At 47.9% G+C, this 113324-nt stretch carries 119 protein-coding genes and 4 tRNA genes (1 of these 123 cut by a window edge); 29 read left to right on the forward strand and 94 right to left on the reverse strand.

All coding sequences use genetic code 11. The annotated features are described in order from the left end of the window. From rplN to A1sIIA65_RS05700, 26 genes are all read right to left on the reverse strand, one after another. On the reverse strand, positions 1-326 hold the 5' portion of the coding sequence (rplN, locus tag A1sIIA65_RS05575; protein ID WP_017955289.1) for a 50S ribosomal protein L14. 43 nt of this gene lie to the left of the window's left edge; only the first 326 of its 369 coding nucleotides appear in the window; its start codon is at positions 324-326; its stop codon lies beyond the left edge, outside the window. 14 nt (positions 327-340) lie between these two features. Further along, positions 341-610, reverse strand: coding sequence for a 30S ribosomal protein S17 (rpsQ, locus tag A1sIIA65_RS05580; RefSeq protein WP_095676565.1), 270 nt, complete (start codon positions 608-610; stop codon positions 341-343). Beyond that, complete coding sequence (rpmC, locus tag A1sIIA65_RS05585; RefSeq protein WP_095531036.1) at positions 610-822, reverse strand: 50S ribosomal protein L29; 213 nt, start codon at positions 820-822, stop codon at positions 610-612. Before rpmC ends, rpsQ begins: the two co-directional genes overlap by 1 nt. Positions 823-824: 2 nt before the next feature. Next, complete coding sequence (gene rplP, locus A1sIIA65_RS05590) at positions 825-1238, reverse strand: 50S ribosomal protein L16 (protein ID WP_095531035.1); 414 nt, start codon at positions 1236-1238, stop codon at positions 825-827. After that, on the reverse strand, positions 1238-2032 hold the full coding sequence (rpsC, locus tag A1sIIA65_RS05595) for a 30S ribosomal protein S3 (protein ID WP_095676566.1): 795 nt from the start codon (positions 2030-2032) through the stop codon (positions 1238-1240). Before rpsC ends, rplP begins: the two co-directional genes overlap by 1 nt. Then, the gene (gene rplV, locus A1sIIA65_RS05600; RefSeq protein ID WP_095676567.1) at positions 2032-2523 is read right to left on the reverse strand and encodes a 50S ribosomal protein L22; all 492 of its coding nucleotides are present in this window, start codon (positions 2521-2523) and stop codon (positions 2032-2034) included. Before rplV ends, rpsC begins: the two co-directional genes overlap by 1 nt. Further along, positions 2516-2797, reverse strand: coding sequence for a 30S ribosomal protein S19 (gene rpsS / locus A1sIIA65_RS05605; protein ID WP_095676568.1), 282 nt, complete (start codon positions 2795-2797; stop codon positions 2516-2518). The genes rplV and rpsS overlap by 8 nt, the downstream gene beginning before the upstream one ends. Before the next feature lie 9 nt (positions 2798-2806). Next, positions 2807-3640, reverse strand: coding sequence for a 50S ribosomal protein L2 (gene rplB / locus A1sIIA65_RS05610; RefSeq protein WP_095676569.1), 834 nt, complete (start codon positions 3638-3640; stop codon positions 2807-2809). A 31-nt stretch (positions 3641-3671) separates the two neighbouring features. After that, entirely contained in the window at positions 3672-3965 is a 294-nt protein-coding gene (gene rplW, locus A1sIIA65_RS05615; protein ID WP_095676570.1) for a 50S ribosomal protein L23, read from the reverse strand. Next, the gene (rplD, locus tag A1sIIA65_RS05620) at positions 3965-4648 is read right to left on the reverse strand and encodes a 50S ribosomal protein L4 (RefSeq protein WP_095676571.1); all 684 of its coding nucleotides are present in this window, start codon (positions 4646-4648) and stop codon (positions 3965-3967) included. The genes rplW and rplD overlap by 1 nt, the downstream gene beginning before the upstream one ends. Positions 4649-4650: 2 nt before the next feature. After that, positions 4651-5349, reverse strand: a complete 699-nt coding sequence (gene rplC / locus A1sIIA65_RS05625) for a 50S ribosomal protein L3 (protein ID WP_095676572.1) — start codon at positions 5347-5349, stop codon at positions 4651-4653. A gap of 17 nt (positions 5350-5366) precedes the next feature. After that, positions 5367-5675 carry a 30S ribosomal protein S10 gene (rpsJ, locus tag A1sIIA65_RS05630; RefSeq protein ID WP_017955300.1) on the reverse strand — a complete coding sequence of 103 codons (309 nt, stop codon included), beginning with the start codon at positions 5673-5675 and terminating at the stop codon, positions 5367-5369. Positions 5676-5777: 102 nt separating this feature from the next. Beyond that, positions 5778-6971 (reverse strand): elongation factor Tu, encoded by a 1194-nt coding sequence (tuf, locus tag A1sIIA65_RS05635; protein ID WP_095676573.1) that lies wholly within the window; start codon positions 6969-6971, stop codon positions 5778-5780. A gap of 63 nt (positions 6972-7034) precedes the next feature. Further along, positions 7035-9146 carry an elongation factor G gene (fusA, locus tag A1sIIA65_RS05640; RefSeq protein ID WP_095676574.1) on the reverse strand — a complete coding sequence of 704 codons (2112 nt, stop codon included), beginning with the start codon at positions 9144-9146 and terminating at the stop codon, positions 7035-7037. A gap of 50 nt (positions 9147-9196) precedes the next feature. Beyond that, positions 9197-9667 (reverse strand): 30S ribosomal protein S7, encoded by a 471-nt coding sequence (rpsG, locus tag A1sIIA65_RS05645; RefSeq protein WP_095676575.1) that lies wholly within the window; start codon positions 9665-9667, stop codon positions 9197-9199. Further along, on the reverse strand, positions 9667-10047 hold the full coding sequence (gene rpsL, locus A1sIIA65_RS05650; RefSeq protein ID WP_095526877.1) for a 30S ribosomal protein S12: 381 nt from the start codon (positions 10045-10047) through the stop codon (positions 9667-9669). Before rpsL ends, rpsG begins: the two co-directional genes overlap by 1 nt. Positions 10048-10215: 168 nt before the next feature. Further along, positions 10216-10578, reverse strand: a complete 363-nt coding sequence (locus A1sIIA65_RS05655) for a hypothetical protein (protein WP_095676576.1) — start codon at positions 10576-10578, stop codon at positions 10216-10218. A gap of 69 nt (positions 10579-10647) precedes the next feature. Then, on the reverse strand, positions 10648-14454 hold the full coding sequence (locus tag A1sIIA65_RS05660) for a DNA-directed RNA polymerase subunit beta' (RefSeq protein ID WP_095676577.1): 3807 nt from the start codon (positions 14452-14454) through the stop codon (positions 10648-10650). 14 nt (positions 14455-14468) lie between these two features. Next, the gene (rpoB, locus tag A1sIIA65_RS05665) at positions 14469-17921 is read right to left on the reverse strand and encodes a DNA-directed RNA polymerase subunit beta (RefSeq protein WP_223298517.1); all 3453 of its coding nucleotides are present in this window, start codon (positions 17919-17921) and stop codon (positions 14469-14471) included. A gap of 230 nt (positions 17922-18151) precedes the next feature. Beyond that, positions 18152-18535, reverse strand: a complete 384-nt coding sequence (rplL, locus tag A1sIIA65_RS05670) for a 50S ribosomal protein L7/L12 (RefSeq protein WP_095676579.1) — start codon at positions 18533-18535, stop codon at positions 18152-18154. Positions 18536-18553: 18 nt separating this feature from the next. Next, complete coding sequence (gene rplJ / locus A1sIIA65_RS05675; RefSeq protein WP_095676580.1) at positions 18554-19201, reverse strand: 50S ribosomal protein L10; 648 nt, start codon at positions 19199-19201, stop codon at positions 18554-18556. A 196-nt stretch (positions 19202-19397) separates the two neighbouring features. Then, positions 19398-20102: a 50S ribosomal protein L1 gene (gene rplA / locus A1sIIA65_RS05680; RefSeq protein WP_095676581.1), complete on the reverse strand. Its 705-nt coding sequence runs from the start codon at positions 20100-20102 to the stop codon at positions 19398-19400. 101 nt (positions 20103-20203) lie between these two features. Further along, positions 20204-20635 carry a 50S ribosomal protein L11 gene (gene rplK / locus A1sIIA65_RS05685; protein ID WP_095676582.1) on the reverse strand — a complete coding sequence of 144 codons (432 nt, stop codon included), beginning with the start codon at positions 20633-20635 and terminating at the stop codon, positions 20204-20206. 27 nt (positions 20636-20662) lie between these two features. Continuing rightward, on the reverse strand, positions 20663-21403 hold the full coding sequence (nusG, locus tag A1sIIA65_RS05690; protein ID WP_095676583.1) for a transcription termination/antitermination protein NusG: 741 nt from the start codon (positions 21401-21403) through the stop codon (positions 20663-20665). 12 nt (positions 21404-21415) lie between these two features. Continuing rightward, entirely contained in the window at positions 21416-21640 is a 225-nt protein-coding gene (secE, locus tag A1sIIA65_RS05695) for a preprotein translocase subunit SecE (RefSeq protein WP_095676584.1), read from the reverse strand. A gap of 54 nt (positions 21641-21694) precedes the next feature. Then, a tRNA-Trp gene (locus tag A1sIIA65_RS05700) sits at positions 21695-21768 on the reverse strand. A gap of 163 nt (positions 21769-21931) precedes the next feature. On the opposite strand from A1sIIA65_RS05700, the gene A1sIIA65_RS05705 reads away from it, so the two are divergent. After that, on the forward strand, positions 21932-23125 hold the full coding sequence (locus tag A1sIIA65_RS05705; protein WP_095676870.1) for a pyridoxal phosphate-dependent aminotransferase: 1194 nt from the start codon (positions 21932-21934) through the stop codon (positions 23123-23125). Between the two features lies 1 nt (position 23126). Here the strand turns inward: A1sIIA65_RS05705 and A1sIIA65_RS05710 are convergent, their stop codons facing one another. From A1sIIA65_RS05710 to A1sIIA65_RS05750, 9 genes are all read right to left on the reverse strand, one after another. Beyond that, positions 23127-24143, reverse strand: coding sequence for a UDP-N-acetylmuramate dehydrogenase (locus A1sIIA65_RS05710; protein ID WP_095676585.1), 1017 nt, complete (start codon positions 24141-24143; stop codon positions 23127-23129). A gap of 9 nt (positions 24144-24152) precedes the next feature. Continuing rightward, complete coding sequence (locus A1sIIA65_RS05715) at positions 24153-25043, reverse strand: hypothetical protein (protein ID WP_095676586.1); 891 nt, start codon at positions 25041-25043, stop codon at positions 24153-24155. Next, positions 25040-25435, reverse strand: coding sequence for a MaoC/PaaZ C-terminal domain-containing protein (locus A1sIIA65_RS05720; RefSeq protein WP_095676587.1), 396 nt, complete (start codon positions 25433-25435; stop codon positions 25040-25042). Before A1sIIA65_RS05720 ends, A1sIIA65_RS05715 begins: the two co-directional genes overlap by 4 nt. Then, positions 25432-25821 carry an FAS1-like dehydratase domain-containing protein gene (locus A1sIIA65_RS05725; RefSeq protein WP_095676588.1) on the reverse strand — a complete coding sequence of 130 codons (390 nt, stop codon included), beginning with the start codon at positions 25819-25821 and terminating at the stop codon, positions 25432-25434. Before A1sIIA65_RS05725 ends, A1sIIA65_RS05720 begins: the two co-directional genes overlap by 4 nt. Next, on the reverse strand, positions 25821-25991 hold the full coding sequence (gene rpmG, locus A1sIIA65_RS05730) for a 50S ribosomal protein L33 (protein ID WP_017955317.1): 171 nt from the start codon (positions 25989-25991) through the stop codon (positions 25821-25823). Before rpmG ends, A1sIIA65_RS05725 begins: the two co-directional genes overlap by 1 nt. A gap of 99 nt (positions 25992-26090) precedes the next feature. Next, a tRNA-Met gene (locus A1sIIA65_RS05735) sits at positions 26091-26164 on the reverse strand. Positions 26165-26224: 60 nt separating this feature from the next. Further along, positions 26225-26297, reverse strand: a tRNA-Thr gene (locus A1sIIA65_RS05740). Positions 26298-26352: 55 nt separating this feature from the next. Then, positions 26353-27300: a quinone oxidoreductase family protein gene (locus A1sIIA65_RS05745; protein WP_095676589.1), complete on the reverse strand. Its 948-nt coding sequence runs from the start codon at positions 27298-27300 to the stop codon at positions 26353-26355. A 125-nt stretch (positions 27301-27425) separates the two neighbouring features. Beyond that, a complete protein-coding gene (locus tag A1sIIA65_RS05750; protein WP_095676590.1) occupies positions 27426-28598 on the reverse strand; it encodes an FUSC family protein in 1173 nt (390 codons plus the stop codon). A 34-nt stretch (positions 28599-28632) separates the two neighbouring features. On the opposite strand from A1sIIA65_RS05750, the gene A1sIIA65_RS05755 reads away from it, so the two are divergent. Further along, positions 28633-29037 carry a CoA-binding protein gene (locus A1sIIA65_RS05755; protein ID WP_095676591.1) on the forward strand — a complete coding sequence of 135 codons (405 nt, stop codon included), beginning with the start codon at positions 28633-28635 and terminating at the stop codon, positions 29035-29037. On the opposite strand, the gene A1sIIA65_RS05760 is transcribed toward A1sIIA65_RS05755, so the two are convergent. The 6 genes from A1sIIA65_RS05760 to A1sIIA65_RS05785 all read right to left on the reverse strand — a co-directional run bounded on the left by A1sIIA65_RS05760 (position 29038) and on the right by A1sIIA65_RS05785 (position 34796). Beyond that, complete coding sequence (locus A1sIIA65_RS05760) at positions 29038-29925, reverse strand: carbohydrate ABC transporter permease (protein WP_095676592.1); 888 nt, start codon at positions 29923-29925, stop codon at positions 29038-29040. Further along, a complete protein-coding gene (locus A1sIIA65_RS05765) occupies positions 29922-30833 on the reverse strand; it encodes a carbohydrate ABC transporter permease (protein WP_095676593.1) in 912 nt (303 codons plus the stop codon). The genes A1sIIA65_RS05760 and A1sIIA65_RS05765 overlap by 4 nt, the downstream gene beginning before the upstream one ends. A 43-nt stretch (positions 30834-30876) precedes the next feature. Beyond that, complete coding sequence (locus tag A1sIIA65_RS05770; protein ID WP_095676594.1) at positions 30877-32187, reverse strand: ABC transporter substrate-binding protein; 1311 nt, start codon at positions 32185-32187, stop codon at positions 30877-30879. A gap of 162 nt (positions 32188-32349) precedes the next feature. Next, positions 32350-32751, reverse strand: coding sequence for a peptide-methionine (R)-S-oxide reductase MsrB (gene msrB / locus A1sIIA65_RS05775; protein WP_095676595.1), 402 nt, complete (start codon positions 32749-32751; stop codon positions 32350-32352). Between the two features lie 12 nt (positions 32752-32763). Next, entirely contained in the window at positions 32764-33498 is a 735-nt protein-coding gene (locus A1sIIA65_RS05780) for an SDR family NAD(P)-dependent oxidoreductase (protein WP_095676596.1), read from the reverse strand. After that, positions 33498-34796: an enolase C-terminal domain-like protein gene (locus tag A1sIIA65_RS05785; protein WP_095676597.1), complete on the reverse strand. Its 1299-nt coding sequence runs from the start codon at positions 34794-34796 to the stop codon at positions 33498-33500. Before A1sIIA65_RS05785 ends, A1sIIA65_RS05780 begins: the two co-directional genes overlap by 1 nt. Positions 34797-34862: 66 nt before the next feature. Between A1sIIA65_RS05785 and A1sIIA65_RS05790 the strand changes: the two genes are divergently transcribed. From A1sIIA65_RS05790 to A1sIIA65_RS05830, 9 genes are all read left to right on the forward strand, one after another. Next, entirely contained in the window at positions 34863-35840 is a 978-nt protein-coding gene (locus A1sIIA65_RS05790; protein ID WP_095676598.1) for an aldo/keto reductase, read from the forward strand. Continuing rightward, positions 35837-36166 carry an L-rhamnose mutarotase gene (locus A1sIIA65_RS05795; protein ID WP_190277109.1) on the forward strand — a complete coding sequence of 110 codons (330 nt, stop codon included), beginning with the start codon at positions 35837-35839 and terminating at the stop codon, positions 36164-36166. The genes A1sIIA65_RS05790 and A1sIIA65_RS05795 overlap by 4 nt, the downstream gene beginning before the upstream one ends. A 12-nt stretch (positions 36167-36178) precedes the next feature. Beyond that, complete coding sequence (locus A1sIIA65_RS05800; RefSeq protein WP_095676599.1) at positions 36179-37021, forward strand: fumarylacetoacetate hydrolase family protein; 843 nt, start codon at positions 36179-36181, stop codon at positions 37019-37021. A gap of 3 nt (positions 37022-37024) precedes the next feature. Continuing rightward, positions 37025-37927, forward strand: a complete 903-nt coding sequence (locus A1sIIA65_RS05805) for an NAD(P)-dependent oxidoreductase (protein WP_095676600.1) — start codon at positions 37025-37027, stop codon at positions 37925-37927. A 9-nt stretch (positions 37928-37936) separates the two neighbouring features. Next, entirely contained in the window at positions 37937-38788 is an 852-nt protein-coding gene (locus tag A1sIIA65_RS05810) for an amidohydrolase family protein (protein WP_095676601.1), read from the forward strand. Between the two features lie 105 nt (positions 38789-38893). Continuing rightward, a complete protein-coding gene (locus A1sIIA65_RS05815) occupies positions 38894-39892 on the forward strand; it encodes an ABC transporter substrate-binding protein (protein ID WP_095676602.1) in 999 nt (332 codons plus the stop codon). Positions 39893-40011: 119 nt separating this feature from the next. Next, positions 40012-41535 carry a sugar ABC transporter ATP-binding protein gene (locus A1sIIA65_RS05820; protein WP_095676603.1) on the forward strand — a complete coding sequence of 508 codons (1524 nt, stop codon included), beginning with the start codon at positions 40012-40014 and terminating at the stop codon, positions 41533-41535. 19 nt (positions 41536-41554) lie between these two features. Further along, a complete protein-coding gene (locus A1sIIA65_RS05825; protein ID WP_190277110.1) occupies positions 41555-42571 on the forward strand; it encodes an ABC transporter permease in 1017 nt (338 codons plus the stop codon). A 67-nt stretch (positions 42572-42638) separates the two neighbouring features. Further along, positions 42639-43124, forward strand: a complete 486-nt coding sequence (locus A1sIIA65_RS05830; protein WP_095676604.1) for a phosphate-starvation-inducible PsiE family protein — start codon at positions 42639-42641, stop codon at positions 43122-43124. Between the two features lie 39 nt (positions 43125-43163). On the opposite strand, the gene A1sIIA65_RS05835 is transcribed toward A1sIIA65_RS05830, so the two are convergent. From A1sIIA65_RS05835 to A1sIIA65_RS05850, 4 genes are all read right to left on the reverse strand, one after another. After that, positions 43164-43910 carry an amino acid ABC transporter ATP-binding protein gene (locus A1sIIA65_RS05835; RefSeq protein WP_095676605.1) on the reverse strand — a complete coding sequence of 249 codons (747 nt, stop codon included), beginning with the start codon at positions 43908-43910 and terminating at the stop codon, positions 43164-43166. Further along, the gene (locus A1sIIA65_RS05840) at positions 43910-44776 is read right to left on the reverse strand and encodes an amino acid ABC transporter permease (protein WP_095676606.1); all 867 of its coding nucleotides are present in this window, start codon (positions 44774-44776) and stop codon (positions 43910-43912) included. The genes A1sIIA65_RS05835 and A1sIIA65_RS05840 overlap by 1 nt, the downstream gene beginning before the upstream one ends. 36 nt (positions 44777-44812) lie before the next feature. Further along, on the reverse strand, positions 44813-45664 hold the full coding sequence (locus tag A1sIIA65_RS05845) for an ABC transporter substrate-binding protein (RefSeq protein ID WP_095676607.1): 852 nt from the start codon (positions 45662-45664) through the stop codon (positions 44813-44815). Between the two features lie 128 nt (positions 45665-45792). After that, positions 45793-45877: transfer RNA gene (locus A1sIIA65_RS05850), tRNA-Tyr, on the reverse strand. A 108-nt stretch (positions 45878-45985) separates the two neighbouring features. Between A1sIIA65_RS05850 and A1sIIA65_RS05855 the strand changes: the two genes are divergently transcribed. Together A1sIIA65_RS05855 and rarD are read left to right on the forward strand one after the other, a co-directional pair. Then, a complete protein-coding gene (locus A1sIIA65_RS05855; RefSeq protein ID WP_095676608.1) occupies positions 45986-46474 on the forward strand; it encodes a YajQ family cyclic di-GMP-binding protein in 489 nt (162 codons plus the stop codon). Next, positions 46475-47386, forward strand: a complete 912-nt coding sequence (rarD, locus tag A1sIIA65_RS05860; protein WP_095676609.1) for an EamA family transporter RarD — start codon at positions 46475-46477, stop codon at positions 47384-47386. Here the strand turns inward: rarD and A1sIIA65_RS05865 are convergent. Genes A1sIIA65_RS05865 through A1sIIA65_RS05940 form a run of 16 tightly spaced genes read right to left on the reverse strand, consistent with a single transcriptional unit; the run spans position 47345 to position 64077 of the window. Then, positions 47345-48334, reverse strand: coding sequence for a polyprenyl synthetase family protein (locus A1sIIA65_RS05865; RefSeq protein ID WP_095676610.1), 990 nt, complete (start codon positions 48332-48334; stop codon positions 47345-47347). The two genes, rarD and A1sIIA65_RS05865, sit on opposite strands and share 42 nt — an antisense overlap. Next, positions 48334-49851: an NADH-quinone oxidoreductase subunit NuoN gene (gene nuoN, locus A1sIIA65_RS05870; RefSeq protein ID WP_095676611.1), complete on the reverse strand. Its 1518-nt coding sequence runs from the start codon at positions 49849-49851 to the stop codon at positions 48334-48336. The genes A1sIIA65_RS05865 and nuoN overlap by 1 nt, the downstream gene beginning before the upstream one ends. After that, positions 49852-51369 carry an NADH-quinone oxidoreductase subunit M gene (locus A1sIIA65_RS05875; protein ID WP_095676612.1) on the reverse strand — a complete coding sequence of 506 codons (1518 nt, stop codon included), beginning with the start codon at positions 51367-51369 and terminating at the stop codon, positions 49852-49854. Further along, on the reverse strand, positions 51366-53264 hold the full coding sequence (nuoL, locus tag A1sIIA65_RS05880; RefSeq protein WP_095676613.1) for an NADH-quinone oxidoreductase subunit L: 1899 nt from the start codon (positions 53262-53264) through the stop codon (positions 51366-51368). Before nuoL ends, A1sIIA65_RS05875 begins: the two co-directional genes overlap by 4 nt. Positions 53265-53266: 2 nt before the next feature. Continuing rightward, complete coding sequence (gene nuoK, locus A1sIIA65_RS05885) at positions 53267-53566, reverse strand: NADH-quinone oxidoreductase subunit NuoK (RefSeq protein ID WP_095676614.1); 300 nt, start codon at positions 53564-53566, stop codon at positions 53267-53269. After that, the gene (locus A1sIIA65_RS05890; RefSeq protein ID WP_095676615.1) at positions 53567-54337 is read right to left on the reverse strand and encodes an NADH-quinone oxidoreductase subunit J; all 771 of its coding nucleotides are present in this window, start codon (positions 54335-54337) and stop codon (positions 53567-53569) included. Beyond that, positions 54337-54963, reverse strand: a complete 627-nt coding sequence (nuoI, locus tag A1sIIA65_RS05895) for an NADH-quinone oxidoreductase subunit NuoI (RefSeq protein WP_095676616.1) — start codon at positions 54961-54963, stop codon at positions 54337-54339. The genes A1sIIA65_RS05890 and nuoI overlap by 1 nt, the downstream gene beginning before the upstream one ends. Beyond that, complete coding sequence (nuoH, locus tag A1sIIA65_RS05900; RefSeq protein ID WP_095676617.1) at positions 54963-56192, reverse strand: NADH-quinone oxidoreductase subunit NuoH; 1230 nt, start codon at positions 56190-56192, stop codon at positions 54963-54965. Before nuoH ends, nuoI begins: the two co-directional genes overlap by 1 nt. After that, complete coding sequence (locus tag A1sIIA65_RS05905) at positions 56189-58552, reverse strand: NADH-quinone oxidoreductase subunit G (protein WP_095676618.1); 2364 nt, start codon at positions 58550-58552, stop codon at positions 56189-56191. Before A1sIIA65_RS05905 ends, nuoH begins: the two co-directional genes overlap by 4 nt. Beyond that, positions 58552-59832 carry an NADH-quinone oxidoreductase subunit NuoF gene (gene nuoF, locus A1sIIA65_RS05910; protein WP_095676619.1) on the reverse strand — a complete coding sequence of 427 codons (1281 nt, stop codon included), beginning with the start codon at positions 59830-59832 and terminating at the stop codon, positions 58552-58554. Before nuoF ends, A1sIIA65_RS05905 begins: the two co-directional genes overlap by 1 nt. Beyond that, entirely contained in the window at positions 59832-60449 is a 618-nt protein-coding gene (gene nuoE, locus A1sIIA65_RS05915; RefSeq protein ID WP_095676620.1) for an NADH-quinone oxidoreductase subunit NuoE, read from the reverse strand. Before nuoE ends, nuoF begins: the two co-directional genes overlap by 1 nt. Continuing rightward, complete coding sequence (locus A1sIIA65_RS05920; RefSeq protein ID WP_095676621.1) at positions 60446-61786, reverse strand: NADH-quinone oxidoreductase subunit D; 1341 nt, start codon at positions 61784-61786, stop codon at positions 60446-60448. The genes nuoE and A1sIIA65_RS05920 overlap by 4 nt, the downstream gene beginning before the upstream one ends. Beyond that, complete coding sequence (locus tag A1sIIA65_RS05925; RefSeq protein ID WP_095676622.1) at positions 61783-62418, reverse strand: NADH-quinone oxidoreductase subunit C; 636 nt, start codon at positions 62416-62418, stop codon at positions 61783-61785. The genes A1sIIA65_RS05920 and A1sIIA65_RS05925 overlap by 4 nt, the downstream gene beginning before the upstream one ends. Beyond that, positions 62419-62976: a NuoB/complex I 20 kDa subunit family protein gene (locus A1sIIA65_RS05930; protein ID WP_095676623.1), complete on the reverse strand. Its 558-nt coding sequence runs from the start codon at positions 62974-62976 to the stop codon at positions 62419-62421. It lies immediately after the preceding gene. Positions 62977-62979: 3 nt separating this feature from the next. Next, positions 62980-63345 carry an NADH-quinone oxidoreductase subunit A gene (locus A1sIIA65_RS05935; protein ID WP_095676624.1) on the reverse strand — a complete coding sequence of 122 codons (366 nt, stop codon included), beginning with the start codon at positions 63343-63345 and terminating at the stop codon, positions 62980-62982. 39 nt (positions 63346-63384) lie between these two features. Further along, positions 63385-64077, reverse strand: a complete 693-nt coding sequence (locus tag A1sIIA65_RS05940) for a demethylmenaquinone methyltransferase (protein ID WP_095676625.1) — start codon at positions 64075-64077, stop codon at positions 63385-63387. Positions 64078-64148: 71 nt separating this feature from the next. On the opposite strand from A1sIIA65_RS05940, the gene A1sIIA65_RS05945 reads away from it, so the two are divergent. Together A1sIIA65_RS05945 and A1sIIA65_RS05950 are read left to right on the forward strand one after the other, a co-directional pair. Continuing rightward, positions 64149-64748 (forward strand): biotin transporter BioY, encoded by a 600-nt coding sequence (locus A1sIIA65_RS05945; protein WP_095676626.1) that lies wholly within the window; start codon positions 64149-64151, stop codon positions 64746-64748. After that, a complete protein-coding gene (locus tag A1sIIA65_RS05950; protein ID WP_095676627.1) occupies positions 64749-65972 on the forward strand; it encodes an isochorismate synthase in 1224 nt (407 codons plus the stop codon). Here the strand turns inward: A1sIIA65_RS05950 and menD are convergent, their stop codons facing one another. Genes menD through menB form a run of 3 tightly spaced genes read right to left on the reverse strand, consistent with a single transcriptional unit; the run spans position 65973 to position 69373 of the window. Further along, on the reverse strand, positions 65973-67589 hold the full coding sequence (menD, locus tag A1sIIA65_RS05955; RefSeq protein WP_190277111.1) for a 2-succinyl-5-enolpyruvyl-6-hydroxy-3-cyclohexene-1-carboxylic-acid synthase: 1617 nt from the start codon (positions 67587-67589) through the stop codon (positions 65973-65975). After that, positions 67547-68491 carry an o-succinylbenzoate synthase gene (locus A1sIIA65_RS05960; protein ID WP_095676628.1) on the reverse strand — a complete coding sequence of 315 codons (945 nt, stop codon included), beginning with the start codon at positions 68489-68491 and terminating at the stop codon, positions 67547-67549. Before A1sIIA65_RS05960 ends, menD begins: the two co-directional genes overlap by 43 nt. 3 nt (positions 68492-68494) lie before the next feature. Further along, a complete protein-coding gene (gene menB / locus A1sIIA65_RS05965; protein ID WP_095676629.1) occupies positions 68495-69373 on the reverse strand; it encodes a 1,4-dihydroxy-2-naphthoyl-CoA synthase in 879 nt (292 codons plus the stop codon). A 41-nt stretch (positions 69374-69414) separates the two neighbouring features. Between menB and A1sIIA65_RS05970 the strand changes: the two genes are divergently transcribed. The 3 genes from A1sIIA65_RS05970 to A1sIIA65_RS05980 are packed head-to-tail and all read left to right on the forward strand — an operon-like array spanning position 69415 to position 71645. Then, positions 69415-70509 carry an AMP-binding protein gene (locus tag A1sIIA65_RS05970; protein WP_095676630.1) on the forward strand — a complete coding sequence of 365 codons (1095 nt, stop codon included), beginning with the start codon at positions 69415-69417 and terminating at the stop codon, positions 70507-70509. Further along, positions 70478-71350, forward strand: coding sequence for a 1,4-dihydroxy-2-naphthoate polyprenyltransferase (locus tag A1sIIA65_RS05975; protein ID WP_223298518.1), 873 nt, complete (start codon positions 70478-70480; stop codon positions 71348-71350). The genes A1sIIA65_RS05970 and A1sIIA65_RS05975 overlap by 32 nt, the downstream gene beginning before the upstream one ends. Before the next feature lie 40 nt (positions 71351-71390). Next, positions 71391-71645, forward strand: a complete 255-nt coding sequence (locus A1sIIA65_RS05980; RefSeq protein WP_095676631.1) for a PLD nuclease N-terminal domain-containing protein — start codon at positions 71391-71393, stop codon at positions 71643-71645. Here the strand turns inward: A1sIIA65_RS05980 and A1sIIA65_RS05985 are convergent. The 6 genes from A1sIIA65_RS05985 to A1sIIA65_RS06010 are packed head-to-tail and all read right to left on the reverse strand — an operon-like array spanning position 71631 to position 76499. Further along, positions 71631-72224, reverse strand: coding sequence for a PQ-loop repeat-containing protein (locus A1sIIA65_RS05985; RefSeq protein ID WP_095676632.1), 594 nt, complete (start codon positions 72222-72224; stop codon positions 71631-71633). The genes A1sIIA65_RS05980 and A1sIIA65_RS05985 overlap by 15 nt on opposite strands. A gap of 14 nt (positions 72225-72238) precedes the next feature. Further along, a complete protein-coding gene (ccsB, locus tag A1sIIA65_RS05990) occupies positions 72239-73153 on the reverse strand; it encodes a c-type cytochrome biogenesis protein CcsB (protein WP_095676633.1) in 915 nt (304 codons plus the stop codon). Continuing rightward, positions 73153-74619 (reverse strand): cytochrome c biogenesis protein ResB, encoded by a 1467-nt coding sequence (gene resB, locus A1sIIA65_RS05995; protein WP_095676634.1) that lies wholly within the window; start codon positions 74617-74619, stop codon positions 73153-73155. Before resB ends, ccsB begins: the two co-directional genes overlap by 1 nt. Beyond that, on the reverse strand, positions 74619-75344 hold the full coding sequence (locus A1sIIA65_RS06000; protein WP_095676635.1) for a cytochrome c biogenesis CcdA family protein: 726 nt from the start codon (positions 75342-75344) through the stop codon (positions 74619-74621). The genes resB and A1sIIA65_RS06000 overlap by 1 nt, the downstream gene beginning before the upstream one ends. Beyond that, entirely contained in the window at positions 75341-75877 is a 537-nt protein-coding gene (locus tag A1sIIA65_RS06005) for a TlpA disulfide reductase family protein (protein ID WP_095676636.1), read from the reverse strand. Before A1sIIA65_RS06005 ends, A1sIIA65_RS06000 begins: the two co-directional genes overlap by 4 nt. Before the next feature lies 1 nt (position 75878). Beyond that, complete coding sequence (locus A1sIIA65_RS06010) at positions 75879-76499, reverse strand: histidine phosphatase family protein (RefSeq protein WP_095676637.1); 621 nt, start codon at positions 76497-76499, stop codon at positions 75879-75881. A 50-nt stretch (positions 76500-76549) separates the two neighbouring features. On the opposite strand from A1sIIA65_RS06010, the gene A1sIIA65_RS06015 reads away from it, so the two are divergent. From A1sIIA65_RS06015 to A1sIIA65_RS06030, 4 genes are all read left to right on the forward strand, one after another. Beyond that, positions 76550-77311 carry an HAD family hydrolase gene (locus tag A1sIIA65_RS06015; RefSeq protein WP_095676638.1) on the forward strand — a complete coding sequence of 254 codons (762 nt, stop codon included), beginning with the start codon at positions 76550-76552 and terminating at the stop codon, positions 77309-77311. 62 nt (positions 77312-77373) lie between these two features. Continuing rightward, positions 77374-79575, forward strand: coding sequence for a helicase-associated domain-containing protein (locus A1sIIA65_RS06020; RefSeq protein WP_095676639.1), 2202 nt, complete (start codon positions 77374-77376; stop codon positions 79573-79575). After that, the gene (locus A1sIIA65_RS06025) at positions 79572-80684 is read left to right on the forward strand and encodes a M20/M25/M40 family metallo-hydrolase (RefSeq protein ID WP_223298519.1); all 1113 of its coding nucleotides are present in this window, start codon (positions 79572-79574) and stop codon (positions 80682-80684) included. Before A1sIIA65_RS06020 ends, A1sIIA65_RS06025 begins: the two co-directional genes overlap by 4 nt. Further along, on the forward strand, positions 80681-82330 hold the full coding sequence (locus tag A1sIIA65_RS06030; RefSeq protein WP_095676640.1) for a DNA repair helicase XPB: 1650 nt from the start codon (positions 80681-80683) through the stop codon (positions 82328-82330). The genes A1sIIA65_RS06025 and A1sIIA65_RS06030 overlap by 4 nt, the downstream gene beginning before the upstream one ends. Here A1sIIA65_RS06030 and A1sIIA65_RS06035 read toward each other — a convergent pair. Continuing rightward, positions 82293-82538 carry a glutaredoxin family protein gene (locus tag A1sIIA65_RS06035; RefSeq protein WP_095676641.1) on the reverse strand — a complete coding sequence of 82 codons (246 nt, stop codon included), beginning with the start codon at positions 82536-82538 and terminating at the stop codon, positions 82293-82295. The two genes, A1sIIA65_RS06030 and A1sIIA65_RS06035, sit on opposite strands and share 38 nt — an antisense overlap. Positions 82539-82573: 35 nt before the next feature. Here A1sIIA65_RS06035 and A1sIIA65_RS06040 point away from each other — a divergent pair, with 35 nt between their 5' ends. After that, positions 82574-84949, forward strand: coding sequence for a fibronectin type III domain-containing protein (locus tag A1sIIA65_RS06040; RefSeq protein ID WP_095676642.1), 2376 nt, complete (start codon positions 82574-82576; stop codon positions 84947-84949). Here A1sIIA65_RS06040 and A1sIIA65_RS06045 read toward each other — a convergent pair. Beyond that, complete coding sequence (locus A1sIIA65_RS06045; protein WP_095676643.1) at positions 84946-86127, reverse strand: hypothetical protein; 1182 nt, start codon at positions 86125-86127, stop codon at positions 84946-84948. The two genes, A1sIIA65_RS06040 and A1sIIA65_RS06045, sit on opposite strands and share 4 nt — an antisense overlap. Then, positions 86127-86927 carry a pyrroline-5-carboxylate reductase gene (gene proC, locus A1sIIA65_RS06050; protein WP_095676644.1) on the reverse strand — a complete coding sequence of 267 codons (801 nt, stop codon included), beginning with the start codon at positions 86925-86927 and terminating at the stop codon, positions 86127-86129. Before proC ends, A1sIIA65_RS06045 begins: the two co-directional genes overlap by 1 nt. A gap of 30 nt (positions 86928-86957) precedes the next feature. Between proC and A1sIIA65_RS06055 the strand changes: the two genes are divergently transcribed. From A1sIIA65_RS06055 to A1sIIA65_RS06065, 3 genes are read left to right on the forward strand one after another with little or no spacing between them, the layout of a single operon-like run. Continuing rightward, entirely contained in the window at positions 86958-87767 is an 810-nt protein-coding gene (locus A1sIIA65_RS06055; protein ID WP_095676645.1) for a DUF3109 family protein, read from the forward strand. Between the two features lie 26 nt (positions 87768-87793). Further along, the gene (gene radA / locus A1sIIA65_RS06060) at positions 87794-89161 is read left to right on the forward strand and encodes a DNA repair protein RadA (RefSeq protein ID WP_095676646.1); all 1368 of its coding nucleotides are present in this window, start codon (positions 87794-87796) and stop codon (positions 89159-89161) included. Further along, positions 89161-90009 carry an HhH-GPD family protein gene (locus A1sIIA65_RS06065; RefSeq protein WP_095676647.1) on the forward strand — a complete coding sequence of 283 codons (849 nt, stop codon included), beginning with the start codon at positions 89161-89163 and terminating at the stop codon, positions 90007-90009. Before radA ends, A1sIIA65_RS06065 begins: the two co-directional genes overlap by 1 nt. A gap of 1 nt (position 90010) precedes the next feature. Here A1sIIA65_RS06065 and A1sIIA65_RS06070 read toward each other — a convergent pair whose 3' ends face one another. From A1sIIA65_RS06070 to A1sIIA65_RS06150, 17 genes are all read right to left on the reverse strand, one after another. After that, positions 90011-92512 (reverse strand): ATP-dependent Clp protease ATP-binding subunit, encoded by a 2502-nt coding sequence (locus A1sIIA65_RS06070; protein ID WP_095676648.1) that lies wholly within the window; start codon positions 92510-92512, stop codon positions 90011-90013. A gap of 128 nt (positions 92513-92640) precedes the next feature. Then, on the reverse strand, positions 92641-93135 hold the full coding sequence (locus A1sIIA65_RS06075; protein ID WP_095676649.1) for an amino-acid N-acetyltransferase: 495 nt from the start codon (positions 93133-93135) through the stop codon (positions 92641-92643). Between the two features lie 2 nt (positions 93136-93137). Further along, a complete protein-coding gene (gene lysS, locus A1sIIA65_RS06080; RefSeq protein WP_095676650.1) occupies positions 93138-94646 on the reverse strand; it encodes a lysine--tRNA ligase in 1509 nt (502 codons plus the stop codon). A 25-nt stretch (positions 94647-94671) separates the two neighbouring features. Beyond that, a complete protein-coding gene (locus A1sIIA65_RS06085; protein ID WP_095676651.1) occupies positions 94672-95436 on the reverse strand; it encodes a type III pantothenate kinase in 765 nt (254 codons plus the stop codon). Between the two features lie 2 nt (positions 95437-95438). Further along, entirely contained in the window at positions 95439-96263 is an 825-nt protein-coding gene (gene nadC / locus A1sIIA65_RS06090; protein ID WP_095676652.1) for a carboxylating nicotinate-nucleotide diphosphorylase, read from the reverse strand. After that, positions 96260-97870, reverse strand: coding sequence for an L-aspartate oxidase (locus A1sIIA65_RS06095; RefSeq protein WP_095676653.1), 1611 nt, complete (start codon positions 97868-97870; stop codon positions 96260-96262). The genes nadC and A1sIIA65_RS06095 overlap by 4 nt, the downstream gene beginning before the upstream one ends. Then, positions 97867-98637, reverse strand: coding sequence for a 4-phosphopantoate--beta-alanine ligase (locus tag A1sIIA65_RS06100; protein ID WP_095676654.1), 771 nt, complete (start codon positions 98635-98637; stop codon positions 97867-97869). The genes A1sIIA65_RS06095 and A1sIIA65_RS06100 overlap by 4 nt, the downstream gene beginning before the upstream one ends. A gap of 50 nt (positions 98638-98687) precedes the next feature. Continuing rightward, positions 98688-99134: a 2-amino-4-hydroxy-6-hydroxymethyldihydropteridine diphosphokinase gene (gene folK / locus A1sIIA65_RS06105; protein WP_095676655.1), complete on the reverse strand. Its 447-nt coding sequence runs from the start codon at positions 99132-99134 to the stop codon at positions 98688-98690. After that, complete coding sequence (folB, locus tag A1sIIA65_RS06110; protein WP_095676656.1) at positions 99131-99487, reverse strand: dihydroneopterin aldolase; 357 nt, start codon at positions 99485-99487, stop codon at positions 99131-99133. The genes folK and folB overlap by 4 nt, the downstream gene beginning before the upstream one ends. Next, a complete protein-coding gene (folP, locus tag A1sIIA65_RS06115; protein WP_095676657.1) occupies positions 99484-100239 on the reverse strand; it encodes a dihydropteroate synthase in 756 nt (251 codons plus the stop codon). Before folP ends, folB begins: the two co-directional genes overlap by 4 nt. A 6-nt stretch (positions 100240-100245) precedes the next feature. Beyond that, the gene (gene folE / locus A1sIIA65_RS06120) at positions 100246-100833 is read right to left on the reverse strand and encodes a GTP cyclohydrolase I FolE (RefSeq protein ID WP_095676658.1); all 588 of its coding nucleotides are present in this window, start codon (positions 100831-100833) and stop codon (positions 100246-100248) included. A gap of 16 nt (positions 100834-100849) precedes the next feature. Beyond that, positions 100850-102913: an ATP-dependent zinc metalloprotease FtsH gene (ftsH, locus tag A1sIIA65_RS06125; protein ID WP_095676659.1), complete on the reverse strand. Its 2064-nt coding sequence runs from the start codon at positions 102911-102913 to the stop codon at positions 100850-100852. A gap of 8 nt (positions 102914-102921) precedes the next feature. Continuing rightward, complete coding sequence (hpt, locus tag A1sIIA65_RS06130; RefSeq protein ID WP_095676660.1) at positions 102922-103473, reverse strand: hypoxanthine phosphoribosyltransferase; 552 nt, start codon at positions 103471-103473, stop codon at positions 102922-102924. A gap of 19 nt (positions 103474-103492) precedes the next feature. Next, complete coding sequence (gene tilS, locus A1sIIA65_RS06135) at positions 103493-104455, reverse strand: tRNA lysidine(34) synthetase TilS (protein ID WP_095676661.1); 963 nt, start codon at positions 104453-104455, stop codon at positions 103493-103495. A gap of 9 nt (positions 104456-104464) precedes the next feature. Then, complete coding sequence (locus tag A1sIIA65_RS06140; protein WP_095676662.1) at positions 104465-105667, reverse strand: C40 family peptidase; 1203 nt, start codon at positions 105665-105667, stop codon at positions 104465-104467. 54 nt (positions 105668-105721) lie between these two features. Further along, positions 105722-106513, reverse strand: coding sequence for an ABC transporter permease (locus A1sIIA65_RS06145; protein WP_095676663.1), 792 nt, complete (start codon positions 106511-106513; stop codon positions 105722-105724). Continuing rightward, positions 106510-107418, reverse strand: coding sequence for an ABC transporter ATP-binding protein (locus A1sIIA65_RS06150; RefSeq protein WP_095676664.1), 909 nt, complete (start codon positions 107416-107418; stop codon positions 106510-106512). Before A1sIIA65_RS06150 ends, A1sIIA65_RS06145 begins: the two co-directional genes overlap by 4 nt. A 36-nt stretch (positions 107419-107454) precedes the next feature. Here A1sIIA65_RS06150 and metZ point away from each other — a divergent pair, with 36 nt between their 5' ends. Further along, the gene (gene metZ / locus A1sIIA65_RS06155) at positions 107455-108678 is read left to right on the forward strand and encodes an O-succinylhomoserine sulfhydrylase (protein ID WP_095676665.1); all 1224 of its coding nucleotides are present in this window, start codon (positions 107455-107457) and stop codon (positions 108676-108678) included. On the opposite strand, the gene A1sIIA65_RS06160 is transcribed toward metZ, so the two are convergent. Further along, a complete protein-coding gene (locus tag A1sIIA65_RS06160) occupies positions 108660-109529 on the reverse strand; it encodes a heme o synthase (protein ID WP_095676666.1) in 870 nt (289 codons plus the stop codon). The two genes, metZ and A1sIIA65_RS06160, sit on opposite strands and share 19 nt — an antisense overlap. Before the next feature lie 98 nt (positions 109530-109627). Here A1sIIA65_RS06160 and A1sIIA65_RS06165 point away from each other — a divergent pair, with 98 nt between their 5' ends. Then, positions 109628-110065 (forward strand): hypothetical protein, encoded by a 438-nt coding sequence (locus tag A1sIIA65_RS06165; protein ID WP_095676667.1) that lies wholly within the window; start codon positions 109628-109630, stop codon positions 110063-110065. Here the strand turns inward: A1sIIA65_RS06165 and A1sIIA65_RS06170 are convergent. Beyond that, entirely contained in the window at positions 110062-111261 is a 1200-nt protein-coding gene (locus A1sIIA65_RS06170; RefSeq protein WP_095676668.1) for a D-alanyl-D-alanine carboxypeptidase, read from the reverse strand. The genes A1sIIA65_RS06165 and A1sIIA65_RS06170 overlap by 4 nt on opposite strands. Positions 111262-111269: 8 nt before the next feature. Next, positions 111270-111614, reverse strand: a complete 345-nt coding sequence (locus A1sIIA65_RS06175; protein ID WP_095676669.1) for a hypothetical protein — start codon at positions 111612-111614, stop codon at positions 111270-111272. 55 nt (positions 111615-111669) lie between these two features. Between A1sIIA65_RS06175 and A1sIIA65_RS06180 the strand changes: the two genes are divergently transcribed. Continuing rightward, positions 111670-112320, forward strand: coding sequence for a TrmH family RNA methyltransferase (locus A1sIIA65_RS06180; protein WP_095676670.1), 651 nt, complete (start codon positions 111670-111672; stop codon positions 112318-112320). Here A1sIIA65_RS06180 and A1sIIA65_RS06185 read toward each other — a convergent pair. Further along, positions 112317-113279, reverse strand: a complete 963-nt coding sequence (locus tag A1sIIA65_RS06185) for a tetratricopeptide repeat protein (RefSeq protein WP_095676671.1) — start codon at positions 113277-113279, stop codon at positions 112317-112319. The two genes, A1sIIA65_RS06180 and A1sIIA65_RS06185, sit on opposite strands and share 4 nt — an antisense overlap. Positions 113280-113324: the final 45 nt, after the last annotated feature.

Here is a 113324-nt window from a genome sequence, read left to right on the forward strand (position 1 = left end):
TTGTCGCGGAGTTCGCGAGCAACTGGTCCGAAGATACGAGTTCCGCGTGGTTCGCCGTCAGCCTTGAGGATGACAGCTGCGTTCTCGTCAAACTTGATGTAAGAACCGTCTGGACGACGACGCTCTTTAACTGTGCGAACGATGACAGCCTTAACGACCTCACCCTTCTTAACCTGTCCACCAGGAATTGCATCCTTGACTGAACAGACGATGATGTCACCGATGCCTGCGTAACGGCGCTTTGATCCTCCGAGTACACGAATACAGAGAAGCTCTTTAGCTCCTGTGTTATCCGCAACGCGTAGGCGGGATTCTTGTTGAATCATTTTTTATTCGCCCCTTACTTAGCTTTCTCGATGATTTGAACTAAACGCCAGCGCTTTGATGCTGAGATTGGTCGTGTTTCCATGATCAATACGCGATCGCCTGCGCCTGCTGAGTTTGTCTCATCATGTGCTTTGAGCTTGTGTGTGCGGCTCATGACCTTTGAGTACATACCGTGTGAAACACGATTTGAAACCTCAACGGTGATGGTCTTATCCATCTTGTCTGAGACAACAATGCCTTCACGAGTCTTACGGGATCCGCGATCTTCAACTGGATTTGTCATTATGCGGCGCCTCCAATTCCTAATTCGCGTTCACGAATGATTGTGTAGATACGAGCAATCTCTTTGCGAACTGCACCGAGACGACCATGTGATTCGAGCTGACCTGTTGCAGCCTGGAAGCGAAGGTTAAAGAGTTCTTCTTTACCTTCACGAAGCTTTGCAGTTAACTCTTCAGCAGTGAGCTGACGAAGTTCTTCATTAGTAATCGCCATGGTTATGCCTCCTCACGCTTTACAACGCGGCACTTCATTGGGAGCTTGTGAATCGCAAGGCGCATAGCTTCAGTAGCTACAGCCTCTGTTACGCCTGAAATTTCAAACATAATGCGACCTGGCTTCACGTTTGCGATCCACCATTCTGGAGAACCCTTACCGGAACCCATACGAGTTTCAGCAGGCTTCTTAGTAAGTGGACGATCTGGATAGATATTGATCCAAACCTTTCCACCACGCTTGATATAACGAGTCATCGCGATACGCGCTGCCTCAATCTGACGGTTTGTCACATATGCAGGAGCAAGTGCCTGGATACCGAAGTCTCCAAATGCAACCTGTGTTCCACCCTTTGATGCACCTGATCGTGATGGGTGGTGCTGCTTACGGTGCTTAACCTTGCGAGGAATTAACATTATTCAGCTCCTCCTTCTGCTGGTGCTGCAGGAGTTGTATCTGCTGCAACGGGAGCTGCTTGAGTTGTAGTTACCTCAGCGCGTGGAGCACGTGGTGTACGTGGTCCGCGGCGTTCTGGCTTTGGAGCGCGCGCTTCAGCAAGTGCCTTTTCAGCACGCTCTGCACGTGAACCAATAACTTCACCCTTGTAGATCCAGACCTTTACACCCAAGCGACCGAATGTTGTTGCAGCTTCATAGAAACCGTAATCAATATCAGCGCGAAGTGTGTGTAGTGGAACGCGTCCTTCACGATAGAACTCAGAACGTGACATTTCTGCACCACCGAGACGACCACCGCACTGAACACGAATGCCTTGAGCTCCTGCCTTCATCGCTGACTGCATTGACTTCTTCATTGCGCGACGGAATGAGACACGTGCAGCAAGCTGCTCGGCAATTCCTTGTGCAACAAGCTGTGCATCAATTTCTGGATTCTTCACTTCGAGAATGTTGAGCTGAACCTGCTTGCCGGTGAGCTTTTCAAGCTTCTGACGAAGAACGTCAGCTTCTTGTCCGCGACGACCGATAACGATTCCAGGGCGAGCAGTGTGAAGGTCGATACGTACACGATCACGTGTGCGCTCGATTTCGATGCGTGAAACGCCTGCGCGCTCCATACCCTTCTGCATAAGTCGGCGGATTTCGACATCTTCCTTGACGTAATCCTTGTACAACTTATCTGCATACCAACGTGACTTAAATTCAGTTGTGATGCCGAGACGGAAGCCGTGTGGGTTTACTTTTTGACCCATTAGTTGGACGCTCCCTTCTCTGCTGGTGTTTTAACTGCCGCTACTGGAGTAGCTAGCGGTGACTTATCTGAACGCTTTGGGTTACGTGTCTGCGCACGAGATGATGTGCGAGAGATCGACTTTGAGGTCGCCTTTGTATCGCTGACAGCAACTGAGATGTGGCTTGAACGCTTGAGGATACGGAAACCGCGACCCTGTGCACGTGGGCGAAAACGCTTCATTGTGCGTCCCTCGTCTACGAGCGCTTCAACAACCCAAAGCTCTGAAGCATCGCGGATTGCTGGGTTCTGCTGCTTCGCATTTGCGATTGCAGAGTTAAGAAGTGTGAACACATCTGATCCTGCAGCCTGCGGTGCAAACTTAAGAACGTTAAGAGCTTCATCGGCACGCATTCCACGAACCAAGTCGACAACGCGACGAGCCTTCTGTGGTGTGTGGCGAATGTCGCGCAATACTGCGCGAGCTACGAGTGCGTCTTGTGTATTAGGCACGAGTTGCTCTCCGATCATCTTTAACGTGTCCGCGGAATGTGCGTGTTGGTGAGAACTCACCAAGCTTGTGACCGATCATTGCGTCGGTGATAAATACAGGAACATGCTTGCGGCCGTCGTGTACCGCAATGGTGTGCCCAATCATTGAAGGCGAGATCATCGAACGTCGTGACCATGTCTTAATGACATTCTTTGTATTGGCTTCATTTTGGGCATCCACCTTTTTGGCGAGATGTCCATCAATGAATGGACCCTTCTTGAGACTACGTGGCATGAGGGCTCCTTAGCGCTTCTTGTTCGACTTACGACGACGGACGATCATTGAATCTGAAGCCTTCTTCTTACGAGTACGTGCTTCAGGCTTACCCCAAGGAGTCACTGGGTGACGTCCACCAGAGGTCTTACCTTCACCACCACCGTGAGGGTGGTCAACAGGGTTCATCACAACACCACGAACAGATGGACGAATGCCTAACCAGCGCTTACGTCCAGCCTTACCGTAGTTAATGTTTCCTTGTTCTGCGTTTCCAACTTCACCAACAGTTGCGCGGCAACGAACATCAACGTTACGGATTTCTCCAGATGGCATACGAAGTTGTGCGTATGGACCATCTTTAGCAACGAGCTGAACTGATGCGCCAGCTGAACGAGCGATCTTCGCTCCGCCACCTGGGCGAAGTTCGATTGCGTGAACAGTTGTACCTACTGGGATGTTGCGAAGAGGCAAGTTGTTTCCAGGCTTGATATCGGCCTTAGGACCGTTCTCAACTGTTGCACCTTGCTCAAGCTTATTTGGAGCGATGATGTAACGCTTTTCTCCATCTGCGTAGTGAAGAAGTGCGATACGCGCTGTGCGGTTTGGATCGTATTCAATGTGCGCAACCTTTGCTGGAATACCATCCTTATCATTTCGTGTGAAATCGATAAGACGGTATGCACGCTTGTGACCGCCACCTTGGTGACGAACAGTGATGCGACCTTGATTATTACGTCCACCCTTAGAGTGAATTGGACGGATAAGTGACTTCTCAGGTGTTGAGCGTGTGATTTCTGCGAAATCTGGAACAGTTGCTCCACGCTGACCTGGTGTAGTCGGCTTAAGTTTGCGAAGTGCCATGAGGTTTCCTCTCTTTAAGGTCCTATCTCAATTACGAGACAGGGCCTCCGAAGATGTCGATACGGTCGCCAGCGGCCACATGAACGATTGCTCGCTTTGTGTCTTTGCGCTTTCCATCACCAAAACGTGTGCGCTTATTCTTTCCTTGACGGTTCATAGTGTTAACACTGATGACCTTGACTCCAAATACCTTTTCAACAGCGATCTTGATCTCTGTCTTATTAGCATCTGTTGCTACGAGGAATGTGTACTTGTTTTCATCTAGCAATCCGTAACTCTTTTCAGAGACTACGGGCGCTAGCAAAACGTCGCGATGATCCTTCATTATGCAGATACCTCACTTTCGCGTGCTACTGACTTAACAGACTTTCCAGTTGCCTTGTCAGAAGCCTTGAACTTCAAGAAATCCTTGATCGCTGTCTCTGAAAAGACAACGTCATCTGACTTCAAGATGTCGTAAGCATTGAGCTGATCTGGTACTAGAAGGTGGAGATCATCAGCGTTACGAAGTGAGCGCCATGCAGCGTCCTCGTTACGTGAGATAACTACCAAAAGGTTTTTGCGTGATGAGAACTGACGAACTGCAGCCAGTGCTGCCTTTGTTGAAGTAGCTCCAGTTACAGAGTCAAGAACGTGAATACGCTCGTTGCGCTGACGGTCAGAGAGAACGCCGCGAAGTGCTGCTGCGATCATCTTCTTTGGTGTGCGCTGGAAATATGAACGTGGACGAACTGCATGTGCAGCACCGCCACCACGTTGCAAAGGAGCACGGATTGAGCCCTGACGAGCGCGACCTGTTCCCTTCTGCTTAAAAGGCTTCTTACCTGAACCTGAAGTTTCTCCACGGTTCTTTGCCTTCTGTGTACCTTGACGTGCAGCTGCTAATTGAGCTGTTACGACTTGGTGAATAAGAGGAATGTTTGTCTGCGCATCAAAGATATCTGCTGGCAAATCAACTGAGCCAACTTTCTTTCCTTCTGCGTTCTTAACTTCGAGTGTAAGCGCCATGGTTACATACCAGCCTTTACAGTTTCAACAATTGCCTTCTTGGCAGCTGAGCGGATAAAGACGAGTCCACCATCGGTACCTGGGACTGAACCCTTGATAAGAAGTAGGTTGCGCTCAAGATCGACACCCTGAACCAAAAGATTCTGTGTTGTGACCTTCTCGTTACCCATACGACCCATCATGCGCATTCCCTTGAATACACGACCTGGTGTTGAACATGCACCGATTGAACCTGGCATACGGTGCTTACGATCCACACCGTGTGAAGAACCAAGACCACCGAAGCCGTGGCGCTTCATAACGCCAGCAGTTCCCTTACCAGTTGATGTTCCAGTTGCATCGACCATATCGCCGGGTGCAAATGTTGATGCGCCAATCTCTTGTCCTACTGTGTAATCAGCAGCTGAGAGCGTGCGCAGTTCTGCAACAGAGCGACGAGGAGTGACGCCTGACTTTGCATAGTGGCCCGCAAGTGGCTTTGAAACCTTCTTTGGATCGATTGCACCAAAGCCGAGTTGAACAGCTGAGTAGCCATCCTTCTCAGGTGTGCGAATCGATGTAACAACGCATGATTCAACTGAAACTACTGTCACAGGAATCATCTTGTTATTAGAGTCGAATACTTGGGTCATACCAAGCTTCTTACCAAGAACGCCCTTGATGGACGAACCGTAAGACTGAGTTACAACTGTACGTGTCATTAGTTTTCGTCCTTTCCTTAGAGCTTAATCTCGATGTCGACGCCAGCTGGCAAGTCGAGACGCATCAATGAATCAACAGTCTTAGGTGTTGGGTCGATGATGTCGATGAGGCGCTTATGTGTGCGCATCTCGAAGTGCTCGCGGCTGTCCTTGTACTTATGAGGAGAGCGAATCACGCAATAGGTGTTCTTCTCTGTTGGTAGCGGCACTGGACCCGCGACGGTTGCACCAGTGCGCTCAACTGTCTCAACGATTTTCTTCGCTGATGAGTCAATCACCTCATGGTCATACGCCTTGAGTCGAATGCGGATCTTTTGTCCCGCCATGTCGTTCTCCTCTTTACTTTCGTTAGTTCAAACTGTTGTTAAATTCTCAAACTTTCTTGTTAAGTGGCGGTGGTTTTAAGGCCACCGCCACTACTACAAGATTTACTTCTTGATCTTTGTAACGCGACCTGCACCTACTGTGCGGCCACCTTCGCGGATTGCGAAGCGAAGACCATCTTCCATAGCGATTGGCTGGATGAGAGTTACTGACATCTCAGTGTTATCGCCAGGCATAACCATTTCTGTGCCTTCTGGAAGTGTTACAACGCCAGTCACGTCAGTTGTACGGAAGTAGAACTGTGGACGGTAGTTGTTAAAGAATGGAGTGTGACGACCGCCTTCATCCTTTGAAAGGATGTATGCAGATGCATCGAACTCTGTGTGAGGTGTGATTGAACCTGGCTTGCAGACAACCTGACCACGCTCAACATCTTCACGCTTTGTTCCACGAAGAAGAAGTCCGACGTTCTCGCCAGCCTGACCTTCATCGAGCAACTTACGGAACATTTCAACGCCTGTAACTGTTGTCTTCTGAGCAAGCTCACGAATACCAACAATTTCAACTTCCTCGTTAACCTTAACGATTCCGCGCTCAATACGACCTGTGATAACAGTTCCACGACCTGTGATTGTGAAAACGTCTTCAACTGGCATAAGGAATGGCTTATCAACATCGCGTGCTGGCTGTGGGATAAATGCATCCACTGCATCCATCAGTTCGATGATCTTCTCAGCCCACTTTGCATCTCCTTCGAGAGCCTTCAGTGCTGAAATACGAACGATTGGAGTGTCATCGCCTGGGAACTCATACTTAGATAGAAGTTCGCGAACTTCCATTTCAACGAGTTCAAGAATTTCTTCGTCATCGACCATATCTGACTTGTTAAGAGCCACAACGATTGATGGAACGCCAACCTGACGAGCAAGGAGAACGTGCTCCTTGGTCTGTGGCATTGGACCATCTGTTGCTGCAACGACGAGGATTGCTCCGTCCATCTGTGCAGCACCTGTGATCATGTTCTTGATGTAGTCAGCGTGGCCTGGGCAGTCCACGTGTGCGTAGTGACGCTTCTCTGTCTGGTACTCAATGTGAGCGATAGAGATTGTGATACCGCGCTGGCGCTCTTCTGGCGCCTTATCGATATCAGAAAATGCTGTTGCAGCGTTAAGTGTTGGGTACTTGTCATGCAAAACCTTAGAGATCGCAGCAGTAAGTGTTGTCTTACCGTGGTCAATGTGGCCGATGGTACCGATGTTAACGTGTGGCTTATTACGCTCGAACTTGGCTTTTGCCATTTTGGTTCCTCTTTCGTTTATCTAGTGCTTAGTTATTAGGGGTTTATTTGTGCTTATTAGGGATTATTCGCCGCGAACTTTCGCAATGATTTCCTTTGCGACGTTGCCTGGAACTTCGGCATAGCTGTCGAACTCCATGCTGTAGCTCGCGCGACCTTGTGTTCTGGAGCGGAGATCGCCGACATAGCCGAACATCTCTGACAACGGAACTAGCGCCCTAACAACGCGGGCACCTGACCGCTCGTCCATGGCCTGAATTTGGCCACGACGACTGTTGAGATCGCCGATGACATCACCCATGAAGTCTTCAGGGGTAACAACTTCGACTTTCATCACTGGCTCGAGAATTGCAGGATCAGCAAGCTTTGCTGCTTCCTTAAATGCTGCGATACCAGCCACCTTGAATGCGAGCTCCGATGAGTCAACATCGTGATACGCGCCGTCAAGAAGAGTTACTCGTACATCTGTAAGTGGATATCCAGCAAGTGGTCCTGCTGTCATCGCTTCCTTACAACCTGCATCAACTGATGGGATGTACTCGCGTGGAACGCGACCACCAGTGATCTTATTTACGAATTCATATCCGCCTTCAACCTGACCTGTTGGAAGTGGCTCGATAGCGATCTGAATCTTTGCAAACTGTCCAGAACCACCTGTCTGCTTCTTGTGGGTGTAGTCATGGCGTGCAACTGGCTTACGAAGAGTTTCGCGGTATGCAACCTGTGGCTTACCAACATTTGCTTCAACCTTAAATTCGCGACGCATACGGTCAACGAGGATTTCAAGGTGGAGCTCGCCCATACCAGCGATGATTGTCTGGCCTGTCTCTTCATCAGTATTAACGTGGAAAGTTGGATCTTCTTCAGATAGACGCTGAATAGCAACGCCGAGCTTCTCTTGGTCGCCCTTTGTCTTTGGCTCAATAGCAACAGAGATAACTGGTGCTGGGAAGTCCATTGACTCGAGAATTACTGGCTTTGCAGGATCACAGAGAGTCTCACCTGTTGTGGTGTCCTTAAGACCCATCACAGCAACGATCATTCCTGCGCCTACGTTGTCACGCTCTTCGCGCTTATTTGCGTGCATCTGGTAAATCTTTCCGATGCGCTCTTTGCGGTTCTTTGTTGAGTTAAGGATTGTTGATCCTGTCTCAAGAACGCCTGAGTAGACACGGATAAATGTGAGCTTTCCAAGGTGTGGATCTGTCATGATCTTGAATGCGAGAGCTGAGAATGGTTCTTCATTCTTTGGCTGACGCTTCATCTCGATAGTTGCATCATCCATATCTGTACCGACGATTGCATCGATATCAAGAGGTGATGGAAGGTAGCGGTTTACTGCATCGAGCATTGGCTGAACACCCTTGTTCTTAAAGGCTGAACCTGTAAGAACTGGTGAGAGCTTTGCAGCGATTGTTGCGCGACGGATACCGGCAATGATTTCTTCCTCTGAAACTTCAATTCCTTCAAGGAACTTCTCCATGAGTGCATCATCATTTTCAGCAAGAGTCTCAAGCATTTCAGCGCGAGCTGCTTTGCACTTATCGAGCATGTCAGCAGGAATTTCTTCAACTGCATAATCTTCGCCCTTTTTAGTCTCTCCACGCCATACGAGAGCCTTCATAGCAATGAGGTCAACGACGCCGATAAAGTCTGATTCGTTTCCGATTGGAAGCTGCAAGACAAGAGCTACTGCATTGAGGCGATCCTTGATCATGCCTACGCACTTATCAAATGAAGCACCTGTGCGGTCAAGCTTGTTGATGAAGCAGATACGTGGAACTGAGTAACGATCTGCTTGGCGCCATACTGTTTCAGATTGTGGTTCAACACCTGCAACGCCATCGAATACAGCAACTGCGCCATCGAGCACACGAAGGGAGCGCTCTACCTCAACTGTGAAGTCAACGTGGCCAGGTGTATCAATAATGTTAATGAGATGGTCTTTCCACATACATGTGGTTGCAGCAGAGGTGATAGTGATACCGCGCTCTTGTTCCTGCTCCATCCAGTCCATGGTTGCTGCACCTTCGTGCACTTCACCAATCTTGTATGAGATACCTGTGTAGAAAAGGATGCGCTCAGTAGTAGTGGTTTTGCCCGCGTCGATGTGAGCCATGATTCCAATGTTGCGAACCGTAGCCAGATCGATCTTCTCTACTGTTGACGTTGCCACTTATATTCCTCTTCTCGACGTTTCGTAAGTTCTCGTATTAGTTTTCGTGATTACCAGCGGTAGTGAGCAAATGCCTTATTTGCTTCAGCCATTTTGTGGGTATCTTCGCGGCGCTTTACAGCTGCTCCGAGACCATTTGCTGCATCGATCAATTCATTCTGAAGACGCTCTGACATTGACTTTTCGCGGCGATCACGTGAGTAATCAACGAGCCAGCGAAGAGCAAGTGTTGAAGAACGTGAAGCCTTGACTTCAATTGGCACCTGGTATGTAGCTCCACCAACGCGGCGTGAGCGAACTTCAACAGCAGGCTTGATGTTATCGAGTGCGCGCTTGAGTGTGATCAGTGGATCAACATCTGTCTTCTTGCGTGTGCCTTCGAGAGCGTTGTAAACAATTGCTTCTGCTGTTGAGCGCTTGCCGTGAAGGAGTACACGGTTGATAAGCGCTGTAACGATTGGTGAGCTGTAAACAGGATCAGCAACTACAGGAGTCTTTACTACAGGACCTTTACGTGGCATTAGCTAGCCTTCTTCTCTCTCTTAGCACCGTAACGTGAACGTGACTGCTTACGGTTCTTAACACCTTGTGTATCAAGTGATCCACGAATAATTTTGTAACGAACACCTGGAAGATCCTTAACGCGGCCTCCGCGAACAAGAACGATCGAGTGCTCTTGAAGGTTGTGACCTTCACCTGGAATGTATGCAGTAACTTCCATGCCGCTAGTAAGACGAACACGTGCAACTTTACGAAGCGCAGAGTTTGGCTTCTTAGGTGTTGTTGTATACACACGTGTGCACACACCACGACGCTGAGGTGAACCCTTTAGCGCAGGTGTATTTGTCTTCGTAGTCTTTTCTGCACGACCACGACGCACTAACTGTTGAATAGTTGGCACTACATATCTCCTTTTTGTATCCGTACTTTTACGCTCACTGTCCGACCCACGCGGTCGGGTGTGTTGCTTGTAAAAGCACAGAGGAGAAAGGTATCTGCAGGCACCATGAAAGGTCAAAACGGCCCTTTTACTCCTGAGGCCTCCAAGACAGCCCCATTTTCGCCCTTTTTACCCCTTCGGCGTGTCGCCCATCAGGGCCAGAATCTCCGACTTTGGCTGCCTCACAGTGAAGATCCATCGGGCAAAAGGGCCACTTTTTAGGCTCAGAACTGCCCCTTCTCCCCTGCCCTTCATCGCCACAAAGTCTCGATATCCCAAACCCCTCAAAGTCCCCAAAAGGACCACGTATGGCAGGGCAGTTCCGGGGGCTCGGACCCCTCGCAAGGTGGATGAGCCCCAGAGCTCATCGAAGAATTCAACCTTTTCAACCGAATCGATAGAAGTTCGTGGGCTGGAATGTAGAGCGCCCATCTTCTCCCAGAAGGAGAGCTCAAGGATCAACTCATCGCCAATCTTCACCACTGTAGCCATGGTGAAATTCTAATGGGAAAAGAAAAATACCCGCCGCAATATCTGCGACGGGTATTTCTCACTAATGAATTAGCGAGGAATCTCCACTTCATCAAGGCGAACTGCTTCACCTGAACCACCTTGATCAAATGGTGTGAAGTCATACTCGTCATAAGCTGCGTAAACCGCTGCCTTTGCCTCTTCCGTTGGCTCAACTCGGATATTGCGGTAACGGGCAAGGCCTGTACCTGCTGGAATCAACTTACCGATGATGACGTTCTCCTTAAGACCCAAGAGTGGATCAGATTTCTCAGAGAGCGCAGCATCTGTAAGCACGCGAGTTGTTTCCTGGAATGAAGCAGCTGACAACCATGACTCTGTTGCAAGTGATGCCTTGGTGATACCCATAAGTTCTGGGCGACCAGATGCAGCCTTGCCACCGGTTGTAACAACGCGACGGTTTTCAGCTTCAAAGCGACCGCGTTCAACGAGTTCACCTGGAAGCATTTCAGTATCGCCAGCTTCAAGAACTGTGATGCGCTTAAGCATCTGGCGAACGATTACTTCGATGTGCTTATCGTGAATGCCTACGCCTTGTGAGCGGTAAACAGATTGGATTTCGTTAACCAAGTGAACCTGAGTTGCACGTGGTCCAAGAATACGAAGTACCTGCTTTGGATCAATTGCGCCGACGACCATCTTCTGGCCAACTTCAACGCGTGTTCCTTCTTCAACAAGTAGCTTCTGACGGCGTGTGATTGGGTAAGCAACTTCTTCGCCACCATCATCAGGGGTTACGATGATTTTCTTACCCTTTGCATCTTCACGGAATGTCACAACGCCTGCAGCTTCTGCGATTGGCGCAACACCCTTAGGTGTACGTGCCTCGAAGAGCTCGACGATACGTGGAAGACCGTGAGTAATGTCATCACCTGCAACGCCACCAGTGTGGAAGGTACGCATTGTGAGCTGTGTACCTGGTTCACCGATTGACTGTGCAGCGATAATTCCGACTGCTTCACCAACTGCAACGAGTTGACCTGCAGCAAGTGAGCGACCGTAGCAAGCTGCGCACTGTCCGACCTTGCTATCGCAAGTAAGAACTGAGCGAATCTTGACTTCATCTACTCCAGCTGCAACAAGTGCATCGATGACGCGGTCACCAAGATCTGAGCCAGCCTTAGCAAGAACTTCACCATTGACTTCAATGTCCTCAGCCAATGTGCGGCCATAGACAGATGTTTCAACGTGATCGTGCTTAACAAGGTTGCCAGCTTGCTGACGGATAGCGATGGGAAGTGCGAGACCACGATCGGTTCCACAATCTTCTTCGCGAATAATCACATCTTGTGCAACGTCGCAGAGACGTCGTGTGAGGTAACCAGAGTCAGCGGTACGAAGCGCTGTATCTGCAAGACCCTTACGTGCACCGTGTGTAGAGATGAAGTACTCAAGAACAGACAAGCCTTCACGGAAGTTGGACTTAATTGGGCGAGGAATAATTTCACCCTTTGGGTTTGCAACGAGTCCGCGCATACCTGCGATCTGACGAATCTGCATCATATTTCCACGAGCACCTGAGAAGACCATCATCCAGACTGGGTTCAGACGTGGGAAGTTATCTTCCATTGACTTTCCAACTTCAGCAGTTGCCTTAGTCCAGATCTCAATGAGTTCCTGGCGACGCTCGTCATCTGTGATGAGGCCCTTTTCGTACTGTGATTGAACCTTGTCAGCTTGTGTTTCATAGCCGTCGAGGATTTCACGCTTACGAGGAGGTGTTACAACATCTTCGATACCGATTGTTACGCCAGCACGAGTTGCCCAGTGGAAACCGAGTGACTTCAGTGCATCGAGTGTCTGTGCAACTGTGACCTTTGGATAGAACTCAGCAAGCTTGTCGACGATTGCGCCGAGAGCCTTCTTAGTTACATCGTGATCAACGAATGGGAAATCATCAGGCAGTGCTTCATTAAAGAGTGCGCGGCCAATAGTTGTCTCGAGAGTTTCTCCCTTAACGCGAATCTTGACCTTTGCCTGCAATGAAACAGAGTGCTGATCGTGAGCCATGATTGCTTCAGCGATAGATCCGAATGCGCGACCTTCACCAAGCTCTGCTTCACGTTCCATAGTCATGTAATAAAGACCAAGAACCATGTCCTGTGTTGGAGATGTGATTGGACGACCGTTAGCTGGTGACAAGATGTTATTTGAAGATAACATCAAGATGCGTGCTTCAGCCTGCGCTTCTGCAGACAATGGAAGGTGAACAGCCATCTGGTCACCGTCGAAGTCAGCGTTAAATGCTGTACATACGAGTGGGTGAATCTGAATTGCCTTACCTTCAACCAGTTGTGGTTCAAATGCCTGGATACCTAAACGGTGAAGTGTAGGAGCGCGGTTCAGGAGCACTGGATGTTCTGCAATTACTTCTTCAAGAACATCCCACACAACTGGACGAGCACGTTCAACCATGCGCTTTGCAGATTTAATGTTCTGCGCGTGGTTAAGGTCAACAAGACGCTTCATTACGAATGGCTTGAAGAGCTCAAGAGCCATCTGCTTTGGCAGACCGCACTGGTGCAACTTCAACTGTGGACCAACAACGATTACTGAACGACCTGAGTAGTCAACGCGCTTTCCGAGCAAGTTCTGACGGAAACGTCCCTGCTTACCCTTGAGCATGTCTGAAAGTGACTTCAGTGCACGGTTTCCTGGGCCAGTTACTGGACGACCACGACGACCGTTATCGAACAACGCATCTACAGCTTCCTGCAACATACGCTTTTCATTGTTAACGATGATCTCTGGAGCACCGAGATCAGCAAGACGCTTCAAACGATTGTTACGGTTGATAACGCGGCGATAGAGATCATTCAGATCTGAAGTCGCAAAGCGTCCACCATCGAGCTGAACCATTGGGCGCAGATCAGGTGGGATAACCGGTACGCAATCGAGAACCATTGATGCTGGGTGGTTTGTAGTTGTCATAAATGCGTTGACAACCTTCAGGCGCTTGATAGCACGAGTCTTCTTTGCGCCCTTTCCATTTTCAGAAAGATCGGTGAGCATTGCATGCTCTGTCTCGAGGTCGAAAGTTTCTAGGCGACGCTTAATTGCAGCAGCGCCCATATCTCCCTTGAAGTACATGCCGTAACGGTCACGCATTTCGCGGTAGAGGTTCTCATCACCTTCGAGATCTTGAACCTTAAGGTTCTTAAAGCGTGACCAGACATCTTCAAGACGTGTGAGTTCGCGCTCTGAACGCTCGCGGATTGCCTTGAGCTCACGCTCTGCAGATTCACGAACTTTGCGCTTCACATCTGACTTCGCATCTTCAGATTCGAGTTCAGCAATATCTGCCTCGAGCTTCCTTGTACGAGTATCAAGATCTACATCGCGCTTTGTCTCGATCTTCTTGCGATCGTTAGCAAGCTTCTTCTCAAGCTGTGGCATATCTTCTTCACGAGCTTCAGCATCAACTTCTGTGATCATGTAAGCAGCGAAATAGATAACCTTCTCAAGATCCTTTGGAGCAAGGTCAAGTAGGTAGCCAAGGCGTGATGGAACACCCTTGAAGTACCAGATGTGAGTAACAGGAGCTGCAAGCTCGATGTGACCCATACGTTCGCGACGAACCTTTGCGCGTGTTACTTCAACGCCGCAACGCTCGCAGATGATTCCCTTAAATCGAACGCGCTTGTACTTGCCGCAATAACATTCCCAGTCACGAGTTGGTCCGAAGATCTTCTCATCGAAGAGTCCGTCCTTCTCTGGCTTGAGTGTGCGGTAGTTGATTGTCTCTGGCTTCTTTACTTCGCCAAATGACCAATCACGAATATTTTGAGCCGATGCAAGACCGATTCGTAGTTCATCAAAGAAGTTGACATCTAACATAATTGATTCGCTCCTTAAATTTCTTCTACTGAGCTTGGCTCAACTCGTGACAAGTTGATACCTAGTTCTTCGGCGGCACGGAAAATCTCTTCATCGTTATCGCGCATTTCAATTGCGACACCTTCAGAAGAGAGGACTTCGACATTGAGGCAGAGTGACTGCATCTCCTTGATAAGTACCTTGAATGACTCAGGGATACCTGGTTCTGGGATGTTCTCGCCCTTAACAATGGCTTCGTAAACCTTGACGCGTCCGAGAACATCGTCAGATTTAATAGTGAGCAACTCTTGGAGTGTGTATGCGGCGCCGTAAGCTTCAAGTGCCCACACCTCCATCTCACCAAATCGCTGACCACCGAATTGAGCCTTACCACCGAGTGGTTGCTGAGTGATCATTGAGTATGGACCAGTTGAACGTGCGTGGATCTTGTCATCAACCAAGTGGTGGAGCTTCAAGATATACATGTATCCAACTGAAATTGGAGTTGGGTATGGCTCGCCAGAACGGCCGTCGAATAGACGAGCCTTTCCTGAGCGACCAATAAGTTGATTGCCATCGCGGTTTGCAAGTGTTGAAGAGAGAAGACCTGAAATTTCATCTTCTAACGCACCATCGAAGACCGGAGTTGCAAGGTTGGTTCCTGGTGCGCCCTTTTCTGCGCCGATCTCCTTAAGGTGGTTTGCCCACGCTTCAGAGACACCAGATACATCCCAACCTGTCTTTGCAACCCAACCGAGGTGCATTTCAAGAACCTGTCCAACGTTCATACGTCCTGGAACACCAAGTGGGTTCAAGACAACATCGACTGGAGTTCCATCTTCAAGGAATGGCATATCTTCCACTGGAAGAATCTTTGAGATAACACCCTTATTACCGTGGCGACCAGCAAGCTTGTCACCATCTTGAATCTTGCGCTTCTGCGCAACATAGACGCGAACCAACTGGTTCACACCTGCTGGAAGCTCGAAGCCTTCTTCAGATTCGAAGATCTTTACGCCGATAACTTTTCCTGATTCACCGTGTGGAACCTTGAGTGATGTATCGCGAACTTCGCGAGCCTTCTCACCAAAGATTGCACGGAGCAAACGCTCTTCTGGTGTGAGTTCAGTTTCTCCCTTAGGAGTTACCTTTCCAACCAAGATATCTCCTGGCACAACATCGGCGCCAACGCGGATGATTCCGCGCTCGTCGAGATCTGCAAGAACTTCTTCAGAGACGTTAGGGATATCGCGAGTGATTTCTTCGGCACCAAGCTTGGTATCGCGTGCATCAACTTCATACTCCTCGATGTGGATTGATGTAAGAACATCATCCTGAACCAGGCGCTGCGAAAGGATGATTGCATCTTCGTAGTTGTGACCTTCCCATGACATAAATGCCACGAGGAGGTTCTTACCAAGTGCCATTTCACCGTTTTGTGTACAAGGACCATCTGCGATGACTGAGCCAACTTCTAGCTTCTGGCCTTCAGTAACAACAACCTTCTGGTTGTATGAAGTTCCCTGGTTAGAACGTGTGAACTTAGCGAGTGAATATGTTTGGTAAGTACCGTCATCGCCCATGACCTTAACTTCATCAGCTGCGACTTCACTTACTACGCCAGCCTTTGTTGCTGTGACAACGTCACCAGCATCGACAGCTGCGCGGAATTCCATACCAGTACCGATAAATGGTGCTTCTGCACGCATCAAAGGAACTGACTGACGCATCATGTTAGAACCCATGAGTGCGCGGTTTGCATCATCGTGCTCGAGGAACGGAATCATTGCTGTTGCAACAGAAACCATCTGACGAGGAGATACATCCATGTAATCCACTTCATCAGCAATGATGTATTCAACTTCGCCACCGCGACGACGTACGAGTACGCGTGCTTCTGCGAAGTGGCTATCTGCTGTGAGTGGAGCATTTGCCTGAGCGATGATGTGCTCATCCTCTTCATCAGCTGTGAGGTAATCAACCTGATCGGTGACCTTACCCTTCACAACCTTGCGATAAGGAGTTTCGATAAATCCAAATGCAGTTACTCGTGCATATGTTGCAAGCGAACCGATAAGACCAATGTTTGGACCTTCAGGAGTTTCGATTGGACACATACGACCGTAGTGAGATGGGTGAACGTCACGAACTTCAAAGCCCGCGCGATCACGAGAGAGACCGCCAGGTCCGAGCGCTGAAAGACGACGCTTGTGTGTAAGACCTGAAAGTGGGTTTGTCTGATCCATGAACTGTGACAACTGAGATGTTCCGAAGAACTCCTTGATTGATGCAACAACCGGACGGATGTTGATCAGCGTCTGTGGAGTAATTGCTTCGACATCTTGTGTAGTCATACGTTCGCGAACAACACGTTCCATACGTGAGAGTCCGATACGAACCTGGTTCTGAATAAGTTCACCAACGGTACGAAGGCGACGGTTACCGAAGTGATCGATATCGTCCTTCTCAACGCGAACTTCGCGGCCGTAATCCATTGTGAGATCGCCGCGGTGCAACGCTACGAGGTAGCGAAGTGTTGCGACGATATCTGAGATTGTGAGCATGCTCTGTGAGAGCTCAAGATCTAGACCGAGCTTCTTATTGACCTTAAAGCGACCGACCTTGGCCAAGTCATAACGCTTAGGGTTGAAGTAAAGGTTTTCAATGAGGTTCTGTGCAGCTTCCTTCGTTGGAGGCTCACCAGGACGCATCTTGCGATAGATATCAAGGAGCGCTTCATCCTGTGTCTTCACAGTGTCCTTATCAAGAGTTGCCATCATTGAAGCGAAGTCACCAAACTCCGTGCGAATTTGTTCATCGGTCCAACCGAGAGCCTTAAGAAATACTGTTACAGATTGCTTACGCTTGCGATCGATACGAACGCCGACGAGATCCTTCTTATCAACTTCGAATTCAAGCCAAGCACCGCGGCTTGGAATGATCTTTGAAGTAAATACATCTTTATCTGATGTCTTTTCAATTTGACGTTCGAAATACACGCCAGGTGAACGAACAATCTGTGAAACAACAACGCGCTCTGTTCCGTTAATAACGAAAGTTCCACGTGGTGTCATAACAGGGAAGTCGCCCATGAAGACTGTCTGCGACTTAATTTCGCCAGTCTCGTTGTTAGTAAATTCTGCAGTCACGAAGAGTGGCTGTGCATATGTCATATCGCGTTCTTTGCAATCAGCGATTGAATACTTAGGTGGCTCGAAGCGGTGGTCGCGGAATGAGAGCGACATCGTTCCTTGGAAATCTTCGATTGGTGAAATCTCTTCAAAGATTTCTTCCAAACCGGACTTCGCAGGAAGTTCTCCACGATTGGTGTTGGTTGATTCAGCAAGACGTGAACGCCATAGATCGTTACCAAGTAACCAGTCAACGCTTTCAACTTGCAGCGCGAGCAGATTTGGAACTTCTAGCGGTTCACGGATCTTTGCGAACGAAATACGACGGGGGGCAGTTGAACTCTTTTTCGCGGCCAAGAGATGTCCTTCCAGACAATATGCACTTATGTATGGACACGCACAACTAGAAGGCCCCCACCGCTATATGCAATGACCTTTAGAGAAAATATGCGAAGGGGAAGAGTATCGGCTCACCCCCTATGGGGGCAAACCGAAGGGTTATACCCCCAAGCAGGGGGATTTGTCAGCCCGTTGGGGATAAAAAAGGCCCGGCCCCATGCGGGAACCGGGCCTTCTCTCTGAGAAACTTACTTAACTGTGACCTTTGCGCCAGCTGCTTCAAGAGCTGCCTTTGCCTTATCTGCAGTCTCCTTGTTGACCTTCTCAAGAAGGGTTGCTGGAGTTGCATCGACGAGATCCTTAGCTTCCTTAAGACCAAGAGCTGAGTTGAGGTTACGAACTTCCTTGATAACCGCAATCTTCTGTGCGCCTGCTTCTTCGAGGATAACTGTGAACTCATCCTGTGCTTCAGATGCGCCGCCGCCTGCTGCTGCTGCGCCACCTGCTGCTGCAACTGGTGCTGCAGCTGTTACATCAAACTCAGTTTCAAATGCCTTGACGAACTCTGAGAGTTCAACAAGTGACATTTCCTTGAACTGTGTCATCAAATCTGCTTGTGAGAGCTTTGCCATTTTTATTTTTCCTTTTCTTTATTCCGCTGGAGTTTCTGCTGCATCTGTTGCTTCTGCAGCAACTTCAGCGACAACTTCTTCTGTTACAACTGCTTCAGCAACTGGTGCTTCCGCTTCTACTGCTGGAGCTTCTTCAGCTACTGGAGCTGGAGCAGCTTCTGCGACAGGTGCAGCCGCTGGTGCGCCTGCCTCCATCTTGATGCGAAGTGCATCGAAGGTACGCGCTGCCTTAGCAAGCGATCCCTTCATAGCACCAGCAAGCTTTGCAAGAAGTACTTCGCGTGACTCGAGGTCTGCGAGCTTCATGATCTCTGCTGTTGTAACAAACTTTCCTTCGTAAATTCCACCCTTGATGATAAGAAGTGGATTTTCCTTCTGGAAGTTCTTTAGGTTACGAGCTGCATCGATTGCATCGCCCTTAATGAATGCAACAGCTGATGGACCAGCGAGAAGATCATCTGAGATGTCTACGCCAGCGTTCTTCGCTGCAATCTTTGTAAGAGTGTTCTTTACGACGCTGTACTTGGTATCTGCACCAAGGCTGCGGCGTAGAGCCTTCATCGAAGTCACGGTAAGACCGCGATATTCGGTGAGGTATGTAGCAGTAGCTGACTTGAAGTCTTCAGTCATTTCAGCAACTGCTGCTGCTTTATCTGGGCGAGCCATTCGGTTCACCTTTCCTGTTAGTGACCACAGGCAATAAAAAATCCGTGACGCGTAAATGCGCACGGATTAATGTGAACACCTACGCGGGCTGAGATTCCTCAATTATCAAGTTCTTTCGAACCTGACCTGCGGTCTTTGGTTATGGGTAAATCTTAAGCAGGGGACCTGAACTGGTCAAATCCCCTGCCTAATAGAGCTAGTTAGCTGATGGTTCGCGTGTGAGGTTTGGATCTACAGCGATTCCAGGTCCCATCGATGATGAGACAACAGCCTTTGCGATGTAGCGACCCTTTGAAGAGTTTGGCTTCACGCGAAGTACTTCTTCAAGAGCTGCTGCATAGTTATCTGCAAGTTGTTCTGCAGTAAATGATGCCTTGCCGATGATGAAGTGAAGGTTTGAGTTCTTATCAACGCGGAATTCAATCTTTCCACCCTTGATGTCATTAACAGCCTTAGTGACATCTGTTGTCACTGTTCCTGTCTTTGGGTTTGGCATCAATCCACGTGTTCCGAGGACCTTACCGAGACGACCAACCTTGGCCATCAAATCTGGAGTTGCAACAACTGCATCGAAGTCCAGGCGTCCCTTTGAAACTTCATCAATGAGTTCATCGCCACCGACGATATCTGCACCAGCTGCGCGAGCTTCTTCAGCGCGCTCACCGTTAGCAAATACCAAGACGCGAGCTGTCTTACCTGTGCCGTGTGGCAAGTTAACAGTTGAACGAATTGCTTGATCAGCCTTCTTTGGGTCAACGCCAAGAACGAGTGCAACATCAATTGTTGAGTCGTACTTAGTTGTTGTTGTCTCTTTAGCAAGTGTTACTGCCTGAAGAGGTGTGTAGAGGTGGTCCTTGATGACCTTCGCTGCTACTTCGTTGTACTTCTTTGAGCGCTTCATTTCTTCCTTCTTTCTTGTATTTCTACAAGCTAGCGGTTGTGGTTAGCGAACCAGCGCGGTTCTCCCACATCTCATAGCCACCGTGGCTATAAGAAATTTACTTATGCAGAGACTGTGATTCCCATTGAACGAGCAGTTCCTGCGATGATCAAAGCTGCTGCATCAATGTCATTTGCATTGAGATCAGCCATCTTTGTATTTGCAATCTCCTTGACCTGAGCCATGGTGATATTTGCAACCTTGTTCTTGTGAGGAATCGCTGATCCCTTTTCAACTCCAGCTGCCTTAAGGATCAGGCGTGATGCTGGAGGAGTCTTTGTGATGAAGTCGAATGAGCGATCCTCGTAGACAGTGATCTCTACAGGAATGATCTGGCCCTTTTGTGATTCAGTCGCAGCGTTATATGCCTTGACGAACTCCATGATGTTCACACCATGCTGTCCGAGCGCAGGACCTACTGGTGGAGCAGGTGTTGCTGCGCCAGCTTGGATCTGCAACTTGATGAATCCGGTGACCTTCTTCTTTGGTGCCATTTCTCTTCTCTTTTCCTTATTGGTTTCTTAAAGCTTCTGTACTTGAGCAAATGAAAGTTCTACGGGTGTTTCGCGACCGAAGATTGATACCAATACCTTGAGCTTTGCCTGCTCTGGCATGATCTCCGAAATTGATGCAGGAAGCGTTGCAAATGGGCCATCCATAACGGTGACTGATTCGCCAACTTCGAAATCAACAAACTTCATATCTGCCTTATCGGCCTTCTTCACAGGACGTGGAGCAAGAATCTTCTCAACTTCATCCATGCTTAGCGGGCTTGGGTTATGCGCGTTACCAACGAAGCCTGTGACTCCAGGAGTATTACGCACTACTGACCAAGACTCATCTGTGAGATCCATGCGGACAAGAACGTAACCTGGGTAGATATTGCGCTTAACCATCTTGCGAGCGCCGTTCTTAACTTCCATAACCTCTTCTTCAGGTACTTCAACCTGGAAGATGTAATCCTCCATATTAAGAGATTGAATACGGTTGGCAAGGTTGCCCTTTACCTTCTTCTCATAGCCTGCGTATGAGTGGATGACATACCAGTCACCGATAGCCGCACGAAGTGTGCGACGAAATTCTGCGTTGGGATCATTCTCATCTGATTCGATATCGCCATCTTCATCGCTTGCGAGCGCGAGATCATCGACGATGACATCTGCAATAGGAGCTTCAATAACTTCTACTACAGGTGTTGCGATTTCTTCAGCGCTGGCAGCAAGAGCTGCTTCAAATGCGTCGGGCTTGAGTTCTTCAGTCATTATCCGTGGTCCTTATCCGAATACCCAGAAGACGACCTTGGTAAGTACCAAGTCGATGATGGATACGACTGCGATGATGAAAGATACGAAGACGAGAACAACAGCTGTATAAGTGGTCAACATATTACGTGTTGGCCACACAACCTTCTTGAGCTCGCCAACTACCTGGCGATAGAAAAGTCCAACGCGCGCAAAAATTCCGAGCTTCTCCTCGGTAACTTCAACTGCATCAGTCATGGTGACTTCCTTTTCTTTCGTTTCGGTAGAGCGTTCGTTCTTTACTGCGGCTTGCAGGGCAAGAGGGACTCGAACCCCCAACCGGCCGCTTTGGAGACGGCAACTCTAGCCAATTGAGCTATTGCCCTTCGCGACGAATTTTCAGGCGCGCCAAGGCGAGGAAGAAATTCATCGTGAGCGTCGAAGTGTAAGGGCAGGGGGCGTGCAGAGTAAAACTGGCAAAAATCCGGGTGGGCAGGGCCACTGGATCTGAGCGCGCAAGGCACGCTCGTCATGGTGCAGACTTCCCCCATGAGCAGAATCTCCGCACGAATTGCAGCTATCGCAGAATCAGCCACTTTGGCCGTTGATGCAAAGGCAAAGGCTCTCAAAGCAGCCGGCCGTCCCGTCATTGGCTTTGGAGCTGGCGAACCAGATTTTCCAACTCCTGATTACATTGTTGAAGCAGCTGCTGCTGCAACGAAAGTTGTTGCAAACCATCGCTACACACCATCACCAGGGCTACCTGAACTACGTCAAGCAATCGTTGATAAGACAAAGCGTGATTCGAACTATGAGATCACAGTTGATCAAGTACTCGTAACTAATGGTGGCAAGCAAGCTGTCTATCAAGCATTTGCAACAATTATTGATCCAGGCGATGAAGTGATCTTGCCATCTCCTTTCTGGACTACATATCCTGAAGCAATCAAATTAGCTGGCGGAAAGAGCGTTGAAGTATTTGCAGATGAATCACAGAACTACCTTGTGACTGTCGAACAGCTTGAAGCTGCTCGCACACCTAAGACAAAGGCTCTGCTCTTCTGCTCACCATCTAACCCAACTGGTTCTGTTTATACACCTGCACAGGTCAAGGCAATCGGTGAATGGGCGCTGAAGAACAATATCTGGATTATTTCAGATGAGATCTATGAACATTTGCTCTATGACGGCGCTACTGCCCCATCACTACCTGTAGTAGTTCCAGGGCTTGCAGATACCTGCATCATCATCAACGGTGTTGCAAAGACATATGCAATGACGGGCTGGCGTGTGGGCTGGATGATCGGTCCCAAAGATGTCATCAAGGCCGCAACTAACTTGCAATCTCACCTGACATCCAATGTCTCTAACGTTTCACAGCGCGCAGCCATTGCAGCCCTTACCGGCAAACTCGATGCAGTGCATAAGATGGGTGAAGCCTTTAATCGTCGCCGCACACTTATTGTTGGACTTCTCAATGAGATTCCAGGATTTACATGCCCCACACCACAAGGTGCTTTCTATGTATATCCATCAGTGAAGGGCGTTCTCGGCAAAACTATCCGCGGCAAAGTAGCCAATACTTCTGCAGAGCTTGCAACCATTATCTTGGATGAAGTTGAAGTTGCTGCGGTTCCTGGTGAAGCATTTGGTCCATCTGGATACCTACGTTTTTCATATGCAACTAGCGATGAAGATATCGTTGAAGGTATTGGGCGTATTAAGAAATTACTCTCAGAGTAATTTAGAGGCTAAGCCCCACAAGGTTAACTTCAGTCTCTAAGGTAATTCCAAACTTCTCAAAGACGCTCTGCTGAGCACTCTTTGCAAGCTCTGCAATATCTGTAGCCGTTGCATTTCCTGCATTTGTTAAAGCTAAAACATGCTTCGTTGAAACGCGTGCACCACCATGGCTATCGCCCTTGTGTACACCTGCATGTTCAATCAACCACGCAGCACTTGTCTTGACCATGCCATCTGATGTTGGCCACTGAGGTGCACCTTCAGGCAACTTTGCTGCAATCTCTTTAGAGACGATGGGGTTGGTAAAGAAAGATCCTGCAGACCATGAGTCACGATCGCTGGGATTAAGAAGCATTCCTTTGGCCCCACGCAGTTCAAGAACAGCCTTACGCGTTGCATCAATAGGTGCCTTCTCGCCCACTTCAATACCTAACTTCTTTGCAAGTTCTGCATAGGTAATAGCGGTAGTCATCTCACCTTGGCGCAGATTAAATTGCACATCCAAAACTACATATCGACCAGGGTGTGATTTAAAGTGTGAATTGCGATAGGAGAATTCACATTCAGAATTTGTGAAAGTCTTAAGTCCCTTTGCTTGGCGGTCATATGTGCGCACGCGAGTAATAAACTCAGCAACTTCATGGCCATAGGCACCAATATTTTGAATCGGCGCAGCTCCCACCGTGCCAGGAATTCCACTTAAGGTTTCAAGACCTGCAAAGCCACGATCAAGTGTTACTGCAACGAATTCATCCCAGTTCTCACCTGCACCAATTGTCAGTGTTGCACCGCTGCATGCATCAACTTCAGATTGCATCGAGTGGCTCTTAATGCGAATAACAGTTCCTTCATAACCACTATCTGCAACGAGGATATTTGTTCCTCCCCCGATGATGAGAATCGGGGTATCACCTGCAGCCTCAATCGCTGCAATGATTTCTGCTTCTGTGCCCACTTCAACAAACTTCTTGGCAGGGCCGCCCACACGCAAAGATGTGTAATCGCGAAGGTCAGCCATGTTCTAAGGCTACCTGCGTGGACTCAATATTGCAGTCTTGCCTCTGAAGCGCTCGAGGATGCGGTCGTAATTCTTCTTCGATTGAGCATCACGATATTCAGGGTCAGTATCGTGATAACCATGATGGCGATCTTGTTCCAGTGGTAAATCTATCTGCAGTAAACGGCCATTGGAATGGCGAAGGTTGAGCGAGAATTCAATATCTGCATTGCGGTAATAGAGCGCGCGATTGCTAAAGCCGCGTGCAGCAAGTGCATCCTCACGATGCATGGCAAGAAAGTAGCTAAAGAGAACATCGACTTCGCCAGCGCCCTTATCGTCAACGCTTCGCCAATCATCTTCAAGATTGATAAGTCCCCCGCGCCAACCAACGGCAACGAATTCTCGTTTTTTGAGTTCTGCAAGAACTGGAGTGATGGCATCGCCCGTAAAGCGAGTGGAGGGATCCATAATCACAATGAACTCACTGGTGACATTACGAAGGAGTGCGTTGGCACTTTCTCCCCAACCAAAGTCTTCTGTGAGTTGAACTAACGATGTGCGTGAATCAAGTTCGTTGACTAGAACTCCTGGGTCACCGACTACCAATATCGCAATCGCACACTGGCTATGTTCTTTAATTGTTTTGATAGTTGTGACAGCATCTTCTTGGAAGCTGTCAATAATCATTGCAACGGTGATCTCAAATTTGCCTGAATTAATAGGGCGAATATCGCGCGTTGATTCATAGGTAGGAAAGCGCTTCTTGGGGCGAAGTTCATATCCCCCAGCACTATCGACTACTTCAAATCCTTGAGCTGCAATCTCATCACGTAATTGATCTGAGAGAGCGAAGTTCTTCTCCGCGCGAGCTGCAAGGCGAGCCTTTGCTAACTCGTGGACTGAATCTGGCGCACTCACTTGATTACTACCGCTTTTGCCATTCCTAGAACTTTTACACCTGCAGATGTTGCACTCAAAGAAAGTGAAATCTTTCCATCTGCAACTTCAGCAACGGTTGCAGTGACTGTGAGATCTACTTTCTCACCAGCAGGAACAATCACAGGCTTAATAAATCGTGCGCTGTATTCGAGAACGTTGACAGAACCACCCGCAAAGTCAGATACATACTTTCCAACCAGAGCCATGGTGAGCATGCCGTGGGCAATCACATTGGGAAGTCCCACAGATACTGCAAACTCTTCATTCTGGTGGATTGGGTTCTGATCCCCTGATGCATCGGCATATGCTTTAAGCAGAGCGCGATCGAGATAGAAAACTTTCTCATCCAATACTGTGCCCACTTCAATCATGCTCGCACCACCAATGTGGACCAGGCGGAGATAACGAGCTTGCCATCGCGATGTAAATCTGAGCGCACAGAGACAATTTCATTTCCGGCAGCTACGCGATAGCTCTCAATAGTTGCAGCACATGTCAGGTTATCGCCGGCCTTAACGGGTGAGAAGATTTCAAACTTCTGATCTCCATGAACTAAGCGCGACCAATCGAGTCCAATTTCAGGACGCGTAAGAATCTCTTCGAATTGAGTCAGGGTGATGCGGATGGTGAATGTGGGCGGTGCGATTGTTGTATTGCTTTCGCCGATGGCAGCGCAGAAGGCATCGATTTCAGATTGAGAAAGGGTTACTGAATCTGTACCCGCGAAGGTACTCCCGACCGAATCGGGGTTGAGCATTAGCGGGTTTCGCGGTGAAGAGTTGAAGACTTACAACGTGGACAGAACTTCTTAAGTTCCATGCGGTCTGGATCGTTGCGGCGGTTCTTCTTAGTGATGTAGTTACGCTCTTTGCAATCCACGCATGCCATGGTGATCTTTGGACGAACGTCCGCGCTCTTACTTGCCATGGTGTTGACTCCTTCGTAGATATCGAACTAACAGGCGCTTAGATTACCTGAAGCACCTTTATTGGTGAAATCCGTGCGTATTCCACACAGTATTACTAGTAGCGGAGGCGGGATTTGAACCCACGACACAGCGATTATGAGCCGCTTGCTCTACCAAGCTGAGCTACCCCGCCAAGGGTGGAACGAACTTTTGTAGTACTTATTTAATTATCACTTCTATATTGCAGCTTGCGAGCCCCCCACCGGAATCGAACCGGTGACCTTTTCCTTACCATGGAAACACTCTACCGACTGAGCTAGGGGGGCAATGGTAGAGAGAGGAGTCTAGGGCTTAAGGGTAAAAGTAGAAAATTCGCATCAATTACCGCGCAGGATCAAGGGCAATTTTGCCCGTTGATTCACGAGCAAGCATTGAATGATGAGCAGCTGCTGCCTCACTCAGTGGATATGTCGCGCCAATGACTGGCTTGAGTTTTCCATCAGCGACTAATTGGAAGAGCTGCGCCACAACATCATTGAGCATCTCTTTACTTCCAAAGCAATTTGCTAGCCAGAAAGCAGAAACAGTCTTTGAACCATGCATCAAAGCACCTGGATGAATAGGAGTTGGAGCTGTGCGAGATGCCATTCCAAAGGTGATGATTTTTCCAAATGCACCAAGGGCTGCAAGGCTGTGATCAAATGTTGTTCCACCGACCATTTCAAGAACAAGATCTACTCCTTGACCACCATTTGCTTCACGAAGTGCAGCGCTTAGGTCAGCTGACTTTGCATCAACGGTGATATCTGCACCGAGCGACTTAGCAAGGGCTGCCTTGGCATCGGATGAAGTCACGGCAATAACTTTGCCGCCCCACATCTTTGCAAGTTGAATTGCAATCGTGCCAACGCCACCAGCTGCTGCATGCACAACAACAGATTGACCCTTTTGAAGGTTACCCATCGTCTTAAGCAAGTGCCACGCTGTTGCGCCTTGCACCAACATGCACAGCGCCTGCTCATCAGTGACTGCATCAGGAATAGGAAAGAGGACAGATGTATGAGCAATAGCTTTCTGGGCATATCCCCCAGATGAGACGCTAGCTAAGTAACGCTTGCCGCCATGTGTGCCAACAACTTCAATACCAGGAATCATTGGCAGAGTTTGTGGCGACAGATATGAATTCTCTGTCTGATGCGTATCCGCATAGTTAATTCCGACTGCAGTGACATCAAGGACTACTTCATCTTTACCTGCAACGGGATCGGCAACATCCACATACTTCATGACATCAGGGCCACCGAATGCTGTTATCTGTATCGCCTTCACTAGCAAGCACAGCGATCTTCGAGAGCAATTCCTTCTAGGGCTTCTTCAATATGTTCACCGCAACCTTGCCATGTTGGCTTCCCACACTTCTTACATTCAACCTTGCTACACATATCAAATTCTCCCTAGAAGTACTTTCTGATTGATTTAACTAGTCTATTCCAAAGAGTTGCGGTCTGCTCAAGCGGTGAGACTTCCAAGACCTTAGATTTTGCAGGCTCATCTGGGGTAATTACATCTTTCAGAGCTGGAGAATTCTGATCCAGTGAATCGGCAATGATTCCAATATTGGCAACAATCGATAGTCCCCTAACAATCTGATCTTGATCCACATCTTTGCCATCTTCAATCAAGGTTTCGGCAAGGGCTGAGCCTGCCTCTCGTGCATCATCTGTGGGAGATGAAGAGAAATCATTGATGTCATCGGGTAAATCAACATGGGCAGAGATGGCATAGCTGGCCGCAGAGAGTGCCACTGCAATCTGCTTCTTTGTGGAATCTGCAATGCCTCCTTCAACTGAAGAATCAAAGAGAGTGCGAGCAATCGTGCGAACTTGCACGAGGGTATGTTCTGTCGCAATTCCCTCGATATACATCTCCTCCGCCACATCTTTCTCAGCGGTGGGAAACCATCGAGCATGGCTGCGTGCTTCAACAGATTGTGCGCGAATGGCAGGTACTTCTTCAACAAGCAGGCGAGCTTGCGCAAGCCACTTACCTGCATCCTTTTGCGTGTAGCCAGCTGCCACTCCTTCAGACATCTGAGCAAGAAGTGCTGCAGCTTTCTCGGAGACTGATCTGATCTGCATTCTCGCTCTATCAATAGGAGTGTTTGATACAGAGAAGTATGAGAAGAAGATTGCAACGGCTGCCCCAATGAGGGTCGATCCCAAGCGATGCACGGCAGTGTTCTGAGAAATTCCAGGTCCAATAACGATGAGAGCGGTAACAGGAACGTTCACTGAGGCCACTTCACCTAAGTGCAGTGCGCGCGCAACAACAGCACACAAAATAATTGTTGTGGCAATTGCAAGAAATCCAAAGCTAAAGAGTGAGACCGTGAGCAACGCTATGCCGGCACCAATAGCTGTTCCCACAATCTGACCAAATCCTTCACGTAAGGATTTGTGCAGTGAGATTCGGATGCTGAGTGTGGAGACGATGGCTGCTACTACTCCGCCATCTTGAATCAAGAGATCGCCTAAGAACCAAGCCACACCTCCAGATAATCCAGCAATGGCAATAAGACGGACCCAATACTTTCGGTCCGAAAATAACTTAGATATGCGCTTTATCATCAGGTGAGAGTTTACGCCTGAGTAAGATGCTCAGATGCATCTAGCGCCTGGAGACATTCCTGAACTTCTCCGCACAGCAAAGACAGTTGCCATTGTTGGGATTTCAGATAAAGCTGACCGGGCAAGCCATGGCGTTGCCAAGTACCTCATCGAGAACTCTCACTTTGAATTGTTCTTCGTCAACCCGCTCTTGGAGAACGTTCTGGGTCAGAAGGTCTATAAATCGCTCAAAGAGATTGACGTTCACATCGATATCGTCGATGTATTTCGCAAACCTGCAGATTGCCTGGCAGTTCTGGATGAGAGCATTGAAATTGGTGCTAGCGCAATCTGGTTACAGTTAGGAATTTCCGTTCCAGAGGTTGCAACACAAGGCAGTGAGGCTGGGCTATCTGTTGTCATGGATCGCTGCATCAAAATTGATTACGCAGCTTTGTAATTAACCCTTTGTAGAGCCGAGGGTAAGACCTGCGATAAATTGCTTACGCAGCACAAAGAACATAATGACTGTAGGGGCTGCTGCGATGATCGCACCGGCTGCTAACAAGTTGAAGTCTGTGACGTACTGGCCCTGCAGACGTCGAAGTGCTGAGGTAATTGGACGCTTTGAGTCATCAGACATCAATACAAGTGCCCAGAAGAATTCGTTATAGATCCATGTAGTCATGAGCACGCTGAGCGCAGCAAGAGCTGGGCGCAAGAGAGGCAAGATGACGTTCCAGTAATGGCGGAAGACGTTGGCTCCATCGATAGTTGCTGACTCTGAAATCTCTTTCGGAATCGTCTTCATATAGGAAGAGAGAACGAAGGTTGCAAAGCCCACCTGGAATCCCACGTGAACCAGAATCAAGCCGCCATAGTTGTTATACAAGAGGTTTCTGTTTCCGAAGAGCTCACCGATCCAGATAAACATCCAGAAGACAGGGATGTATGTGAGAACGATTGGAAGCATATTTCCTGCTGTGAAGAGCAAGAGAAGTCCGAGGTTAAATTTGTACTGATATCGAGTCACTACGAATGCAACGAGTGAGCCGAAGAATAGAGTCAAGATGACTGATGGAACGGTCACAAGTAATGAGTTGAGTAGATAAACACCAATCTTCATCTCTTGAATTGCGTTGATGTAATTATCAAAGGTTAAACGGCGTGGCCACGAGAAAATTCCGTAAGAGATGATGTCGTTATATGGACGAAGTGAGGTCCAGACTGTCCAGAGAATTGGGAAGATCCAGACAAAGGCAAAGATGCCAATAAAGATTGAGATGAATGTGTCTTTACGCTTCTGGCTGTCGCGGTATTCCGCGCTCCGAACTACACCGGTACTCATTTGAGATCCTCTTGAAAACTAATTCGAAGATAAGTAATGATCGGAACGATGCAGAGAATAAGAAGGATGACTGCGTATGCCGCACCCTTCATTGAAATACCCTGGCCCGCAAAGTTCTGGAATACCAAAAGGTTGAGCAGTGGGAAGATTGTTGGACTTCCGTAGATGATGTACACCAAGTCGAATGCTCGAAGCGATTCAATAAGTGTGATAACAACAATGATGATGTTTACAGGCTGCATTGTCGGCAAGATAATCTTGCGGAAGATCTCCCAATCTGTAGCGCCATCGATTGCAGCTGCTTCTTTAAGAGCTGGATCGACTGATTTAAGGCCAGATAAATAGAGAAGCATGATGTAGCCAATATGGCGCCACGAGGCGATACCTAAAATGACCCAGGTATTGATTTTTTCGTTACCCCAAATCGAGATTGCATTACCAATATCGCGACCCATAAGGCCCTGCACAAAACCACCAGGCTGCAACATAAAGTTCCAGATAATTCCGATTACTGCCAGAGATAGAACTACAGGCAAGTAGTAAATAGATTCATAGAAAGCGTGACCTTTAATGCCACGGTCAATTTGGTAGGCAAGCAAAATCCCTAGCGGGGTTGCAATAAGAACGAAGAATGCAAGCCAAATTGCGTTGTTCTTAAGTGCTTGATAAAAAAGTGGGTTATTTACAAAGATATTTTTATAGTTCTGGATTCCTGCCCACTGAATATCCTTAAGGCGAATACCGTTCCAATATGTAAAGGAGAGAATAATTGTGACAACTGCTGGAACCCAGAGAAGAATAATCTGAAGCAGAGTTGGAATTCCAACGAATGTTGCGAGTGTAAAGCGATCTGTTTTAGAAAGAGAGCGGCGGCTACGCTTCTGTTGAACCGTAGCCGCCGTCTTCATACCTTTAACTTACTAGCACTTGAACTAATTATCAACTAAGAAATTAGTTCTTTGGAAGTGCATCCCATTGTGCTTGTACGTTTTCGAGGATCTTGTTGACATCAGAAGGCTTCTTAATGAAGTTCTGGATAGCTGGTCCGACAATTGGACCAGCGAAGTCTCCACGAGCATCACGATCTAAGAAGAACATGATGTTCTTTGCTGCTGCAAGAACTGCAAGCTTCTGCTTGTTGAATGAATCGTAAGCTGATGTATCAAATGACTTCGATACATAGATATTTGTATCGCCAGCCTTGACAGCTTGTGCAATACCTTCTGGTGATGCCCAGAATTCTGCAAGGGCCTTACCGCCAGCTACGTTCTTACCGTTTGCAGCAACTGAAATACCATCTAGTGGTGCATCAATTGTGTCGATACCGAACTTAGGGTTGATTTCTGGGAATGGAACTACCCATAGATCGTCGTAATCTGCCTGTGACTTCGCCTTGAAGTCATTTGCAAACCATGAACCCATCAACATTGCGCCTGTCTTCTTCTGGAGAAGAAGATCGCGCATGCCGTCCCATGAAATATCCATGACGTTTTCGTTCATGAATGGGATGAGCTGTGCGAAGTACTTGAATGTTTCCTTTGTGCGAGCATCTGTCCACTTTGCGCGACCGTTAAGTAGGTCGATGTGGTACTTGTAGCCGTTGACACGTGCGTTGAGAACATCGAATGTTCCCATTGCTTCCCAGCCGCCCTTTGCGCCGAGTGAGTATCCAACAAGACCCTTCTTCTGTGTAAGAGTCATCAACTTAACGAAGTCATCCCAGTTATCAATCTTCTCTGGGTTCATTCCAATTTCCTTAACCATTGACTTGCGGTAGTGCAAAGCCCATGGGTAGTAAGTAGTTGGGAGGATGTAAGGCTTCTTTGATACAGGGCTTGTTGCACCCTTGATTGCTGCTGTTGGAAGTGATCCCTTCAGACGTGCAATCTCACGTGTGAGATCTGCAAGAAGACCTCTCTCACCGAAGTGGTTTGAGCGATATCCAGCCATCCAACCAAATGCATCATCAGGTGAACCCTGCATGATTTGTGCAAAGTTGTTCTGGAAGTCATCTGAGTTAACTTGCTGAGCAACAACCTTTGCTCCGGTCTTCTTTGTGAATGCATCGTTGACAGCCTTAGCAATTGCATCGCCTGTTGCTCCGCCGCCACGTGTTGTCCACTTGACTGTGCTGCCCTTTAAACGTGTTGCTGCGCTTGCAGTACCAGCTGAAAGCGAACTACCGGCGGCAAGTGCTGCTCCACCGACTGCTGCGCCTTTGAGTACTGAGCGACGAGAAACTATGTTCTGCTCTTCTGACATCTTCGTCCTTTTCTCTGAGGGTTGAAAGTTCAACGAGCCTCGATTCACGAGGGTGCGTGAATCTTCGACTGGGCTAATCTAGAGGTGTTGGGACTGCTCTACCTAGGAAGTTCAGGTAACGAAATGATAAAGAAAACGGGTGAATTCAACGCTAAAAGGAGGTCAGAGAGGCTTCTCTTGCAGGTAAAGGGCCACAGAGTTGATGCACCAGCGCTCATCTGTGGGCACCTCATACCCCTCACCCGTAAAGACATGGCCCAGGTGGGAGTCACAGTTCGCGCACCGAACCTCGGTCCGAACCCGTGGGGCCAGTGAGCGATCCTCAATCAGCTTTACCGCATCATCGGCAGTCGGTGCATAGAAAGATGGCCAACCACATCCAGAGTGAAATTTAGTTTCAGATGTAAAGAGCTCATTGCCACATGCCTTACAACGATAACTACCAACTTTATCTGTGTCGGTGTATTCGCCAGTAAATGGTCGCTCTGTTGCACCTTCGCGAAGAACTGCATACGAAAGTGGATCTAAGCGAGCTTTAAGTTCTTCCTCGTTAATCTCTGCCATGAAATAAAATCCCTATCGCGGGATTCGCAGCCCTTGCATTCCACCATCGACGGCAAGGGAGGTAGCAGTTGTTGATCCTTGCAGTGGACTTGCTAAGTAGCAGAGTGCGCGTGCAACTTCATCTGCGCTGACAAGTCGTCCAAGTGGTTGACGTGCTTCCAGTGCTTTACGTTCTGCAACAGGATCTGCAGCTTGTGCCAGCAGACGTTGCACCCAAGGTGTGTCTGCTGTTCCTGGATTCACACAGTTCACGCGAATTCCTTCAGCAACATAGTCATTGGCCATCGCCATAGTCAGTGAGAGCACTGCGCCCTTTGTCGCGCTATAGAGAGCGCGCTTTGGAATTCCTGCAGTTGCTGCAACAGAGCAGACATTGACGATTGATGCGCACTTGCTCTTGCGAAGAAGTGGCAGTGCAAAGCGCGAGGTGCGCACAATCCCCACAACATTGATATTCATCACCTTGTTCCACTCATCAGATGGATTGGCTTCAACGTTGCCCACTGCGCTGATTGCAGCGCTATTAATAAGTATGTCTAGCTGTGGAATCTTTGCAAATGCAGCTTCCACAGATGCATCGTCGCTGACATCACAGGAAAGCCACTGGCCAATGCCGGCAAGGCCACCTTCTGCAATATCGAGTCCATAAACAGTTGCACCACCTGATGCAAGCATTTGCGCTGTTGCAAGTCCGATTCCAGAACCAGCACCTGTGACTGCTGCAGTCAGACCTTTGAATTCAGACATTACGCACTTGCCCATTCTTTTCCATGTGGGAATGTGAAGTCAGCAATCGACTGTGCATACATCTCTCCACCAGCACCTGGTTCAACAGGTGGCATGTAACGAGCATTCTGAATATTTGTTGGAACAACAAAGTGCTCATGCAGGTGATCAACGAATTCAACGACGCGTCCTGCATGGTGGCCAGTGACTGCAACGGAATCAAACATTGCAAGGTGCTGAACAAGCTCGCAGAGTCCAACGCCACCTGCGTGAGGACAGACAGGAACTCCAAACTTTGCAGCCATCAATATGTTGGCAATATTTTCATTCACACCTGCAACACGAGTTGCATCAATTTGCATGAAAGAGAATGACTTTGCTTGCAGCATCTGCTTAAAGAGAATGCGGTTCATGCCATGCTCACCGGTTGCAACGCGCACAGGTGCAATTGCCTTAGCAATGGCTGCATGTCCTAGAACATCATCAGGGTTTGTTGGCTCTTCAACCCAGTACAGGTTGACATCTCCTATGCCCTTAATCCATTCAATAGCTTGATTCACATCCCATACCTGGTTGGCATCGATAGCAATTCTGATATCTGGGCCTACTGCTTCACGAGCAAGGCGCAGGCGACGCTTGTCATCTTCTAGCGATCCTCCGCACTTCAACTTAATGAGTGTGTATCCAGCAGCAACTGCTTCCTTTGCAAGACGAACCATCTTCTCATCGGTATATCCAAGCCAGCCAGGAGTAGTTGTATAGGCAGGCAATCCTTCAGCGCGAAGCTTTGCTTCATTGGCAGCGCGCTGCGGCTCTGTCTTACGCAATATCTCTAGCGCTTCAGCTGGTGTGAGCGCATCAGTAATGTATCTAAAATCAACAAGTTCAACGATTTGTTCTGGCGTTAGATCTGAAAGGAACTTCCATAAAGGCTTCTTTGCGTGCTTAGTCACAAGATCCCATGCAGCGTTAACGACTGCGCCGGCTGCCATTTGTGTCACGCCTTTTTCTGGACCTAACCAACGAATCTGAGAATCACGAACCAAGCTGCGAGCGAACTCGCCCATGCTGGTTGCAAGATCTGCAACATCGCGTCCCACTGCATACGGTGCAAGTTGTTCAATCATGTCGCACTGCAGATCATTTCCGCGGCCGCATGTAAAGACAAAGCCATGGCCCTCAAGTGTTGGGTCATCAGTTTCTAGGATGAGAAGAGCTGCCGAATAATCGGGTTCCTTATTCATTGCATCGGAACCATCGAGTCCACGTGAAGTTGGGAATCTGACATCGACAGTTCTAAATCCAGTTACCTTAGGCATGACATCCCTTTACTTGTATGAAAATTGACTCTTCGCTTGACCTGCAAAATCATATAGGATGAATTTATGCCGCGGTATAGCGAGAAAGTTAAGTTAAAGCGTTCAAATCTTGAGGTTACACGCTTTGCTCTTGGTACAGCCCCTCTAGGTGGACTCTTTGCTTCAGTCTCTGATTCTGAAGGCGATGCTCTTCTTAATACTGCTCTTGAATTAGGAATTAACTATTTCGATACCGCCCCTCAATATGGTCATGGCGTTGCAGAAATTCGCGTGGGCAAAGTTCTGCGCAATGTGAAGACTCCCTTCGTTATTGAAACCAAAGTCGGTCGAGTACTGCGCCATGTTGAAGGTGTTGAGCCGGAAAAATGGTTTCCTGACGCACCTCGCGACATCGTTCCTATCTATGACTACACACCTGAGGGCATTAGACGCTCCTTTGATGAGAGCCTGGAGCGTCTTGGCTTAGATCACATAGATATTGTCTTGATGCATGATGCTGAGGATTACATCCCAGAAGCAATTAACAACGCATTCCCAGTTCTTGCCGACCTTCGTTCACAAGGACTCATTAAAGCAATCGGCCTTGGAATGAACTATGTCGATCCAGCTCTTGAGATTATGAAGAATACAGATCTTGATATTGCACTTATCGCTGGTCGTTTTACTCTCCTTGATCAAGTAGCCCAGCATGATCTCTTCCCATATGCGCTGAAGAACAAGATTGATATCTCAATGGGCGGAGTTCTCAACTCTGGAGTTCTTGCTAACCCGGTCGCGGGTGCAACATATAACTATCTTCCAGCATCTGATGAAATTATCGCCAGAGCTAAGAAGATATGTGACTTCCTCAAAGAACGAGATGTTCCACTCATTGCAGCAGCGCTGCAATTCCCATTGCGCCACCCTGCTGTGACATCAGTTCTGACTGGTCCCCGCACAGCTGCTGAACTGCGTTCGAATGCAGAAGATTTCAATCGCCCACTTCCTGAAGGTATCTGGAGTGAACTAGAAGATGCAGGCCTGATTGAGAAGATCCAGGCATGAGCATCAAAAGAATCGGCCAAGTAATTGGTATTAAGCCTGAAGAAATCGAAGAGTATGAACGCATTCATGAGGCTATTTGGCCAACAGTTGCTGCCACTTTGAAGAAAGCCAATATTCAGAACTACTCAATCTTTCGATATGAAAATCTCCTCTTTGCTTATATGGAGTACACAGGCACTGACTATGAAGCCGATATGGCTCTTATCGCCGCAGATCCTGAAACTCAGAAATGGTGGAAGATCACAGCTCCTATGCAGGTGCAAGTTCCCGAAGCTCGCGATGGCGAGTGGTGGCATACACTCCACCAAAACTTTTACCTCGACTAGTTAAGGAATTCAATGAAATTTTCAGTCCTTCATACCAAAAACGCGCAATACCAATTTGCCGTCACTACTGATGGCGTTCACCGCAGCGTTGAAGGACTACCCACACTGACTGAGGCAATGCACCTGACTCTTGCTGAACTCAAAACTCGCACAGCTAGCGCAACAACATCTATTACTGGAGAGCTTGCACCCCCAATCGCTGCTGAAATTGAATTATGGGGAGCTGGCGTTACCTACCTGCGTTCACGCGATGCTCGTAAAGAGGAGAGCGGTGTGCCTGATGTCTATCAGCGCGTCTATGAAGCAGACCGCCCAGAGCTCTTCTTTAAATCAACTGCAGTACGTGCACGAGGAACCAATGCACCTATCGGTATTCGCTATGACAGCGAGGCATCTGTGCCTGAACCAGAAGTTGCTATCTATATAAATAAGCATCGCGAGATTATTGGTTATGCGATCTGTAACGATGTCACTGCCCGTTCTATTGAAGGTGAGAACCCTCTCTACCTCTCACAAGCAAAGATCTATATCGGCTCAACAGCAATTGGCCCAGATATCACTCCTGCCTGGCTTGCACCTGCAGCCAATGAGATGAGCATCAAAGCAAAGATTCTTCGCGGTTCAGCTCTGGTCTGGGAGGCAGAAACATCACTCGGTGCTCTCAATAGAACTCTGGAAGATCTTGTGAACTATGTATTTCGTTGCCAAGATTTTCCTCATGGCTTAATTCTCTCCACCGGCACAGGAATTGTTCCTCCTATGGATATCGCACTTGCTGCAGGAGATATCGTTGAGATTAACGTTGCAGGCGTTGGAACCCTTTCAAATACAGTTGAAGTAATTCCAGAACGGTAAAACATGTCTTCGATCAATGCATGGACTCAATGGGATGACCTCTCAGCTCCTGCTGGAATCACACTGCTCTCCCCTGAAAACTTTCCATTAGATACATCAGATCTTTCACAAATTGATTTCTATGTTCCTCTCTATATGGGAGGCGCAAAGGCTCTCTCCTATGCCGCACAAATGCCCAATTTAAAAACTCTGCAGATGCTCAACGCTGGCTATGACGATGCACTTGCATACCTTCGCCCAGGGTTAACGCTCTGCAATGCACGAGGTGTTCACGATGCATCCACAGCTGAATTAGCAGTGGGATTAGCAATTGCTTCCCGCCGAGGTTTTCCTGAATTCATGCGCGAGCAGATTGCAGGCAGGTGGAGCCATCACCGCACATCGGCTCTTTCTGATTCCAAGATCGGAATCATTGGATATGGATCAATCGGTAAGAAGATTGCCAAGAATCTCTCTGGCTTTGAAGTATCCGTCACCGCCTTTACCCAATCAGGAAGAGATGGCTCTCTCACCATCGATCAACTCGATGCTCATCTACCTGGGCTCGACATCATCATTTTGATTCTTCCGCTCTCAGATTCATCTCGTCATCTCTTTAACGCCAAGCGCCTTGCTGCAATGAAGGATGGCGCACTCCTTATCAATGTGGCGCGCGGTCCTGTCGTTGAAACCGATGCATTAGTAAAAGAGCTCAATTCAGGGCGCATCTTTGCAGCCCTCGATGTGACAGACCCTGAACCACTTCCAACAGGGCACCCTCTATGGAGTGCGAAGAATCTCCTTCTTCTCCCTCACGTAGGTGGAAATTCAGATGCATTTGAACCACGTGGCAGGGCTTTGGTGGAATCCCAACTACAGCTTCTGGCTGCAGGTGCTCCTCTTGAACATGTAGTTGCCCAAGGTTAAATTGCAATCGTGAGAATTGATTCGCACCACCATCTATGGGACCTCTCCATTCGCCCACAAGAGTGGATGGTGGGCGATGGCATGGAGCCTGTTGCTCGCAACTTCAACACCGATGACCTGCGCAGTGCGATTGCTGGAACGGGAATCGAGAAAACAATCCTTGTTCACGCAACGACAACACATGATGAAACTTTTGAACTACTGGAGATTGCGCAATCAGATTCCACAGTGATTGCTGTGGTGGGTTGGCTGCAGATTGATTCACCCGGTGCGATTGCTCAGTGCGAGAAATATCTAGAAGCACACGGTGGTGGCTACCTCAAAGGCATCCGTGATGTTGCACAAGACCTGCCTGACTCCAATTACTTGGCGAAACCCCAAGCGATTGCAACTGTGCAACAACTTGGCAAGATGGGTCTGACTTATGACATTCTTACCAAGACTCCCGAACTGCCAGCTGCTATTGAATTAGTTAAAGCGTGCCCTGATGTGCAATTTGTCCTTGACCACATTTCAAAGCCATATATCGCTAGAGAAGAAATGCAGCCTTGGAAATCTCTGATTACAGAACTTTCATCCTTCGATAACGTTTCGTGCAAGATTTCTGGAATGGTGACTGAAGCAAAGTGGAATATCTGGAAAGTTGATGACTTTGCGCCCTACGTTGATCACATCATTGAGAGCTTTAGCCCAGAACGGCTGATGTTTGGCTCCGATTGGCCCGTGGCGCTTTTAGCCACTTCAAGCTATTCAGAGGTAGTTCGCCTTGCCCAGAGCCTTACGGTGAAATTTACTGAAAGGGAAAATGAACTTTTCTGGCGTGAGAACGCCTTATCTGCCTACAAGATAACGAAGCTGTAACAATCGGCTTTACCGCCTGGTATTTACCCATTATTTATTGAAGGTAGCGCGCCGCCCCCCTAGGATTTCCACACAGCAATTCCGCTGCTTCTAGAGGAGAAATACATGAAGAAAGGTCTCATCACAGTTGCTGCACTATCAGCACTGGCGCTAGTAACTGGAACAGCAACTCCAGTAACAGCTGCAGAGAAGACTCTTAAGATCGAATTGATCTCAAAGGGCGAAACGCACCAATTTTGGCAGGCAGTAAAGAAGGGCGCTGAAGATCAAGCTAAGAAGATGAACGCAGAAGTTCACTTCATTGGTCCAGCAGCAGAAACAATGATCGATAAGCAGCTTGAAATGCTTGATGCAGCAATTGCACTTAAGCCAGATGCAATCGGTTACGCAGCTCTTGGTACAACACAGTCACTTCCAAAGCTCAAGGCAGCTAAGGCAGCAGGCATTCCTGTGTACATGTTCGACACAGCAGCTAGCTGTGAGGGTGGAGTTCCTAAGCTAGGACCAAACTCTGACTGCGCACTTGGCGTTGCATACACAAATTCAACAGCTGCTGGCGCACTCGCTGCAGACTGGATGGCTAAGTTGGTTGGTAACAAGGGTAAGGTTTTGGTTGTCGGTCACTCACAGACAAACCAGACAGGTATCGACCGTGCAAACGGCTTTATCAACCGCATGAAGGCTAAGTACAAGGGCATCACACTTCTTACACCTCAGTACGCTGAGGGTGGAGATGCACTTAAGGCACAGGAAATCGTTAGCGCATCACTCGTTGCTAACAAGGACCTCAAGGGTGTCTACGGAACTAACGAAGGTGTATCAATCGGCGCTGGCCAGGCATTCAAGGCTGCAAAGCTTAAGAATGGCGCAGTTAAGTTGATCGGATTCGACTCAGGAAAGCAGCAGATGGCAAACATCAAGTCTGGTCTCCAGTCAGGTGCTATCACACAGAGCCCAATGGGTATCGGTGCGAAGACTGTCGAAGCTCTCGTTAACTACGTACGTAACAAGACAGTTCCAAAGAACCTTATCGATACAGGTTTCTACTACTACGATAAGAAGAACATCGCCGATCCAAAGATCGCCGGTAACCTTTACGAATAAGTCATTACTGACTGATTTGTAAGTGATTAAAGGCATGGTGGCCGGGAGCAATCTCGGCCACCATTGCTTTATTCTTAAGTGAGTAAGCTCATCGCAACTCTAGATATAAGGTGAAAACAATGGCTTCAGCACAGCTCTTATCTCTCTCAGGCGTTAGTAAAGAGTTCCCGGGCGTCAAGGCACTCAGTAATGTGCACTTTGATCTCAATGAGGGTGAAGTTCATGCCATTGTCGGCGAGAACGGTGCTGGTAAATCAACACTCATGAAGATTCTCTCTGGTATTTATAAGAAAGATTCTGGAGAGATTATCTACAAGGGAAAGTCTGTTTCAATTCCCAATCCATTTGAAGCACAGAAGCTCGGTATCAGCATCATTCACCAAGAGCTGAACCTGATGCCACATCTCACAGTTGCTGAGAACATTTTTATTGGTCGTGAAGATCGATTCCCTGGTGGAGTTTTTCTCAATAATAAGAAGTTAGTTGATGCCACTATTGCGCTCCTAGCTGAACTCGGATTGGCACTCAATCCCAACGACATCGTTGGTGAACTTACTATTGCAAAACAACAGATGGTTGAAATCGCAAAGGCTGTCTCTTATCGCGGCTCAGTCATCATCATGGATGAACCAACCTCATCGCTGACCCCAGCTGAGACTGATGCGCTCTTTAAGATTATTCGCTCTCTCAAGGCTGCAGGAAAAGGCGTTGTCTATATCTCTCACCGCCTGGAAGAGCTCGAGAAGATCACCGACCGCATCACAGTTCTACGTGATGGTGAGTATGTAAAGACTCTGATAACTACTCAGACGACTATCCCAGAAGTCATTTCGCTTATGGTCGGCCGTAAGGTGGATCAGGATCAACGCCCAACCAACCGCTCCATCGGTAGTGAAATAGTTCTGCAGGTTAAAAACCTTTCAGACCAACACCTTCTTAGAGATATCTCCTTCGATCTTCGCAAAGGTGAAATTCTTGGCTTTGCAGGTTTGATGGGCGCAGGTCGCACAGAACTTGCACGCGCGATTATGGGCGCAGATCCAAAGACTTCAGGAACTATCACTTTGCGTGGCACCGAGGTAAAGATCAAGCAACCATCAGATGCGGTTGCGGTGGGTATTGGATACCTCTCTGAAGACCGCAAACGTTTTGGTCTTCTTCTCAATCAAGACATCACCTTTAATGTGATTCTCTCCTCCATCCCACGCTTTTCCAATAAGTTGGGCTTTCTCAAAGTGAAGTCAGCAGCTGGCATTGCGCGTGATGTCATCGCTCAACTTCGAGTGCGCACACCCTCTGAACGCCAGTTCCTTAAGAACTTATCTGGCGGAAACCAGCAGAAGGTAGTTATCGCAAAATGGCTCACTCGCGATTGCGATGTATTGATTTTCGATGAGCCAACACGTGGAATTGATGTGGGCGCCAAAGATGAGATTTATCGCCTTCTGACTGGCTTGGCCGAAGAAGGCAAGTCCATCATCATGATTTCATCCGAACTGCCAGAAGTTTTGCGACTATCAGATCGCATCGCAGTGATGTGTGATGGTCGCTTAACAGGAATTATTGATAACAAAGATGCCAACCAGAACATCATCATGGAACTTGCGACCAAGTTCAGCGATTCATTAACGACAGTTAACTAATACGGGAAAAGAGAGAGAAATGTCAGAAGTAACTAACGCAGGCACAAAGGCAGATGGCGGCAATAAAGTTTCAGCCTTTATTCGTCGAGAAATCGGTCGAGTGACAGCACTTGCTAGCCTTTTCGTCATCTTTACCTTCTTCACCGTAATGCGTCCTGTCTTTGCCTCATGGGCAAATGTCTCTGGCGGAATCTTGATGTCCACAACGGTGATTGGCCTGATGGCAATCGGTGTCACCTTCGTCATCATCACCGGTGGTATCGATCTCTCTGTTGGAACATCCATGGCTCTCGTGGGAGTTATTACTGGTAAGACAGTGATGGCGATGAACCTAAACGTCTGGAGCGGAATACTCCTAGGACTTGTCGTGGGAACAATCCTTGGCGCTATCAACGGAATTCTTATTACTGTTCTTAAGTTGCCTCCATTTATTGCAACTCTTGCAACAATGAAGGGTGCTCAAGGATTGGCGCTCATTACCTCCGATCTGAAGCCAATTCTCTTCACAACAGATGTAAAGGGCTGGGACTCCATTGCACAAGGAAATATCATCCCGAATCTTCCTAATGCTGTTCTCATTCTTCTCGTGGCAGCTGTGGTTGCTTCAATCATTCTTAATAAGACAGTCCTCGGCCGTTACACATTCGCAATCGGTTCTAATACTGAAGCAACAAAGCTCTCTGGCGTGAAGGTCGATCGTTGGTTGATTGCCGTCTATGCACTCTGTGGATTCTTCGTTGGCCTCTCAGCAATTGTGATGACATCTCGCCTGGGCTCTGCGCAACCTGACCTTGGTCTTGGTTATGAGCTTGAAGCAATCGCTGCAGTCATCATCGGTGGAACATCACTTCTTGGCGGTAAGGGAACTATCTCTGGAACCATCATCGGTGCCCTCATCATGTCGGTTCTGATCAACGGTCTACGTATTCTCGAACTTCAACAGGAATGGCAGTACGTCGTAGTAGGTGCAGTCATTCTCCTTGCAGTCTATGGAGATAACGTTCGTCGTCGTCGTGCTGGTGAAACCACGCATTAACCCTTTATCTATTGCGAGAGCTTGACCCTGCACTTACCCTTAGTTAAGTCTAAAAAAGGTGGTTGAGATGAAATACAAGTCCGTTAAGGGTTTACTCACCGGAGATGAATCACTCATCCCTGTAACTTTTATCGACAAGCTCGAAGATATCCTTCACGGCTTCCTTGGCATCGTTCTCTTTATCATCTCAGTCCTTGCTGCTGGCTATAGCTTGCAGCGCCTGATTGAAACTCGCCCATTCTTTCCACTAGGAATGATCCAAGCAATTAATGACATTCTCTTTGTAGTCATCATCCTTGAGATCATGCGCACAGTGATCGTCCGCTTCACAGATGGAATTTTCCAACTCGATAACTTCCTTATTATCGGAGTCATCGCAGCCGTTCGACACATTCTCACAGTCGGTGCATCACTGACGATGGAGAAGGAGAAGACAACGGAGTATTTCAACCGTGCACTGACAGAGATGGGCGTGAACACTGGAATTGTTTTAGCTCTCGTATTTGCGCTATTTTTATCTCGCGCAGCACGCAAACCTGGCGCAAAAAGTTAGCTCACTGACCTCATTCTCATGAGGTCTTAATCATTCTTTCTACAGTCGACCAGCTTGATGGACTCGCTTCAAGAACTCTTGGGTTTTTGGGTTCTGCGGGTTATGGAGCACCTGCTCTGCGCTTCCTCGCTCAATGATGTTGCCGGACTCTAGGAAACAGACTTCATCTGCTACTTGAGTTGCAAACCCCATTTCATGTGTCGCCAGCACCATGGTCATGCCATCACTTTTGAGATCACGGACAGCTGAGAGAACTTCGTTAACAAGTACTGGGTCAAGTGCTGATGTGACTTCATCAAGGAGAAGTAGCCGTGGACTTACCGCAAGTGAGCGAATTATCGCTACTCGCTGCTGCTGTCCCCCACTCAGGCGATCAGGATATTGATCGGCTTTATCCGCTAAATCAAATCTCTTCAATAGGTGCAGTGCATGAGTATTGGCTTCATCTCTACTTTTGCCATGAACCTTGATGGGCGAGAGTGTGATGTTTTCTAAAACCGTTTTATGAGGAAAGAGGTTAAATGATTGAAAGACCATACCTAGACGGCGGCGAACTTCATCAACGTTTATCAGAGGATCTGAAATTTCTTGTCCATCTAAGAAAATTTGGCCATCATCGATTGATTCCAGCAAGTTGATGCAGCGGAGAAGTGTGGACTTACCTGAGCCCGAAGCACCAATAAGAACAGTGGCTGTGTGTTCAGGAACAGTGAGTGATAGATCGTGCAGGACAACTTCTGCACCAAAGGACTTTCGAACATCTACCAGTTCAAGCACTTTACTCATCAGATTGCACCTTCTGAGTTCTGTGCACTAGTGCGTTGCCTTATAGCTCGATCTGTATAGCGAGTCATTGGAATTGTGATGAGTAGAAAGAGTATGGCTGCCACAACATAAGGTGTGTAGTTAAAGGTTCGGCTAGCATTAATTTGAGCAGCACGAACGGCATCGGTGACTCCCAGGATTGAGACCAAACCTGTGTCCTTCAGTAGTGAAACAAAATCATTGAGCAAGGGAGGCACAACACGACGTATGGCCTGAGGCAGTACAACAAAACGCATGGTCTGCCCTGAAGTGAGTCCGAGGGAACGAGCTGCTGCGCGTTGACTTGGGTGAATAGATAAAATTCCACTTCGGATAACTTCAGCTACATATGCCGAGTATGTGAGCACCACAGCAACTGTCCCGAGAAAGATGACATTGCTTGAGATTCCGGAAAGTCCTAGGGCTGGAACACCAAAACCAACAAGCAAGATAATCAAGATCAGTGGGGCGCCTCGGAAGATATCGACGTAGGCAGTAGCTAGAAATCTAAATGGAGTAAGCGCTGGTGATTTTGTAGTCCGCAGTAAAGCAAGCCCAAGTGCAATAACGCCAATAGCAGCACCGCCAATAAAAGTAAGTTGCAAATTGATCCAGAGCCCTCGCACGACTGTTGGAAATACCTCGCGGCCATAATCAATATCGAAGAATGTAGCTTTTACGGTTTCCCAGCCTGGTGAAGTTACGAGAATTATGGCAAGAGTTCCGAGGACAAAAATAGAAGAAGCCGCAGCAATACTTGCTTGCTTGCGGCTAATCCTGCGACGAGATTTACGTCGTTCTAGTTCACGGGAGCTTGGCGACCAAGCAGAGCTTTTCTTCTCTGACATGGTCGCCAAACTACCTTGTTTACTGCTGAGTTTCTATTAAGGCTTCAATACAGGAGCGCCAGCATCAGTTGCTAGCCACTTATCTGTAATTGCTGCGAGTGTTCCATCAGCGGTAATGGCATCTACAGCGCCAGTAACACATGATGTGAGCTTGCTTCCCTTTGAAAGCAGGAGACCAAACTGATCACCTTCACCATTTGATGGAAGTTGACCAACGATAAGTCCGTTTGGAACTTCAACGCCTGATAGGTAGAAAGCAGTTGGTAGATCTACAACAAGGCCATCGATCTGCTTGTTTTTGAGTGCAGATACACCTGCTGCATTGTCGTTAAATACCTGTGGCTTTGTGCCAATCTGATTCTCGATTGCATCAAGTGAGGTAGTACCGACTGCTGCGCCAAGCTTGGCGCTCTTGAGTTCAGCAAGTGAAGTCTTTCCTTCAATCTTGCTTCCCTTGAATGAGACGATTGCCTGTGGAGCTGTGTAATAAGGTGATGAGAAATCAACAGCTTTCTTGCGATCATCAGTAATTGAGAACTGCTGCAAGTTGAAGTCAAACTTCTTCTCTCCTGGTGTTACAGCTGAGTCAAATGTTGTGCGGGCCCAGGTGACATCTGCAGCATCAAAGCCGAGTTGCTTAGCAACTGCATAAGCCACTGCTCCTTCGAAGCCTTCGCCAGACTCTGGCTTGTCATCGATAACCCATGGGTAGTACGCAGGTTCACCAGTTGCGATAGTGAGTTTGCCTTCAGTGATTGTTGCTAGCTCACCGATTTCACATGATGCTGATGCTGAATCAGATGAATCCGAACCGAAAGGTCCACATCCTGTGAGTGTGAGAGCAGCTGCGATAACAGCTGCAGTGATAATTCCGAAACGTTTCTGCACGTTAGCTCCTTAAGGTTGGGGCGAGATAAATACTAGAGAAGAGTATTAACCCAATCGCCCAATGTCGACACGCGAATGAACTGCAGGAAGCCCAGCAAAGTAATACGCCCTCGTGAATTAGGGCGTTGTGGTGGCGGGTGAAGGATTTGAACCTTCGAAGGCAGAGCCGGGGGATTTACAGTCCCCTCCCATTGGCCGCTCGGGCAACCCGCCAGGGTCATACAAGTCTTACGGCGCTTTGGTAAGTGCGAGCGGCAAACGATACCTTAGGCACTTGAACTTTGAAAATCACAAGATTAACCACAAGGGAGCGCCACCGATATGGCTGATAGCAGTTTTGACGTAGTCTCGAAGATCGACCGCATGGAGCTAGATAACGCTATAAATCAGGCTATCCGCGAGATTGATACCCGCTTTGACTTTAAGAATACTGGCGCAAAGATTGAACTCTCAGGTGACAAGTTAGCAATCGAAGCAGATACTGAAGAGCGCGCAAAGGCGACCCTGGATGTCGTTAAAGATAAGTTGATTAAGCGTGGAGTTTCACTCAAGCACCTTGATGCTGGTGAGCCACAGCTCTCAGGAAAAATCTACAAGATTGCATGCACCATGAAAGAGGGCATCTCAACTGAGAATGCCAAGAAGATTGCTAAGTTCTTGCGTGATGAAGGTGCGAAATCAATCAAGACCCAGATTCAAGGCGATGAGCTACGCGTGACATCAAAGAGCCGTGATGATCTGCAGGAAGCTATTGAGCAGATTAAAAATGGCAAATTCGAATTTGCAGTTCAATTCGTAAACTTCCGATAAGTGGTTAAGAACCGGAGCGAGTATTCGCTGGGGCTTCTCTTTGGCGTCAGCGCATATATTTTGTGGGGGCTCTTCCCTTTGTATTGGCCGCTCCTAGAGCCAGCTAATCCATGGGAGATTGTTGCCCACCGCGCCGTGTGGACATTGGTCTTCTGCGCAATTGTTCTCGCTATCTCCAAGCAAATTCATTCCACGATCGCAATCCTTAAGAGCCCCAAGAAAGTTATTGGCTTACTTGCAACAACAATCCTCATCTCCATCAACTGGATTACTTACATCTGGGCAACGAATAATGGACATGTTGTAGAGGCTGCCCTTGGTTACTACATCAATCCGCTCATCATTATTTCATTCGGAGTAATTCTCCTTCGAGAGAAGATGCGTCCTTTGCAGTGGCTCGCAGTTGGTATTGCAGCAATTGGCGTTGGCATCCTTACCTACGATTATGGACGTCTTCCCTGGGTTGCTATCTCACTCGCCCTCTCATGGGGCACATATGGCCTTGTGAAGAAGAAGTTAGATCTTGGCGCACTCGATGGACTCGCAATTGAAACCTTGATATCCCTTATCCCCTATGGCTTCTATCTTCTCTATCTCGGCAACAATGGCACAGGACAGTTTGGCCATAACTCCCTTCTCACAGTGCTTCTTATCAGCGCAGGTGCAATCACTGCTATTCCACTCTTACTCTTTAACGGCTCAACTACTCGCCTGCCCTATAGCACCATCGGATTGCTGCAATACATCACTCCAACGATTCAATTCTCTATCGGTGTGTGGTTGCGCCATGAAGATATGCCGACTGCGCGATGGATTGGTTTTATCGTGATCTGGTTTGCTCTAGCTGCGTTAGCTACTGATCTAGTGCGATCAAGCAGAACGGTCGACAATAGCGTCGCACAAGGAAAATAGAGCACCTGTCACATCGTTAACAGGTAGTGGTCCAAGAGCTGCGCGAGCATCACGTGCAATATTCTGCAGTTGACCGCGCGATTCATCGAGTGCGCTATGTCCTCGCAGAGTTGTGAGAACCTGCGCTACAACTTTCTCATCCTTGATCGGGGCTTTGAGTAGCTTGATGAGTTCGCGATCTTCGGCCCGTGTAGATTTCATGACATTAAGAGTCACAAGAGTTGGAACTCCTTCACGCAGATCAGTGCCTGGGGTCTTTCCAGATTGGTGAGATTCACTTGCAATATCAATAACATCATCTGCTAATTGGAATGCAATACCTACTTTTTCACCGAAGACTGTGAGAGTCTCTTTAATATCTGCAGGAGCACCTGAGACCATCGCACCGAATCGTGCGCTTGCTGCAATCAGTGATCCTGTCTTATCTGCAACAACTTGCAGATAATGATCAAGGGCATCCTCCCCATTTTGCGGTCCTTGCGTCTCCATAATCTGGCCAATGACAAGACGTTCAAAAGTTGATGCCTGCAGGCGAACTGCTTCAGGTCCGATATCTGCAAGGAGTGCTGAGACCTTTGCAAAGAGGTAATCCCCGGTGAGAATGGCAACGGTGTTGCCCCAGCGACTATTTGCGCTCTCCACTCCACGACGAAGCTTTGCTTCATCCATCACATCATCGTGATAGAGAGTTGCAACGTGTGTAAGTTCGCAGACAACTGCTGATTCAACAATGCCAGACTTATTCTTATCTCCATAGTGAGATGCAAGAAGAGTTAACAACGGCCTCAGGCGCTTGCCACCTGCTGCAACGAGGTGGCGCGAAGTCTCCTCCACCAGCGGGTAATCACCCTGAATATGGCTAAGGAGAAGGCTTTCAACTTTAGCCATACCCTCTTTAAGCTCTGCCTCTAGCTCAGGGGCTAAACCAGGTATTCCGAATTTAGACATTATCGGATGAAGAAAGCTGTTGATGCAATGAAATCGATCAGAGGTGCGGGGAAGATACCGAGAATCAAGGTAATCACTGCCGCAACTGTAATCGTTATTGTTGTAAGGGCAGAAGGAATGACAACGCTGGTGCCATCTTCAACTGGATCCTTAAAGAACATCAAGACGATGACGCGGATATAGAAGAAGGCAGCTATTGCTGATGAGAGCACACCAGAAATCAAAATCCATGTGCTTCCTGATTCATAAGCACTTGAGAAGATGGAGAATTTTCCAATAAAGCCTGATGTAAGAGGAATGCCTGCAAAGGCTAAAAGGAAGAAGGAGAAGACTGAAGCAACTAATGGTGAGCGCTTACCAAGTCCACTCCAGCGATTGAGGTCTGTGACCTCACCCGATGAGTCGCGCACGAGAGTGACAACTCCAAATGCTCCAACGGTGGCGATGCCATAGGCGAAGAGATAGAAGATGGTGGCATCAAGACCTGATTTGCTCAAGGCAATCACACCTGCAAGAAGGAAGCCTGCGTGAGCGATTGATGAGTAGGCAAGCATGCGCTTAACATCTCGTTGCGCAATTGCCACTACTGATCCAATGACCATCGTGATTATTGCAATCAGAACAAGAGCTGGACTCCATTGCCACTGCGCATTGGCAAATGAGACATAGAAGATACGAAGGATCGCACCGAATGCTGCAACCTTGGTAGCAGCTGCCATAAAGCCTGTAATTGCTGTTGGTGCACCTTGATAGACATCAGGTGACCATGCATGAAATGGCACCGCACCGACTTTAAAGAGAAGACCCACAGAGATAAATGCAATGCCTAGAAGCAGGAATACATCATTTCCTGAGCCACCCACAACACTTGATTGAATTCCTGCAAATGTAATTGAGCCTGAGTATCCATAGAGATAAGCAGCGCCAAAGAGGAAGAATGCTGATGAGAATGCACCCAATAAGAAGTACTTCAGCGCAGCCTCTTGCGACATCAATCGGCGACGACGTGAAAGTCCTGCCATCAAATAGAGCGGTAATGAGAGCACTTCAAGGGCCACAAAGAGAGTGATTAAATCTGTGGAAACTGGGAAGAGCAGCATTCCAGCCACTGCAAAGAGTGTCAGCGGATAGACCTCAGTAACGCGTAGATCAAGCTGGAGCGATTCACGTTCTTCATGAGAACCAGGAACTGCTGCAGGAAGAGCTGTGAAGTTCTCTTGATCTGCAATCAGAAATACCGAGAGTAGAGCAATCACTAAAATCGAAGCTTGAAGTAGAACACCTGCACCATCAAATGCCACAGAACCCATTGCAGCATTTGCTGAAGATTGTGTGCGGACCTGCATCAGCGCTGCAAAGGATGAGACCAGTGTTGCAACTGTAATGAAGAGCTGTGAGCTATGGCGTGATGCACGAGGTGCAAATGCCTCAATAAGAACACCAATGAGTGCCCCACCGAGAACGATGAGCATCGGTGCAAGCTGTGCATAGTTAAGTACGGGAGCCGTGAATGACATTTACTTGCCTGCGCTCTCTGAAGGAACTGGATCAGTAAAACCTTGCTTCTCAAGCACATGTGCTGAAGCTGGGTTAATAACGTTGAGCAGCGGTGCTGGATAGAAGCCAAGAGCGATAATCACTGCAATCACAGGACCGATAGCAATCTTCTCGCGGAGGTTGAGGTCTGGAAGATTCTCATTTCCCGGAGTTGTCGGACCGTGCAGCGCTTTCTGCACTGGGATCAAGATGTAGAGAGCTGCAAGAACTATTCCGAAGGTAGCAATAATTGCAGCTACTGGGTAGCGAGTGTATGTACCTACTAGAACGAGGAACTCGCTCACAAAGCTTGAGAGACCAGGTAGAGCGAGTGAAGACATTCCTGCAATAAAGAATGACCATGCCATCACTGGTGTAACGCGCTGTAATCCGCCGAAATCTGCAATTGTTGATGAACCGCGGCGAGAAATCATCCAGCCTGCAACGAGGAAGAGAGCAGCTGTTGAGAAGCCGTGGTTGAACATATAGAGAGTTGCACCGCTATGGCCTTGCGTAGTCATTGCAAAGATTCCCATGGTGATAAACCCGAAGTGTGATATTGATGTATAGGCAATCAATCTCTTGATATCGCGCGCTCCAATTGCAAGGAATGCGCCATACAAGATTGAGATCACAGCTAAGACCATGATGACAGGAGTAAAGGTCTTAGAGGCATCAGGAAAGAGCGCAAGACAGAAACGAATCATTCCAAATGTTCCGACCTTGTCGAGAATGCCAAGGAGAAGAACAGATGTTCCTGGTGTTGCAGAAGCTGCCGCGTCAGGAAGCCATGTGTGTAGTGGCCAGAGAGGTGCCTTAATTGCGAATGCAATAAAGAATCCTAGGAACAGAAGGTTCTGAGTCGTAGAGCTCATATATTTATGCATCTCAGAGAGCTGGCCAATATCAAAGGTGTGGCCACCGTTAGCGCCTGAGATCACATAAAGCCCGATGATTGATGCGAGCATCAAGAGACCGCCAAAGAGGCTGTAGAGCAAGAATTTCACAGCAGCAGCTGCACGTTCTCCACTGCCATAACCACCGATCAGGAAGTAGACAGGGATCAACATCGCTTCAAAGAATACGTAGAACAAGAAGACATCAGTTGCTGCAAAGACGCCGATCATCATTGTTTCAAGAACGAGAATCAGAATATAGAAGACCTTGGCAGACCAGCGTCCACCTTCAGATTCATTCCAGCCAGCCAGGACCACAATCGGTGCCAAGAGGACCGACATAAGAATCAGAACGATTGAAAGCCCATCGACTCCAACTGCATAGTTGATACCAAAGGATGGAATCCATTGTGCAATCTGAACGAATTGGAATGCTGTGTTCTCTGAATCAAATTTTATCCAGGCCATGACGCCTGAGATGGCAACCAACAAGGTAGTACCAAGTGCTGCCTGCTTGATGCGAAGAACTTGATCTGTTGGGATAACCGCAACGAGGAGTGAACCTAGTAGCGGCAATAACATCATGCTTGTCAGCGCGTTCATTGTGTGACCACCCAGATTCCAGCAATCAAGGCGACTGCACCGATAAGAATGAGCGCTGCATAACTGCGAGCGAACCCTGTCTGTGTCTTGCGTAAAGCCGCGCCAGCACCGAGTGCTGTGCGACCGACTCCACGTACAGCGCCATCAACAACGCTCTCATCGCCCTTCACAAGCAGTGCTGTGAGAGCTTGTCCAGGACGCATAAAGACTGCTTCGTTAAATGAATCCTGCATCAAATCCTTACGGGCGATGCGAGTAAAGATTGAGACATCCTGTGGCGCAACAGAATCAACTTCTGCAAGCTGATACTTCACAATCGCAATTGCAACACCTATTGCTACGGCAACGAGCGCCATGCCTGAGACAACAATCGGTTCAAAGAGGTGCTCTGTGCCATGTTCTTCACCATGCTCACCAAATACTGGGTTGAGCCAGTTGGCGAGAGCATCTCCGCGAGTAAAGAGGAAACCTGTTGTTACAGATCCGATTGCAAGAATTGCCATAGGAAGCCACATAAGAATTGGTGACTCGTGAGGATGTTGATTCTCTTCCCAACGCGCTTTACTTGTAAAAGTAAGAACCATAACGCGAGTCATGTAGAAGGCAGTGATTGCAGCTCCTAGGAGTGCAGTTGAGCCAAGGAGAATTCCCTTAATTCCACCTGCATTAAATGCAGTTTCAATAATGAGATCTTTTGAGTAGAAGCCAGCAAATGGTGGAACACCGATGATTGCAAGATAGCCAAGACCAAAGGTAATGAATGTGATTGGCATGAATTTACGAAGCGCGCCATAGCGACGCATATCAACTTGATCATTCATGCCGTGCATGACAGAGCCTGCACCCAAGAACATGCCCGCTTTAAAGAATCCGTGTGTGAGCAAGTGCATGATGGCGAATGCATACCCTGCAGGACCAAGGCCTGCGCCAAGGATCATGTAACCAATCTGTGACATCGTTGAAGCAGCAAGTGCTTTCTTGATGTCATCTTTTGCAGTACCGATGAAGGCACCGAATAACAAAGTAATTGCTCCCACGATCACAACAAGAAGTTGGGCAGTAGGCGCTGCATCAAAGATAAAGTTAGAGCGAATAATCAGATAAACACCAGCTGTCACCATTGTCGCTGCGTGGATCAGTGCTGAAACCGGTGTTGGACCAGCCATCGCATCACCAAGCCATGCCTGCAATGGGAATTGTGCTGACTTTCCTGTTGCTGCAACGAGCAACATCACTCCGATAGCTGTGAGTGCTGCTTTGGATGCAGTATGTGATGCCTCTTCTACTCCGCTAAATGAGACCGTGCCAAGAGTTGCAAAGGCGATCATGATGGCAAAGGAGAGACCCATATCGCCGATGCGGTTCATGACAAATGCCTTTTTGGAAGCAGTTGCATAGGCAGGCTTTTGATTCCAGAAACCGATCAAGAGATAAGAGGCAAGACCCACGCCTTCCCATCCCACATAGAGGTTGAGATAGGAATCTCCGAGAACGAGCAGGAGCATCGCTGCAATAAAGAGGTTGAGATAGGCAAAGAAGCGTCGACGGTTTTGATCATGAGACATATAAGAAATTGAGTAGATATGAATCAGAGTTCCAACGCCGGTAATAAGAAGGATGAAACAGATCGAGAGCTGATCGAGCAAGAGCCCTGCATCAACATTAAATGTGCCGACGTTGATCCATGAGAAGAGCTTCTGACCTACTGCGCGCTCCTCCGTTGGACGAGAAAGCATCTGTGAGAGTTGGTAGAGACCGACTCCAAATGAACTCGCAGAGAGCGCTGTTGCAAGCAGGTGTCCCCACTTATCAGCACGACGTCCTGCAAGTAGAAGAATTGTTGCACCAAAGAGTGGAAGTGCAATCAGATAGACCAATGAAGTTGAAGTCGTCATCACTATCGCTTCAACAAACTAGCATCATCGATAGATGCTGATCGACGTGAGCGATAAATCGTCACGATAATGGCAAGACCCACTACTACTTCACAAGCTGCAACAACCATCGTGAAGAAGGCAACTACTTGTCCATCGAGTGTTCCATTAATCCGAGAGAACGTTACAAATGAGAGGTTTGCAGCATTAAGCATGAGCTCAACACACATAAAGACAACGATTGCATTGCGGCGAACAACAACGCCCACTGCACCAATGGTGAAGAGAATGGCTGAAACGTAGAGATAGTTATATGGATTCATTTACTTCTCCTCCGTCACAGTGTTATCGACTTCACCGAGTTCGAATTGAGCAGAATCCAACATATCTCCGCGCGCTTTAAGCGTTGCAGAGATTGAGTTAGGGGCAGCACTTCCATCAGGAAGTAGCGCTGGAACATCGACTGCATTGTGGCGAGCAAAGACACCTGGGTTAGGAAGCCCTGCTGCACTACCAAGGGAGGCGCCACGAAAGCGTGCGATCGCTTGTTCGCGTTGTGTAGCGCGTGGAACTGCGCGTTGGTGATGAGCTAAAACCATTGCACCGAGTGCTGCTGTGATCAGAAGTGAGGACACAACTTCAAATGGCCACACATACGTTGAGAAGAGAAGTTGAGCCAAACCTTGAACATTGCCTTCGCTATTTGCTGCTGTGAGTCCATATGCATCGTGGCCCAACTTTGCACGGCCAATCAACGAAACAAGTAATCCACCAAAGCCAAGGGCAGCTGTAATTGCAATTGGGCGAAGGCCAGGAATTGTTTCAGTCAATGAATCTGATGCATCAACACCGACCAACATAAGAATAAAGAGGAAGAGCATCATTACTGCGCCCGTATAGACAACAATCTGAACAATTCCGAGGAAGAGAGCATCTTGGGCAATATAGAAGATTGCAAGAGTAATCATGACCCACGCTAAGAGAAGTGCTGAGTGGACAGCCTTCTTCACAAGGAGCATTCCAAGTGCTGCAACCACTGAAAGTGGAGCAAGGAACCAGAACATCACTGCTTCAGGAGTTTGAATCGTTAACATTATTTCTCGCCCTGTGATGGATGAGCTTCCTTCACATCGCCGTTGTAATAATTGGTATCTGTCATCCCTGGATACATTGGATGGGGAGGTGCAAGCATTCCTTGACGAAGTGGAGCAAGGAGATCTTCCTTTTCGAAGATCAACTTCTCGCGCTTGTCATCTGCTAATTCGTATTCATTTGTCATAGTAAGTGCGCGAGTTGGGCATGCTTCAACACAGAGACCACAGAAGATGCAGCGAAGATAGTTAATTTGATAGACAGCACCGTGGCGCTCACCCGGTGACATTTGATTTCCAGGTGTGTTATTTCCACCCTCTACCAAGATTGCATCTGCAGGACATGCCCATGCACAGAGTTCGCAACCAATGCACTTCTCAAGACCATCTGGGTGGCGGTTAAGTTGATGACGGCCGTGGAATCGTGGGGCAGTTGGTGCCTTCACATCAGGGTATTGAACAGTTTGATTCTTCTTAAACATTGTTGAGAAGGTGACCCAGAAACCCTTTGCTTGCTGTGCAAGAGATGCCGGTCCTGGTTGTTCGACCTCAGTAAATGGAACAGAGTTGATATCAGCCTGACCTGAATTTCTCTTCTCAATATTTAGGTTCTCATTGAAGTCAGTCATTACTTGCCTCCTGAGACGTTAATTGATTGCACATTAGGTAAAGATGGAACAGGGAAATCTGGAGCTTCACCGAGAGGAAGATCTGCACTGCGGACCTTCTCTTTATTGCGTTCAACAAGTGAGCTAATTGCCATCACGATAATGACGACACCTGCTGCAAAGGCAAGAATTGCAGAACGTGGAGCGCCCTCTTGCTGAAGAACGCGCAATGAAGCAACAATCAAGATCCAAATCAGTGAGACCGGAATCAAAACTTTCCAGCCAAATTTCATGAACTGGTCATACCGAAGACGTGGAAGAGAACCTCGTAGCCACATAAAGATAAAGAAGAACAGGTTTACCTTGGCAAAGAACCAGATGAGTGTGAACCAGCCACCAAGCCATTGCTCTGTAAAACCAAGGCCAGGAAGTGCGTGATAGCCACCAAGGAAGAGCGTTGTTGCAAGAGCTGAAACCGCAATGATGTTCACATATTCAGCCAAGAAGAAGAGTGCAAACTTCAGTGATGAGTACTCAGTGTGGAAACCACCAACGAGCTCACCTTCAGCTTCTGCCAAGTCAAATGGTGCACGGTTTGTTTCACCGACCATAGAGATCACATAGATAACAAATGATGGGAAGAGAACGACAGCGTTCCAGATGTGCTGGTGCTGTGAGGCAACAATGTCTGATGTCGACATTGAACTTGCATAGATAAAGACTGCAACGAGTGAAAGCCCCATCGCTACTTCATATGAAATAACTTGTGCGCTAGAGCGCAGACCACCAAGAAGTGGATAGGTAGAACCTGATGACCACCCAGCGAGTACTACGCCATACACACCGATAGATGTGACTGCAAGGATGTAGAGAACGCCAACAGGAAGATCGGTGAGTTGAAGCGCTGTCTTATGTCCAAAGAGATTTACAACGCCAGTCATCGGAATAACAGCAAAGGCCATAAAGCACATTGATGTTGCAATGATTGGAGCAATGATGAAAACGACCTTATCTGCAGCTGCAGGGATGATGTCTTCCTTCAGTGCAAGTTTGACTCCATCAGAGAGTGATTGAAGAAGTCCTGCAGGACCAACGCGGTTAGGGCCTGTGCGCAGCTGCATCTTTGCAAGGACGCGACGCTCGGTCCAGACAGCCATCAACGTTGCAACTACACAGATACCAAAGACCATTACTGCCTTAACCGCAATGATCCAACCTGGATCTGTTCCTAGAAGTTCTGCAGTTGTCATGCCTTCACCACCGTTACTACATCGCCATGCACTGCATCGAGTGCGACAAGTGCTTGAGAAGCAAATGAATTACGTGGAATCCACACTGCATCTTCATGGATATCTTCAACAAGTACTGGAATTGTGATGGAGCCGTGTGCATTAGAGACGCGAACTTGCTGACCTGTTGCAACGCCGATTGATGCAGCGCGCTTAGGTGAAATCACTGCAACTGTTGGGCGGCGTGTGCCAGCTAAATTATCTTCACCTTTTTGTAAAGTTCCCATATCCAGCAAGCGACGCCATGATGAAAGAAGTGCATCATTTCCTGAAACAGATTTTGCAGTTCCAGAAGCCACAGGTGCGAGCTGAACACGAGAGCCATCCCATGAACCAAGTTGGTTAAATTCACGAGCAGATGAAGTCACAGTTCCAAGTGAGATTGGATTACCCAATGCATCTGCAAGCATGGAGAGAATACGAACATCGCTACGGTTATGAGAGTCTGCAACTGCTGAATCAAAGGCACGTGCGCGGCCTTCCCAATTAAGGAAACTTCCGCTCTTTTCAGTAATGGCAGCAACTGGCAATACGACATCTGCAACAGCAGTTACCGAACTTGGTGCAATTTCGAGTGAGACAACAAATGACTTCTTAAGGGCTGCAATTGCTTCGCGAGAATGTGGAAGATCGTGTGCATCAACGCCGCCGACTACAACTGCATCAAGATCACCCGATGTCAGTGCATCAATGATTTGTGTGGATGTGCGACCTGGTGTTGCTGGAAGTGAATCAATTCCCCACGCAGCCGCGATATCAACGCGAGCTGCAGCATCTGCAACAGGGCGACCGCCCGGAAGAACGTTTCCGAGTGCGCCTGCCTCAAGTGCACCACGCTCGCCTGCGCGACGTGGAATATAGGCAATCTTTGCACCAGTCTTTGCAGCAAGGGCTGCAACTGCTGTGAAGAGCCCTGCACTTTCAGATGCGCGCTCTCCAACAAGAATTACTGACTTTGCTGTGAGTGCAAGTCCTGCAACTGCTGTGCTTTCAGCACCAGGGGCTACCTTGATGAATTCAGCTTTGAGCTTATCCATTGCAATTGAGCCCTTGGTAGCAACTGCTGAGACTTTAAGTCCGCGCTTTTTAAAGTTCTTATTCAGGCGCAAGAAGACGATGGGTGATTCTTCTTCAGGTTCGAAGGCAATGAGTGCAACATGATCTGCTGTATCGATATCGCGATATGTAGTTGATGATCCTGCAACATGTGCTGCAAGGAAGTCGCGCTCTTCATCAGAGGTAACCCGAGCACGGTAATCAATATCGTTTGTGCCGAGTGCAATACGTGCAAACTTTGAATATCCATAAGCATCTTCAGTTGTCACACGACCGCCTGTAAGAACTGCGGCACGCTTGCCCTTAAGACCAGCTGCTGCTGCAGCTAACGCTTCAGGCCATGATGCTTGAACGAGTTCACCGGATGAGTTGCGAACAAGAGGATGTGTAAGGCGATCAAGGGAAGTCACATATTTAAATGCCCAGCGGCCCTTGTCGCAGTTCCACTCTTCATTGACAGATGGGTCATCCCCAGCAAGACGACGCAAAGTCTTTCCACGACGAACATCGGTGCGCATATCGCACCCTGATGCACAGTGCTCACATGCAGATGGTGTTGAAACTAAATCGAATGGACGTGCACGGAATCGGTAAGAAGCACCGGTAAGTGCGCCCACTGGGCAAATCTGCACAGTATTTCCTGAGAAGTAAGATTTAAATGGATCGTTCTCATAAATTCCAACTTGCTGCAAAGCTCCACGTTCATTCAAAGTAATAAATGGGTCAGATGCGATCTGTTCTGAGAAGCGCGTGCAACGAGCACACAGAACACAGCGTTCACGATCGAGAAGAACTGATGATGAAATATTGATTGGCTTCTCAAAGGTGCGCTTATAGCCATCTAGGCGTGCATCGGGACGACCATTGCTCATCGCCTGGTTCTGCAGCGGGCATTCCCCGCCCTTATCGCAGACTGGGCAATCAAGTGGGTGGTTACCAAGTAATAACTCCATCACACCTTTCTGCGCCTTATCGGCAACAGGTGATGTCAGCTGTGTTTTAACAATCATGTTGGGTTCAACTGGAATGGTGCAGGAAGCCTGTGGCTTTGGAAATGCGCGACCATTGATTTCAACATCGACTAGACATTGACGACATGCACCAACTGGATCAAGAAGTGGGTGATCGCAGAAACGTGGAATCTGAATTCCAAGCTTCTCTGCTGCACGAATAATCAGAGTTCCCTTGGGAACTGAAACTTCAAAACCATCAATGACAACGGTGATGAGTTCAACTGCAACTGCAGAATCTTGAGTTGTTGTCATTACTTCACCGCCCCTGCAAAGAGTGTGGACTTCACTGGATCGAATGGGCATGCACCGTTTGTCACGTGTGCGATGTATTCGTCACGGAAGTACTTGATAGAAGATGTAATAGGAGATGTTGCACCATCACCGAGTGCGCAGAATGAGCGACCCATGATGTTGTCGCAGAGATCAAGTAACTTCTCAAGATCTGCTTCTGTGCCGGTTCCGTTTTCAAGATCACGCAAGATTTGTACCAACCACCAAGTGCCTTCACGACATGGTGTGCACTTACCGCAGGATTCGTGCTTATAGAACTCAGTCCAGCGAAGTACTGCGCGAACAACACATGTTGTCTCATCAAAGATTTGCAGAGCCTTTGTTCCAAGCATGGAACCAGCTGCAGCGACACCTTCGTAATCAAGTGGGGTATCAAGGTGAGCATCAGTAAAGAGTGGAGTAGAAGATCCACCCGGTGTCCAGAACTTGAGCTGATGACCTGTGCGAACTCCGCCTGCAAGTTCAAGAATTTCACGAAGAGTGATTCCAAGTGGTGCTTCAAATTGTCCTGGGTTATTTACATGTCCTGAGAGTGAGTACAGAGTTGCACCCTTTGACTTCTCTGTTCCCATTGATTGATACCACTCTGCGCCATTGTTGATGATGGCAGGAACAGATGAGATTGATTCGACATTGTTCACAACTGTTGGACGTGCATAGAGACCTGCGATTGCAGGAAATGGCGGACGAAGACGAGGTTGACCGCGGAAGCCTTCGAGTGAATCAAGCAGCGCTGTCTCTTCACCACAGATATAAGCACCTGCTCCAATATGAAGAGTGATATCAATTCCCTTACCAAGGTGTCCAGCTTTATATGCATCCGCAATTGCAGCATTAACGCGGCGTACAACGTGAGTTACTTCTCCACGGATATAGATAAATGCGCGCTCTGCACGGATTGCATGACAGGCGATGATGCAGCCTTCAATAAGAACGTGTGGGTTAGCCATCAATAGAGGCGTGTCCTTGCATGTTCCTGGCTCTGATTCATCAGCGTTCACAACAAGATAGTGATCTTTATTATCACCTTGTGGAATAAAGCCCCACTTCATTCCAGTAGGAAAACCTGCGCCACCGCGACCGCGAAGACCAGAATCTTTCACCAGTTGAATGACTGCATCAGGATCCATTGCAAGAGCCTTCTTCGATGCTGTGTATCCACCATTACGTGTGTATGCCTCGATAGTAAAAGAATCTGGTTGATCCCAGTGTGCTGAAAGGACGGGAGTTAACTTTGACATTACTTTCCTTCCTTCGAAAGCTTAAGACCGAGAAGTGTTGGCTCTCCTGCTTGAATACCTTCACGAGCACGACCATCATCAAGACCTGCAAGAACAGCAGAAGCCTCTTTGTATGTAACGAGTGTGTTGGGACCACGTGTTGGTGCTGGTGGATTTCCAGCACGAGCTCCATCGACTAGTGACTTCGCAGATTCAACTGTCTGATTGTCATAGAACTCCCAGTTAGCCATGACTACAGGTGCGTAATCACATGCTGCATTACACTCGATATGTTCGAGAGAAACTTTTCCATCTTCTGTAACGCCATCATTTTCAATACCAAGGTGCTCTTTCAGCGCTGAGAAGATTGCGTCCCCGCCCATAACTGCGCAGAGAGTGTTTGTGCAGACACCTACGTGGTACTCACCCACTGGCTTGCGCTTGTATTGAGTATAGAAAGTAGCAACGGCGGATACTTCAGCTGTTTCAATTTCGAGAAGTTCAGAGATTGTCTCGATGCCTTCATGTGTGACATAGCCAGATACTGATTGCACATAGTGAAGTAAAGGCATGATGGCAGAACGGCTACGTGGGTAGCGCTTGATAATTGTCTGCATGAGGTCGCGATCTAGAGTCATCGGTCAACGCCTCCCATAACTGGATCGATAGATGCAACAGCGCCGATAATGTCAGCGACCATTCCACCTTCACTCATTGCAGATGTTGATTGCAAGTTATTAAAGGAAGGTTCACGGAAGTGAACACGGTATGGACGAGTTCCACCGTCTGAGACAACGTGTGCTGCAAGTTCACCGCGTGGAGATTCAACCGCTGCATAGGCCTGTCCCGCTGGAACGCGGAAACCTTCGGTGACAAGTTTGAAGTGATGGATAAGTGATTCCATCGATGTGCCCATGATTTCGCGGATGTGCTCAAGTGAGTTTCCGAGCCCATCTGCACCCAGTGCAAGCTGTGCCGGCCATGCAATCTTCTTATCGGCAACCATCACAGGTTGTCCTTCAAGTTTGTCGAGCTTGTCAGCTGCTTGCTCAATGATGCGAAGTGATTGCTCAAGCTCTGCCATGCGCACTAAGAAGCGACCATAGACGTCGGCAGTATCTGCAGTAATTACTTCGAATTCATAATTTTCATATCCGCAGTAAGGCTGCATCTTGCGAAGATCCCAAGGAAGTCCCGCAGAGCGAAGTACTGGTCCTGTGATTCCAAGGGTTGTGCACCCTGCAAGATCTAAGTAACCAATTCCTTCGGTGCGCTTCATCCAGATGGTGTTACCGATAAGCAACTTTGCATTATCTTCAAAGTTCTTACGAAGAGTCTTTACAACGTCGCGAATCTTTACCGTCATTCCTGCTGGAAGATCTTGTGAAACTCCACCTGGGCGGACATAGGCCATATTCATGCGAAGGCCCGTGATTTCTTCAAAGGTATCGAGAACAATTTCGCGATCGCGGAATGCAAAGAACATAGGTCCCATGGCGCCGAGTTCAAGAGCACCTGTGCCAAGGGCCACCATGTGGGATGAAATACGGTTGAGCTCCATCATCATCACGCGGATGACAGATGCGCGCTCTGGAACATCATGGGTAATTCCCAATAGCTTTTCAACTGCAAGGCAGTAAGCGGTTTCGTTAAAGATAGGAGCTAAGTAATCCATACGGGTTGCAAAGGTGACAGCTTGTGTCCAGTTACGGAATTCAATGTTCTTCTCAATTCCTGTGTGCAGATATCCAATACCTGTGCGCACTTCAGTCACTGTTTCGCCTTCAAGTTCAAGAACCAGGCGAAGAACACCGTGCGTTGATGGGTGCTGTGGACCCATGTTGACAATGATGCGCTCTTCTTTTGATTCACCGATTTCAGAGACAAGTGAATCCCAATCGCCACCGGTAACTGAGAAGACTGTGCCCTCAGTAGTCTCGCGTGAGGATGCGTATGGATCTGAATACGTTGTCATCGGTAGCTCCTGCGATTTGAAGGTGCAGGTGTTGTTGCGCCCTTGTACTCAACGGCAATTCCACCGAGTGGGTAATCCTTACGTTGTGGGTGACCATTCCAGTCATCTGGCATCAAGATGCGAGTAAGACCTGGGTGGCCATCGAAGATGATTCCGAACATGTCGAAAGTTTCGCGCTCGTGCCAGTTATTGCCTGCCCATACTTCAATAAGGGATGGAATATGTGGATCGAGTTCTGATGTTGCAACTTCAAGGCGAACACGCTGGTTCTTTGTGAGCGACAGAAGTGGGTATAGAGCAACGAGTTCTGCGCCAGCGCGATCTGGATAGTGAACACCGGAAACACCCATACACATTTCAAACTTCAACTTATCGCGCAAGATAAAGGCAACTTCAAGAAGACGAGACTTCTTGATGTGCAGTGTGAGTTCGCCACGGTCAACAACTACGCGAGTGATTGCATCTGCGAAATCTGGGTATGCGCGCTCTAAATCATCGGCAACATCATCGAAATATCCACCGTATGGGCGCTCGGTTGAACCAGTAGATGCTGCTGTGCGGACAAGGCCGCCATATCCTGAAGTATCTCCGGTACCTGCGGCCCCGAACATACCTTTCTGATCTTCGCTCATTTACGCCAGCAACCCCTTCATCTGGATTGTTGGCTTGGCATTCATTGCAGCAAGTTCAACTTCCTTAATAATCGCTTCGCGATTTGGACCGAGCTTTGTATCGCCAATAAGAGTGTGGAGCTTGATGATTGCATCCATCAACTGTTCAGGTCGTGGTGGGCACCCTGGTAGATAAATATCAACAGGAACAATGTGATCAACGCCTTGCACGATTGCATAGTTATTAAACATTCCACCAGATGAAGCACACGCACCCATGGAGATAACCCACTTTGGCGCTGTCATTTGATCATAAATCTGACGAAGCACTGGTGCCATCTTCTGTGAGACGCGACCTGCAACGATCATGAGATCTGCTTGACGAGGAGAAGCTGAAAAACGTTCCATACCGAAGCGAGAAATATCGTGCTTAGGAGCTGAACCAAGTGCCATCATTTCAATCGCACAACATGCAAGACCAAATGTTGCAGGCCAGAGCGAGCTCTTGCGCATATAACCAGCAAGTCCTTCAACAGTTGAGAGAAGGATTCCGCTTGGTAACTTATCTTCTAGGCCCACGAATTAATCCCATTCCAATCCACCGCGACGCCACACATATGCATATGCAACGAAGACTGTTCCAATAAAAATTGCCATCTCAACTAATCCAAAGAGGCCGAGCTTGTCGAAGGTAACTGCCCATGGATAGAGAAAAACAATTTCAATATCGAAGATGATAAAGAGCATCGCTGTGAGGAAGTACTTCACCGGAAAGCGTCCACCTTGAATAGCTTGCGGTGATGGTTCGATTCCGCACTCATACGCTTCAAGCTTGGCGCGGTTATAGCGAGCAGGGCCGGTAACGGCTGCGATGCCCACAGAGAAGGCGGCAAATCCAAAGCCGATGGCAAAGATCACCAGGATCGGAATATATGGATTTGCGCTCACGAGCCAAATCCTAAGCGTTGGCAGATGCCGATTAAACCGTTACGGCTTGCGCGCTTTGTGAACTGCGACAACTCCGCCAGTCAGGTTCTTCCATGAAATCTCGACCCATCCAGCAGCTTCGATCTGGGCCGCGAGCGCCCTCTGATCTGGCCATGCCCGGATGGACTCTGCCAGGTAGATATAGGCATCGGGATTGGATGAAGTTTTTCGGGCAACCCAAGGAAGAGCCCTCATGAGGTAATTGGTATAAATGGTGCGAAAGGGACGCCATGTAGGGCTTGAGAACTCAGCGACGATGAGGTGTCCCCCGGGCTTTACGACCCGAAGCATCTGTGCGAGCGCTTTCTCAGTGTTCTGGGTATTGCGAAGGCCAAAGGAGATGGTCGCGGTATCGAATTCACCTTCTGCAAAGGGCAGATTGAGGGCATCAGCCTTGGTGAAGGCAAGGTGGGGCCGTGCTTTGCGCCCTGCTGCAAGCATCCCCTCACTGAAATCAGCTGGGATGACATCTGCGCCAGCTGCAGCCAAAGGCTCAGAGCTTGAGCCTGTGCCTGCTGCTAAATCCAGGATCTTCATCCCTGGGCGTGGAGAGATGATCTTCGTTGTCGCCTTACGCCAGGCCTTGGTGCGGCCCAGGCTTAAGAGATCATTGACCAGGTCATAGCGCTTTGCAACGCCATCGAACATGGCTGCAACTTCATCAGGATTCTTATCCATATTGGCGCGTGACATGCGCATATTCTCTCTGAAGGTAGGCTCTGCGCACAACTTGTATTCGATTTCAAAGATGAGAGGCTCACCCGATGTCACTTCACTCTGGCTCACTTCGCTCAGCTGTCTTTCCACGTTCTACTGCCTTGACTCAAGCGCTCTTCATCGTGGGTGGCGTTGGCTTTATCTCTCTCCTTGCTCAAATCTCACTTCCTGTTCCGGGCTCACCTGTTCCAGTCACAGGTCAGACACTTGCAGTTCTCTTAATCGGAACAACATATGGCGCTCGCCTAGGTCTAATGACTTTTGCTACATATTTATTGGCCGGAATTGCAGGAGCACCCATCTTCGCTCCCTCTGCAACAAGTGCTAACCACGGCATTGATCGCCTGATCGGTGCAACAGGTGGATACCTGGTTGGAATGCTCGTTGCATCTTTCGTCCTTGGATACCTTGCAGATCGCAAAGCAGATCAAAAGTTTCGCACATCATTTCCTGCACTCTTACTCGGTGATCTCATTATCTTCACACTTGGTCTTGCATGGCTTCATGCATCCCTTGATCTGACATGGGCTGCCACCTTTAAAGCAGGACTTACACCTTTTATTCTCGGTGAGGCTCTCAAGATTGCAATCACTGCAACATCACTTCCTCTTATATGGCGAAGAATTTCACGCAGCCTCAATCGCTAAATGCCCTCCCTTATCCCCGTCACCACAAATCGCATTGGTGATCACCTCCCGCTCTTAGAGCTGCTTCCCAGTGATGCGCCTTTGTCATGGGTGCGAAACGGTGAAGGCCTTGTGGGATGGGGCGTTCATGCAACAACTACTGTCAGTGGAAAAGATCGCTTTGAGAAAGCTCGCAACTGGTGGCACCACCAACTAGAGACATTTGCTGTTGCAAACTCCGTTCACGGCAGTGGCACAGGACCAGTTCTCTTTGCCTCATTCTCATTTGATAGAAATCAAGAGTCTGTGCTGGTTATTCCTAAGGTTGTTGTTGGACAGAAAGGTCTGCAATCCTGGATTACATGGATTGGCGATATACCTCAGCCTCTTCTTCCAGAAAAGCGTGAAAATATCTCACAAGGTGCCTTCACATTTGGTGATGGAAGCATCAGCACAGCAGCGTGGAAAGAGCGCGTTGCACAAGCAATCACACGGATTGAAACAACAAAGGTCGACAAGGTTGTTCTAGCAAGAGATCTTCTTGCAACAACGAGTGCAGATATTGATGCGCGCCCCATCCTTGCCAAACTCGCATCTGAATATCCATCGACGTGGACATTTGCAGTCGATGGTCTTGTCGGTGCAACACCTGAACTACTTCTTCGCCTCTCTCGCGGAATGGTCACATCCCGCGTCTTGGCAGGCACTATTCCAAAGACTGGCGATGATGCAAAAGATTTAGCACTTGCTGCATCCCTTGCTCGTTCTTCTAAAGATCTTGAAGAACATGAATACGCGGTGCGCTCCGTGGCCGAAGCATTGGAACCATTCTGCTCATCGACAAACGTTCCTGAATCACCTTTTGTATTGCACCTAGCCAATGTCATGCACCTTGCAACAGATGTGACGGGAGCGCTGACTGAGACCAAGCACCGCGTCGATGCTTTCTCACTACTGAAGAACTTGCATCCTTCTGCTGCTGTCTGCGGAACTCCACGCAATATTGCATTCGACATCATCGATGAAATCGAAGGAATGAACCGTGGGCGCTATGCGGGCCCTGTCGGCTGGATCGATGCCAGTGGCGATGGCGAACTAGGTATCGCACTTCGCACAGGTCAGATTACAGGCAAAGAGATTCGGATCTATGCCGGTTGCGGAATCGTTGCAGGCTCAAGCCCGGAGAAAGAGTTAGAAGAGAGCAATGCAAAGATGATTCCAATGCGCTCTGCTTTGCAGAGCTAACTACATCGAGGAAATACTCTTATAAATTCCTTTAAGGAAATCTGCATTTGCATCACGATTTGGAACATCTACAACAACAACGCTCATTCCCTTAACTGGCTCTGAAAGTTCCGTGGTGAGCTCTTTTTGGGTTCCAATGGTCTTTGCAGAGATACCCATAGAAGTGGCAATCGCAGCTGGGTCTAGTCCATGAGGAGTTCCAAAGACATCTTCAAAACCCTCAACACCGCGTTGTGAAAGTGTGGAGAAGATCCCACCGCCATCATTATTGATAACAAAAATCTTGAGGTTGATCTTCTCTTTGTGAATAAGGCCAGTCAGGTCATGCAAGAAGCCAAGGTCGCCAAGTACGGCAATAGTTTCTTTGCGTTGGGATGCGATACCGAGTGCGGTCGAGATATTGCCATCGATGCCTGCAAGTCCGCGGTTGGCAAAGGTTTCAACGCCTGTGCGTGCTGCAGCAAAACCTTCAAGGTCGCGGATGGGACGAGATGAAGAGATGAAGAGGGAAGTGCCGGATGGAACTCCAGCTGCAATTTCACGTGCAACGAGTTGTTCTGACCAGGTTGAAATATCCGCAACCATCTTCTGTGCACGAAGTGAGTACTTCTCCCACTTCTCTGCGTACTCCGCATCGGCAGGCTGCACCTCAACAACGGGAAGCTGAATGAACTTTTGATCTGCCATGCGGTCGCTATCAACAGTTGCCATACGTGGATCAATGACGATTTCTTTCCGTGCCGTCTTGATAAAGGCGTTGATGGAACGAGAAAGAGTTGTGCGACCAATGACAACAACGGTATCTGGCGCTAAATCATCTGCAATTGTCTTTGATGTGAGAAAGACGCTGGCATGGGAGATGGCGCTTTCAAATGTGAGTGGATCTTCTGCGATAACTGGCCAACCGAGTTTTTCTGCAAAGTCTTTTACCACTTGAACGCTTAAGCCCCCGCGATCGTGACCGATGGCCAGAACTCCACGAGTTGATTTTGTATAGAAAGTTCCAGGGGTTTTACGATCAAATACTTTTGGTGCAGAAATTGTTAAGTCATTGAGCCAGTTATCACTCTTATCTCCCACAAGTGGTTCTTCAAATTGAATGTTGAGATGAACTGGTCCACTGTGAAGTGAGTTAAATGGAAGTTCCATCGGATAAACGCTGCCTGAAACATCCGCAAAGTAACGAACAGCTTTGCCGAAGATGCGTGCTTGCTCTGTTGTCTGGTTTGCACCTGTCTTGCGAAGGGAAGCAGGACGATCTGCAGTCAGTACTAGAAGTGGAATATTGGTGTGTGATGCTTCTAAAACTGCTGGGTGGTAATTAGCAACAGCTGTTCCGCTGGTGCAGACAATTGGCACCGGGCGACCTGAAGCTTTAGCGATTCCAAGTGCGAAGAATGCTGCTGTTCGTTCATCTATGCGGACGTGAAGATTGATAAGTCCTTTGGTACTTGCCTGATGAAAGGCGATGGAAAGCGGAGCATTGCGAGATCCTGGAGAGATCACTACATCAGTGACACCAGCTTCAAGAATTTGGCGGACGATGACGCGAGCAAGGAGTGTGGATGGATTAATCACAGGAGCTCCGCTGTCTTCATAACGCGATTCTTCCACCATTCATAGCGCTCTGGTGCCACCTCTAATCCTGCGAAGTCAGGCTCAACTTCCGTGATTTGGATTTCACCATTAACGATTGGAAGGTCTGCAACATTTGCAGACAGCAGTGAGCCTGTTCCAAGCCCACATTCAAAATCCATTTCAGGAAATGATGCAGCAAGTTGTAATCCGTAATTGATTCCTACTGCGCTCTCGAGGGCACTTGAAATGACGACTGGGAGTTTGTGGTGCTCAGCCAACTTATGAGCACGAGCAATTCCACCCAGTGGTTGCACTTTGAGCATCAAGATATCGATAGCCCCCTTGAGATCCACAGCAAATGGATCTGATGCTTTGCGCAAGACTTCATCGCCAGCAATCTTGATATCAACCTTTAACTTCTCTTTGAGTTCGCGCAGCTCATCCACTGTTCCACATGGTTGCTCCACATATTCAAGCGCGCCGATGTTTTCATAGATAGCACGAAGGTTTGTGACTGCTTCTTGCACTGACCAAGTTCCATTGACATCAATACGCAGCTTTGCTTTGGGGCGAAGTGAACTCACCTTGGCAAGACGTGCAATATCCTCGGCTAAGTTCTCGCCCACTTTCACCTTAAATGTTTGTACCCCTGGAAATGAATCAACAATGCGTTCGATATCTGCTGGGTTATTCAGTGCAGGAATGGTGCCGTTCACCTTTACTGAGGTGCGATAGAGCTTGGGAGAAGGCTTAGTTGCAGCCTCTATCGCACACATCAACCATGGGGCTGATTCTTTGTAATCGTATTCAAGAAAGGGTGAGAATTCACCCCATCCGTATTCGCCTTTAAAGAGCGCAACTTCTCTGAGAGTTATGCTGCGAAAGTTTGTCTTAGTGGGCAGCGCAACTACGCGCAGTGTTTCGAGCAGGCTTTGATCCATAAATTAAGGTCGCTTAGGAAACTTTCCAAAGTCAGGCTTGCGCTTTTCCTTGTATGCATCTCGGCCTTCTTGGCCTTCTTCAGATAAGTAGAAGAGAAGAGTGGCATCTCCTGCAAGCTGTTGAACTCCTGCAAGTCCATCATCTGCAGCGTTCATTGAAGCCTTAATCAGGCGAAGTGCCATTGGAGAGTTCTGCAACATCTCCCGGCACCATGAAACTGTTTCAGCTTCCAACTCTTTCAGTGGAACAACGGTGTTAACAAGTCCCATAGAGAGAGCTTCTTGAGCATCGTATTGACGGGTCATAAACCAGATCTCACGAGCCTTCTTCTGTCCAACACTTGCGGCCAATAAACCTGAACCATAACCGCCATCGAATGAACCAACCATCGGTCCTGTCTGACCAAACTTTGCATTATCTGCAGCGATGGAGAGATCGCAGACAACGTGAAGAACATGTCCTCCGCCAATTGCCCAACCAGCGATCATTGCAACAACTGGTTTTGGTGTGCGACGAATTTGTACCTGAAGATCTAAGACATTGAGTCGACCAACACCTTGCTGAGCAAGTGAATCATCGCCGAGGTATCCATCATCTCCACGAACACTGATATCTCCGCCAGAACAGAATGCGTCATCACCTTTACCTGTAAGGATGATGACGCCTACTTCTGAGTTATCGCGTGCTAAATCAAATGCTGACTTCAATTCAATAATTGTTTGTGGACGAAATGCGTTGCGCACTTCTGGACGGTTGATAGTAATTTTTGCAATGCCATCTGCGACTTCATAGGTGATGTCGGTAAAAGATTCTCCGCCGCGACCTGTTACCCATGCTGGGATAGTCCGGTCACCAAAATCACGCTTAATAGGCTTGCTCACGATTCCTCCATCTGGTCTACGAGCGATAGCCTACGCGTGCAATGGAGCAGAACGCACAACGAGAACTTCGCTCAGCCGATCCCGAATGGACCGCCAGCGAATCGATGGCTCATGTCTCTGGCGCCCTGAAATCAGATGGGCCAGCACTGGTATTTGCCCGCTCATCACTCACCCATGTTCCTCAAGCCATCAGCCTTGTCATCGCAACGACAGGAAGCTCTGGCACTCCTAAAGAGGTTGGTCTTTCTGCATCCGCGCTGATCTCTTCAGCACGTGCATCCAATAAAGCACTGGGTGCAGAACCTGGAAACACATGGTCACTTCTCTTGCCTCTTTCACATATCGCAGGAGTTAACGTAGTAATTCGCGCACATGAACTTGGAACCGAACCTATTGATCTGCGTAGCCATAAAGGTGAATACCCTCATGCCGATTTCACAGCCATCGTTCCCACACAATTATTTAAAGCTCTTCACGAAGATGATCAACTCCTGAAGCATCTGACTGGCGCAAAGGCTGTCTTAGTTGGTGGAGCAGCACTTGCAGCAGATCTGCATCTTGCGGCCACGAAGGCTGGGATCAATATTGTTGTGACATATGGAATGACTGAAACAACAGGTGGGTGCGTCTATGACGGAGTGCCACTTGATGGTGTGGAAATTTCCATCACATCTGAAAACCGAATTGCAATTAAGGGAACAGTTCTGGCACAGACTTACCTTGGCGCCGAATCACTCTGGGATGCGCAACTCAAAGATGGATGGTTTCTCACATCTGACTTGGGACGTATGGAGAATGGAAAACTTGTTGTTGAAGGTAGAAGTGATGATGTGATCATCTCTGGTGGAGAAAACATCTCACTGAGTGCCATCGAGAGCTCTCTTCATGACCACTTTCCTCACGCATCATTTGCTGCCTTCTCACTCAAGGATGCGCAGTGGGGACAATCTCTCCACGTGGCAATTGCTGGAGACGGTGCAACAACTGATGATGAGATTTCACAGTATCTATCTGAGCGCTTTGGAGATTTCAGTAAACCCAAGGGATATCTCCATATTCCTGAACTTCCGCTCATTGGTATTGGTAAAGTAGACCGCATCAAACTTGCAGAGCTCTATATGGAGGCCTCACATTAATATTTGGATTCAAGGAGCTCGTCCTCGCACGCTTCCTGCAGCAGTTGCCCCCGTCATTGTTGCAACAGTGCTTGCAGGTAAAGAGTGGAAGCCTCTTCAGGCACTTCTTGCACTCATTGTGAGTTTGGCTCTACAGATTGCAGTCAATTACTCGAATGATTACTCCGATGGAATTCGCGGCACCGATGATGATCGCGTGGGCCCTGTTCGCCTCGTTGCTTCAGGTCTTGCCTCAGCACAATCCGTAAAGCGCGCAGCGCAAATCTCATTTCTCGTTGCATGTGTTGCAGGACTTGTTCTTGCATCCCTATCTGCATGGTGGGTCATCCTTGTTGGTATTGCTTCCGTACTTGCAGCATGGGGCTATACCGGTGGCCATGCTCCATACGGTTACCGAGGATTTGGTGAACTCTCTGTATTCACATTCTTCGGTGTGGTTGCAACTGTGGGTACTTTTTATGTTCAAACTCTTGAGATAACACTCGCAGCATTTGCAGCATCTATCCCAATGGGTGCACTCTCCTGTGCTCTGCTTGCCATCAATAACATTCGCGATATCCCAGGTGACCAAGCTGTTGGCAAGAAGACTCTTGCTGTAAAGTTAGGCGATCAAAAGGCCCGAAAGTTCTTTGTAGGACTTTTGATTACTGCATATATCTTTCCAATTTTCACCGGTCACACACTGGCTCTCCTGACATTGGCAACTGCACCTGCCGCCTATGCAATTGCTCGAGAAGTACTTGCTGGGGCAAAGGGCGCCGATCTCATTCCATTACTTGGCAGAACCGGTCAATTGCAGCTGCACTTCGGGCTCACCTTCGCTCTTGCACTCTCGTTTTAACGAGTAAGCAGAGCTAGATACAAAGGATTAGAATCTCCTTATGGTTCGCGCGCTCCTCATTCTCTTGCCTTTGGCACTTACCCTCTACACATTTGTGGACTGTGCGATGCGCGATGACTCGCAAATTAAGAAGATTCCTAAGTGGGGTTGGTTGCTAGCAATTCTCTTCTTGCAGCCCTTTGGTGGAATCGTTTATCTCTTCATCGGACGCAATCGTGGCCCTAAGGGTCCAAAACCTGGGAAGAAGCGCATTCTTCCTCCCGATGACGATCCAGATTTCTTACGTAGTCTGTAACTCTCTTCGGCGCTTACCAATCAGTTCCAGAACAATGACTGAGATGTTGAGTGAGACTGCGATGGAAGCACTCAGAAGTATGAGTGAAACATCAGCAAGCAGAGCATAAACAAACCAGAGAGCAATACTGATCGAGCTCACACTCAGTCCACTGATAGATACTGCAGTGTCAGCACCAGCATGCAAGTTCTTATAAGACCTAACAATTTGAGGCGTTTGTGCAAAAACCACAAGAATCAGAATCGTAGAGACAACAGCACTGGGTAGATTGAGAATGAGCGCTGAGAGAGCTGATGCATATACCGATAGAAGCGCAATAGATTTCAGATTATTCTTCATGATTGCCATGATCACACTCGCATTAACGAGCGCTGCTCCTATATTTGTCAGAAGCACAGAAGGTGAGCTGATATCAAAACCATATGCACCCCAACAAGTAGAAGTTCCAAACAGGAGTAACCACGAGATCAGACTTACTCCACGGCCATGACCAAGGCGACGAACACGCAGTGCTTGTGGAAGTCCAACGAACATTCCGAGGCCACCTGCAATAAAACCAACTACTTCTGCAGAAATCATCTAGTCAAGGCTTCTTACAAACCTGAGTAAGTATGTTTGCCGGATCCCCACACATTGACATAGACGTAGTTAAATAAGAATGTTGAACCTGCAAAGATGCAGAGCCATGCTGCGCGTCGACCACGCCAACCCACTGTCACGCGAGCATGGAGATAGGCCGCATAAGCAACCCAGGTAATAAATGCCCACGTCTCTTTTGGATCCCAACCCCAATAGCGTCCCCATGCACTCTCTGCCCAGATCGCACCAGCAATGACTGCAAAGGTCCAGAGTGGGAATACAAATGCAACGAGGCGATAAGAAAGTTGATCAAGGACTTCAAGAGATGGGACTCTCTGTAACCACACTGGGCGTGGACCACGTGCTTCTACTCGCTCAAGATATAGATAAGCACCAGCTACTACGTTGGCGAGTAGGAAGACTCCGCCAGAAATAATCGCGGCTAAGACGTGAATGACTAACCACGTTGATTTCAGCGCAGGAACAAGTGGTGCGCTATTGCGATAGAGCAGAGTAATTGCGGTACCAAGTGTTAAGAGAACTGAGAGTGAGACAAAGAGCCCAAGCCAGCGAAGATCATATTTACGAAGGGCTGCAAGATAGGCGCCGGTAAATGCTAAAGCTCCCGTAATAGAGAACTCATACATATTTCCCCATGGGACATGTCCATTTGAAATTCCACGAGCCACGATGCCTGCGAGAAGAAGAATGAAACCAAGAATCATCATTGCAGTTGCAATGCGTGCCGACTTCTCTGTTCGCTTGTAATCAAGAGTCTTCAGAAGAAGGTTTCCATCTGTTGAATCAGCAGCCTCAGGTGCTCGCACAGCAAAGGCAGTTTCAAAGGCGTGTGCGATAAAGGAGATAGTAAAGACAGCCATTGCGGAATACACAGAGTAATTTGAGATGTAGGCCCACGTTGTCTGCATTACTTCTCTCCCTTAATTGCGCTTACAAAATTCTCTATCTCAACATCAAGTCCTGGCGCACTGTTCTTTGCAAGTCCTGCAACTTCTACTCCGGCAGATATAGTGCGAACCCAGATTCGACGACGACGACCATAGAGTGAAGAAAGTAGACCTAGGATGGCAAGAATAGCGCCGATGAGCGCATAACTCTTTCCGGGATCATCGACGAACTGAAGGTTGACCCACGGAACAACTGTCTCGAGTGTGATGGAGCCCTCAGGATAGGTGAAGGTTTCACCTGGCTTTACTGAACCTAAACCGACTTTCTCTAACTGGCTTGTATCAATTCTGTACACGGATTGGGGAATGCCTGAATCAAGACCTAGATCGCCTTTCCAAATAGAGAAGAGAAGTTTGGGATCTAAGAGCTCAGGAAATATTGATACTGCGCCTTGATCACTGGTGCGCGCATTTGTTGGAACGAAGGAAGATACAAAGCCAATCTGTGGCTGTGCATCGGGGACTTTGATCGAACCAATAGAGCGGAGATTGCCATCCTGTGGCAAGAATGGAATAGGTCCCTGAAGAGCGACATTTCCTTCTGAATCTCTCACCGTGACAACTGGGCTATAACCATTTGCTTGCAAGTAGACGCGGGTATTGCCAAAGGTAAGGGGCTTATTAACTTTTATCACTTTCTTATAGGTGCTGCCGTTATCAGTGATTGTGACCCATGCTGTGTAATCTTTTGGAGCATTGGTCACCGGATCGTATTCGCCCAGGAATTTATCGAGCTTAATCTCAAATGTCGGAAGTGATTTTTCGCCTGTGAGTTTTCCAAATGAGACTGAGTCATAGGAAGTTGCCACGTTAACAAAACGCTCACCCACGTTGATGATTGCTTCACCGCGCATTCCAAAGAGAGAGCCGAAGCTGACACCAACAAGAATCAAGATAAGTGAGAGGTGGAAGAGAAGATTTCCTGTCTCTCGCACGAAACCTTTCTCGGCAGAGATTGAATTGCCTTCGACGCGCACTCTGAATCTATTCTTCTTAAACCAGAGCGCTGCGCGATCTAGCGACTCAGCTCCACCTGCAAACTCCTGATGGTGCTCAAGCCTTGATAAATTCTTCGGTGTCACAGGCGGTTGAGCGCGCATCGCCTTGTAATGCTCAACGCTTCGAGGCAGAACACAACCGATGAGTGAGATGAAGAGCAAGATATAAATTGCACTAAACCACGGGGATCCATAAACATCAAAGAGTGAGAAGCGGTCATACCATTTAGCTAAATCTGGATTTGTAGTGAATAACTCACGCACTGCAATCTGATTGGTAATACGTTGAGGAATCAACGAACCTGGAATTGCAGCAACGCCCATCAGCATCAGCAAGATCAGCGCCGTGCGCATACTTGTGAGCTGGCGCCATGCATAATGAATGAGGGCAATAAAGCCTAGCTCTGGTACTTCAATCTCTTTGCTCATTAGATCACCGGTGCGAAATCTGTAATAAGGGAGCGCATCTCAATCATGAAATCTGTCCAAAGACCAGTTAATTGCAGAAGGCCAATAACAATAAGTAGGACTCCGCCCACCTTTGAAACTTTATTACCGCTCTTCACTAGTACTTTGCGCAGCTTCTCTGATTTATCTAGAAATACACCGGATGCGATAAATGGAATTCCAAGTCCAATGCAGTAACCGAATGACAACACAGCTCCGCGCACTGCACTCGATTCTTGGAATGCCAGTGCCTGCACACTCGCCAGCGCTGGACCAATACAAGGCGTCCATCCAACTCCAAAGAGGAATCCGAGCAGTGGTGCTCCAATGAGTCCACCATTGGTTGCAATCTTTGGCTTCAGTGTTGGCATCATGGGAAATGCTCCGAGGAAGATCACTCCCATAAGAATTGTGAGAACTCCGAGAACTCGAGTAATCGACTCTTCATTGGTGGCAATTCGTGCACCCAGTTCGCCAAAGAGAACTCCATAGGAGATGAATAGGGCGCTAAAACCAAGGACAAAGAGCACAGAACCTAGGAAGAGTTTTCCGCGGGAGTTAGAAAATCCAGCAGCAAATGAGAGATAGCCGGGCACAAGTGGAAGCACACATGGAGAGATGAAGGAGATGAGTCCTGCAAGCACAGCAATAGGAAAAGCAGTCAGTAAGAAACCATCCATGATGTGGTTGACAACAAATTCTCTCATTCTGCTCTCACCTCTTCAATGAGGGCAGTAAGGGATGCAACTGTGACCACACCTGAAACGCGTGAGGCAACTTTGCCGTTTCGATCAATAATCACAGTTGTAGGAATTGCATTGGCAGGAAGAGATTTACTAAATCCAATCAGGATTGAATCATCAATCAGCGTTGGGTATGGGGTTCCGCGCTTTCGCGTGAAAGCCTCAGCATTAACAGGGTTATCGCGTGTAAGGATTCCAATGAATTGAACATCTGAGAAGGTGCGAGAGAGCGCTGCCAGAGTTGGCTCTTCTGCTCTGCATGGTGAACACCATGATGCCCACACATTAACTACCGCAATTTTTCCTGGAGTGAATGTGAAGTTCTCTCCACTGAGGGTCATACCTGAAATTGCAGGAGCAGCAATTCTGCTGCCCGCTTTCATCTTTGTGATTGCCCCACTACCTGCAATAAAACTCTCTTGAGCTTGTGATGCTCCACCATTGCTGCAGCCAGTCAGAAGCATGACCGATGCGAGAGCGATGGCAAGTTTTTTCATACTATTTTGGAGGAAGAAGATGCTTAGCAGGTTCGGAATATGAAGTACCAGAGATCATTTCTTCATCATCGAAGTGAACGCTAGTTACTGATGCCAATGTGCACTCACGTTTGCGTGGATCATGCAACATGCTGCGTCCCTCAATGGCACTTCTTAAAATCCAAATAGGTAGCTGATGTGAAACAACGATTGCATCTTTACCTTTAGCCGCCTTATTGGCATCAAAGATTGCAGCAAGCATTCGAGAGATTTGCTCTTCGTAGGGTTCTCCCCATGATGGCTTCCACGGGTTATAAAGATGGCGCCATGCAGATGGATGCTTGAGCACTCCACTACCTAATTCAAATGATTTTCCTTCAAAGATATTTGCAGCTTCAATAAGTCGATCATCGGTCTTGATATCAATTGAGTGCGCACGAGATATAGGTGCTGCTGTCTCTTGCGCTCTCTGTAGTGGTGAGACGTGAAGAGCGCCAAGATCAATTGACTTAGACCACTCACCAATTGTTTGTGCCATCTCTTGTCCGCGCTGTGAAAGTCTCCATCCAGGCTGACGTCCGTAGAGAATCTTGTTGGGATTCTCTACTTCGCCATGGCGAATGACGTGGACAGTTGAACTCATGGAGTAAGCATAAAGCGTCGAAAAACCGCCCCAATCGCTAAGGTAGTGACATGGCACTCACCTCGAAACGAGCAGCCTTCTTCGATGTAGATAACACCCTTGTTCGAGGGTCCACGCTCTACTTCCTTGGAAGAGGCATGTACCAGCGTGGCTTCTTCACCAACGCTGATATCTCTCGCTTTGTTGTCGCCAATATTCGATTCCGCATGACGGGGACTGAGAAGAAGGAAGTCATCGAGAAATTCCAAAATGCAGCCACAGATTTTATTGGTGGCCATGCAGTTGATGACATCAAAAAAATTGGTGAAGAAATTTATGATGAATTCGTCTCGCCAAAGCTCTGGCAAGGAACATTTGAAATAGCCAAGTCACACTTAGATAAAGGTGAAGAAGTCTGGCTAGTGACAGCTGCTCCACAAGATATGGCAAACATCATCGCTCAGCGATTAGGGCTAACTGGTGCCCTTGGTAGTAAGGCTCATATTGAAAATGGAATCTATACCGGCACGTTAGATGGCAAGCTCTTGCACGGAGCTGAGAAGGCGATAGCAATTCAAGGTTTAGCCAAGGAACATGGTTTTGATCTAGAAGATTGTTATTCATACTCTGATAGCCATAATGACATTCCATTGCTGCAAGCAGTGGGGCATCCTTGTGCAATTAATCCAGATGCCGTTCTGCGCATTCGCGCACTTGCCGAAGGATGGCCCATCCATGATTTCCGCAGAGCACGTTTTCTCAATCGATTGCTTGGTCCAGCAGTAAGTCGACTTGCTGCACTTGCAACCTTGCTTACTCCTCGCAAGCGCTAGATCTGCCTACTCTGCACCTCAATTAGCGCACACGCCTCACTTACGGCTATCGTTGGCAGGTTATGGAAATTCGCTCTTACGCTGACTATCTACGCGCACTCGATGATGCCGCTTTAATTTCCATGTTCAACCACCGCCCTGATCTTGTAACGCCGGTGCCGCCAGATATGGCAAGCCTTGCTGTGCGCGCATCCTCTGCCCCCAGCCTTGCTCGCGCAGTAGATGCGCTCAATAAGTGGCAACTCCAAGTTCTAGAAGTCTGCGCAATTCTTCCTGAACCATTCTCTGAAAAAGATGTCACTGCTCTGACAGAGAAATCAGCTCTCTTTGTTATTCCTGGGCTTATTGAGCGGGGCCTTCTCTATACGGATAAAGATGGACTTCGCACCCCCACAACTCTCAAAGAAGTTCTTGGCAATGAGATTGCAGGTCTTGGCCCTGCATCAATGTCGAAGTTGAAGTTAAAGAAGTTAGATGAAGTCCCTGCTCCTTCTAAGAAAGTTCTCGATGCAATGGTCTGGGGACCACCTCGTGGAGCGATTGCAGATATTAAGAAGCCAAGTGTGGGTGTTCAGTGGCTGCTTGAAGAAGGATTCCTTATTCCATTTAACCAACAGACTGTTGTTCTTCCACGTGAGGTAGCAATCTACTTACGTGGGAATACAGTCCATCGCGAACTAGAAACATCTCAGCCATCGGTTACTGGCAGCAAGCGCGATATGCGCAATGTGCAGTTAGCAGCGATTGCAAATATCACCACCTTCCTGCGATGGACTGAAGAAGTACTTAACTTCTGGGCGCAAGAGCCAGCTACAGCACTTCGCTCTGGGGGCTTGGGTGTTCGTGATCTAAAAGAGCTTTCGCTGCACCTAGGTGTCGATGAATCCTGCACAGCATTTGTCGCTGAAGTTGCATACCTATCAGGGCTTTTGACAATTGATCCCGATGACAAGATTTTGCCCACACATCAATTTGATATCTGGTTAACGCAGAACGCATCTGTGAAGTGGCAGTTACTGGCATCAGCGTGGCTGAGCACCTCTCGCGTATCTGGCCTCGTTGGAAAAGAAGGCAGTAAAAATGTTGCACCGCTTGGGCCGGAGTTAGATCGCTCATCAGCGACAACAACCCGTCGCCTCACACTCACTCTTTTGCAAGAAAATTCTCAAATAGCAGTAGATATTGATTCACTCTTTGCAGCAGCCACCTGGCTTGCACCGGCAAAGCGTGCAGGTGGATTACAGAAGGATTACATTCTCTGGGCTATGCGCGAAGCTGAATGGCTAGGCATAACAGGACAAGGCGTTTTATCCTCATATGGCGCTGACTTCCTGACAGGTGGCGATAGCACATCAGTTGATACCGATCTTCCTAAGGCCGTTGACCACATTCTTATTCAGAGCGATAACACTGCAATTGCTCCAGGACCGTTAGAACATGAAGTAGCACAAGAGCTTGCACTCATCGCAGATGTCGAATCACGCGGTGGTGCCACAGTATTTAGATTCTCTGAAGGATCAATCCGTCGAGGACTTGACCATGGTCGCACTGGCGAAGAGATTGCAAAGTTTCTTGCAAAGACTTCCAAGACCCCAATGCCACAGCCTCTTGAATATCTCATTGCAGATGTTGCAAAGAAACATGGAAAGTTGCGCGTTGGAAATACCGCATCCTTTATTCGCTGTGAAGATTCGGCGCTGATCGCCCAGATTCTTGGAGATAAACGTCTTGATGTTCTAGGCCTTCGAAAGATTGCACCTGAAGTTCTTATCTGTGGGCACGATGCAACAGAGGCAATGAATATTCTGCGCAGTTGTGGTTACTTGCCAGCTGCTGAGGATTCACGTGGACTTCTCTTAAGTGGTCCACGTATTCAACGAGCACAGTCAAAGGCGCGACCACCACGCATCATCGGTGAATACGAGCGACCAGATGAGATTCAGATCGAAGGTGCGCTACGCGCGCTGCGTACTGGTGAGAAATCCAGCCGCAAGCAGAGCACGATGCGTAACATTGCAACTGAAGCTCTCGGTTCATTGCCACGATCGACAGCAAATGAAACTCTTGAACTCTTAAGTGATTACTTACAGAATCAACCAACTAAGTCGCTATCTATTGGTTATGCCGATAACAATGGTCTTGTCTCACATCGAATCATCGATCCTTTGAAATTATCTGCAGGATCACTGGTTGCGCGCGACCATGCCACCGGTGAAGTGCAGACCTTCAGAATCGCGCGTATTACGGGGGTTGCTGCCTTATGACGAGCGAGAAAGCCTCCGAATACGGCAGACTTGAGCCTATGTTGGCACCCCTTGAAGCATTGGTTCGGTGTGAATCCCCCACTGACGATCTTGATGCGTGCCGCGAAGTAGTTCGTCTTGCTAGCGATATCGCAACGCGTGTTCTCGGAGTTCCTGCACAGATTAAAGAGATTGAAGGACGCCCCGTATTTTGGTGGGGAGCAGAAGAGCCTGATGTATTAATCCTCGCTCACCTCGACACAGTCTGGCCGCATGGTTCCTACCAACCTCTCTGGGAGATCAAAGGTGATGTTCTTCGCGGTCCTGGAACATTTGATATGAAGGCTGGATTTATCCAGGCTCTCTATGCACTCAAAGGAATTGAAGGATCTGTTGCACTTGTCGCAACAACAGATGAAGAGACAGGAAGCCACGCATCTAAGGCTCTCATCAAAGATTTATCATCGAAGGCAAAAGCAGTTCTCGTTCTTGAAGCATCCCTTGATGGCAAAGTAAAAACTGGTCGCAAGGGAACTGCGATGTATCAAATCAAAGTTCTTGGTCTTGCAGCCCATGCCGGCCTTGAACCTGAGAAGGGCGTCAACACAACAACAGAGATAGCACATGCCATCTTGGCTCTTTCATCACTTGAAAGTGCTGAACATGGAACAACTGTTGTCCCCACACTTCTTCATTCAGGAAATACGACAAATACTGTTCCTGATGTTGCAGTCCTTGATATTGATGCCCGTTCATTTTCACAAGCAGAGCTTGCGCGCGTTGATAAAGCAATTAAGAATTTCACAGCCGTAAATCCCAAGGCTCGCCTAGAAATCACAGGAGGGCTCAATCGCCCACCATTGCAACCGTCTTCAACGAAAGCTCTCTATGAACGCGCAGAGAAAGTTGCTGCAGCGATTGGTATGAAGCCACTGGGATGTGCTGAAGTAGGCGGAGCTAGTGATGGAAACTTCGCAGCAGCAGCTGGCGCCCAAGTACTTGATGGCCTTGGCGCTGTGGGTGGTGGAGCACACGCTCCTACTGAATGGGTAAGCGTCTCTTCCATGCAAGAGCGCAGTGATTTCCTGCATGCCTTTATCAAAGACTTACTAGCGAAGGATGTTTCATGACCGATGGACCACTGATTGTCCAGAGCGATAAAACTCTTCTTCTCGATGTTGATCATGTTCTCTCTACTGAATGCCGCCGCGCAATTGCACCCTTTGCTGAACTTGAACGTTCTCCTGAACATATCCACACATATCGCCTGACAAATCTAGGTCTCTGGAATGCACGTGCTGCAGGCCACGATGCAGAGCTCGTCATCGACACTCTTATTAAGTATTCCAGGTATGCAGTCCCACATTCATTACTCGTCGATGTTGCAGAGACAATGTCTCGTTATGGTCGTCTTCGCCTTGAAGCAGATCCTGTGCACGGGCTCATCCTTGTTACAACTGACACAGGCGTGCTGGAAGAAGTAATCCGAGCAAAGAAGATTGCTCCACTTCTTGGAGTTCGTATTGATAAGGAAACAATTGCTGTTCACCCAAGTCAACGTGGACAGATTAAGCAATCACTTCTTCGTCTTGGTTGGCCAGCAGAAGATTTTGCAGGCTATGTTGATGGACAAGCACATGACATTGCACTCAAACAAGATGGATGGAAGATTCGCCAATATCAAGAGCATGCCGCAGAAGGATTCTGGCATGGTGGCTCTGGTGTTGTTGTGCTTCCATGTGGTGCTGGAAAAACTATTGTTGGCGCAGCCGCAATGGCACATGTCAAGGCAACAACCTTGATTCTTGTGACAAATACAATTGCTGCTCGTCAATGGCGTGAAGAGCTACTCAAGCGCACAACACTTCTCGATGATGAGATCGGTGAATATTCAGGAGCGAAGAAAGAGATTCGCCCTGTCACTATTGCTACATACCAAGTGATGACGAAGAAGAAGAATGGTGTCTATGCCCATTTAGATCTCTTCGATACTCATGACTGGGGGCTGATTATTTATGATGAAGTACACCTACTTCCCGCTCCCATCTTCCGCTTTACTGCAGATATCCAATCTCGTCGTCGCTTAGGCCTGACAGCAACACTTGTGCGCGAAGATGGAATGGAAGGTGAAGTCTTCTCACTTATTGGCCCAAAGAGATTTGATGTGCCATGGAAAGAGATTGAAGCGCAGGGCTATATCGCACCTGCTGAATGTATTGAAGTGCGCGTTAACCTGACAGAGGCAGAACGTCTGTCTTATGCAACTGCTGAACCTGAAGAGCGTTACCGATACTGCGCAACTACTCGCACCAAGCGCAATGTTGTGGAAGAACTTGTCGCTCACCATGCGGGAGAACAAGTACTTGTTATTGGGCAATACATTGATCAACTCGATGATCTCTCTGAAACTCTCGGTGTTCCACTGATTAAGGGCGATACACCACAGAAAGAGCGCGAACGACTCTTTGCAGCATTTCGCACAGGTGAAGTCACATGCCTAGTTGTTTCCAAGGTTGCCAACTTCTCTGTCGATCTTCCTGAAGCCACGATTGCAATTCAAGTATCGGGTGCATTTGGCTCACGCCAAGAAGAAGCACAACGCCTGGGCCGCATCTTGAGACCTAAGGCAGATGGGCGCGGAGCTAAGTTCTACTCTGTTGTCTCACGTGACACTATAGATCAAGATTTTGCACAGAACCGTCAGCGCTTCTTAGCTGAACAGGGTTACTCCTACAGAATTATTGATGCCGACGATGTTTTTCTAGGGAAGTTCTAAAGCGTTCTGGATCAATCCGATAAAAGTCATGGTGCTCGCCATTGATGTGAATCACAGGAACTTCATTTCCATATAGCTTTTCTAGTTCTGGATTGCCGTCGATATAGATAATCTCAATCTCAAATGCGAGTTCTTCGCGCATGCCCTCTAAGGTTTTCACAGCATCTTCACACAGATGACAGCCTTGGCGAGAGTAAACGGTAACCATGACTGCATTCTCGCATCCTGATAGCGTTACCCGCTATGAGAGGCCAGATAAGACGCAGTGGACCTTTCTTCCTCGTATTAGGCCTGATTGCCTCACTTCTTCTACCAACGCAATCTGTTGCACTCTCCAATTTCAAAGTAGCTCCATCAACTGTCTGGGGTTACACATACGCAGGTAAGGCAACTGGAATAACGCAAACTCGTCCACCTAAAGTTGCTTATCTTGAGCAGAAATCAAAATTTGTAGTTAATTTCAAGAACTTTCCTGAATGGGCGAAGAAGGATTTCCAAGCAGCGGTAGATATCTGGGCAGCGAATTTTTCATCAGATGCTCCCATCACGATTGATGCATCATGGGGACGATCAGCTTCTATCGGAGTTCTCGGTAGCGCACGTCCTGGAAATTACTATTCTGGCTTTGATGGGGCACCTGATCAGAGTCTCTGGTATCCATCAGCTCTTGCTAATGCTTTGGCCGGAAAAGATTTAGATCCTCAAACTCCAGAGATGGTTATTCAAGTCAACTCTGTTGCTAACTGGAATACACGTAACGATGGAGCTCCGCGCGCAAATGAGTATGACCTTCAATCTGTCTTTCTCCACGAAATGGGACACGGCTTAGGATTCTTATCTACTGATTCTTATGATCAATTCTTTGGTTATGGAACTATCGAACAACCAACTCCTTATAACGCTTACGCCCAACTTCCCGATGGTCGCCGCCTTTCAGATCTTCCATCTCCCTCCATCGAACTTGGTAAGGCGCTGACATCAACACTTGTCTGGGCTGGTCCACTGGGAATGGCAGCTAATGGTGGACAGAAACCAATTCTCTACACGCCGGCGCGCTATGAAGAAGGCTCATCTGTTAGCCACCTTGATGAAGCTACCTACTCAAATCTAGGTGCGAATTCGATCATGACTCCCAATCTTGATGCAGGTGAAATTTTCAGAGAGCCAGGTTCTCTTCTACTAGCAATGATGGAAGATCTACGTCGTAAACCACCTGTGGGTATTGCAGTTGGTGTGCCACAAGTAGTGCGTAATGCTGCTGCCATCATCGCCGATAGCTCAGCCATCATCACCTTTGACCCTCCTGCTAATGCGCGAACAGCACAGATCACTAGTTACTCAGTACGTAATCTCAAGACTGATCAAGTAAAGAGCTCAACCGAATCTCCGATTATCGTTACAGGGCTGAAGAACGGCACCAGTTATAGCTTTAGCATCGTTGCATCCAATACCAATGGAACTTCCGATGCTGTCATTACAGCCCCCATGACTCCACAAGTTGGCTGGAAGAGATTTGTTATCGATGAGAAGGCTGATGCAAAGCATGTCACCAGCACGCTCTTTAACGGTAAGCCACTTATTGCTTATACCGATTCAAAGAGCGGAATTTTAAAGATTGCAATCTGGGATGGAAAATCGTGGAAGAAGTCGACCGTAGATGGAGCGGGAGGAACTGCAGGACGCATCAAGACCGCTATTACAAGTCCTATCTCACTCTGCGTGAATGGTTCTGGCCTTGCTCAAACTCTTCACATCTTCTACTCCGAAAGTGGAGATCGCGATCTGCGCTATGCAACCTATGACGGCAAGAAGTTTTTCTATGAAATCGTCGATGGCAACGGTGTGCAGGTAAATGATTACAAGGACCCTGTTCGTGTTCGCACAGGTAGCGATGTCAGCATCTCTAACGCATGTGTTGCAACATCAGGTGGAATCCAAGTCTTTTATCGCGATGAGAGCCAAGGAATTCTCTTAGGTGCTACAAAGGCTAAGGGAACCTCTAAATGGGTATACGAACTAGTCGATGGTGATCGTAAAACCGATGGTCGCAGCACAGGCGATGTCGCCTTCCATCTCAAAGCGCTCTTTGATGGCAAGAAGACTTATGTTGTCTATGACTCAGTTCTAACAATCAGCCAGAAGAAGCAACCCACCTCCGGTGAGGTGCGCGTTGCATCGCGCACAACACTGTCTAGTGATGCCTGGAGTTATTTCAACCTCGACACATCAGGCAGTGCAACGCCTATGACTGGCTTTGATGTCTCGATTGCAAAGACTCTCAATGGAATTCAAGCCACCTGGCTTATCTCATCTCCTGCAACTGCGCCTAACCCAAATCGAATTCGCTGGAGTCCGGTACAAAACCCACCAACACAAGGTGTTGCAACGAGTGAGCTCTATGGCGCTCCAGGCAAATACCTCAACACTGATGGCTCATTTATTGCATATAACTGCTTCCAGCGCCTCTGTGTTCTCGATAGCGCAAGAGCGATACCAACAATTAAATTGGTTTCTACCGAACAAAACCCTGATGGTGTTGCCTCCGCCTGGGTTACTGTCGATCGCGTGAAGTACTTAGTGGCCGGTTATAAAGGCCAACTTTCAATGTTTCGTCCTTAAGGTAATTTAAAGAGGGAAACGCTTTGGGCACTCGTCTTTGCTAAGCCGACAAGTCCTAACTCCTTTGAATATGCCAGTGAAATTGGCTCTGTTATTTCAGATGAGCCATATGCCCCAGCAATCACTCCTTTAACATCGAGTGCGAGTAGCAATACTGATGCACTCGTTGGTTTCCAGCCAATCACACCTGCAACTGCAGAGCTGGAGGAGATAGCACCGTATGTGGTGTTTCCAGCAGTTAGCACTGTTGAAGTTCCAAGAGATGGAACTCGCATGGTCCATGTTGGTGCAAGTGCCATAGTGAATTTTGTAAAGGCGGTTTCAATAATTTTTCCACTCTTCACAAATCCAGTCAGTGCAAGAGTTGAATCAGCTGCAAGCCATGCTCGATTTGCTTTGGGGGCTGAGCTTCGAACAACAGATGCAATAGCTCCTGTCTTTGACACTCGAATCAACACACCATCGCGCACTCCAGCTAACTTCTTACCTGCCAAAGTTTCTGCACTGCTTCCAAAGACTGATACAGAACCATCGCTGTGGCGCACGACTGCACCTAGCTGAGTCTTTGATGTTCCAATCGATATGACTTTGCCAAATACTCCATTAGCCGTAGCGCTGATGAGGAAAGGCTTATCAAGTAATTGCCCGACAATAGAAACTCCACTTGCGTTGACCGAGATTGCATTGATCAGAGCTGGTGCGCTTTGGGAGAGCGTGTAAGTGCCTAAGAGATCACCCAGTGGAGAGAGCTTCCAGAGAGTTAACTGATTCATATCACCGCGAAGTTTTGTAACAGGTTCTGCAATGACTCCATCAGGATTTTCTGCCTGGATGGGAGCTGTCGCACTCTCAACAGAAGTCAGCACAGATGATGCACCTGCCAGCCACACATTGCCGAGTGGATCAACTGCAGAAGTAAGAGCTATCTCATCCACGCCTGAATCAATGGTCTTCTGCCACAGCTGTGCGCCGCTGATATCCATCCCTGTAAGGAGAATATTTGAGTTCAGCCCTTCAGTATTGCTCACAGTAACAATTGTCTTTCCTGTTACAACCATCGCTTCTGCGTTCACTGTTGCAATAATGGTCAACTTCTTTATGGCAACAGATTTAGGTGCCGCAACTGCTGGTGTTATTCCAACGAGCAGTAGTGCGAGAAATAATGCAGTGCGCTTCATTATTGAGCGAGTTCTCCAGCGCGACGAGCAGATGCTGCCATCGCATCGGCAACTATCTTAGAAATTCCAGCTTCATCAAAGACAGCGATTGCCTCAGCCGTTGCACCTTTAAGACTTGTGACTTTTTCACGTAGTCGTGTTGGTGTGTCCCCTGATTCATCAAGGAGAGCTGCCGCGCCCACAATAGTTTGAATGCTCAGCGTTGTTGCATCATCACGTGATAGTCCCATTGCAACTGCTCCATCGATCATCGCCTCCACAAATCTAAAGAAGTAGGCAGGCCCTGATCCACTTGTTCCTGTGAGGGCATTCTGTAAATCTTCAGGAATCTCAATCGCCTTACCTGTTGAGGCAAGTAGTGTTTGAACAAATTTCTTTTGTGCATCCGTCACTCCTGCGCTAAGTGAATATCCAGCCATTCCCTTGCCAACCAGAGTCGGAGTATTGGGCATAACGCGAGCTATGAATTGATGGTTACCAAGGCCCGCTGAGATGCCTGCAATGGTCTTTCCAGCAAGCAGTGAGATGACGAGGGCATCACTACGCAGATGTGGCGCTATCTCAGGCATAAGCTCGCTCAGGCCTTGAGGTTTGATACCTAGTAGGACTACATCACTACTGCGTAGAGCCTCACCCAGAGTCTTAACACCAATTGAATATTTGGTAACTAATTCATCGCCTCTTTCAGGTCGACGAACTACAGCAGTTATTGATGATGCAGGAGCTCCAGATCGAATAAGGGCGGCGATAAATGCTTCACCCATTACTCCGGCACCAACGACTGCAATCTGATTAGCCATGGCGAAAGAGTACGCGTAGGCTCTGCGACTATGTCAGAGATAAAGCCAGGTTTTGCACGCGACTGGGTCGAATTCGCAGATCCCAACGATGAAGAAGAAATCTTCAAATGCGACCTCACCTGGTTGACCTCCTTCTGGACCTGCATCTATGGCGATGGCTGCCAGGGTGTTTTCAAAGACCGTCCTAATGATGGGTGCTGCACAGAAGGTGCGATGTATTCAGATGAAGATGATGAAGAGCGCGTTCGTAAGGCAGCAGAATTCCTGACTCCAGATATGTGGCAGTTCTATGAAGCAGCTCGCCCAAAGAAGCCAGGTGGAAAACTTCGTATTACAGATCTCGATGAAGATAATGATCGCAAGACTCGCACTGTCAATAATGCGTGCATCTTCCTTAACCGTAAAGGCCATGAAGCTCCAGGCTTTACTGGTGACTTCGGTTGCGTACTACACCACCTTGCACAGAAGAGAAATATTCACTTTGTAGATACAAAGCCTGATGTATGTTGGCAATTACCACTTCGCAGAAGTTTTGAAACTCGCGAAGTTGGCGAGCGCGAATATTCAGTCACGGTCATTGGTGAATATGAACGCCTTGGTTGGGGCGATGGCGGAGAAGATTTCGATTGGTACTGCACAAGTAATACCGATGCTCACGTCGGTAGTGAACCTGTGTATATCTCCAACAAGGCTGAGCTTTCACAGTTGATGGGTAAGGATGCATATGCGATCCTGGCTGAGCACTGTGATCGCCGCGTTCAGGGTATTCGCGATGCTCAGGCTCGCTCACTGCCGCTCTTTATTATTCAACACCCAGCCACTCTCGCTGCCGGCAAGTAGTCAGCGCTCTCCTCTAACCTACGACTATGGCTAAGGTTGAGAAGGAACCATTTCGTTGCTCTGAATGTGGATGGGCATCGCAGAAATGGGTTGGTCGCTGCGGTGAGTGCCAAGCATGGGGCTCTGTTGAAGAGTTAGCCGCTCCTAAGAAACTCTCACTCGTTGCAGGCACTGTCACCTCAAAGGCCACACCTATCGGCGATGTTGATCTCTCATCTGCTCGTGCACGTGCCACAGGTGTATCTGAACTCGATCGCGTATTAGGTGGCGGGCTAGTACCAGGGGCAGCAATCCTTCTTGCTGGCGAACCTGGAGTTGGTAAATCAACTCTTCTCTTATCAGTTGCTGCGCAAACTGCCGCTAAAGGAATTCCTGCCCTCTATATCTCAGGTGAAGAATCTGCCTCCCAAGTTCGACTTCGTGCCGAACGTATCAATGCAGTTGACCCCAAGTTATTTCTTGCATCTGAAACAGATTTAGGCGCAGTCATTGCCCATATCGATGCAGTTAAACCTGAACTTCTCATCATCGACTCCGTGCAGACAATTGGTTCATCTACGGCAGATGGCTCACCTGGCGGTGTCACACAGGTGCGTGAAGTTGCTGGTGCACTCATTCGCATCTGTAAAGATCGCGATATCACTCTGCTTCTGGTTGGCCATGTCACTAAAGATGGATCTATTGCAGGCCCAAGACTTCTTGAACATATCGTCGATGTTGTTCTGCAATTCGAAGGTGAGCGTCACTCACGCCTTCGCCTTATCCGCGCCATAAAGAATCGTTTTGGTGCAAGTGATGAAGTGGGGTGCTTTGACTTAAGTGATACTGGTATTGAAAGTGTTCTCGACCCCACAGGGCTCTTCACATCGCGCCATGCAGAACCTGTGCCGGGCACATGCGTCACAGTCACTCTCGAAGGTCGCAGGCCACTGCTTGCAGAAATCCAGGCACTTGTGAGCGCAGGGCGAGAAAATGATTTCGGAAATGCTCGTCGCGTCACAAGCGGCCTCGATTCAGCCCGCACATCAATGACACTTGCAGTCCTTGAACTTCGTGCACATATTCGCGTCGGTGGTCGTGATGTCTATGCAGCAACTGTGGGCGGAATGAAGATGTCTGAACCTGCTGCAGATTTAGCTCTTGCACTGGCTGTGGCATCTGCTGCAAAAGGTTTAGCACTTCCAGCAGATCTTGTTGCTATCGGTGAAGTCGGCCTTGCTGGGGAGATTCGCAAAGTAAGCGGTGTTTCTCGTCGCCTTGCTGAGGCTTACCGCCTTGGATTTAAGCGCGCACTTGTTCCAGCAGGTTCTGATGTGAAGATCGATGGAATGGAAGTCGTTGAAGTCTCTCGCCTTGATCAAGCGCTGCAGCAAGTAAAAATCACTGGCGAATAATGCTCGAGAAAGAGATTATTTCTTGGTTTAAGAAGAATAAACGAGATCTTCCATGGCGCAAGACTGACACATGGGGCGTTTTAGTTTCAGAATTTATGTTGCAGCAAACTCCGGTCAATCGAGTGCTCCCTGTTTATATCGAGTGGATGAAACGCTGGCCAACTCCCGCACTGCTTGCCAAAGCAACTCCTGCGCAAGTAATTACTGCATGGGGTCGCCTTGGTTACCCACGTCGTGCACTGCGATTGCATGAATGTGCAAAGGTGATTACTACCCAATACAAGGGAGTTATTCCACGAGAGGAATCAGAGCTGCGCAAGCTTCCCGGCATCGGTGAATACACAGCAGCTGCCTTGGTCGCCTTTGCATTTAGTGGGCGCTCACTCGTACTCGATATCAATATCCGAAGGCTCTTTGCTCGCATTATTGATGGAGTTGAATCCCCCAAGCTCTCTGCCACAAAGGATGAGAAATCACGCTATGAAGAACTCATTCCAAAGAAAGATCCGCATTTATGGGCAGCTGCCACGATGGAGCTCGGTGCACTGGTGTGCACATCACAATCGCCTAAGTGCGGAATCTGCCCAGTGGCACACGAGTGCACATGGCGCAGTCTTGATTATCCAAAATCAGATCTCATAAAGCGCACGCAGAGTTGGCATGGAACTGATCGCCAATGTCGCGGAACTGTTGTGCAGGCGCTGCGTGAGAATGATGTGCTCACCAAAGCTCAGATATCACAGCTGTGGGATGTTCCATCACAGCTCGAGAAAGCCTTACTGACGCTTCTCGATGATGGACTTATCGAATCTCGCGGCAAGAATAAATATTCACTGCCAAGAAATTAATTTAGGCAGTAGGTGCTTCCGCTAGATCCCCAGGGCTATCAGGTGATGAAACCTTGGGTGAGCCTGTAAAGGTGAATTTCGCATCTGCATCAACACCTTCAACATCGACCACAATGATTTCACCAGCCTTAAGCTCGTTAAACAAGATGCGCTCTGAAAGTGAATCTTCAATCTCACGTTGAATGACGCGACGCAATGGACGCGCACCAAGGAGTGGGTCATAACCACGCAGAGCAAGGAGATCCTTAGCAGCCTGTGTGAGTTCGATTCCCATGTCCTTAGCCTTCAAACGCTCATCAAGGTTAGCAATCATGAGATCCACGATGTGAATAATCTGTTCTCTCGTGAGCTGGTGGAAGACGATGACATCATCGATGCGGTTAAGAAATTCTGGGCGGAAGTGGTTCTTGAGTTCATCTTGAACCTTGCCCTTCATGCGATCGTAATTCGTTAAATCATCATCAGCGTTGGAGAAGCCAAGCCCAAGTGACTTAGAGATATCGCGTGTTCCAAGGTTGGTTGTCATGATGATGACAGTGTTCTTAAAGTCGACTGTGCGACCTTGTGAATCTGTCAGGCGACCATCTTCAAGAACCTGAAGAAGTGAGTTAAAGATATCTGGGTGTGCCTTTTCGATCTCATCAAAGAGAACAACAGAGAATGGACGACGACGAACCTTCTCAGTCAGCTGTCCACCTTCGTCATAGCCGACATAGCCTGGAGGTGCACCGAATAGACGTGAGGCTGTGTGGCGCTCTGAATATTCAGACATATCAAGTTGAATCAACGCTGTCTCATCACCAAAGAGGAATGAGGCAAGTGTGCGTGAGAGTTCAGTCTTACCAACGCCTGAAGGGCCAGCGAAGATAAATGATCCACCAGGGCGCTTAGGATCTTTTAGACCTGCACGAGTACGGCGGATTGCTTGTGACAGAGCCTTAATCGCTTGATCTTGACCAATAACGCGGCGGTGAAGTTCATCTTCCATGCGAAGAAGACGCGCAGTCTCTTCTTCAGTCAACTTAAATACTGGAATACCCGTTGATGCTGAAAGCACCTGAGCGATGAGTTCTTCATCGACTTCAGTGACCTTATCGAGATCGGTTGCCTTCCAATTCTTTTCTGCTTCTTGCTTCTCTTGGATAAGAGTCTTCTCCTTATCGCGAAGAGTTGCAGCACCTTCAAAATCTTGTCCATCGATTGCAGATTCCTTAGCTTTGCGAGCATCAGCGATCTTGTCATCGAATGCGCGAAGTTCAGCAGGTGCTGTCATGCGCTTTATGCGAAGACGTGAGCCTGCCTCATCAATAAGGTCAATTGCCTTATCGGGAAGGAAGCGATCTGAGACATAACGGTCTGCAAGATTTGCAGCTGCAGCCAGTGCGCCATCTGTGATGGAGACACGGTGGTGTGTTTCATAACGATCGCGAAGACCCTTAAGAATTTCGATGGTGTGAGCCACAGATGGCTCCTTCACCTGAATAGGTTGGAAACGACGCTCAAGTGCTGCATCTTTTTCAATGTGCTTGCGGTACTCATCAAGAGTTGTTGCACCAATTGTCTGGAGCTCACCGCGAGCAAGCATCGGCTTTAAAATGCTTGCTGCATCAATAGCACCTTCAGCTGCTCCTGCGCCAACGAGTGTGTGAATTTCATCGATAAAGATAATGATGTCACCGCGAGTTTTAATCTCTTTAAGAACCTTCTTCAAACGCTCTTCAAAATCTCCACGGTAGCGAGAGCCAGCAACGAGTGCACCTAAATCAAGTGAGTAGAGCTGCTTATCTTTGAGTGTTTCAGGAACATCGTTCTTAGCAATAGCTTGGGCAAGACCTTCAACAACTGCAGTCTTTCCAACACCTGGCTCACCAATAAGAACTGGGTTGTTCTTTGTGCGACGAGAGAGAACCTGCATTACGCGTTCGATCTCTAATTCACGACCAATAACAGGATCGAGCTTTCCTTCACGAGCAGCTGCTGTGAGGTTGCGACCGAATTGATCAAGGACGAGTGATGTTGATGGAGTTCCTTCTGCAGGACCACCTTGTGCAACGGTCTCTTTTCCTTGATATCCGGAAAGTAATTGAATAACTTGTTGGCGCACGCGATTGAGATCTGCGCCAAGCTTTACGAGAACTTGAGCTGCAACGCCTTCGCCTTCGCGAATAAGTCCAAGAAGAATATGTTCTGTGCCGATGTAGTTGTGGCCAAGTTGTAGCGCTTCACGAAGTGAAAGTTCAAGAACTTTCTTTGCACGTGGAGTAAATGGAATGTGGCCACTTGGTGCTTGCTGTCCTTGACCAATGATTTCTTCCACTTGAGCGCGAACGCCTTCAAGTGAGATGCCGAGAGATTCAAGACCCTTTGCAGCAACGCCTTCACCTTCGTGGATAAGACCGAGGAGGATGTGTTCTGTGCCGATGTAGTTGTGGTTGAGCATGCGTGCTTCTTCTTGAGCTAGGACAACAACGCGTCGAGCTCGATCGGTAAAGCGCTCAAACATGGGCATTACTCCTTCTACTTAATTCAACGAACTATCGGTAAGCCTATAACCCAGCGTGGGCAAGGCGCGAGGTGGAATGGCTATATGTCATAGAACCCCAGATATGGGGTCGATATTCCCGCCAGAGGCTAGAGATTGAGGAGCATGCGGGTATTGCCCAGGGTATTGGGCTTTACCGACTCGAGATCAAGGAATTCGGCAACACCTGCGTCATAGGAGCGCAGGAGCTGCTGATAGACATCGGAATCCACAGGTGTGCCATGAATTTCAACAAAACCGTGGCGACTAAAGAACTCTGTTTGAAAAGTGAGACAGAAAATTCTCTCCACACCAATCTCGCGGGCACGTTCAATAATGCGCTCCATCAATTTGTTGCCAATACCTTGCTTATGCAAACTCTCTTTCACAGCAACTGTGCGAACTTCAGCCAAATCTTCCCAGAGTGTGTGGAGTGCTCCGCATCCCACAACTTTTCCATCAAGTTCTGCAACAGTAAATTCCTGCACGCCTTCATAAAGTGTCACCGTCTCTTTTGCCAGCATCTGACCTGGGGCGGCATAGGAATCAACGAGTTCGCGGATTGCCTTCACATCACTTGTCTTAGCAGGACGAATAACAAGCATTCTTAATCTGCTTCAGGTTTTACGAGTGGGAACAAAATAGTTTCACGGATTCCAAGACCAGTCAGCGCCATGAGAAGTCGGTCAACGCCCATTCCCATTCCGCCCATAGGTGGCATTCCAAATTCCATAGCACGTAAGAAATCTTCATCGACCTGCATCGCTTCAAGATCGCCCTTAGCTCCAAGCTGTGCTTGTTCAATCAGACGCTCGCGTTGAATCACTGGGTCAATAAGTTCTGAGTATCCGGTTGCAAGTTCAAAGCCATCAACATAGAGATCCCATTTTTCAACAACTCCAGGAGTTTCGCGATGTGCACGAACAAGTGGAGAAGTATCAACTGGGTATCCCATAACAAATGTTGGCTCTACCAATTTATCTTGAGCAACATGCTCAAAGATCTCTTCGGCGAGCTTGCCTGTTACCCACTTTGGGTCAATCTTCATACCGAGTTTTGTTGCATACTTCTTCAGCTCATCGATGGAAGTAAGCGCTGTTACCTGCTCGCCTACTCCTTCAGAGATTGCGTCATAGAGTGAGATCTCTTTCCATGTGCCACCAAGATCTGCTTGGCGACCATCGTGATGTGTCACCACATGTGAACCAGCAACTGCCATGGCTGCATTTTGAATAAGAGAACGTGTGACATCAGCAATAGAGCGCCAATCGCCATAGGCCATGTATGACTCGACCATTGCAAACTCTGGTGAGTGTGAAGAATCTGCGCCTTCATTACGGAAATTACGATTGATTTCAAAGACGCGCTCAATGCCACCGACAACGCAACGCTTTAGGAAAAGCTCAGGTGCAATACGCATGTAGAGATCCATATCGTATGCATTACTAAATGTCTTAAATGGACGAGCAGTAGCTCCACCATGCATCACCTGAAGCATGGGTGTCTCTACCTCAATAAAGCTTTCACTATTAAATGTCTCTCGCAATGAACGCATCACAGCAGGGCGCATACGTGCTGCTGCACGTGCTTCAGGGCGAACAATCAAATCCACATAACGCATTCGAACGCGAGTCTCTTCAGACATCGGTTTGTGGTCGTTAGGAAGCGGGCGAAGAGACTTTGAAGCAAGAGCCCATGACGTTGCAAGGATAGAAAGTTCACCGCGCTTGGAAGTAATAATTTCTCCAGTAACAGAGACCATGTCACCTAAATCAATATCGGATTTCCATGCATCGAGTTGATCTTGTCCCACTTGATCCAGAGATAGCATCGCCTGAAGTTCAGTTCCATCGCCTTCGCGAAGAGTTGCAAAGCAAAGTTTTCCTGTGTCGCGCTTAAAGATGATGCGCCCTGTCAGGCTTTCAATATCTCCGGTGGCCACATCAACGGCAAGATCTGTGTATTTGTCGCGAACTTCCTTCAAAGATTTAGTGCGGGCTACTGCAACCGGATATGGCTCAATTCCGCGCTCAATAAGGCTTGCACGCTTCTCGCGACGAATCCGAAGTTGCTCGGGTAGGTCATCCTCTGTGGCGGGCGAGTTATCGGTTGTCATAGTGCAGTGAGTCTACCTTTTATAGCTACTGATTCTTCTCATGAATAAGGCGAAGGCCAATAAGAGTCAGATCTGGCTCATGCTCATCGATAGTTTCAGATACTCCAATGATGAGTGGAGCAAGGCCACCTGTTGCAATCACGGTGGGAGCATCATCATAATCCTTCGCCAATTCTGCAGTGATTCGATCAACGAGACCATCTACTTGTCCAGCAAATCCAAAGATAGTTCCAGATTGAAGAGCTTCAACGGTGTTCTTTCCAATAACGCTCTTTGGTCGAACAAGTTCGACTTTGCGAAGCTGGGCTGCGCGAGCAGCGAGAGCATCCACTGAAATTTCAATTCCGGGCGCTAACGCTCCACCGAGGAATTCACCTTTGGGAGAGACAACATCCAAGTTTGTTGATGTTCCAAAATCCACAACGATGGCTGGACCACCATAGAGAGTGTGGGCTGCAAGAGTATTAACAATGCGATCTGCGCCAATTTCTTTTGGATTATCAACAAGGAGTTGAACGCCTGTCTTAGTTCCTGGTTCAACAATGGTGATTGCGATATCACTGAAGTACGAATCAATCATCGTGCGAAGCTCGCGAAGAGTTGCAGGAACTGTCGAACAGATGGCAAGTCCTGTGAGTGTGTAGCCGCTGATGAGTGCGCTGTATTGGAGCCAGAGTTCATCGGCAGTTGTGCGTGGGTCTGTCTTAACGCGCCATGACTTGATGAGTTGATCTTTATCAAAGATTCCCAGAACCGTATTTGTATTTCCGACATCGACTGTTAACAACATGGCTACTCCGCTCTCATATCTAGACCAATATCAAAAACTGGAGCGCTATGTGTAAGTGCGCCAATTGCTAAGAAATTAATTCCTGTTGCTGCATATGCCTTCGCATTCTCAAGTGAAATTCCACCTGAAGCCTCCAGCTTGGTTGCACCAGCGACTATGGAAACTGCCTCTACACACTGCGCAGGACTCATGTTATCCAGCAGCACTACATCAGGCTTTAAAGGCAAGACTTCACGCAACTGATCCAAAGTATCAACTTCGATTTCAATCTCTGAAGATGGAAACTCTGCGCGGACCTTTGAGAAAGCCTGTGCAACTCCCCCTGCTGCAGCAATGTGATTATCTTTAATGAGCGCAGCATCACTGAGTGACATACGGTGATTAGTTCCACCACCCATACGCACTGCATATTTCTCAAGTAGTCGCATACCTGGAGTTGTTTTACGAGTATCGCGAATCTCGCACGTTGTGCCTGCGATGGCATCGACCCATGTGCGAGTCAGTGTTGCGATACCGCTCAAATGACCTAAGAAATTAAGTGCTGTGCGCTCTGCAAGCAAAATAGCGCGAGTATCACCACGCACAGTCATCAAGACTTCACCCTGCTTGACCGATGCGCCATCCTTCACAAGAACTTCAATATCAGTTAGTCCTACTTCTTCAAGAACTGCGCGGGCCATATCAATACCAGCAACAATGCCTGCTTTGCGTGAAACGAAATCAGCAACAACTTTTTCACTACCGGATACCGTTGCCACAGATGTAATGTCCTGGCCACCTTGTAGATCTTCAGCGAGTGCTCTCTTAATCAGGTCGCGATCAATCATTTCCCAACCTCCTGATAGCCACTTGTCCAATAACCAGCTTGATCTACTTGTTGCACGATGCGCTTCTTCCACAGATCACTAGTCTGAGGGAAATCTTCACGCCAATGGGAGCCACGAGTTTCTTGTCGAATGAGCGCAGCTTTCACAATTGTCTGCGCGAGCTGGAAGAGGTTAGTTGTCTCCCATGCTTCAACACATGGCTCTGTGCTCTTTCTATCTTCAATACGAGTTAAATCAGAACTTGTTTTGAGTAATGAATCTGATGATCGCAATACTCCTGCACCACGGCTCATACTCACCTGAATGTCATGGCGCACTTGTGGATCAAGCAGAATTGCTTGAGATGCATTCACCACTGGTTCACTCTTCTCAGGCAACTTCTCTGCAATATCGGCTGCGATACGTGCGCTAAATACAAGGCCTTCAAGAAGTGAATTGGATGCAAGTCGATTAGCGCCATGAACACCAGAACATGCAGTTTCACCGCATGCATAGAGTCCATTCACACTTGTGCGGCCATTGAGATCAACGCGCACTCCACCTGATGCATAGTGCGATGCTGGAGCCACGGGAATCAAATCTTTCAGTGGATTAATGCCATGAGAAATACAGGATGCATAAATGGTTGGGAAGCGTTCCTTAAATCCTTCAAGGTGGCGAACATCGAGCCAGACATGGTGAGCACCAGTTGTATTCATCACGCGCATAATGGAAATTGCCACAACATCACGTGGTGCAAGTTCAGCAAGCGGGTGAATATCTTGCATGAAGCGCACGCCTTTATCGTCAACAAGATAGGCACCTTCACCGCGCACAGCTTCACTAATCAATGGCTGTTGTCCTTCTGAGTTATCGCCCAGCCACAAGACTGTTGGGTGGAATTGAATGAATTCAACATCGGCCACCTTTGCCCCTGCGCGAAGAGCGAGTGCAACTCCATCTCCAGTTGATACAGATGGATTTGTTGTTTGAGCAAATACTTGACCTAGTCCACCTGTTGCAAGGACTACAGCGCGAGCAAGACCTCGGCCAACGCCATCGCGACTACCTGCGCCGATAACGTGAAGAGTTACTCCACACACTTCACCAATATCGTTCTTAAGTGCATCGAGCACAAGTGCATGTTCAACAACTTCAATCTCAGGATCATCATGGACAGCCGCAAGAAGTGCTCGGGAGACTTCAGCTCCAGTTGCATCTCCTCCTGCATGCAAGATGCGATTACGAAGGTGTCCACCTTCACGAGTAAGTGCAATTTCACCGCTATCTTCTTTATCAAAGATTGCTCCACGTTCGATTAACTTACGAACAGCTTCAGGGCCTTCTGTGACAAGTACGCGCACAGCATCAACATCACAGAGCCCAGCACCTGCAACGAGTGTGTCTTTCTCATGAGCTTCGGGTGAATCACCATCACCAAGTGCTGCGGCAATACCGCCTTGCGCCCACTTAGTGGAGCCTTCATCAACTCGTGCTTTTGTCACAAGTAAAACTGATAATCCATATGTGCGACATTGCAGCGCAGTAGTTAGTCCTGCAATCCCTGATCCCACAACGATGACATCAGCTGTTGCAGTCCAGCCCGGAGTTGGCGCTAATAACTTCATGCGCGATTTCCCATAGGCATATTGTCAATCAATCGCACACCATTTATCCACCCCGCGACAATCGCACGAACCTTACGAGTGTCTGATTGAGCGTGAGCAAAGGTCTTCTCATCGATGAAATCTGCATAATCAACAGTAAGAGAGCTCTCACTCGCCAAGATCTCACGCAATTCATTTTCAGACTTGGCTTTGGTAAGCGCTCTATAAATGACTTGTGCTGCGTTTCGACCCTCATCGCTAAGTCGCACATTGCGAGATGAGAGCGCAAGTCCATCGACTTCACGAATAGTGGGTGCTGCAACAATCTCAATACCTTCAGCAATTGTCCTAATTAACTGCAGCTGCTGAAAATCTTTCTCTCCAAAGATCGCCACCTTTGGTTTAAGAAGTGAAAAAAATTGGTGGACAACGGTAAGTACTCCATCAAAATGTCCTGGTCGAGATTTACCTTCATAGATATCACCCAGTGGCCCTGCAGATTTCTTCACATAACCATCAGGATAAATCTCTGCTTGAGTAGGAAGCCAGAGATGTGTAACTCCAGCTGCATCAGCAATTGCAATATCAATATCTGGTGTTCGGGGATATTGCGCTAGGTCTTCTTTATTCTCAAATTGCAAAGGATTAACAAAGATACTTGCCACAACATCATCACTATATTTCTTAGCAAGTGCAAAGAGTGAAGCGTGGCCCGCATGCAGTGCGCCCATTGTCGGAACAAATGCGCAGGCAGAAGGAAGCTGGCGAGCATCTGTTACTACTTTCATGGCTCCAGTCCTTTCAGGTACCGGGCAGGCAGTGAGGTAATTCTAAGGCGTTAGGACAGTTGCGCCAAAAGCTCAGAGATTTTGCCGTGTGTAAGAAGAAGGGCATCAGGTTCAATCTCATGCCACGGTTCCAGAACAAAGCGACGTTCAAAGGCGCGTGGATGAGGAAGTTCTAACTCTGTGGCGCTACTGAGCAATGTGCCATATTGAATGAGATCGAGATCGATGGTGCGAGGTCCCCACCTTTCAATACGTTCACGCCCCAGTGATTTCTCGATTCCATGTAGCAGCGAAAGCAGATCGATAGCAGGCAAATCACTTTCAAGAATGCAGACTGCATTGATGTAATCGGGTTGTTCTGGACCACCCACTGGTTTTGTTGTGTAGAAAGAAGAGACCGCAGTAACGATAGTTGCCTCTTTGAGCATCGCAACTGCTAAATCCATCTGCTCTTTTGGATTGCCAATATTGGCACCAAGTGCAACTACTGCCTTCATCGGGTAATAGTGACCGAAATATCGGAAGCTTGTGCAGAAATAGGAGCCTTAGGTTTATGCACCGTCACAGCAATATTTGAAATTTCTGGGTGCCCGCCCTTAATGCGATCTGCAATGCGTCCTGCAAGTCTTTCAATCAGTTGAACTCGCTCACCTGTGATCTCTTCAACCACAATGTCAGCAAGTGCTCCGTAATCAATTGTGTCCGCTAAATCATCACTCACACTTGCACGTGATAAATCTAAGTGAATTTCTAGATCAACAAAGAAATCTTGACCATTCTTTGCTTCATGATCGAAAACTCCGTGATATCCAAAACCCCAAATACCTGTGAGTGAGATGACATCACTCATGAGCGAGCTGCTTTCACATTTGCCTTCACACCATGAACTCTAACCGCCCAGATGCCCTTACCGACTAGTGATTGGGTTACTGCAACAGTGGCTTCTTCTCGCTCATCGGGATGCTCTCCGCCCAAGAAACGTTTACGTGAGTGACCAATCAATACTGGATAGCCAAGTGCAACAAATTCATCAATCCGGTTAAGGACTTCCCAGTTGTGTTCAGCGTTCTTTGCAAAGCCAATACCTGGATCCAAGATGATGTTCTCGCGCTTAACGCCTGCTGCAAGTGCTTTATCAAGCTGCAGCGTCACTTCTTCAATGACTTCAGCAACAACATCGCCATAAATAGCCTTCTCATTCATATCTTTTGAATGTCCCCGCCAATGCATCAAGGTGTATTTACATCCCAGCTGAGCAACTGTTGAAAACATGTCAGGGTCTGCAGCCCCTCCGCTGACATCGTTAACGATGCTAGCTCCAGCTTCAACCGCGAGCTTGGCCGTTGTCGCTCTCATAGTGTCGATGCTGATTACAACTCCCTTTTTTGCAAGCTCACGAATGACAGGGATAACTCGTGCTTGCTCTTCTTCCTCTGAAATTCGATCGGCACCTGGACGAGTGGATTCACCGCCCACATCAATGATGTCAACACCATCTTCAATCATTTCAAGGCCATGTGTGATCGCTAGTGATTCTTCATAATGCAGGCCACCATCGGCAAAAGAATCTGGAGTGACGTTAAGAATGCCCATCACCAACATGAGAATTTATCGATTCGTAATTAGGCTGATTGCTTCAGCGCGAGTAGCTGCATCGCGTAGAACACCGCGAACAGCTGATGTTGTTGTGCGCGCCCTGGATTTACGGACTCCACGCATCGACATACATAAATGTTCACAATCGATGATGACAATGACGCCCATAGGTTTGAGAATCTCAACTAAGGCATCTGCAATTTGAGTTGTTAAACGCTCCTGCACTTGAGGACGACGAGCAAAGAGATCAACAAGACGTGCAACTTTGGATAGACCTGTGATCTTGCCGCTCGGGATATATCCCACATGTGCAACGCCATGAAAAGGTGTGAGGTGATGTTCGCAATGAGAAAAGACTTCAATATCGCGAATGATCACAAGCTCTTCATGTCCGATGTCAAAGGTAGTTGTTAATACATCTTCTGGCTTCTGCCATAGTCCTTCAAAGTTCTCTTTAAATGCACGAGCCACTCGTGCTGGAGTCTCTTTCAGACCTTCGCGTTCAGGATCTTCACCGAGCGCTAAGAGAAGTTCGCGCACAGCCTTTTCTGCGCGCTCCTGATCATAGGGATGCGCAGCACGTCCATCGCCAGGCCCCATGGAAACGGAGGAAATATCAGTCACTCGAGGTTGCCTTCTTCACGCGACGTGATTTGCGAGGAGCATCTGTAGGAGTTGCTCGTTCTGGAATATCAACAGGTGGCCGTGCTGAAGGTAAACGATTCTCTGATCCTGTCCATGCTGGGCGCTTTGGCCATGACTTTACCTTGGCAAAGATTGCAGCAATCTCTTCCTTGTTGAGAGTTTCCTTTTCAAGAAGTTCTAGAACCATTTCATCAAGGATGGTGCGGTTTGCTTCAAGGATGTCATACGCCTCTTGATGCGCAGTCTCAATGAGTTTACGAATCTCACGATCGACAATTGCTGCAACATTTTCAGAGTAATCACGTTGATGTCCATAATCACGGCCCATAAATGGCTCTGATGCATCTGTGCCAAGTTTGATTGCACCAATTGCCTCAGTCATTCCATATTGAGTCACCATGGCACGAGCAAGAGCGGTTGCCTTCTCAATATCGTTAGAGGCTCCTGTTGATGGATCATGGAAGATGAGTTCTTCTGCAGCGCGTCCACCCAGTGAATATGCCAACTGATCAAGGAGCTGGTTGCGAGTTGTTGAGTATTTATCTTCATCAGGAAGAACCATTGTGTAACCAAGTGCGCGACCGCGCGGCATGATCGTGATCTTATGAACAGGATCTGTATGAGGAAGTGCATAGGCAACGAGAGCATGTCCTGCCTCGTGATACGCAGTAACGCGACGCTCTTCTTCAGACATCAGACGTGATTTACGTTGTGGTCCAGCCATCACGCGATCGATAGCTTCATCAATCTGTAAATTGGTAATTGTCTTTTGACCTTCACGAGCAGTAAGTAGGGCTGCCTCATTCAATACATTCGCAAGGTCTGCACCAGTAAACCCAGGTGTGCGACGGGCGTATGTAACGAGTTCAACATCCTTTGAAAGCGGCTTGCCCTTTGCATGCACTTTAAGAATATCTTCACGGCCCTTGAGATCTGGACGTTCAACAGGAATCTGACGATCAAAGCGACCTGGACGTAGAAGTGCGGGATCTAAAACATCAGGTCGGTTGGTTGCTGCAATCAAAATAACTTGGCCATTTGCTTCAAAGCCATCCATCTCAACAAGGAGTTGGTTCAGTGTTTGTTCGCGTTCATCATGACCGCCACCCATACCTGCTCCGCGCTGACGACCGACTGCATCAATTTCATCTACGAAGACAATCGCAGGTGAATTGGCTTTGGCTTGGGTAAAGAGATCGCGCACGCGAGCTGCACCGACACCAACAAACATTTCAACAAAGTCAGAACCAGAAATTGAATAGAAAGGAACTTTTGCCTCACCAGCAACTGCGCGAGCAAGAAGAGTTTTACCTGTTCCTGGAGGACCGTAGAGAAGAACGCCCTTAGGAATTTTTGCACCAAGGAGTGCGTACTTTGCAGGATCAGCTAAGAAATCTTTAATCTCTTCAAGTTCTGCAATCGCTTCATCCGCACCTGCAACATCATCAAAGGTATTTTGTGGAACATCGCTATCTTGTAGCTTCGCACGAGACTTACCAAATGAGAAGACGCGATTTCCGCCTTGAGCATTGCTCATCATGAGGAAGAACAAGAAGCCAATAATCAGAATTGGGCCAAAGGTGAAGAAGAAAGTGGTCAAGAATGATTGCGATGGAACGCTAACGCTCCAACCCTTTGTAGGAGGGTTTGCAGTCAGAGCATCAATCAAATTCGGCTCTTGGCGCGCAATATAAGAAGCTTCAACTTTTGTTGCGCCCTTAATTGTGTTTCCACTATTGAGAATTAGACGAATCTTTTGTGATTTATCAACAAGGACTGCTGACTCAACTTGAGCCCTAGAAATAGCATCGATTGCTTGCGAAGTTTTGATCTCTGTATAGCGATTGGCAGCGTTAGTAATCTGTCCAAAGATTGTGACACCAAAGATTGCAACAATGATCCAGAACAGCGGGCCACGGAAAATCTTCTGCGAACGAGTTAGAGGAGCCTTCTTGCCGCCATCTTTATTCGTCGGCTTAAGAGCCTTCTTCGCTGAGTTCTTCTTCAATTTACTAAGTGGGTTCTGGGAAGACATGAAATTCCTTATGAGTACATGTGCTTTGCAAGCACACCGATAAATGAGAGGTTGCGGTACTTCTCGTCGAAATCAAGTCCATAACCCACGACGAATTCCTTAGGAATATCAAAGCCAACGTATTTCACATCGACATCAACCTTTGCAGCTTCTGGCTTGCGAAGGATTGCAAGAATTTCAACAGATGCTGCACCGCGAGAGTAAAGGTTTGATTTAAGCCAAGAAAGTGTTAATCCGGTATCCACGATATCTTCAACAATCAGAACATGGCGACCAGTGATGTCACGATCGAGATCTTTAAGAATGCGAACCACGCCACTTGATTTAGTTCCTGAACCGTAGGAAGAAACAGCCATCCAATCCATCTCGATATGAGTCTGCATTGCACGTGTTAAATCAGCCATCGCCATGATTGCGCCTTTGAGCACGCCAACAAGAAGTACATTCTTATCTTTGTAATCTGCATCGACGAGCGCTGCGAGTTCTGCAATCTTTGCTGCAAGTTGATCTTCTGTTGCTATTACCTTTTCAACATCGGTTCCGACTGCTGCTAAATCCACGTGGTCTGCTCCTTGATACCTAGGGCTGGGCTAAGAGCGAAAGTCTGCCCGAAATTCGCTCAACCTTCACACCACCCGGAAGGCTCACCACCCCTTGACCATGCCAAGAAGTGACCAGCGCCTCAACTGCGGCAAGGTGATCGGCTGTAATTGAGCCTGTCGGGGCGCCAGCGGCATAGAGAGCAGCTCTCAGGACTCGAGAGCGGATTGCTCGAGCCAGGCTCGCTAAGTGATCGCACTCAAGATTTGCGAGGTCAGATGCTGAGATTTCACTCTGTGCAATCTCATCGAGGGCATCTGCATCATCACGCAAAATCGATGCGCTGCGAGCAAGTGCTGCTGCAATTCCAGGTCCTAACTTCTCCTCCATCACTGGAAGAACTTCGTTACGAACTCTGACGCGCGAAAATTCAGTATTTCCATTATGCGGATCATTCCAAGGTTCAATCTCTAATTCTCTACATGCAGCAACAGTTTCTTCTCGAGTGATCTGTAATAGTGGGCGAAGATAAATTCCATTCTCTAATGACATTCCAGACAGTGAGCGAGTTCCAGATCCCCGAGCAAGTCCTAACAGAACAGTTTCTGCTTGATCATCTCGTGTGTGACCTAAGAAGACTTTCGTTGCCTTCTCTTGCGCAGCGCACGCACTAAGAGCTTGATAGCGTGCATCACGAGCGCCAGCTTCGAGGCCGGACTCAGTAGTAACCACAACTTTCTTAACAATGACTTTGCCATAACCCATCTCCTTCAATTGCTTCTCAACTTTTTCTGCCTGTGCACCCGAACCACTTTGTAGTTGATGATCGATAGTCACAGCAATTGTTGTAATCGCACATACTTTTGACTCTGTGAGAATTGCAGATGCAAGTGCAAGTGAATCTGCACCACCAGAGACAGCAACCAGCACAACATCGCCGGCTTCAAGCCGAGCAAGGTGAGGTTTTACAGCGTTGCGAATTGCAACGTTGGCATCAGTCATAGGTGAAGGTTAGACCCGACCACCAAATGGCATAAGCCCCTTAACGCTATAAATACTTGAGTAGAGCAAGCCCTTATCCTTGGAGTTGGCCTCCCACATCATTCCTCCACCTGCATAAATGGTGATGTGGTGAATTGTTGAGATTGTGCCCTTGTAGGAATAGAAGAGAAGATCGCCAGGCTGAAGTTCAGTCAGCGCAACATGCTTTGTATAGCCTGAATACAAAGCAGAGTTAAGTCGATCCCAATTTGGCCAACCAAGACCTGCTGACTTATAAGCAGCATAAACAAGACCTGAGCAGTCAAATGAATTTGGTCCTTCAGAACCCCAGATATATGGCTTACGTGCTTGAACCTGCTTCTTAGCAAAGGCCACCGCAGCTAAACGTTGTGCCTCAGTTGTTCTAATTGTTGTGCGACCCTTGAAGCCAATATTCGGCCAAACTTTCGCTTGGTTGATCGTGGTAGCCGCAGTAGAAGCTTGGCTCTCTTCAAGCAACGCCAACTGACGTTGTTGTTCTAGGGTCACACGAACATTACGTGCAGTAGCAAGTTCTTTCATCAACTTATCTTGAACTGCTCGAAGTTTATTGACTTCCTTTTGTTGAAGAGCTTGCGCTGCATCCGCAATTTTCTTTGTCGCTTCAACTTTAGCAGTGGCAACTACCTGGATTGCCTTTGCTTCATCAGCTTTCTTCTTTGCAGCTTTTGCAACAATCTCTGCAGCCTTATAGCGGTCAAGTGCAGTGGTGTTTTGTGCACCTAACGTGTTGAGAGTGGAGAGTTGATCAATGAGATCTTGTGGTCCATTAGAACTCAGTAAGGGTTGGATATCACTCATACTTCCACCGAGGATGTATGCATTGGCTGCAAGTTTTCCGATAACTCGGTGAGCTTCTGCGACTGCAGCTGCTGTCTCGGCAGCATGTTTGGCAGCCGCAATTGCTTGCGCTGTAGCAACTTCGAGTTCTCTCTTCGCTTTAAGATAAACAGCTTGCGCAGCATTGGCTCTGGCAGTTAATTGTTTAAGAGTGAGATTTGCTGCAGCTAATTTCTTTGCTGCAGCATCTGCTGCAGCTTTCTTGGCAGCTTCTGCCTGTTTAGCCGCTTCAATCTCAGCAAGTGTTGGTTTTGGCTTTGCGATGGCAGGGGTGGCCGCAAGAGTCAGGCTTGCAATGATGGCAAGGCACATCAAGGATTTTCTGCGGCGCATTGTTTAAGAATAAATGAGCGCTGTATATATTCGGCGGGTATCGCCTAAGTGTCGCTAGTTAGCCACATCTCTTCGGGTGAAGAGGACCGTTGCAACTATCGCACCGACAAATACATAGGAACTTCCCAGAGTTAAGGCATGCATATATGAAATTTCTGAGCTACCGCCTTGAGCGATAAGGGAGAGTTGATTTCCTGGCATCCATTCAAGAAATACTGGCTTGACCGCTCCCAAGAGATTTTCGATGATGAGAATCCAGAGAACTCCAATAGAAATTGATGAGATAGGTGAACGCAGCAAGAGTCCAAGAATCATTCCCACAATGCCAAAGTAGATCACTGAAATCGCCACATTGAGAAGCGTCTTGCCGATTTCCTGGAACCCAGCCGAGGTAAACCATAGATCGGTAGACACCTTTGCTCTATCCGATAAGAAGTATGAGATTGCAATACTGACTACCGCAGAGATTGCAATCATTACGAGAGCAAAAATCTTCATGGCGATAAGTTTTCCTACCAAAATCCTTATACGTCCTGGTTGACGAACCAAAAGATTACGTAGCGTTCCGTAGGTGTATTCCTGCGCTGTCTGTGCAGCAAAGACACAGAGGGCGATAATTCCCAGAAGTCCACCTACTGATGCAAATCCGTAGACAGATCCACCTGCGAGCTCCAGTACTTCACGACTTACCTGGCGACCACGGTCTGAATTGCCTTGCTCGGAATCAATCATCAAATACAGAAAAGTTGATGTCAGACCGGTAAAGAAGAGAGCAGCGCCAATGGTGCCTAAGAAGAGTGTCGGGCGACGAAGTTTTCTCCACTCAGCATAGATCACGCGAATCATTTTCGATCTCCTGTCATCTCAAAGAATGTCTCTTCGAGGTTTGGCATCTGTGGTGAAAGTTGTGTAATCAAGATCCCGGCTTCAAATGCTTTGCGATTAAGAATTCCGGCCCACTCTGCAGGTCCTTCAATATGAGCCACTTCAGAACGAATAGTTGCTTTATGTCCATCGGCTTGGGCAAGCTCGATAATCTTTTGAAGATCACTCTGTGAATCTGTTTTCACAAGGATAAATGGTTGTTGCATTAGGAAGAGATCTTGAATTGGTCCAGCAAAAACGACTTCACCTTTGCGAAGCATCACGATGTATTCGCTGATGAGTTCGAGTTCAGAGAGCAAGTGTGATGAGACAAAGACTGTTGTCCCTTCACTTGCCAACTTCTTGAGCAGATCGCGAACTTCTTGAATTCCTTCTGGATCAAGCCCATTTGTTGGTTCATCGAGGATTAAAACTCGCGGCTGTGGGAGTAGGGCTGCTGCAATTCCGAGGCGCTGCTTCATTCCTAAGGAATACGTTTTGTACTTTGAATCTCCACGTCCTTCTAGGCCCACTGTCTTTATCAATTCACCAACGCGCTCTATAGGAAATCCACCGAGCGTTGCTAAGACTTTAAGGTTTTCTTCACCAGAGAGCGCAGGATAAAAAGCTGGTCCCTCAATCATTGCGCCAACGCGTGAAAGGTATTTCTCTGGGTGAGTAATTGATTCACCGAGAACTTCTGCTGTGCCACCCGTTGGGGTAATCAATCCAAGGAGCATGCGAATGGTCGTGGTCTTGCCCGCCCCATTGGGACCAACAAATCCACAGATGGTGCCGAGGGGAACTTCAAAGTTTGCGTGTGAAACAGCAAAGCCCGAGTCATATTTCTTACTGAGATCTCTCGCTGAGATAGCCATAGTGCTCATGTGGGCAATATAGCGTCCAAACCTTAGGATGGGCTTATGAGTAAAGAGGTCTGGGGCTATCACGAGCATCCAAAGCGTCGCGAACCAGATTGGGAAATCAATCCACAAACTGCAGCTGTTCGCGAAGGTCTTGCGCGTTCTGGTTTCGGTGAAACTTCCGAGGCTCTCTTTCTCAATAGCGGTTTCACATACGCAAATTCACAGGAAGCAGTCGATTCATTCACAGACGAGACTGATCACTTCCTCTATAGCCGTTTTCACAATCCAACCGTTGCGATGTTTGAAAAGCGCTTGGCTGCCATTGAGGGTGCGGAGCATTGTGTGGCAACGGGTTCTGGAATGGCCGCAATGTTTGCATCCCTTGCCTGCCTTGTTGAAGCAGGAGATCACATCGTTGCATCGGCTGCCATGTTTAGCTCATGCCATGTAGTAATCACAGAGATTTTGCCTAAGTGGGGCGTCACATATGAATTGGTAAAGGCAAACGATAAGGCTGCTTGGGAGAAGGCGCTGACAAAGCCAACGAAGGCAGTCTTTATTGAATCCCCAAGCAATCCACTCTTAGAGATTGTTGATATTCGCTTCGTCTCTGATTTGGCTCATAAGGTGGGCGCAACAGTAATCGTCGATAACGTGATGGCATCTCCTGTCTTGCAAAAGCCATTAGAACTTGGCGCAGATGTAGTGATGTATTCAGCGACAAAACATATTGATGGACAAGGTCGCGTTCTTGCAGGCGCACTTCTTGGATCATTTGAATATATCTACGAAAAGCTCATTCCTTTCACTCGTCACACAGGTCCATCACTGAGCGCATTTAATGCATGGGTTCTCGTGAAATCACTTGAGACCATGGAGCTTCGAGTGACTCGTATGTGTGAAAATGCTCAGAAGCTTGCAGAATTCCTCGAAACTCGAAAAGAAATAAAGAGCGTTCGTTATCCAGGTCTTGCATCTCACCCTGATCGTGATGTCATTAAGAAGCAGATGAAAGCTGGCGGCACAACAATCGGAATTGAATTTGCTGGTACTCAGAAAGATGCTTTCCGCTTCATGGATGCACTTCGCGTCATCGATATCTCCAACAACTTGGGAGATAGCAAATCACTGATTACTCACCCTGCATCTACTACTCATCGCCGCTTAGCTCCTGATGTGCTGCTAGAGATGGGCATTACACCCTCTGTTATTCGTCTATCAGTTGGCCTTGAGCATATTGATGACTTGCTTAAAGATGTAACTCAAGCGCTTAATAGCTGAGCAACAACAAGTAATACAGAGAGCAAGCTCAAGTAAGTAATCGACCAGTGGAAAATTCCCGCTGCTACCTTGTTGTAATTATCTGAATTCTCTTTTAACTTAAAGAGCTGGAAGGTAAAGACTGCACCGAGCAACACTGTTGCACAAAGTACCCAGACCGGTAATTTTGCCAATTGGATCATGGCAGTTGATGAAACAACCATTGCAATGGTGTGAAACCACATCTGGCTAATAACAATTGATTGGCTTGCAACTGATGGCAACATGGGAATTCCTGCTGCTGAGTAATCATCTTTATATTTAATAGCAAGAGCCCAGAAATGTGGCGGGGTCCAGAAGAAGACAACCATAAAGAATGCAACTGGTACCCACGTCAGAGATCCCGTAACAGCAGCCCAACCAATCAGAACTGGCATGCATCCTGCTGCTCCACCCCACACAATATTCTGTGCTGTATTGGGCTTAAGAATGATTGTATAAATAACGACGTAATAAAATATTGCAAGAGCAGTCAAGAGCGTTGCAAGCACTGTGGTGAAGAGCAGAAAAATCGCAAGAGAGAGAATTGTGATGAGCCATGCAAATACTGTGGCTTGGGTTTTGCTAATTACTCCAGTAACAAGCGGACGCTTTGATGTTCGCGCCATTAACTTGTCGGATTCAGATTCAATCACCATGTTAAAAGCATTGGAGGCACCTGCCGCCAGAGTTCCACCCATCAGGGTTGCTGCGACCAAACCCAAGGATGGCAACCCTTTCTCAGCCAAGACCATAGCGGGAAGGGTTGTGATGATCAGGAGCTCAACAACCCGCAATTTCATGAGGTCTACGTAGGGGCGAAGGAGTGACACACGCTTAGGGTACCCATAACTGACAGCGAGTAACGGGTCGATTCTCAGTTGCCTTTAAGAAATGAGATCTATCTTGCACTTAACGAAAGAGGTCCACAATGACATCGAAGAAACCTGAGTGGTTTGAACTAACAGAGGACAAGAGCCCATCTGCCGGTATCCGCAAGATAAATAAGAAGCTTCCTATAGCTACTTTGGTAACAGCCGGTGCAATCATTCTGGGCGGTTCAATCTTTGCAACAGCACAAGATGAGCCTTCTGCAGTTGCAGATACTCCGGTTGTTTCACAATCTATGGCAGCAGCACAAATTAGTACCCCTGCCATTTCCAACAATGCGAATTCAGCGCCTGCGCCAACTGGGCAAACTCTGCCATCTTCCAAGCTCTCTTCTAGCCTTAATTCACTACCTATGCCAGTAGTGAGCAATGTTCCACAACGCGACGATGACGATGATGAAGGTCGTGAAGGCAAACATGATCGTGGCGATCGCGATCATGATGACGATGATGATGAAGAAGACGAAGATGACGATTAAGCGGTTGTCGTAACCTCTTCAATAACTACTTCAGCTGGTTGTGTAGGAAATACTGGCAAGAGTGGTGCTGCTATCTTTCCTAAAATTCTATCGACTGTTGAACGTGCAAATTTTTCAGCACGTGAACTTGTCTTTAATCTGTCAGCAATGATGACAAAGACATATTCACGATCTCCAGCCTCAACATAGCCAGCAAGATTTGCAGTTCCATTAAGAGTTCCAGTCTTAGCCTTAACAAGACCAACTGCTTGCGGTGCTGTGTCAACAAATCTATTGCGCAGGGTTCCCGTTAATCCACTGATTGGCAGGCCACTAATGAGTGAAGCAAATCGAGAATCTTTACGAATCTTCACGAGTAACTGACCAACTTGTATTGCTGTGACTCGATTCTCTTTCGAGAGCCCGCTTGCGTCTTTGATTAATAGCCCTTTGTTGCTCACTCCAAGTCCTGTGAGTACTTCTTCAAAAGTTCGGGCTACGCCTTCATCACTCAGCGGATAACCAGCTGCTTGTGAAGCAAGACGAGCAATGCGTTCAGTTAGTAAGTTATCGCTCCACGTGAGCGCAAAAGCCAGCATCTCTTGAAGGTCTGGAGAATCTGAAGAAAGTATCTGCTCGGCAGAAAGCATCTGTGCTTCCTCCGTGCTCACCTTCTTCATAATGGGGCTAACGCCTTGCTTAATAAAGAAGCGCTTAATGTTGGCAACATCTTGCGAATACAAATCAGAGTAATAAATTGTTGAATTTCGAATAGATCCCGGATTTGCTTCCTTGAGAGCTGAAAGTGAGTTGTATTCAATTCGAGGAATGGAAGTGCGACCCATCTTCTTTGCAACAGGATCACTCAGACTCATCCATGGATCAAGGGAGCCTTGGATAACAAGGCTCTTTGGATTCACCCCAACCCAAGCTGACGTTGTGAAAATTTGAGTGGGTTGCATATATGTCAGCGCTGCTGCTGCTGAATAGATTTTAAGGACAGAGGCAGGCTTTCGTTGTGAGTATGCGCTCTTCTCAAATACAACCTGACCTGTGAGCTGATCTATGACCACAACTGAAGGATTAGCAAGTGCGGAACCTGCTGTAAGTCTTTCAAAGGTTGCAGCAACATTTATTGGATCAAGTGCAGTTGCTTGCCCCGGGAAAAGATTTGGGATTGCAAAAACAAGGCATGCAAGAATCCCAAACTTTTTCATATCGAGTATTACCAGGCGTAAGCAATAACGATATTGAGAACTGTCAGTCCAAGCATTGTTACCCAGATTGAATTCTTGAGTACCGGCTTCTTAAGATGTGTGTAACCCAGAGTCAATATGACTGCAAGCACCAGTCCCTTGATACCGACCTTGGTGTGGTTAAGTGCTTCATCATGGACTTGATCCCACAATCCAACCATCACAAGAGCTGCAATCAGCGCTGTGAGCGTTGCATGAACAATGCCAGGATTGAGCTTCTTAGGATTCTTATTCGCCTGCAAGAGTAAGAGAGCCAGAATCGCAACTACGCAGAGCAGATGGATGCCAAAAGCGATGTGATAAACAATCTCCATTGTGACTCCTTCAAAGTTATTGGTATTGCCGGCTGCTTAAGTTTAGAGTGCATCCATGGAAATCAATACACCTGCGGTCATCGGACCGGGTGAATTTTTCCCAGTAGTAGGCGTTGGCCCTCACGAAAAACCTTGGCCTACAGGTCCTCAATATGATCCTGAGCTTTTGGAAAATGGTGATCGCAGAAATGTTCTCGATTACTACAGATATTGGACAGTTGAAGCGATTGTTGCCGACCTCAATACAAAACGTCATAAACTCCAGATTGCAATTGAAAACTGGCAGCACGATCTAAACATTGGCTCCATTGTTCGCACAGCAAATGCTTTTAATGCATCTATTGTTCACATCGTTGGAAAGCGCGATTGGAATAAGCGCGGTGCGATGGTGACCGATAGATATCTCACTGTTCTGCATCACCCCACCATCGCCGAATTTGCACAGTGGTGTTCTGAGAATGAGACCCCCATCATTGGAATCGACAATGTCCCAGGATCTAAGCATTTAGAAGGTGCAGAACTTCCTGAGAAGTGCGTACTTCTCTTTGGCCAAGAAGGTGCCGGAATGTCAGATGAAGGAATTGCTATCTGTGAAGTTCTCTATGCAATTGAACAATATGGTTCTACGCGTTCAATGAATGCATCTGCTGCTGGTGCTATCGCGATGTATCACTGGGCGCTTCAGCACCTACCGCGCAAGATTTAATCGTTGAGTATGACATCTGCATCTGATGCAGGTTCATCAGCGAGGGCTTCACGCACTGACTTCAATCGACGTTCAACCTCATCAGCTTCTTCCATGCGCCCTAATTGGCGCATGACAGCAACCATGCGGTCTTCGATATCGAGAATGAATTCAAAATCTTTCGGTTCATCGTCGGTAATGATTTGAAGGACGCCATCGAGCGTGGATAGGCCATCTTCTAGTTTCCCAAGGAGAATCTCTGCTTTTCCGAACTCAAAGAGTGCAAAAGTTTCGCGGCGGTGATCATGGGCCGTTTCAAAGACATCGATGGACTTACGCGCTGCATCAATTGCTTTCTCACCATCGCCAAGTTCGACATAGCAAGAGGCAATCTTTTGATCGCATCGCGCAACATGAATTACTTCTTTCTCTAACTTAAACATCTTGCGTGCCTCTTGGAAGCAGATGATTGCTTCGGCAAAATTCTTTAGTTCGCGCTGTGCGCAACCGATGAGGTGCATGTCATTGGCTGCACCAATTGTGTTTCCATCAACGAGATGCTCCTGCGAACACTCATACATAGTCTCAATAACTTTTTCATAATTCTTTGAGGCATACCACCACTCACCGAGTGTGCAGGCGAGCTCAAGTGCAATAGGAGATTTGTTCTCACGCAAGATTGCAACAGCTTGGCTCATCGCAGTTGCAGCTTCATCCATGCGCTTGAGCTGATTGAGGTTGTAACCAATGGCAGAATATGCCTGCGCTAATCCTTCACTGGGAGCAGATGCTCCTAGTTCAGAGAAGATATCTCGAGCGGTTTCTGCGAGCGCGAGCGCCTCGTCATATTGGCCGCGGGCAAAGATGCGGGCAGAGAGTTCGTAATAGGTATTGGCTCGCTCTTCACCGTGGACCTCAGGGATGCGATCCCAGAGCATCTCCTCAGTAACAAGATCATCCTGGCCTTCGTCATCACTCATCTAAAGACCCCCCAGCTGCTTGAGATTCCTGCACTGTAGACCTAA

The organism is Candidatus Planktophila dulcis, assembly GCF_002288225.1.
Classification (GTDB): Bacteria; Actinomycetota; Actinomycetes; order Nanopelagicales; family Nanopelagicaceae; genus Planktophila; species Planktophila dulcis.

Coding starts and splice junctions, on each gene's coding strand:
- rpsQ (WP_095676565.1), bottom strand. CDS start 610: ATGACAAATCCAGTTGAAGATCGCGGATCCCGTAAGACTCGTGAAGGC.
- rpmC (WP_095531036.1), bottom strand. CDS start 822: ATGGCGATTACTAATGAAGAACTTCGTCAGCTCACTGCTGAAGAGTTA.
- rplP (WP_095531035.1), bottom strand. CDS start 1,238: ATGTTAATTCCTCGCAAGGTTAAGCACCGTAAGCAGCACCACCCATCA.
- rpsC (WP_095676566.1), bottom strand. CDS start 2,032: ATGGGTCAAAAAGTAAACCCACACGGCTTCCGTCTCGGCATCACAACT.
- rpsS (WP_095676568.1), bottom strand. CDS start 2,797: ATGCCACGTAGTCTCAAGAAGGGTCCATTCATTGATGGACATCTCGCC.
- rplB (WP_095676569.1), bottom strand. CDS start 3,640: ATGGCACTTCGCAAACTTAAGCCGACTACACCAGGTCAGCGTGGAGCA.
- rplW (WP_095676570.1), bottom strand. CDS start 3,965: ATGAAGGATCATCGCGACGTTTTGCTAGCGCCCGTAGTCTCTGAAAAG.
- rplD (WP_095676571.1), bottom strand. CDS start 4,648: ATGGCGCTTACACTCGAAGTTAAGAACGCAGAAGGAAAGAAAGTTGGC.
- rplC (WP_095676572.1), bottom strand. CDS start 5,349: ATGACACGTACAGTTGTAACTCAGTCTTACGGTTCGTCCATCAAGGGC.
- rpsJ (WP_017955300.1), bottom strand. CDS start 5,675: ATGGCGGGACAAAAGATCCGCATTCGACTCAAGGCGTATGACCATGAG.
- tuf (WP_095676573.1), bottom strand. CDS start 6,971: ATGGCAAAAGCCAAGTTCGAGCGTAATAAGCCACACGTTAACATCGGT.
- rpsG (WP_095676575.1), bottom strand. CDS start 9,667: ATGCCACGTAAAGGTCCTGTAGTAAAGACTCCTGTAGTTGCTGATCCT.
- A1sIIA65_RS05655 (WP_095676576.1), bottom strand. CDS start 10,578: ATGGCTACAGTGGTGAAGATTGGCGATGAGTTGATCCTTGAGCTCTCC.
- A1sIIA65_RS05660 (WP_095676577.1), bottom strand. CDS start 14,454: ATGTTAGATGTCAACTTCTTTGATGAACTACGAATCGGTCTTGCATCG.
- rplL (WP_095676579.1), bottom strand. CDS start 18,535: ATGGCAAAGCTCTCACAAGCAGATTTGATGACACAGTTCAAGGAAATG.
- rplJ (WP_095676580.1), bottom strand. CDS start 19,201: ATGGCTCGCCCAGATAAAGCAGCAGCAGTTGCTGAAATGACTGAAGAC.
- rplA (WP_095676581.1), bottom strand. CDS start 20,102: ATGAAGCGCTCAAAGAAGTACAACGAAGTAGCAGCGAAGGTCATCAAG.
- rplK (WP_095676582.1), bottom strand. CDS start 20,635: ATGGCACCAAAGAAGAAGGTCACCGGATTCATCAAGTTGCAGATCCAA.
- nusG (WP_095676583.1), bottom strand. CDS start 21,403: ATGACTGAAGAACTCAAGCCCGACGCATTTGAAGCAGCTCTTGCTGCC.
- secE (WP_095676584.1), bottom strand. CDS start 21,640: ATGACTGATGCAGTTGAAGTTACCGAGGAGAAGCTCGGAATTTTTGCG.
- A1sIIA65_RS05705 (WP_095676870.1), top strand. CDS start 21,932: ATGAGCAGAATCTCCGCACGAATTGCAGCTATCGCAGAATCAGCCACT.
- A1sIIA65_RS05710 (WP_095676585.1), bottom strand. CDS start 24,143: ATGGCTGACCTTCGCGATTACACATCTTTGCGTGTGGGCGGCCCTGCC.
- A1sIIA65_RS05720 (WP_095676587.1), bottom strand. CDS start 25,435: ATGATTGAAGTGGGCACAGTATTGGATGAGAAAGTTTTCTATCTCGAT.
- A1sIIA65_RS05725 (WP_095676588.1), bottom strand. CDS start 25,821: ATGCTCAACCCCGATTCGGTCGGGAGTACCTTCGCGGGTACAGATTCA.
- rpmG (WP_017955317.1), bottom strand. CDS start 25,991: ATGGCAAGTAAGAGCGCGGACGTTCGTCCAAAGATCACCATGGCATGC.
- A1sIIA65_RS05750 (WP_095676590.1), bottom strand. CDS start 28,598: ATGATAAAGCGCATATCTAAGTTATTTTCGGACCGAAAGTATTGGGTC.
- A1sIIA65_RS05755 (WP_095676591.1), top strand. CDS start 28,633: ATGCATCTAGCGCCTGGAGACATTCCTGAACTTCTCCGCACAGCAAAG.
- A1sIIA65_RS05760 (WP_095676592.1), bottom strand. CDS start 29,925: ATGAGTACCGGTGTAGTTCGGAGCGCGGAATACCGCGACAGCCAGAAG.
- A1sIIA65_RS05765 (WP_095676593.1), bottom strand. CDS start 30,833: ATGAAGACGGCGGCTACGGTTCAACAGAAGCGTAGCCGCCGCTCTCTT.
- A1sIIA65_RS05770 (WP_095676594.1), bottom strand. CDS start 32,187: ATGTCAGAAGAGCAGAACATAGTTTCTCGTCGCTCAGTACTCAAAGGC.
- msrB (WP_095676595.1), bottom strand. CDS start 32,751: ATGGCAGAGATTAACGAGGAAGAACTTAAAGCTCGCTTAGATCCACTT.
- A1sIIA65_RS05780 (WP_095676596.1), bottom strand. CDS start 33,498: ATGTCTGAATTCAAAGGTCTGACTGCAGCAGTCACAGGTGCTGGTTCT.
- A1sIIA65_RS05785 (WP_095676597.1), bottom strand. CDS start 34,796: ATGCCTAAGGTAACTGGATTTAGAACTGTCGATGTCAGATTCCCAACT.
- A1sIIA65_RS05790 (WP_095676598.1), top strand. CDS start 34,863: ATGCCGCGGTATAGCGAGAAAGTTAAGTTAAAGCGTTCAAATCTTGAG.
- A1sIIA65_RS05795 (WP_190277109.1), top strand. CDS start 35,837: ATGAGCATCAAAAGAATCGGCCAAGTAATTGGTATTAAGCCTGAAGAA.
- A1sIIA65_RS05800 (WP_095676599.1), top strand. CDS start 36,179: ATGAAATTTTCAGTCCTTCATACCAAAAACGCGCAATACCAATTTGCC.
- A1sIIA65_RS05805 (WP_095676600.1), top strand. CDS start 37,025: ATGTCTTCGATCAATGCATGGACTCAATGGGATGACCTCTCAGCTCCT.
- A1sIIA65_RS05815 (WP_095676602.1), top strand. CDS start 38,894: ATGAAGAAAGGTCTCATCACAGTTGCTGCACTATCAGCACTGGCGCTA.
- A1sIIA65_RS05820 (WP_095676603.1), top strand. CDS start 40,012: ATGGCTTCAGCACAGCTCTTATCTCTCTCAGGCGTTAGTAAAGAGTTC.
- A1sIIA65_RS05825 (WP_190277110.1), top strand. CDS start 41,555: ATGTCAGAAGTAACTAACGCAGGCACAAAGGCAGATGGCGGCAATAAA.
- A1sIIA65_RS05830 (WP_095676604.1), top strand. CDS start 42,639: ATGAAATACAAGTCCGTTAAGGGTTTACTCACCGGAGATGAATCACTC.
- A1sIIA65_RS05835 (WP_095676605.1), bottom strand. CDS start 43,910: ATGAGTAAAGTGCTTGAACTGGTAGATGTTCGAAAGTCCTTTGGTGCA.
- A1sIIA65_RS05840 (WP_095676606.1), bottom strand. CDS start 44,776: ATGTCAGAGAAGAAAAGCTCTGCTTGGTCGCCAAGCTCCCGTGAACTA.
- A1sIIA65_RS05855 (WP_095676608.1), top strand. CDS start 45,986: ATGGCTGATAGCAGTTTTGACGTAGTCTCGAAGATCGACCGCATGGAG.
- A1sIIA65_RS05865 (WP_095676610.1), bottom strand. CDS start 48,334: ATGTCTAAATTCGGAATACCTGGTTTAGCCCCTGAGCTAGAGGCAGAG.
- nuoN (WP_095676611.1), bottom strand. CDS start 49,851: ATGTCATTCACGGCTCCCGTACTTAACTATGCACAGCTTGCACCGATG.
- A1sIIA65_RS05875 (WP_095676612.1), bottom strand. CDS start 51,369: ATGAACGCGCTGACAAGCATGATGTTATTGCCGCTACTAGGTTCACTC.
- nuoL (WP_095676613.1), bottom strand. CDS start 53,264: ATGACGACTTCAACTTCATTGGTCTATCTGATTGCACTTCCACTCTTT.
- nuoK (WP_095676614.1), bottom strand. CDS start 53,566: ATGAATCCATATAACTATCTCTACGTTTCAGCCATTCTCTTCACCATT.
- A1sIIA65_RS05890 (WP_095676615.1), bottom strand. CDS start 54,337: ATGTTAACGATTCAAACTCCTGAAGCAGTGATGTTCTGGTTCCTTGCT.
- nuoI (WP_095676616.1), bottom strand. CDS start 54,963: ATGACTGACTTCAATGAGAACCTAAATATTGAGAAGAGAAATTCAGGT.
- nuoH (WP_095676617.1), bottom strand. CDS start 56,192: ATGACAACTGCAGAACTTCTAGGAACAGATCCAGGTTGGATCATTGCG.
- A1sIIA65_RS05905 (WP_095676618.1), bottom strand. CDS start 58,552: ATGACAACAACTCAAGATTCTGCAGTTGCAGTTGAACTCATCACCGTT.
- nuoF (WP_095676619.1), bottom strand. CDS start 59,832: ATGTCAAAGTTAACTCCCGTCCTTTCAGCACACTGGGATCAACCAGAT.
- nuoE (WP_095676620.1), bottom strand. CDS start 60,449: ATGACTCTAGATCGCGACCTCATGCAGACAATTATCAAGCGCTACCCA.
- A1sIIA65_RS05920 (WP_095676621.1), bottom strand. CDS start 61,786: ATGACAACGTATTCAGATCCATACGCATCCTCACGCGAGACTACTGAG.
- A1sIIA65_RS05925 (WP_095676622.1), bottom strand. CDS start 62,418: ATGAGCGAAGATCAGAAAGGTATGTTCGGGGCCGCAGGTACCGGAGAT.
- A1sIIA65_RS05940 (WP_095676625.1), bottom strand. CDS start 64,077: ATGTCACGCGCCAATATGGATAAGAATCCTGATGAAGTTGCAGCCATG.
- A1sIIA65_RS05945 (WP_095676626.1), top strand. CDS start 64,149: ATGTCACTTCACTCTGGCTCACTTCGCTCAGCTGTCTTTCCACGTTCT.
- A1sIIA65_RS05950 (WP_095676627.1), top strand. CDS start 64,749: ATGCCCTCCCTTATCCCCGTCACCACAAATCGCATTGGTGATCACCTC.
- menD (WP_190277111.1), bottom strand. CDS start 67,589: ATGGTGGAAGAATCGCGTTATGAAGACAGCGGAGCTCCTGTGATTAAT.
- A1sIIA65_RS05960 (WP_095676628.1), bottom strand. CDS start 68,491: ATGGATCAAAGCCTGCTCGAAACACTGCGCGTAGTTGCGCTGCCCACT.
- A1sIIA65_RS05970 (WP_095676630.1), top strand. CDS start 69,415: ATGGAGCAGAACGCACAACGAGAACTTCGCTCAGCCGATCCCGAATGG.
- A1sIIA65_RS05980 (WP_095676631.1), top strand. CDS start 71,391: ATGGTTCGCGCGCTCCTCATTCTCTTGCCTTTGGCACTTACCCTCTAC.
- A1sIIA65_RS05985 (WP_095676632.1), bottom strand. CDS start 72,224: ATGATTTCTGCAGAAGTAGTTGGTTTTATTGCAGGTGGCCTCGGAATG.
- ccsB (WP_095676633.1), bottom strand. CDS start 73,153: ATGCAGACAACGTGGGCCTACATCTCAAATTACTCTGTGTATTCCGCA.
- resB (WP_095676634.1), bottom strand. CDS start 74,619: ATGAGCAAAGAGATTGAAGTACCAGAGCTAGGCTTTATTGCCCTCATT.
- A1sIIA65_RS06000 (WP_095676635.1), bottom strand. CDS start 75,344: ATGAGAGAATTTGTTGTCAACCACATCATGGATGGTTTCTTACTGACT.
- A1sIIA65_RS06005 (WP_095676636.1), bottom strand. CDS start 75,877: ATGAAAAAACTTGCCATCGCTCTCGCATCGGTCATGCTTCTGACTGGC.
- A1sIIA65_RS06010 (WP_095676637.1), bottom strand. CDS start 76,499: ATGAGTTCAACTGTCCACGTCATTCGCCATGGCGAAGTAGAGAATCCC.
- A1sIIA65_RS06015 (WP_095676638.1), top strand. CDS start 76,550: ATGGCACTCACCTCGAAACGAGCAGCCTTCTTCGATGTAGATAACACC.
- A1sIIA65_RS06020 (WP_095676639.1), top strand. CDS start 77,374: ATGGAAATTCGCTCTTACGCTGACTATCTACGCGCACTCGATGATGCC.
- A1sIIA65_RS06025 (WP_223298519.1), top strand. CDS start 79,572: ATGACGAGCGAGAAAGCCTCCGAATACGGCAGACTTGAGCCTATGTTG.
- A1sIIA65_RS06030 (WP_095676640.1), top strand. CDS start 80,681: ATGACCGATGGACCACTGATTGTCCAGAGCGATAAAACTCTTCTTCTC.
- A1sIIA65_RS06035 (WP_095676641.1), bottom strand. CDS start 82,538: ATGGTTACCGTTTACTCTCGCCAAGGCTGTCATCTGTGTGAAGATGCT.
- A1sIIA65_RS06040 (WP_095676642.1), top strand. CDS start 82,574: ATGAGAGGCCAGATAAGACGCAGTGGACCTTTCTTCCTCGTATTAGGC.
- A1sIIA65_RS06045 (WP_095676643.1), bottom strand. CDS start 86,127: ATGAAGCGCACTGCATTATTTCTCGCACTACTGCTCGTTGGAATAACA.
- proC (WP_095676644.1), bottom strand. CDS start 86,927: ATGGCTAATCAGATTGCAGTCGTTGGTGCCGGAGTAATGGGTGAAGCA.
- A1sIIA65_RS06055 (WP_095676645.1), top strand. CDS start 86,958: ATGTCAGAGATAAAGCCAGGTTTTGCACGCGACTGGGTCGAATTCGCA.
- radA (WP_095676646.1), top strand. CDS start 87,794: ATGGCTAAGGTTGAGAAGGAACCATTTCGTTGCTCTGAATGTGGATGG.
- A1sIIA65_RS06065 (WP_095676647.1), top strand. CDS start 89,161: ATGCTCGAGAAAGAGATTATTTCTTGGTTTAAGAAGAATAAACGAGAT.
- A1sIIA65_RS06070 (WP_095676648.1), bottom strand. CDS start 92,512: ATGTTTGAGCGCTTTACCGATCGAGCTCGACGCGTTGTTGTCCTAGCT.
- A1sIIA65_RS06075 (WP_095676649.1), bottom strand. CDS start 93,135: ATGCTTGTTATTCGTCCTGCTAAGACAAGTGATGTGAAGGCAATCCGC.
- lysS (WP_095676650.1), bottom strand. CDS start 94,646: ATGACAACCGATAACTCGCCCGCCACAGAGGATGACCTACCCGAGCAA.
- A1sIIA65_RS06085 (WP_095676651.1), bottom strand. CDS start 95,436: ATGTTGTTAACAGTCGATGTCGGAAATACAAATACGGTTCTGGGAATC.
- nadC (WP_095676652.1), bottom strand. CDS start 96,263: ATGATTGATCGCGACCTGATTAAGAGAGCACTCGCTGAAGATCTACAA.
- A1sIIA65_RS06095 (WP_095676653.1), bottom strand. CDS start 97,870: ATGAAGTTATTAGCGCCAACTCCGGGCTGGACTGCAACAGCTGATGTC.
- A1sIIA65_RS06100 (WP_095676654.1), bottom strand. CDS start 98,637: ATGAAAGTAGTAACAGATGCTCGCCAGCTTCCTTCTGCCTGCGCATTT.
- folK (WP_095676655.1), bottom strand. CDS start 99,134: ATGAAGGCAGTAGTTGCACTTGGTGCCAATATTGGCAATCCAAAAGAG.
- folB (WP_095676656.1), bottom strand. CDS start 99,487: ATGAGTGATGTCATCTCACTCACAGGTATTTGGGGTTTTGGATATCAC.
- folP (WP_095676657.1), bottom strand. CDS start 100,239: ATGTTGGTGATGGGCATTCTTAACGTCACTCCAGATTCTTTTGCCGAT.
- folE (WP_095676658.1), bottom strand. CDS start 100,833: ATGGGGCCTGGCGATGGACGTGCTGCGCATCCCTATGATCAGGAGCGC.
- ftsH (WP_095676659.1), bottom strand. CDS start 102,913: ATGTCTTCCCAGAACCCACTTAGTAAATTGAAGAAGAACTCAGCGAAG.
- tilS (WP_095676661.1), bottom strand. CDS start 104,455: ATGACTGATGCCAACGTTGCAATTCGCAACGCTGTAAAACCTCACCTT.
- A1sIIA65_RS06140 (WP_095676662.1), bottom strand. CDS start 105,667: ATGCGCCGCAGAAAATCCTTGATGTGCCTTGCCATCATTGCAAGCCTG.
- A1sIIA65_RS06145 (WP_095676663.1), bottom strand. CDS start 106,513: ATGATTCGCGTGATCTATGCTGAGTGGAGAAAACTTCGTCGCCCGACA.
- A1sIIA65_RS06150 (WP_095676664.1), bottom strand. CDS start 107,418: ATGAGCACTATGGCTATCTCAGCGAGAGATCTCAGTAAGAAATATGAC.
- metZ (WP_095676665.1), top strand. CDS start 107,455: ATGAGTAAAGAGGTCTGGGGCTATCACGAGCATCCAAAGCGTCGCGAA.
- A1sIIA65_RS06165 (WP_095676667.1), top strand. CDS start 109,628: ATGACATCGAAGAAACCTGAGTGGTTTGAACTAACAGAGGACAAGAGC.
- A1sIIA65_RS06170 (WP_095676668.1), bottom strand. CDS start 111,261: ATGAAAAAGTTTGGGATTCTTGCATGCCTTGTTTTTGCAATCCCAAAT.
- A1sIIA65_RS06175 (WP_095676669.1), bottom strand. CDS start 111,614: ATGGAGATTGTTTATCACATCGCTTTTGGCATCCATCTGCTCTGCGTA.
- A1sIIA65_RS06180 (WP_095676670.1), top strand. CDS start 111,670: ATGGAAATCAATACACCTGCGGTCATCGGACCGGGTGAATTTTTCCCA.
- A1sIIA65_RS06185 (WP_095676671.1), bottom strand. CDS start 113,279: ATGAGTGATGACGAAGGCCAGGATGATCTTGTTACTGAGGAGATGCTC.